The organism is Variovorax sp. FG153, assembly GCF_057809595.1.
Genome location: NZ_JBMDKG010000031.1, coordinates 1 through 98,252 on the forward strand (window position 1 = coordinate 1; position 98,252 = coordinate 98,252).

102 protein-coding genes are annotated in these 98,252 nt (G+C 70.5%); 42 read left to right on the plus strand and 60 right to left on the minus strand.

Going from position 1 to position 98,252, the window contains the following annotated elements:
* Together ACODT0_RS27535 and glgX are read right to left on the minus strand one after the other, a co-directional pair.
* Window positions 1–1,051, minus strand: a 1,051-nt coding sequence (locus ACODT0_RS27535) for a DUF4331 domain-containing protein (protein WP_489042787.1), incomplete at its 3' end; no start/stop codon positions are given.
* 269 nt (window positions 1,052–1,320) lie between these two features.
* Window positions 1,321–3,444, minus strand: a complete 2,124-nt coding sequence (gene glgX, locus ACODT0_RS27540) for a glycogen debranching protein GlgX (RefSeq protein ID WP_489042788.1) — start codon at window positions 3,442–3,444, stop codon at window positions 1,321–1,323.
* A 223-nt stretch (window positions 3,445–3,667) separates the two neighbouring features.
* Here glgX and ACODT0_RS27545 point away from each other — a divergent pair, with 223 nt between their 5' ends.
* Complete coding sequence (locus ACODT0_RS27545; protein ID WP_057594242.1) at window positions 3,668–3,937, plus strand: hypothetical protein; 270 nt, start codon at window positions 3,668–3,670, stop codon at window positions 3,935–3,937.
* 34 nt (window positions 3,938–3,971) lie between these two features.
* Here the strand turns inward: ACODT0_RS27545 and ACODT0_RS27550 are convergent, their stop codons facing one another.
* Window positions 3,972–4,259, minus strand: coding sequence for a hypothetical protein (locus ACODT0_RS27550; protein WP_489042789.1), 288 nt, complete (start codon window positions 4,257–4,259; stop codon window positions 3,972–3,974).
* 204 nt (window positions 4,260–4,463) lie between these two features.
* Here ACODT0_RS27550 and ACODT0_RS27555 point away from each other — a divergent pair, with 204 nt between their 5' ends.
* The 3 genes from ACODT0_RS27555 to ACODT0_RS27565 are packed head-to-tail and all read left to right on the plus strand — an operon-like array spanning window position 4,464 to window position 7,608.
* Window positions 4,464–5,042 carry a biotin transporter BioY gene (locus ACODT0_RS27555; RefSeq protein ID WP_057594244.1) on the plus strand — a complete coding sequence of 193 codons (579 nt, stop codon included), beginning with the start codon at window positions 4,464–4,466 and terminating at the stop codon, window positions 5,040–5,042.
* Window positions 5,042–6,448 carry an AMP-binding protein gene (locus ACODT0_RS27560; protein WP_489042790.1) on the plus strand — a complete coding sequence of 469 codons (1,407 nt, stop codon included), beginning with the start codon at window positions 5,042–5,044 and terminating at the stop codon, window positions 6,446–6,448. The genes ACODT0_RS27555 and ACODT0_RS27560 overlap by 1 nt, the downstream gene beginning before the upstream one ends.
* Window positions 6,445–7,608 carry an acetyl-CoA C-acyltransferase gene (locus tag ACODT0_RS27565; protein ID WP_489042791.1) on the plus strand — a complete coding sequence of 388 codons (1,164 nt, stop codon included), beginning with the start codon at window positions 6,445–6,447 and terminating at the stop codon, window positions 7,606–7,608. Before ACODT0_RS27560 ends, ACODT0_RS27565 begins: the two co-directional genes overlap by 4 nt.
* Before the next feature lie 10 nt (window positions 7,609–7,618).
* Here ACODT0_RS27565 and ACODT0_RS27570 read toward each other — a convergent pair whose 3' ends face one another.
* Window positions 7,619–8,338 carry a nitroreductase family protein gene (locus tag ACODT0_RS27570; RefSeq protein ID WP_489042792.1) on the minus strand — a complete coding sequence of 240 codons (720 nt, stop codon included), beginning with the start codon at window positions 8,336–8,338 and terminating at the stop codon, window positions 7,619–7,621.
* 128 nt (window positions 8,339–8,466) lie between these two features.
* Between ACODT0_RS27570 and ACODT0_RS27575 the strand changes: the two genes are divergently transcribed.
* The 5 genes from ACODT0_RS27575 (at window position 8,467) to ACODT0_RS27595 (ending at window position 12,833) form a co-directional block, all read left to right on the plus strand.
* The gene (locus tag ACODT0_RS27575; RefSeq protein WP_489042793.1) at window positions 8,467–8,910 is read left to right on the plus strand and encodes a hypothetical protein; all 444 of its coding nucleotides are present in this window, start codon (window positions 8,467–8,469) and stop codon (window positions 8,908–8,910) included.
* A 135-nt stretch (window positions 8,911–9,045) separates the two neighbouring features.
* A complete protein-coding gene (locus ACODT0_RS27580) occupies window positions 9,046–10,161 on the plus strand; it encodes an ABC transporter substrate-binding protein (RefSeq protein WP_489042794.1) in 1,116 nt (371 codons plus the stop codon).
* A gap of 11 nt (window positions 10,162–10,172) precedes the next feature.
* Complete coding sequence (locus ACODT0_RS27585) at window positions 10,173–10,985, plus strand: ABC transporter ATP-binding protein (protein WP_489042795.1); 813 nt, start codon at window positions 10,173–10,175, stop codon at window positions 10,983–10,985.
* Window positions 10,982–11,815, plus strand: coding sequence for an ABC transporter permease (locus ACODT0_RS27590; protein WP_203205593.1), 834 nt, complete (start codon window positions 10,982–10,984; stop codon window positions 11,813–11,815). The genes ACODT0_RS27585 and ACODT0_RS27590 overlap by 4 nt, the downstream gene beginning before the upstream one ends.
* Window positions 11,808–12,833 (plus strand): transporter substrate-binding domain-containing protein, encoded by a 1,026-nt coding sequence (locus tag ACODT0_RS27595; protein ID WP_489042796.1) that lies wholly within the window; start codon window positions 11,808–11,810, stop codon window positions 12,831–12,833. The genes ACODT0_RS27590 and ACODT0_RS27595 overlap by 8 nt, the downstream gene beginning before the upstream one ends.
* 101 nt (window positions 12,834–12,934) lie before the next feature.
* On the opposite strand, the gene ACODT0_RS27600 is transcribed toward ACODT0_RS27595, so the two are convergent.
* The 6 genes from ACODT0_RS27600 to ACODT0_RS27625 form a co-directional block, all read right to left on the minus strand.
* Window positions 12,935–13,930: an ABC transporter substrate-binding protein gene (locus tag ACODT0_RS27600; protein ID WP_489042797.1), complete on the minus strand. Its 996-nt coding sequence runs from the start codon at window positions 13,928–13,930 to the stop codon at window positions 12,935–12,937.
* The gene (locus tag ACODT0_RS27605) at window positions 13,930–14,259 is read right to left on the minus strand and encodes a 4Fe-4S binding protein (RefSeq protein ID WP_489042798.1); all 330 of its coding nucleotides are present in this window, start codon (window positions 14,257–14,259) and stop codon (window positions 13,930–13,932) included. The genes ACODT0_RS27600 and ACODT0_RS27605 overlap by 1 nt, the downstream gene beginning before the upstream one ends.
* Window positions 14,256–15,887 (minus strand): FAD-dependent oxidoreductase, encoded by a 1,632-nt coding sequence (locus ACODT0_RS27610; RefSeq protein ID WP_489042799.1) that lies wholly within the window; start codon window positions 15,885–15,887, stop codon window positions 14,256–14,258. Before ACODT0_RS27610 ends, ACODT0_RS27605 begins: the two co-directional genes overlap by 4 nt.
* Before the next feature lie 111 nt (window positions 15,888–15,998).
* Window positions 15,999–17,180 (minus strand): YeeE/YedE family protein, encoded by a 1,182-nt coding sequence (locus tag ACODT0_RS27615; protein ID WP_489042800.1) that lies wholly within the window; start codon window positions 17,178–17,180, stop codon window positions 15,999–16,001.
* Between the two features lie 106 nt (window positions 17,181–17,286).
* A complete protein-coding gene (locus ACODT0_RS27620; RefSeq protein ID WP_489042801.1) occupies window positions 17,287–18,237 on the minus strand; it encodes a sulfurtransferase in 951 nt (316 codons plus the stop codon).
* Window positions 18,238–18,357: 120 nt separating this feature from the next.
* Window positions 18,358–19,035 (minus strand): TetR/AcrR family transcriptional regulator, encoded by a 678-nt coding sequence (locus ACODT0_RS27625; protein ID WP_261210871.1) that lies wholly within the window; start codon window positions 19,033–19,035, stop codon window positions 18,358–18,360.
* Between the two features lie 148 nt (window positions 19,036–19,183).
* On the opposite strand from ACODT0_RS27625, the gene ACODT0_RS27630 reads away from it, so the two are divergent.
* The 9 genes from ACODT0_RS27630 to ACODT0_RS27670 all read left to right on the plus strand — a co-directional run bounded on the left by ACODT0_RS27630 (window position 19,184) and on the right by ACODT0_RS27670 (window position 28,349).
* The gene (locus ACODT0_RS27630; RefSeq protein ID WP_489042802.1) at window positions 19,184–19,816 is read left to right on the plus strand and encodes an SRPBCC family protein; all 633 of its coding nucleotides are present in this window, start codon (window positions 19,184–19,186) and stop codon (window positions 19,814–19,816) included.
* Between the two features lie 16 nt (window positions 19,817–19,832).
* On the plus strand, window positions 19,833–20,702 hold the full coding sequence (locus tag ACODT0_RS27635) for an FAD binding domain-containing protein (protein WP_208509302.1): 870 nt from the start codon (window positions 19,833–19,835) through the stop codon (window positions 20,700–20,702).
* Window positions 20,702–21,235: a (2Fe-2S)-binding protein gene (locus ACODT0_RS27640; protein WP_261210874.1), complete on the plus strand. Its 534-nt coding sequence runs from the start codon at window positions 20,702–20,704 to the stop codon at window positions 21,233–21,235. The genes ACODT0_RS27635 and ACODT0_RS27640 overlap by 1 nt, the downstream gene beginning before the upstream one ends.
* Window positions 21,232–23,619: a xanthine dehydrogenase family protein molybdopterin-binding subunit gene (locus ACODT0_RS27645; RefSeq protein WP_489042803.1), complete on the plus strand. Its 2,388-nt coding sequence runs from the start codon at window positions 21,232–21,234 to the stop codon at window positions 23,617–23,619. Before ACODT0_RS27640 ends, ACODT0_RS27645 begins: the two co-directional genes overlap by 4 nt.
* 74 nt (window positions 23,620–23,693) lie before the next feature.
* On the plus strand, window positions 23,694–24,938 hold the full coding sequence (locus ACODT0_RS27650) for an ABC transporter substrate-binding protein (protein WP_489042804.1): 1,245 nt from the start codon (window positions 23,694–23,696) through the stop codon (window positions 24,936–24,938).
* 10 nt (window positions 24,939–24,948) lie between these two features.
* The gene (locus ACODT0_RS27655; protein ID WP_057594262.1) at window positions 24,949–25,821 is read left to right on the plus strand and encodes a branched-chain amino acid ABC transporter permease; all 873 of its coding nucleotides are present in this window, start codon (window positions 24,949–24,951) and stop codon (window positions 25,819–25,821) included.
* A 34-nt stretch (window positions 25,822–25,855) separates the two neighbouring features.
* Window positions 25,856–26,872, plus strand: a complete 1,017-nt coding sequence (locus ACODT0_RS27660; protein ID WP_489042805.1) for a branched-chain amino acid ABC transporter permease — start codon at window positions 25,856–25,858, stop codon at window positions 26,870–26,872.
* Window positions 26,869–27,627, plus strand: a complete 759-nt coding sequence (locus ACODT0_RS27665) for an ABC transporter ATP-binding protein (RefSeq protein ID WP_261210877.1) — start codon at window positions 26,869–26,871, stop codon at window positions 27,625–27,627. The genes ACODT0_RS27660 and ACODT0_RS27665 overlap by 4 nt, the downstream gene beginning before the upstream one ends.
* On the plus strand, window positions 27,624–28,349 hold the full coding sequence (locus tag ACODT0_RS27670; protein WP_412179651.1) for an ABC transporter ATP-binding protein: 726 nt from the start codon (window positions 27,624–27,626) through the stop codon (window positions 28,347–28,349). The genes ACODT0_RS27665 and ACODT0_RS27670 overlap by 4 nt, the downstream gene beginning before the upstream one ends.
* A gap of 16 nt (window positions 28,350–28,365) precedes the next feature.
* On the opposite strand, the gene ACODT0_RS27675 is transcribed toward ACODT0_RS27670, so the two are convergent.
* Together ACODT0_RS27675 and ACODT0_RS27680 are read right to left on the minus strand one after the other, a co-directional pair.
* Complete coding sequence (locus tag ACODT0_RS27675; RefSeq protein WP_489042806.1) at window positions 28,366–29,220, minus strand: fumarylacetoacetate hydrolase family protein; 855 nt, start codon at window positions 29,218–29,220, stop codon at window positions 28,366–28,368.
* 46 nt (window positions 29,221–29,266) lie between these two features.
* Window positions 29,267–30,277: a VOC family protein gene (locus ACODT0_RS27680; RefSeq protein WP_489042807.1), complete on the minus strand. Its 1,011-nt coding sequence runs from the start codon at window positions 30,275–30,277 to the stop codon at window positions 29,267–29,269.
* Between the two features lie 128 nt (window positions 30,278–30,405).
* Between ACODT0_RS27680 and ACODT0_RS27685 the strand changes: the two genes are divergently transcribed.
* Together ACODT0_RS27685 and ACODT0_RS27690 are read left to right on the plus strand one after the other, a co-directional pair.
* Entirely contained in the window at window positions 30,406–31,110 is a 705-nt protein-coding gene (locus ACODT0_RS27685) for a GntR family transcriptional regulator (RefSeq protein WP_057594282.1), read from the plus strand.
* Between the two features lie 124 nt (window positions 31,111–31,234).
* Window positions 31,235–31,801 (plus strand): DUF4865 family protein, encoded by a 567-nt coding sequence (locus ACODT0_RS27690; protein ID WP_479672250.1) that lies wholly within the window; start codon window positions 31,235–31,237, stop codon window positions 31,799–31,801.
* Window positions 31,802–31,903: 102 nt separating this feature from the next.
* Here ACODT0_RS27690 and ACODT0_RS27695 read toward each other — a convergent pair whose 3' ends face one another.
* On the minus strand, window positions 31,904–32,767 hold the full coding sequence (locus tag ACODT0_RS27695) for a LysR family transcriptional regulator (protein ID WP_489042808.1): 864 nt from the start codon (window positions 32,765–32,767) through the stop codon (window positions 31,904–31,906).
* A gap of 135 nt (window positions 32,768–32,902) precedes the next feature.
* Here ACODT0_RS27695 and ACODT0_RS27700 point away from each other — a divergent pair, with 135 nt between their 5' ends.
* Window positions 32,903–34,054: a DSD1 family PLP-dependent enzyme gene (locus tag ACODT0_RS27700; protein WP_489042809.1), complete on the plus strand. Its 1,152-nt coding sequence runs from the start codon at window positions 32,903–32,905 to the stop codon at window positions 34,052–34,054.
* A 21-nt stretch (window positions 34,055–34,075) separates the two neighbouring features.
* Here ACODT0_RS27700 and ACODT0_RS27705 read toward each other — a convergent pair whose 3' ends face one another.
* Together ACODT0_RS27705 and ACODT0_RS27710 are read right to left on the minus strand one after the other, a co-directional pair.
* Window positions 34,076–34,390, minus strand: coding sequence for a hypothetical protein (locus ACODT0_RS27705; RefSeq protein ID WP_057594268.1), 315 nt, complete (start codon window positions 34,388–34,390; stop codon window positions 34,076–34,078).
* 368 nt (window positions 34,391–34,758) lie between these two features.
* Window positions 34,759–35,586, minus strand: a complete 828-nt coding sequence (locus tag ACODT0_RS27710) for a crotonase/enoyl-CoA hydratase family protein (protein ID WP_057594269.1) — start codon at window positions 35,584–35,586, stop codon at window positions 34,759–34,761.
* Between the two features lie 96 nt (window positions 35,587–35,682).
* Between ACODT0_RS27710 and ACODT0_RS27715 the strand changes: the two genes are divergently transcribed.
* Both ACODT0_RS27715 and ACODT0_RS27720 read left to right on the plus strand, forming a co-directional pair.
* Window positions 35,683–37,554, plus strand: coding sequence for a PhoX family protein (locus tag ACODT0_RS27715; RefSeq protein ID WP_489042810.1), 1,872 nt, complete (start codon window positions 35,683–35,685; stop codon window positions 37,552–37,554).
* A gap of 13 nt (window positions 37,555–37,567) precedes the next feature.
* Complete coding sequence (locus tag ACODT0_RS27720; RefSeq protein WP_057594271.1) at window positions 37,568–37,957, plus strand: DUF488 domain-containing protein; 390 nt, start codon at window positions 37,568–37,570, stop codon at window positions 37,955–37,957.
* Here ACODT0_RS27720 and ACODT0_RS27725 read toward each other — a convergent pair whose 3' ends face one another.
* Window positions 37,958–38,566 carry a glutathione S-transferase gene (locus ACODT0_RS27725; protein WP_489042811.1) on the minus strand — a complete coding sequence of 203 codons (609 nt, stop codon included), beginning with the start codon at window positions 38,564–38,566 and terminating at the stop codon, window positions 37,958–37,960.
* A gap of 128 nt (window positions 38,567–38,694) precedes the next feature.
* Here ACODT0_RS27725 and ACODT0_RS27730 point away from each other — a divergent pair, with 128 nt between their 5' ends.
* Window positions 38,695–39,153 carry an Lrp/AsnC family transcriptional regulator gene (locus ACODT0_RS27730; RefSeq protein WP_261210888.1) on the plus strand — a complete coding sequence of 153 codons (459 nt, stop codon included), beginning with the start codon at window positions 38,695–38,697 and terminating at the stop codon, window positions 39,151–39,153.
* Window positions 39,154–39,162: 9 nt separating this feature from the next.
* Here the strand turns inward: ACODT0_RS27730 and ACODT0_RS27735 are convergent, their stop codons facing one another.
* On the minus strand, window positions 39,163–40,065 hold the full coding sequence (locus ACODT0_RS27735) for an SDR family oxidoreductase (protein WP_057594274.1): 903 nt from the start codon (window positions 40,063–40,065) through the stop codon (window positions 39,163–39,165).
* A gap of 112 nt (window positions 40,066–40,177) precedes the next feature.
* Here ACODT0_RS27735 and ACODT0_RS27740 point away from each other — a divergent pair, with 112 nt between their 5' ends.
* Window positions 40,178–41,056: a CoA transferase gene (locus ACODT0_RS27740; RefSeq protein WP_489042812.1), complete on the plus strand. Its 879-nt coding sequence runs from the start codon at window positions 40,178–40,180 to the stop codon at window positions 41,054–41,056.
* A gap of 21 nt (window positions 41,057–41,077) precedes the next feature.
* Here ACODT0_RS27740 and ACODT0_RS27745 read toward each other — a convergent pair whose 3' ends face one another.
* Window positions 41,078–42,073, minus strand: coding sequence for a Bug family tripartite tricarboxylate transporter substrate binding protein (locus ACODT0_RS27745; protein WP_489042813.1), 996 nt, complete (start codon window positions 42,071–42,073; stop codon window positions 41,078–41,080).
* A gap of 140 nt (window positions 42,074–42,213) precedes the next feature.
* Here ACODT0_RS27745 and ACODT0_RS27750 point away from each other — a divergent pair, with 140 nt between their 5' ends.
* Window positions 42,214–43,218 (plus strand): LysR family transcriptional regulator, encoded by a 1,005-nt coding sequence (locus ACODT0_RS27750; RefSeq protein WP_489042814.1) that lies wholly within the window; start codon window positions 42,214–42,216, stop codon window positions 43,216–43,218.
* Here the strand turns inward: ACODT0_RS27750 and ACODT0_RS27755 are convergent.
* Entirely contained in the window at window positions 43,178–44,128 is a 951-nt protein-coding gene (locus tag ACODT0_RS27755) for a hypothetical protein (RefSeq protein WP_489042815.1), read from the minus strand. The genes ACODT0_RS27750 and ACODT0_RS27755 overlap by 41 nt on opposite strands.
* Window positions 44,129–44,255: 127 nt before the next feature.
* On the opposite strand from ACODT0_RS27755, the gene ACODT0_RS27760 reads away from it, so the two are divergent.
* Entirely contained in the window at window positions 44,256–44,636 is a 381-nt protein-coding gene (locus tag ACODT0_RS27760) for a tautomerase family protein (RefSeq protein WP_057594276.1), read from the plus strand.
* On the opposite strand, the gene ACODT0_RS27765 is transcribed toward ACODT0_RS27760, so the two are convergent.
* The 3 genes from ACODT0_RS27765 to ACODT0_RS27775 all read right to left on the minus strand — a co-directional run bounded on the left by ACODT0_RS27765 (window position 44,590) and on the right by ACODT0_RS27775 (window position 48,805).
* Window positions 44,590–45,507 carry a DMT family transporter gene (locus ACODT0_RS27765; RefSeq protein ID WP_489042816.1) on the minus strand — a complete coding sequence of 306 codons (918 nt, stop codon included), beginning with the start codon at window positions 45,505–45,507 and terminating at the stop codon, window positions 44,590–44,592. The genes ACODT0_RS27760 and ACODT0_RS27765 overlap by 47 nt on opposite strands.
* Window positions 45,508–45,570: 63 nt before the next feature.
* On the minus strand, window positions 45,571–46,350 hold the full coding sequence (locus tag ACODT0_RS27770; RefSeq protein ID WP_489042817.1) for a helix-turn-helix domain-containing protein: 780 nt from the start codon (window positions 46,348–46,350) through the stop codon (window positions 45,571–45,573).
* 40 nt (window positions 46,351–46,390) lie between these two features.
* On the minus strand, window positions 46,391–48,805 hold the full coding sequence (locus ACODT0_RS27775; RefSeq protein WP_413763785.1) for a YgiQ family radical SAM protein: 2,415 nt from the start codon (window positions 48,803–48,805) through the stop codon (window positions 46,391–46,393).
* Window positions 48,806–49,023: 218 nt separating this feature from the next.
* On the opposite strand from ACODT0_RS27775, the gene ACODT0_RS27780 reads away from it, so the two are divergent.
* The gene (locus tag ACODT0_RS27780) at window positions 49,024–49,968 is read left to right on the plus strand and encodes a bifunctional helix-turn-helix transcriptional regulator/GNAT family N-acetyltransferase (protein ID WP_489042818.1); all 945 of its coding nucleotides are present in this window, start codon (window positions 49,024–49,026) and stop codon (window positions 49,966–49,968) included.
* A gap of 12 nt (window positions 49,969–49,980) precedes the next feature.
* Here the strand turns inward: ACODT0_RS27780 and ACODT0_RS27785 are convergent, their stop codons facing one another.
* The 4 genes from ACODT0_RS27785 to ACODT0_RS27800 all read right to left on the minus strand — a co-directional run bounded on the left by ACODT0_RS27785 (window position 49,981) and on the right by ACODT0_RS27800 (window position 53,431).
* Entirely contained in the window at window positions 49,981–50,763 is a 783-nt protein-coding gene (locus tag ACODT0_RS27785) for a 3-hydroxybutyrate dehydrogenase (protein ID WP_261210897.1), read from the minus strand.
* 14 nt (window positions 50,764–50,777) lie between these two features.
* Window positions 50,778–51,548: an acetoacetate decarboxylase gene (locus tag ACODT0_RS27790; protein ID WP_261210898.1), complete on the minus strand. Its 771-nt coding sequence runs from the start codon at window positions 51,546–51,548 to the stop codon at window positions 50,778–50,780.
* Window positions 51,549–51,638: 90 nt separating this feature from the next.
* Entirely contained in the window at window positions 51,639–52,769 is a 1,131-nt protein-coding gene (locus ACODT0_RS27795) for a patatin-like phospholipase family protein (protein WP_057594747.1), read from the minus strand.
* Between the two features lie 212 nt (window positions 52,770–52,981).
* A complete protein-coding gene (locus tag ACODT0_RS27800; RefSeq protein WP_057594746.1) occupies window positions 52,982–53,431 on the minus strand; it encodes a CHRD domain-containing protein in 450 nt (149 codons plus the stop codon).
* 141 nt (window positions 53,432–53,572) lie between these two features.
* Between ACODT0_RS27800 and ACODT0_RS27805 the strand changes: the two genes are divergently transcribed.
* Complete coding sequence (locus ACODT0_RS27805) at window positions 53,573–54,154, plus strand: DUF924 family protein (RefSeq protein ID WP_057594745.1); 582 nt, start codon at window positions 53,573–53,575, stop codon at window positions 54,152–54,154.
* Window positions 54,155–54,160: 6 nt separating this feature from the next.
* On the opposite strand, the gene ACODT0_RS27810 is transcribed toward ACODT0_RS27805, so the two are convergent.
* A complete protein-coding gene (locus ACODT0_RS27810; protein WP_057594744.1) occupies window positions 54,161–55,081 on the minus strand; it encodes a YihY/virulence factor BrkB family protein in 921 nt (306 codons plus the stop codon).
* Between the two features lie 87 nt (window positions 55,082–55,168).
* Between ACODT0_RS27810 and ACODT0_RS27815 the strand changes: the two genes are divergently transcribed.
* The 4 genes from ACODT0_RS27815 (at window position 55,169) to ACODT0_RS27830 (ending at window position 57,900) form a co-directional block, all read left to right on the plus strand.
* On the plus strand, window positions 55,169–55,735 hold the full coding sequence (locus tag ACODT0_RS27815) for a chromate transporter (RefSeq protein ID WP_057594743.1): 567 nt from the start codon (window positions 55,169–55,171) through the stop codon (window positions 55,733–55,735).
* A 61-nt stretch (window positions 55,736–55,796) separates the two neighbouring features.
* Window positions 55,797–56,396, plus strand: a complete 600-nt coding sequence (locus ACODT0_RS27820; protein WP_422097282.1) for a chromate transporter — start codon at window positions 55,797–55,799, stop codon at window positions 56,394–56,396.
* Window positions 56,397–56,438: 42 nt separating this feature from the next.
* The gene (locus tag ACODT0_RS27825; RefSeq protein WP_093342583.1) at window positions 56,439–57,413 is read left to right on the plus strand and encodes an aldo/keto reductase; all 975 of its coding nucleotides are present in this window, start codon (window positions 56,439–56,441) and stop codon (window positions 57,411–57,413) included.
* Between the two features lie 10 nt (window positions 57,414–57,423).
* Window positions 57,424–57,900, plus strand: a complete 477-nt coding sequence (locus ACODT0_RS27830) for a DUF3237 domain-containing protein (protein ID WP_489042819.1) — start codon at window positions 57,424–57,426, stop codon at window positions 57,898–57,900.
* Between the two features lie 3 nt (window positions 57,901–57,903).
* Here the strand turns inward: ACODT0_RS27830 and ACODT0_RS27835 are convergent, their stop codons facing one another.
* The gene (locus tag ACODT0_RS27835) at window positions 57,904–58,425 is read right to left on the minus strand and encodes a GNAT family N-acetyltransferase (protein WP_057594739.1); all 522 of its coding nucleotides are present in this window, start codon (window positions 58,423–58,425) and stop codon (window positions 57,904–57,906) included.
* 54 nt (window positions 58,426–58,479) lie between these two features.
* Between ACODT0_RS27835 and ACODT0_RS27840 the strand changes: the two genes are divergently transcribed.
* On the plus strand, window positions 58,480–59,088 hold the full coding sequence (locus ACODT0_RS27840) for a helix-turn-helix domain-containing protein (protein ID WP_489042820.1): 609 nt from the start codon (window positions 58,480–58,482) through the stop codon (window positions 59,086–59,088).
* 92 nt (window positions 59,089–59,180) lie between these two features.
* The gene (locus ACODT0_RS27845) at window positions 59,181–59,354 is read left to right on the plus strand and encodes a hypothetical protein (protein WP_057594737.1); all 174 of its coding nucleotides are present in this window, start codon (window positions 59,181–59,183) and stop codon (window positions 59,352–59,354) included.
* Window positions 59,355–59,370: 16 nt separating this feature from the next.
* On the opposite strand, the gene rlmB is transcribed toward ACODT0_RS27845, so the two are convergent.
* The 4 genes from rlmB to ACODT0_RS27865 are packed head-to-tail and all read right to left on the minus strand — an operon-like array spanning window position 59,371 to window position 62,377.
* Complete coding sequence (rlmB, locus tag ACODT0_RS27850) at window positions 59,371–60,117, minus strand: 23S rRNA (guanosine(2251)-2'-O)-methyltransferase RlmB (protein WP_093342589.1); 747 nt, start codon at window positions 60,115–60,117, stop codon at window positions 59,371–59,373.
* A gap of 46 nt (window positions 60,118–60,163) precedes the next feature.
* Window positions 60,164–61,147 carry a hypothetical protein gene (locus ACODT0_RS27855; RefSeq protein WP_489042821.1) on the minus strand — a complete coding sequence of 328 codons (984 nt, stop codon included), beginning with the start codon at window positions 61,145–61,147 and terminating at the stop codon, window positions 60,164–60,166.
* A 5-nt stretch (window positions 61,148–61,152) separates the two neighbouring features.
* Window positions 61,153–61,626 (minus strand): ribosomal protein L7/L12, encoded by a 474-nt coding sequence (locus ACODT0_RS27860; protein WP_296733953.1) that lies wholly within the window; start codon window positions 61,624–61,626, stop codon window positions 61,153–61,155.
* Between the two features lie 40 nt (window positions 61,627–61,666).
* Window positions 61,667–62,377 carry an ABC transporter ATP-binding protein gene (locus tag ACODT0_RS27865; RefSeq protein WP_057594733.1) on the minus strand — a complete coding sequence of 237 codons (711 nt, stop codon included), beginning with the start codon at window positions 62,375–62,377 and terminating at the stop codon, window positions 61,667–61,669.
* 81 nt (window positions 62,378–62,458) lie between these two features.
* On the opposite strand from ACODT0_RS27865, the gene ACODT0_RS27870 reads away from it, so the two are divergent.
* On the plus strand, window positions 62,459–63,046 hold the full coding sequence (locus ACODT0_RS27870; RefSeq protein ID WP_172705552.1) for an arylesterase: 588 nt from the start codon (window positions 62,459–62,461) through the stop codon (window positions 63,044–63,046).
* A 106-nt stretch (window positions 63,047–63,152) separates the two neighbouring features.
* Here ACODT0_RS27870 and ACODT0_RS27875 read toward each other — a convergent pair whose 3' ends face one another.
* Window positions 63,153–63,356 (minus strand): hypothetical protein, encoded by a 204-nt coding sequence (locus ACODT0_RS27875; RefSeq protein WP_057594731.1) that lies wholly within the window; start codon window positions 63,354–63,356, stop codon window positions 63,153–63,155.
* 85 nt (window positions 63,357–63,441) lie between these two features.
* Window positions 63,442–64,638, minus strand: coding sequence for a PLP-dependent transferase (locus tag ACODT0_RS27880; RefSeq protein WP_261210905.1), 1,197 nt, complete (start codon window positions 64,636–64,638; stop codon window positions 63,442–63,444).
* Between the two features lie 86 nt (window positions 64,639–64,724).
* On the opposite strand from ACODT0_RS27880, the gene ACODT0_RS27885 reads away from it, so the two are divergent.
* The 4 genes from ACODT0_RS27885 to ACODT0_RS27900 all read left to right on the plus strand — a co-directional run bounded on the left by ACODT0_RS27885 (window position 64,725) and on the right by ACODT0_RS27900 (window position 68,918).
* Window positions 64,725–65,180 (plus strand): MerR family transcriptional regulator, encoded by a 456-nt coding sequence (locus tag ACODT0_RS27885; protein ID WP_489042822.1) that lies wholly within the window; start codon window positions 64,725–64,727, stop codon window positions 65,178–65,180.
* Window positions 65,181–65,202: 22 nt separating this feature from the next.
* On the plus strand, window positions 65,203–67,518 hold the full coding sequence (locus ACODT0_RS27890) for a VIT domain-containing protein (RefSeq protein ID WP_489042823.1): 2,316 nt from the start codon (window positions 65,203–65,205) through the stop codon (window positions 67,516–67,518).
* A gap of 1 nt (window position 67,519) precedes the next feature.
* Window positions 67,520–68,398: a helix-turn-helix domain-containing protein gene (locus ACODT0_RS27895; RefSeq protein WP_489042824.1), complete on the plus strand. Its 879-nt coding sequence runs from the start codon at window positions 67,520–67,522 to the stop codon at window positions 68,396–68,398.
* A gap of 61 nt (window positions 68,399–68,459) precedes the next feature.
* The gene (locus ACODT0_RS27900; RefSeq protein WP_075116853.1) at window positions 68,460–68,918 is read left to right on the plus strand and encodes a VOC family protein; all 459 of its coding nucleotides are present in this window, start codon (window positions 68,460–68,462) and stop codon (window positions 68,916–68,918) included.
* 67 nt (window positions 68,919–68,985) lie between these two features.
* Here the strand turns inward: ACODT0_RS27900 and ACODT0_RS27905 are convergent, their stop codons facing one another.
* From ACODT0_RS27905 to ACODT0_RS28000, 20 genes are all read right to left on the minus strand, one after another.
* Window positions 68,986–69,510, minus strand: coding sequence for a phosphoribosyltransferase (locus ACODT0_RS27905; RefSeq protein WP_057594725.1), 525 nt, complete (start codon window positions 69,508–69,510; stop codon window positions 68,986–68,988).
* 90 nt (window positions 69,511–69,600) lie between these two features.
* Window positions 69,601–70,932, minus strand: a complete 1,332-nt coding sequence (locus ACODT0_RS27910; protein WP_057594724.1) for an adenylosuccinate synthase — start codon at window positions 70,930–70,932, stop codon at window positions 69,601–69,603.
* Between the two features lie 21 nt (window positions 70,933–70,953).
* Complete coding sequence (locus ACODT0_RS27915) at window positions 70,954–72,114, minus strand: ATP phosphoribosyltransferase regulatory subunit (protein WP_261210910.1); 1,161 nt, start codon at window positions 72,112–72,114, stop codon at window positions 70,954–70,956.
* Between the two features lie 118 nt (window positions 72,115–72,232).
* The gene (locus tag ACODT0_RS27920; protein ID WP_057594722.1) at window positions 72,233–72,421 is read right to left on the minus strand and encodes a DUF2065 domain-containing protein; all 189 of its coding nucleotides are present in this window, start codon (window positions 72,419–72,421) and stop codon (window positions 72,233–72,235) included.
* Window positions 72,422–72,449: 28 nt separating this feature from the next.
* The gene (hflC, locus tag ACODT0_RS27925) at window positions 72,450–73,343 is read right to left on the minus strand and encodes a protease modulator HflC (RefSeq protein WP_057594754.1); all 894 of its coding nucleotides are present in this window, start codon (window positions 73,341–73,343) and stop codon (window positions 72,450–72,452) included.
* Window positions 73,344–73,363: 20 nt separating this feature from the next.
* On the minus strand, window positions 73,364–74,728 hold the full coding sequence (gene hflK / locus ACODT0_RS27930; protein ID WP_057594721.1) for an FtsH protease activity modulator HflK: 1,365 nt from the start codon (window positions 74,726–74,728) through the stop codon (window positions 73,364–73,366).
* A gap of 74 nt (window positions 74,729–74,802) precedes the next feature.
* Window positions 74,803–75,972: a GTPase HflX gene (hflX, locus tag ACODT0_RS27935; RefSeq protein WP_057594720.1), complete on the minus strand. Its 1,170-nt coding sequence runs from the start codon at window positions 75,970–75,972 to the stop codon at window positions 74,803–74,805.
* A gap of 58 nt (window positions 75,973–76,030) precedes the next feature.
* Window positions 76,031–76,276, minus strand: coding sequence for an RNA chaperone Hfq (hfq, locus tag ACODT0_RS27940; RefSeq protein ID WP_056582504.1), 246 nt, complete (start codon window positions 76,274–76,276; stop codon window positions 76,031–76,033).
* A gap of 161 nt (window positions 76,277–76,437) precedes the next feature.
* Complete coding sequence (der, locus tag ACODT0_RS27945) at window positions 76,438–77,784, minus strand: ribosome biogenesis GTPase Der (protein ID WP_057594719.1); 1,347 nt, start codon at window positions 77,782–77,784, stop codon at window positions 76,438–76,440.
* 50 nt (window positions 77,785–77,834) lie between these two features.
* Window positions 77,835–78,977 carry an outer membrane protein assembly factor BamB gene (gene bamB / locus ACODT0_RS27950; protein ID WP_057594718.1) on the minus strand — a complete coding sequence of 381 codons (1,143 nt, stop codon included), beginning with the start codon at window positions 78,975–78,977 and terminating at the stop codon, window positions 77,835–77,837.
* A gap of 12 nt (window positions 78,978–78,989) precedes the next feature.
* Complete coding sequence (locus tag ACODT0_RS27955) at window positions 78,990–79,682, minus strand: YfgM family protein (protein ID WP_057594717.1); 693 nt, start codon at window positions 79,680–79,682, stop codon at window positions 78,990–78,992.
* An 89-nt stretch (window positions 79,683–79,771) separates the two neighbouring features.
* Window positions 79,772–81,109, minus strand: a complete 1,338-nt coding sequence (gene hisS / locus ACODT0_RS27960) for a histidine--tRNA ligase (RefSeq protein ID WP_261210913.1) — start codon at window positions 81,107–81,109, stop codon at window positions 79,772–79,774.
* Window positions 81,110–81,122: 13 nt separating this feature from the next.
* Window positions 81,123–82,379 (minus strand): flavodoxin-dependent (E)-4-hydroxy-3-methylbut-2-enyl-diphosphate synthase, encoded by a 1,257-nt coding sequence (gene ispG / locus ACODT0_RS27965; RefSeq protein WP_413764554.1) that lies wholly within the window; start codon window positions 82,377–82,379, stop codon window positions 81,123–81,125.
* Between the two features lie 14 nt (window positions 82,380–82,393).
* Complete coding sequence (locus tag ACODT0_RS27970; RefSeq protein ID WP_489042825.1) at window positions 82,394–83,344, minus strand: helix-turn-helix domain-containing protein; 951 nt, start codon at window positions 83,342–83,344, stop codon at window positions 82,394–82,396.
* A complete protein-coding gene (gene pilW, locus ACODT0_RS27975; protein WP_489042826.1) occupies window positions 83,337–84,188 on the minus strand; it encodes a type IV pilus biogenesis/stability protein PilW in 852 nt (283 codons plus the stop codon). Before pilW ends, ACODT0_RS27970 begins: the two co-directional genes overlap by 8 nt.
* Before the next feature lie 4 nt (window positions 84,189–84,192).
* A complete protein-coding gene (gene rlmN / locus ACODT0_RS27980; RefSeq protein ID WP_057594713.1) occupies window positions 84,193–85,368 on the minus strand; it encodes a dual-specificity RNA methyltransferase RlmN in 1,176 nt (391 codons plus the stop codon).
* A gap of 21 nt (window positions 85,369–85,389) precedes the next feature.
* Window positions 85,390–85,815 (minus strand): nucleoside-diphosphate kinase, encoded by a 426-nt coding sequence (ndk, locus tag ACODT0_RS27985; RefSeq protein WP_019653122.1) that lies wholly within the window; start codon window positions 85,813–85,815, stop codon window positions 85,390–85,392.
* A 157-nt stretch (window positions 85,816–85,972) separates the two neighbouring features.
* On the minus strand, window positions 85,973–87,811 hold the full coding sequence (locus ACODT0_RS27990) for a pseudouridine synthase (RefSeq protein WP_489042827.1): 1,839 nt from the start codon (window positions 87,809–87,811) through the stop codon (window positions 85,973–85,975).
* On the minus strand, window positions 87,808–88,701 hold the full coding sequence (scpB, locus tag ACODT0_RS27995) for an SMC-Scp complex subunit ScpB (RefSeq protein WP_413763799.1): 894 nt from the start codon (window positions 88,699–88,701) through the stop codon (window positions 87,808–87,810). The genes ACODT0_RS27990 and scpB overlap by 4 nt, the downstream gene beginning before the upstream one ends.
* Before the next feature lie 136 nt (window positions 88,702–88,837).
* Window positions 88,838–89,863, minus strand: coding sequence for an RluA family pseudouridine synthase (locus ACODT0_RS28000; RefSeq protein WP_057597451.1), 1,026 nt, complete (start codon window positions 89,861–89,863; stop codon window positions 88,838–88,840).
* A 14-nt stretch (window positions 89,864–89,877) separates the two neighbouring features.
* On the opposite strand from ACODT0_RS28000, the gene ACODT0_RS28005 reads away from it, so the two are divergent.
* Window positions 89,878–90,681, plus strand: coding sequence for an outer membrane protein assembly factor BamD (locus tag ACODT0_RS28005; RefSeq protein ID WP_057597452.1), 804 nt, complete (start codon window positions 89,878–89,880; stop codon window positions 90,679–90,681).
* An 80-nt stretch (window positions 90,682–90,761) separates the two neighbouring features.
* Here the strand turns inward: ACODT0_RS28005 and ACODT0_RS28010 are convergent, their stop codons facing one another.
* Together ACODT0_RS28010 and ACODT0_RS28015 are read right to left on the minus strand one after the other, a co-directional pair.
* Window positions 90,762–92,924: an ATP-dependent DNA helicase gene (locus ACODT0_RS28010; protein WP_261210919.1), complete on the minus strand. Its 2,163-nt coding sequence runs from the start codon at window positions 92,922–92,924 to the stop codon at window positions 90,762–90,764.
* Entirely contained in the window at window positions 92,921–93,124 is a 204-nt protein-coding gene (locus ACODT0_RS28015) for a YdcH family protein (RefSeq protein ID WP_057597458.1), read from the minus strand. The genes ACODT0_RS28010 and ACODT0_RS28015 overlap by 4 nt, the downstream gene beginning before the upstream one ends.
* Window positions 93,125–93,238: 114 nt before the next feature.
* Here ACODT0_RS28015 and ACODT0_RS28020 point away from each other — a divergent pair, with 114 nt between their 5' ends.
* Window positions 93,239–94,006, plus strand: coding sequence for a PP2C family protein-serine/threonine phosphatase (locus ACODT0_RS28020; RefSeq protein ID WP_261210920.1), 768 nt, complete (start codon window positions 93,239–93,241; stop codon window positions 94,004–94,006).
* A 31-nt stretch (window positions 94,007–94,037) separates the two neighbouring features.
* Here the strand turns inward: ACODT0_RS28020 and ACODT0_RS28025 are convergent, their stop codons facing one another.
* The 4 genes from ACODT0_RS28025 to odhB all read right to left on the minus strand — a co-directional run.
* Window positions 94,038–94,703, minus strand: coding sequence for a hypothetical protein (locus tag ACODT0_RS28025; RefSeq protein ID WP_057597454.1), 666 nt, complete (start codon window positions 94,701–94,703; stop codon window positions 94,038–94,040).
* Entirely contained in the window at window positions 94,700–95,797 is a 1,098-nt protein-coding gene (gene zapE / locus ACODT0_RS28030) for a cell division protein ZapE (RefSeq protein WP_057597455.1), read from the minus strand. Before zapE ends, ACODT0_RS28025 begins: the two co-directional genes overlap by 4 nt.
* A 75-nt stretch (window positions 95,798–95,872) precedes the next feature.
* The gene (gene lpdA, locus ACODT0_RS28035) at window positions 95,873–97,303 is read right to left on the minus strand and encodes a dihydrolipoyl dehydrogenase (protein WP_489042828.1); all 1,431 of its coding nucleotides are present in this window, start codon (window positions 97,301–97,303) and stop codon (window positions 95,873–95,875) included.
* A gap of 16 nt (window positions 97,304–97,319) precedes the next feature.
* The coding region (gene odhB / locus ACODT0_RS28040) for a 2-oxoglutarate dehydrogenase complex dihydrolipoyllysine-residue succinyltransferase (RefSeq protein WP_489042829.1) at window positions 97,320–98,252 on the minus strand (933 nt) is incomplete at its 5' end.

Here is a 98,252-nt window from a genome sequence, read left to right on the forward strand (position 1 = left end):
CGACCAGGTCGGTGCGCGGGAAGTTCGTGGGCGCGGGCGCCTGGAACAGCGTCTGTACCAGCGCCGGCAGGGTCGGGTTGGTCACGTAGTCGGCGAACTGCGCGTCGTCCTGCGGCTTGGAGCTGTTGAAGCGATCCTTGTCCTTCAGGCCGATCACCACCTCGTTGACCAGCGGCATGCCCAGGCGCGAGACCTGGGCCCAGGCACCGCCGTTGATCGCGGTCGTGCCATGGCCGCTCTTGGGCGGGCTGGCGATCAGTCGGCCCTGGCGCACGCTGGCCGTGGTCCATCCGCCCACGATCGGCTGGCCGGCGGTGGTGATGCACGAGATCGGCACCTCGAGCGCCAGCGTCGTCACGTTCTTGCCGGCCAGCGCGTCGGGGTTGGCCGAGCTCGAGCCCACCGGATTGAGGTTGATCAGGTCGAACACCTGGCCCAGGGCCACGCTGAACGGGTCCTTGCGCTGGCCGACGAACACGCGGCCCTGCGTGGCGCAGCCCGGGATGTTGACCGTGTAGAGGTGCTGGTTCGCATAGCTGGCGTAACCGGTCGGCCCGCCGAAGGTCTTGTCGCCGATGTTGTCGGTGGGCTTGTCGAACTCGGTGCCGCCGCCGGCCTTGGTCACGGCCTCCACCTTGCCCTTGCGGCGGTCGCCTCGCACGATGTTCAGCGTGTAGGTCTCGCGCAGGTTGCTCGTGGCCTGGTTCGGCGCGCTGATGCCGCCGGCCTGCACCAGCGGGATCGACACCTGCTTGCCCGCGATCGGCAGCTGGATGTCGCGCAGCGTGTTCTTGAACCTGAACTGGAAGGTGATGTCCTCGACCGCGTTGCCGTCGGTGTCGAGGTGGATCTCGTACAGGCCGTTCGGGTCCATGGTGAAGTAGTTCGGGCCGCCGTACGGGCTCTGGTCGGGCTGGTAGTTGGCGATCAGCGTCACGAAGTCCTGGCGGCCGGCTTCGTAGCTGCGGAACATGTAGAAGTCGGTGGCATCGAGCTTGGGCATGCCCGCGATCGACGGTGCCTCCCGGTGGCTGGATGCGATGGCACCCATGGCGGTCACGGCACTGAGCACGAGGACACAGGCCCTTGCGGGCGGTAGGGAGAATCTCATCGGCATCACCTCGGTGTAAATGGTGGATTTGGCAGGCACGACTCGTCCGACGCGAACGTCGGCTCTGGATGAGTACGGGCCGGAAGTTCAACCGGATGCGATTTTTTTACCGAGGGTTTTCACCGCGCCGCGCGGGCGTGGAAGTGCTATTCGCGCGTCCCCGCGAGGGCGCGCGCGGTCCTTCCTTCCGTCACCGGAATGTCACGGACTCAGCGGCTCGCGAAGACCAGCACCGAGCGCCCGGTCGCGAGATAGTCGCCGCGCGCCGCGTCGTCGCCCAGGGCGGGATCGGCACTGTCCAGCACCAGCGTCCACGCGCCGGCGGGTGCCGCCGGCAGCGTGAAGGGCACGGCCTCGTGCCAGGCGTTGAACACCAGCAGCACGCTCGCGTCGTGCGCCGCCACCGGAATCGCCGACACCGGCGCGCGGCCATCGAGCAGCAGCGCGAAAGAACGCGTCTGCGGATCGTCCCAGTGCGAGGGCTGCATCTCTTCTCCGGCCGGCGTGAACCAGGTCGAGTCCTTGGCGCCGATGTCCTCGAACCAGGCGCCGGCCAGGAAGCGGTTGCGCCGCAGCACCGGGAATTCCTTTCGCAACGCGAGCAGGCGGGCCGCGAACTCGCCGAGCGCGCGCCCCGCGTCGCCGCCGGCCGCGGCCCAGTCGACCCACGAGATCGCGTTGTCCTGGCAGTAGGCGTTGTTGTTGCCCTGCTGCGTGCGGCCGAACTCGTCGCCGGCCAGCAGCATCGGCGTGCCCTGCGACAGCAGCAGCGTGGCCAGCAGGTTGCGCTGCTGGCGCGCGCGCAGCGCGAGCACGGCCTCGTCGTCGGTGGGGCCCTCGATGCCGCAGTTCCACGAGCGGTTGTCCGAATGGCCGTCGCGGTTGTCCTCGCCGTTGGCCTCGTTGTGCTTGTCGTTGTAGCTCACGGTGTCGGCCAGCGTGAAGCCGTCGTGCGCGCTGATGAAGTTGACGCTGGCCCAGGGCCGGCGCCCGCGGTGGTTGAAGCGTTCGCCGCTCGCGGTGAGGCATTGCGCGAGCTTGCCGGCCATGCCCTCCTCGCCCTTCCACCAGGCGCGCACGGTGTCGCGGAACTGGTCGTTCCACTCGGCCCAGCCCGGCGGGAAGCCGCCGACCTGGTAGCCGCCCGGGCCGATGTCCCAGGGCTCGGCGATCAGCTTCACGCTAGAGAGCACCGGGTCCTGCCGGCAACTCTTGAGGAAGCCGCCGCCCTCGTCGAAACCGTGCGGCTCGCGCGCGAGGATGGTCGCGAGGTCGAAGCGGAAGCCGTCCACGCGCATCTCGGTCACCCAGTAGCGCAGGCTGTCGGTCACCATCTGCAGCACGCGCGGATGGCTGAGGTTCACCGTGTTGCCGGTGCCGGTATCGTTGATGTAGTAGCGCGGCGTGTCGGGCAGCAGGCGGTAGTAGCTCGCGTTGTCGATGCCCTTGAACGAGATCGTCGGGCCGAGCTCGTTGCCCTCGGGCGTGTGGTTGTAGACCACGTCGAGGATCACCTCGAGGCCGTGCGCATGGAAGCGGTCGACCATGTGCTTGAACTCGTCGATCTGCGGCCCGTCCATGTAGCGCGGGTCGAGCGCGAAGAAGCCGATGGTGTCGTAGCCCCAGAAGTTGGTCAGGCCCTTCTCGAGCAGGGAGGACTGGTTCAGGAACATCTGCACCGGCAGCAGCTCCACGCTGGTCACGCCGAGCGCGCGGATCGGCGCCAGCACCTCGTCGCGCGCCATGCCCGCGAAGGTGCCGCGGAACTGCTCGGGCACCTGCGGATGCTTCATCGTGAAGCCGCGCACATGGGTCTCGTAGAACACGGTCTCGGGCCAGGGCACGCGCAATGCGTCGGTCTGCGTCCACTCGAAGCGCGAATCGACCACCACGCACTTGGGCACCAGCGGCGCGCTGTCGCGCTCGTCGAAGCTCAGGTCGCCGTCGGCATGGCCCACGGTGTAGCCGAACAGCTCGGGGCCCCACTTGAGCTCGCCCATGTAGGCCTTGGCATAGGGATCGAGCAGCAGCTTGTGGTGGTTGAAGCGGTGGCCCTTCTCGGGCTCGTAGGGACCGTGCACGCGCAGGCCGTAGCGCGCGCCGGGTTGCAGGCCGGGCACGAAGCCGTGCCAGATCTCGTCGGTGTACTCGGGCAGGGTGACGCAGCCGACCTGCGTGGTGCCGGCCTCGTCGAAGATGCAGACGTCGACCCGCGTGGCATGCGCCGAGAACACGGCGAAGTTGACGCCGTCGCCGTTGAAGGTGGCGCCGAGGGGGTGCGCGGTGCCTTCGAGCACCGTCAGGGGGGTCGGAACGTGAGGGGTGTCGGCCATGGCGTGTGGGTGATCGGGCTGGGGGGTTGCGGGAAGGGACGGCAAAGTCTCCGTGTGCCCCGCGCCCGCGTGCGGCAGCAGTTGGCGCGGCCTCGCGTAGGCGGCGCGCCCGTCATCCGGCCATGCCGGCCGGCGGCTCATAATGCGGCCCGTCGCCGGACCCGGAACCCCGGGGTCCCCGCCCGAGTCCACCACGGCTCCTTTGCAACCGCACGCCTCTCCCATGACCGACAAAGAACGCCTCGACTACCTCCAGGGACAAGTGGCCGCGCTCAAGAGCTTCTGCCTGGCCCTGATGTCCTCGCACCCGAATCCCAGGCTGCTGTTCGACCGGATGGAGCGCTTCGGCAACCAGCAGGCGGGCATCCTGCTGGGCCAGCCCACGTCGGACGCGCTGCTGCAGGGCGCCGATGCGATGCGCGACCAGCTCCTGGCCTATGCCAGGGAGCTGCAGGCGGCGATCGACAAGAAGTCGGAGGCCGACAAGGCCTGACGCCCGTGTGCGGCTGCCGGGGCCGCCCGAGCCGTTATCGCGCGTTGAGGTCGGTCGAGGTCTCGAACTCGATGCCGCCGACGAACCTCTGCAGGAAGTTGTAGATCAGGCAGCCGATGGCCACCGCGCAGTAGGCGAAGACCAGGTACATCACCGGCGCGAGCAGCAGGACCAGGATCGACGGCCCGCTCTTGCCGGCCGGCTGGACCAGCGCGAACAGCAGCGCGAAGGGCACGATGAACACCAGCGAGGTGACCGCCATCATGACGCCGAACACCTTGCCGTTCTGATGCGGCGAGAGCCGCGAGATCTGTTGTTTCATGGGGCGGCGCCTCCTCGCGCCTGAGTCTGAAGTCGGACGGACAGGGTACCAGCGCGGGCCTGGCGGCGACGGTGTTACGCTCTCGGACGCCTCCTGCCCGCCCCCCGTGCAGGCAGTGAAGGCCCAGCCACCCGCGGCCCGTCCGCCACGCAAGGAAGCCAGGGCCACGGCCCGTGGCACGACCTTCCCCGACATCCCATTTCCATGTCCACCTCCACCCCGATCACCTCCTCCCGCACGCTGTCCTACGTCGCGCTCTTCGCCGCGCTGATCGCCGCCCTGGGCGCCGTTCCGCGCATCGACCTGGCCCTGGGCGTGCCGATCACGCTGCAGACGCTCGGCGTGATGCTCGCCGGCTGCCTGCTCGGCCCGCGCCGCGGTTTTCTCGCGGTGGCGCTGCTGCTCGTGGGCGTGGCGCTCGGCCTGCCGCTGCTGTCCGGTGGCCGGGGCGGTCCGGGCGCGTTCGTGACGCCTTCCGCCGGCTTCCTCGTGGGCTGGCTGTTCGGCGCCTTCGTGTGCGGCTGGGTCATGCGGCGCTTCGCCGCCGCGCGCGGACGCGCCCTGTTCGCCGCGGCGCTGGCCGCCTCGTTCATCGGCGGCATCGTCGTGGTCTACCTGTTCGGCATCGCGGGCCTGTCGCTGGTGGCTCACCTGCCGCTGCAGAAGGCAGCGCTCGCGAGCCTGGTCTTCGTACCGGGCGACCTCGTCAAATGCGTGGTCTGCGCGCTGGTGGTGCAGACCGTGGCACGCGGCCTGCCGAGCTGGCGGCTCGATCGCGACTGATGACCGGTCCGGCGCCCGATTTCCGGACCGTCCACGCGCCGCTCGCCTGGTGGGCGCGGCACACGCCCGATGCCCTCGCGCTCGACGACGGCCACACGCGACTGAGTTTCGCCGCGCTCGCGGCCCGCGTCGCGACGCAAGCCGCCGCGCTCGACGCCGCGGCCACGCCGACGGTCGCCTGGGCCAGCGCGAGCGCATCGCCGGCCGACCAGCTCGCGAGCTTCCTCGCGATCCTCGCGAGCAACCGCACCGCGGCCGTCGGCGATCCCGACTGGCCCGAGGCCGTCCGAGACAAGGTGCAGGCGCGCATGGCGCGGCACCTGGGCGCGGCCTCCGGCATCGAGGAAGCGCACGCGAACACCCCCTTCTACATCGGCTTCACCTCGGGCAGCACCGGCGTGCCCAAGGGCTTCCGGCGCACGCACGGATCGTGGACCCACAGCTTCGAGATCTGCGTCCGGAGCTTCGGCCCCGCCACCGGCACCACCGTGCTGGTACCGGGCCGGCTCTCGCATTCGCTGTTCCTGTTCGGCGCGCTGCTGGGCCTGTGGACCGGCGCGGGCATGCGCCTGCAGCGCCAGTTCTCGGCCGCCGCCGCGCTCGACACGCTGCGGCGCGGCCTCGCGGGCAGCCTGGTCGCGGTGCCCAGCCAGCTGCTGCTGATGCTCGAGCATGCGCAGCGCCATGGCATGCCGCCCGTGACCGGCACGCGCCTCGTGATGATCAGCGGCGCCCCCTGGCCGCGCGCGCGCACCGCCGCGCTGCGCGCGCTGTTTCCCGAGGCACGCATCGTCGAGTTCTATGGCGCCTCGGAAACCTCGTTCATCGCCTGGGCCGACAGCGACGAGGCCCTGCCCGACGACGTGGTCGGCCGGCCCTTCGCCAACGTCGAACTCAGGATCGAGCCGCCCTTGCCCGGACTGATCTACGTGCGCAGCCCGATGGTGTTCAGCGACTACGTGACGCTGACGGCCGAGGAAGACGGCACCGCCGTGCTGCGCGACGGCGACTGGCTCTCGGTGCGCGACATGGGCCATGTGGACGAGGACGGTTTCCTGCACCTGGTCGGCCGGCAGCAGCGCATGCTGCTCGTGCAAGGCAAGAACCTGTTCCCCGAGGAAGTCGAGAACGTGCTGGCCGGGCATCCGGACATCGCGGCCGCGTCGATCCAGGGGTTGCCGCATCCGCTGCGCGGCATGGAGGCCGTGGCCCTGCTGGCGCTGTCGGCACCGCTCTCGCGCGAGGAACTGCAGGCCTGGTGCCGTGACCGGCTCGAGCCCTTCAAGCTGCCCCGGCGCTTCTACCGCGTCGACGCCTGGCCTCGCACGCCGAGCGGCAAGACGGATCACGCGGCCCTTGCGCGGCGACTGGCCGACACATCGGCGGCGCCGTGGGAACGGCTGTGAATCCGCCCGTGATCCTCGGCTGGGCCCGCAGCCCGGTGGTGCCGGTCGGCGGTGCGCTCGGCGCGCTGGCGGCGCACGAGATCGGCGCGCCGGTGCTGCGGGCCTTGCTGGCGCGCTCCGGCGTTCCGGCGCAGGCGGTCGATGCGGTCGTCGCCGGCAACGCACTCGGCGCGGGCGGCAATCCCGCGCGCATGGTCGCGCTGGCCGCCGGCCTGCCGGACCGCGTCGCCGCGCTGTCGGTCGATACCCAGTGCTGCGCGGGCCTCGATGCCCTGACCCTGGCCGCCGGCCTGCTGGCCAGCGGCAATGCCGCCATCGCGATCGCCGGCGGCGTCGAGGCCTGGAGCCGCGCTCCCATCCGCCAGCATCGCCCGCGCGATGCCGGCGAGGCGCCCGTGCCCTACGACCGCCCCGCCTTCGCGCCCGACCCGGCGCGCGATCCCGACCTGCTGCTCGCCGCCGCGCGCCATGCCGCGCTGCATTCGATCGGTCGCGCGCGGCAGGATGAGTTCGCGGCCCAAAGCCATGCGAAGGCGCTCGCATGGCGCGAACGCATGTCGCAGGAGATCGTGCCCATCGGCGATGCCACGCACGACAGCTATGCGCGCGAACTCACGGCCTCGCGCATGGCCCGCATGCCGATCGAGGCCGTCGCCGACACGCTGTCCGACCCGGCTGTTGCTCAGGAGATGGCCGTCAGCCGCCTCGCGATCGCACCGCGCGCCGACGGCGCCGCCTTCGTGCTGCTCGCCACGCCGCAGGCCGCGGCCGCGCTGAAGATCGCGCCGCGGTTCCATTGGCTGGGCGGCACCTCGATCGGCGTGGCACCGGAGATGCCGATGCTCGGCGCCTCCACCGCCGCCGAAGCGCTGCTGCGCCGTGCCGGCCTCGATGCGGACGCGCTGTGGGGCGCCGAGCTGCACGAGGCCTTCGCCGTGCAGGCGCTGTCTTTCATCCAGGCCTTGGGTTTGCAGCCCTCGCGCCTGAACCGCGGCGGCGGCGGCCTGGGCCGCGGGCATCCGATCGGCGCCTCGGGCGCGGTCAGCCTGGTGCGCCTGCTCGCCGACATGCAGCACGATGCCCCATCGGGCGCGCACGGCCTCGCGGCGATTGCCGGCGCGGGTGGCCTGGGCGCGGCGGGGCTGGTGCAGCGGCTCTAGGCTCCAGCAGCTAGCGCATCACGCGAAAGAAGTCATCGAGCGGCCGCCGCGCGGTCCGCACCGCGTTCTCGGGCGCCCGCGGATCGGCATAGCCCAGCGCCAGGCCGCAGACGATGTGGTGCTCATCGCCCAGCCCCAGCGTCGAACGCACCAGGCCCGGATAGGACGCGATCGCGCCGATGGCGCAACTGCCGATGCCCTGCGCGCTCGCGGCCATCATCAGACCGAACAGGCACATGCCCAGGTCCATGTAGCAACCGCTGCCCATGCGCGCATCGATCAGCACCAGCAACGCCACCGGCGCATCGAAGAAACGGAAGTTGCGCTCGAACTGCGCATCGCGCGCGGCCCGGTCCTCGCGTGCCGCGCCCAGCGCGCCATAGAGCGCCTGCGCCGCCGCGACCTGGCGCCGGCGCAGGCTGTGGGGCATCGGGCGCGGGAAGTAGCCGTAGTCCTCGGCTTCCTGCTCGCCGTTGCGGAATGCGCCCACCAGCGCCGCGCTCAGGCGCGCGCGGGCATCGCCTTCGAGCGAGACGAACTCGCCGGGCTGCAGGTTCGCGCCGCTGGGGGCACGGCGCGCCTGGACCAGGAGCTGCTCGAGGCAGCCCTCGGGCAGGGGCTGGTCGGTAAAGCCACGGGTCGAGCCGCGTTGCTCGAGCAGCGTCTGGAGTGCGAGGGGGTCGGGGGCGGAAGAAACGGCTGCCGGGTCGGCAGCGAGAAGGCTGTGCATGCCGCATTTTCGCAAGCAATCCAGGGCACCTCGGTTCGAGCCGTCGCTGCGACCCTCGGTGCTGGAAATCGATACTTCAACAGCGCGATCCGCGGTGCGAGCACGCCAGCCGGTACAACCGCCCCACCATGAGATATCGCAACGTCGCTCTGCCGCTGGCCATCCTTTCGATCGGCGCCATCGTCGAAACAGCCATCGCCTGTCACTTCAGCGTGGACGCGCGCGGCTGGTGGCCCCTCATCCTTGGCATTTCGCTCCTTCAAGTGGCGGCATACAGCTTCGCGTTCGGTCTGGTGGCTGGTGACAGAAGGCTATCCAGCATCTACATCGTCGTCTTGAACGGACTGTTCGCAGCCACCAGGGTGTATGTCTGCTGTGCCTACTACGCGATCTCCATCGCACGGGCGGCCGCCTACCCGCACCTGATCGAACTCACGCCGCTGCAGCAGGCGATCAGGAGCAACTGGAGCGTCTACCTGATGCCCCTCCCTTTCCTGATCGCTCACCTGGCACTGGCGAGGACGAGGCTCGCCAGTGCCCGCGCGCAACGGCCGCCGCGCGAGGCCGGCTGATCGATCGAGCCCGGAGGCGAAAAGGGGCTTCCCCACTCCCCGCATATCCATGCATGGATTTCTTCGTTGGTCCGGCACCGACCGCTTCCTAGCATCGGCCATCCCTGTTCAGAGGCAGTTCCGCTGTCGGTCGCCATGTCCATCGAGAAGCTCTCCCCCTCCCGCGAATCCACCACCAACGCACTGCGCGCGCCCTCGCGCCGCGGCCTGCTGCAAACCCTCGTCTCGCTGGGCACGGTGGGCAGCCTCGGCGGGCTCGGCGCGGCCGCGCTCGTGGGCTGCTCGCGCGACGAGGCGAAATCCGCTTCGGCCGACGCGCCGGCCATCGTCAGGAAGACCGGCGACAAGGTCGCGTTCAAGTACCCCGACAACCCCTCGTTCGACCTGATCTACCTGGCCGACCAGCTCGGCTACTTCGAGGGCACGAACACGCGGCCGCAGTACGTGGGCAAGATCGCGGCGCCGCAGATCATTCCGCTCGTGGGCACCGGCGAGATCGATTTCGGCAGCCGCATGGTGCCGCTGGTGATCTCGGCCATCGCCTCGGGCGCCGACCTCAAGGTGGTGGCGGCCGGCGGCAAGACGCTGCAGGAAGCCCCGCACATGAAGTACTTCGTTCGCAAGGACTCGGGCATCCTCAAGCCCAAGGACCTCGAGGGCAAGACCATCGGCTTCAACAGCTTCGGCGCCTGCGCCGAGTTCGTGACCAAGAAGTACCTGCGCCAGCAGGGCGTGGACGTGAACAAGATCAACTTCGTGGTGGTGCCCGACGAGCAGGCCGAGCAGACGCTGGTCACGCGCAACACCGACCTCGCGATCATCCATGCGCCCTTCTCGGGCCGCGCCGACCATGCCGACGCGCTGGTGCGGCTGTGGAGCGACTTCGATCTCGACGGCGGCCTCGGCGGCATGGCGCCCTACAGCGCGCACGGCCGCTTCATCCGCGAGCATCCCGAGGCGGTGCGCGACGTGGTGACGGCGCTGGCCAAGGCCGGCAACTGGGTCAATGCGAATCCAGAGGAAGCGCGCAAGCTGGTCGCCAAGCGCATCAACATGGACCTGCGGAACGTGGACCGCTACGCCTACGTCGAGGACCTGGTGGTGACCGAGCCGCCGATCGAGTACTACGTCGACATCCTGCAGTCCGAGGGCAAGATTCCGGCCGGCAAGGTGGCGGTGAAGGACGTCTACACCAACGAGTTCAACCCCTACGCGCAGGCGCCCTCGCAGCCCGCCGCGGCGAAGACCTGAGCGGCGCGCGCATGAGCGGCATCAAGATCTCGGCGCGCGACGTGCGCATGGACTACGCGGCGCGCGGCGCGAGCGAGCGCGTGCGCGTGCTCGAGGGCTTCGATCTCGACGTGCGCGAGGGCGAGTTCCTCTCGGTGCTCGGCCCCTCGGGCTGCGGCAAGTCGACCTTCCTCGGCATCCTGGCCGGGCTCACCGAGCGCACCGGCGGGCGCATCGCCATCGACGGCCAGCCGGTCGCGGGCGTGCACCGCAACCAGGGCGTGGTGTTCCAGGGCTATGCGCTGTTCCCTTGGCTCACGGTGCTCGACAACATCGCGGTGGGCCTCGAAATCCGCGGCATCGGCAAGGCCGCGCGCCGCCGCACCGCGCAGGAATACCTCGAGCTCGTGGGCCTGCACGGCTTCGGCGAACGCTATCCGCACGAGATCTCGGGCGGCATGAAGCAGCGCGTGGCGATCGCGCGCTCGCTGGCCTACCGACCCGACGTGCTGCTGATGGACGAGCCCTTCGCCGCGCTCGATGCGCAGACGCGCGAGATCCTGCAGGGCGAGCTGCTGCGCATCTGGGAGCAGTACCGCAAGACCATCGTCTTCATCACGCACAGCCTCGAGGAGGCGGTCTACCTGTCCGACCGCGTGGCCGTGATGACGCAGCGGCCCGGCCGCGTCAAGGCGATCATCGACATCCCGCTCGCGCGGCCGCGCTCGGCCGAACTGCGCCATTCGAGCGAGTTCGCGGCCCTGCGCCAGCGCGCCTGGGAGGTGCTGAAGGACGAGGTGCAGGTCGGCCTGAAGCCGCGTTCCCTCGAAGGAGTGGTCTCGTGAGCGCCGTGCTCGAAGGCGCGCCCGCCGCGCCCGCGCCGCGCCGCACGCTGGCGCGCTTCGCCCGGTTCGCGGGCCGCTTCGCCGAACGCGCCGCCGGCATCGTGCTGTTCCTCGCGCTGTGGGAAGCGCTGCCGCGCCTGGGCATCGTGAGCGATGCCTACCTGAGCCCGCCCTCGGCCGTGCTCGCGAGCATCGGCCAGCTGCTCGACAACGGCCAGCTCTGGAAGCACGTGGCCGCGAGCCTGCAGCGCTCGCTCTGGGGCCTGGTGCTCGCGAGCGGCGCGGGCGTGCTGCTGGGCCTGCTGATCGGCGGCTTCCGCCGGCTCGCGGCCATCGTCGATCCCGTGCTGCAGCTGTTCCGCCAGACCTCGGCCTTCGCGCTGTTCCCGGTCTTCATCCTGTTCCTCGGCATCGGCGAGCTGTCGAAGGTGGCGATCATCTTCTGGGCCTCGTTCTGGCCGGTGCTGCTGAGCACCGTGAGCGGCGTGAAGCAGGTCGACCGGCTGCTCGTGAACTCCGCGCTGTCGATGGGCGCCTCGCGCCGCTTCGTCTTCTTCAAGGTGGTGCTGCCGGCCTCGCTGCCCTCGATCTTCACCGGCGTGCGGCTCGCGGGCGCCTACAGCATCACGGCGCTGGTGGCGGCCGAGATGATCGGCGCGCACTCGGGGCTGGGCTTCCTCACGCTCAATTCGCAGGAGACCTTCCAGATCCCGACCATGTACGCCGGCATCCTGCTGCTGGCGGTGCTCGGGCTGCTGCTGAATTACCTGCTGGCGCTGCTCGAGCGCCGGCTGCTGCGCTGGCGGCGCGGGTTGAGCCTCGATGAGTGAGAACCCGCGCCCCCCTTCTTCCTCTGCCTCCTCGGCCGTGGCCGGCCTGCTCGACGGCATCGGCCGCTGGCCCAGCCTGGTCGCGGCCGGGCCGGTGCTCGCGGTGGTCGCCGCGCTGGCCGCCGCGGGCGGTGCCTGGCCGAATGCCGACAACGCGCCGCGCGAGCGTGGCTTGTCGGGCCCCGCGACCTGGCTCGCATGGCTGCCGCCGCTGGCCGTGCCCGCGCTGGCCACGCCGCTGAATCAACTGCCCAAGGGCCCGGTGCTCGCGCGCGCGATCGCGCGCGGCGAACTGGTCGTCGGCGTGCGGCGCTATCCGCGCCCCGCCCCGCCCGGCTCGCCCACGCCGCCCGAACCCGATGCCTTCGATGCCACGCTGGCACGCGAGCTCGCGGCCTCGCTGGGCGTGAAGGCCGTGCTGGTCGGCCTCGCGCCCAACGAGCGCGACGAGGCGCTGCGCGATGGCCGTGTCGACCTGCTGGTGGCCGGTGTGCCCACACGGGACGCACGCGACGATGCAGGCGGCGCCGGCATCGACGCCGCGCCCGGCAGCTACGACACCGGCCGCGGCCAGGTGGTCGCGCTGCGCCGCGGCCGGGTGCAGGACGAAAAGGCGCTGCGCGGCGCCTCGGTCTGCGTCGGCGAAGGCTCGGGCTATGCCGGCGCGGTGGCGCTGCGCTATGGCGCGCAGCCGCGCAGCTATCCCTCGGCCGTGCATGCGGCCTCGGCCTTCATGGCCGGCGAATGCGCGGCGCTGGCCGAAGACGCGCAGGTGCTAGAGCGGCTGATGGGCAACGAGGAATGGCGCTTCTACAAGCCGGTGGCGCGGGACCTGCGCGCGCCGGCCGACGCGGCCGTGCGGCTCGCCGCCGGCGACGCCGTGTCGCGCGACTACATCGCCGCCGCGCTGCGCCGCTGGCGCGCCGACGGCACGCTCGCGCAGGCGCGGGGGGCGCGTGCGGGGAATCTGCAGTTCGAGATCACCTTGTTGAAGGATGGGTTGGTTTGCCATTCGTGAGGACGGCAGCCAACACGCATCCGCTCAAAAACCGTTCTCGCTGAGCTTGTCGAAGCGCCGCGCGAGGCTTCGACAGGCTCAGCCCGAACGGTTTGGAGCGTTCAGCCTTCTATGCCCTCACGCGACGCCCACTGCCACTGCGCCAACGCAAAGTCCTGCGTCACCAGCTTCTCCGCCAGCAGGAACTTCTTCACCTCCTCGATGAGCCCCAGCCCCTCGGCCGGATAGGCCGCCTCGGGATACTGGCTCAGCGGATGCGAGGCCTTGACCGCCTCGAGCGGGAAGCCGCTGACCTCGGCATGGAAGGCGTAGTAGGCCGCACTGTCGGCGCGCATCTCGGCAATGGCCGCGCGGCGCGCGCGGGTCCAGGCGGCCGGCAGGCCGGGCGCGGTGGCGAGCAGCTTCGACGAAGCGACGATCACCGAGGTGCCGCGCAGGGTGGGATGACGGTCGGCCTCGTCGATCACGGGGTAGCCGCGCGATGCGAGCAGCGGCCCGACGTCGATCTGGGCCGCGAAGGCGGCGATCGAGCGCTGGTCGAGCGCGGCTTCGCCGTCGCGCGGGAACATGTGGATCACCTTCACCGACTTCTGCAGGCCGTGCTCCTTGAGCAGGCCCAGCACGTAGCGGTGCATGTAGGAACCGCGCGCCACGCCAATGGCCTGGCCCTCGAGCTCGCGCACGCTGCGCACGCCGTCGCGCGGCGTGAGCAGCCAGACGTTCATGCCCACGGTGTCGAAGCCGATCAGCCGCGCATCGAGGCCGCGCGAGCGCGCGACCACGGCGGGCGTGTCGCCGTAGATGCCGACGTCGAGCACGCCCGAGATGAAGGCTTCGTTGAGGTCGGGTCCGTTCGGGAAGTTGCGCGTGACCACCTCCTTGAAGCCCAGCGGCGCGAGTTCGCGCTGCAACAGGCCCTGGCGCAGCGCCCAGCCGGTGGCGGCCGCGGGCTTCCTGCCCGGACCGATGTAGCCCAGGCGCAGCACGCCCGCGCCCGGTGCGCCCTGCGCGATCGAGAACAGCGGCAGCGTGGCCGCGGAAGCGGCGACGGCGCCGCGCAGCAGCCGCCGGCGGCCGGTATCGACAGGCGCCGCCATCAGTGCGCGCGCCGCAGCAGTTCGAAGCTGGCGTCGGCCGAGGCCGTCGACTGGCGGCCGCGCCCCCAGCCGATGTCGCGGCGGTAGCTGCCCATCAGCGCCTGCGCGGCCACGTCGCGCTCCTCGGCGATGGCGCCGCGGTCGGCGATCGGCGCGACGTAGAGCGCGTCCTCGGGGCAGTAGAGCTCGCACATGAAGCAGGTCTGGCAGTCGTCCTGGCGCGCGATGCGCGGCAGGCCGCCGGGCACGGCCTCGAACACGTTGGTCGGGCAGGCGCTCACGCAGATGTTGCAGGCGGTGCAGCGCTCGGCGCTGATGAGCTCGATCATGCGGCCACCTCTTCCTCGGCGCGCCGTTGCACGGCATGGCGCTGCACCCAGACCTCGTCGAGCCCGCCGCTCAGCAGGCGATGGCGCTGGCTCGGGTCGATGGCCGAATGCTCGCGCCGGCGGTGCATGCCGCGCGTCTCGGTGCGCTGCAGCGCGCTGCGGTACATCCAGCGCGAGGTGGCCAGCATGGCGGCCGCTTCGCGCGCGCGCACGGCGTCGGCCGCGCTGGCGGCCGGTGCGCCCTGGCGCAGGCGCTCCCACAGGGCGTCGAGCCGCGCGAGCGAATCGCGCAGCGCGTCGCCTTCGCGGAACCAGTTGCGTTCGTAGGGGAAGACCTCGGCCTGCACCGCGCGCACCACGGCCTGGCTGTCCCAGGCCTGCGCGCCGCGCGTGGCCAGCGCGACGCCGCCGGCGCGCAGGACCGCGCGTTGCGAACGCGCGCGCGCATCGCGCCCGAAGTCGGCCGCGCCGGCGCCGGCCCAGAAACCCGAGGACAGCGCCCAGGCCGCGTTGTGGCTGCCACCGCCGGTGAAGCCGCCGCAGATCAGCTCGCGCGTGGCCGCGTCGCCCGCGGCATAGAGGCCGGCCACGGTGGTGGCGCAACTGTCGTCGATCAGGTGCAGGCCGCCGGTGCCGCGCACCGTGCCCTCGAGCCGCAGCGTGACCGGGAAATGCTGCGTGAAGGGGTCGATGCCCTGGCGGTCGAAGGAGACGAAGAAGTTCGGCTGCGCGGTGCGCATCCAGGCGCGGATCTGCGCGTCGGCGCGGTCGAGGCAGGCGTAGACGGGTTGCGCCTGCAGCGTCTGCGCGATCACGCCGCGGCCCTTGGACGAGCCCGCGCCCTCGATCGCCACGCCGTCGGCCGTGTAGAAGGTGGCCCAGTTGTAGAACAGCGACTTGGTGACCGACGAGAAGGCCGGGCCGAGCCCGTAGGCATTGGAGAACTCCATGCCCGACAGGGCCGCGCCGACCTCGGCCGCCATCAATTGGCCGTCGCCGGTCAGCACGTTGCAGCCCAGCGCGCGGCTCAGGAAGGCGCAGCCGCCGGTGGCGATGACCACCGCGCCGGCGCGCGCCACCCAGCTTTCGCCGCTCTGCCGGTTCACGCCGGTGGCGCCGCAGACGGTGCCGTGCTCGTCGACCAGCAGCTCGAGCACCGGGCTGTGGTCGAGGATGCGCGCGCCCGCGGCCTTCACGCGCTTGCGCATCAGCCGCATGTATTCGGGGCCCTGCAGCGAGGTGCAGCGCAGCGCGCCCTGGTCGTCGACCGGGAACGGATAGCCCCATTCCTTGAGTGTCTCGACGTTGGTCCAGGTCTGCTCGAGCACGCGGTCCATCCAGGCGTGCTCGGCCAGCTGGCCGCCCATCGCGAAGCGGCTGGCCTTGGCCTCCTCGCGCGCCGTGCCTTCGGCCGGCACGTGCCACAGGCCGGTGCCCGAAGGCGCGGTGGCGCCCGAGGTGCCGCAGAAGCCCTTGTCGGCCAGCAGCACGCGCGCGCCGCGCGCGGCCGCGCTCACCGCGGCCCAGGCGCCGGCCGGACCGCCGCCGATCACCAGCACGTCGGCCTCGTGGCGCGTGCCGCCATCGGCGCCCGAAAGAAGCTGCCGCTCGAAATCCCTGGCGCCCATGTCGCGTGTCCTCTGCTGCAAAGAAAGAAAAGAGGACCGACCGTATCAACGGCGCGGGCATGGCACAAAGAAGGAATGCGTGCTTCGATATGCGCGGCCCTGGAATGCCGCTCAGTTGCCCCAGCGCAGCTTGAGGCCGGCCCAGACCGCGAGCAGCACGGCCGCGCCGAAGACCCAGCCCGAGAGCGCGCCGGCCATGGTGCCCGACAGCAGGTTGCCGACGGTGCAGCCCAGGCCGGTCATCGCGCCCCAGCCGAGCAGCAGGCCGCCGCCGAGCCCGCGCGCGACCTGCGCCGGCCGCGGCCACGCGGGCCGGAACTGCCCGCTCGCGAGCGCGGCCGCGAAGGCGCCGGCGACGAGGCCGCCGACCAGCAGCGCGTTCGGCGTCTGCCACAGGCTCTGCGCCACGGCCGTGACGCAGCCCGCGAAGCCGTCGAGGCCCTCGAGCCGCTGCGGCAGCAGGCCCTGCCCTTCGCCGGCCGCGCGCGCCGCGCTGCCGAGCGCGGCCGTCACGCCCAGCGGCCGCAGCCGCAGCACCACGATCACGGCGATGGCGCCCACCGCGAGGCCGCCCCAGACATAGGGCCAGCGCCCCCGCAGCAGCGCGCGCAGCGCGGCGCCGAAGCTCGCGGGCACCGCGGCGTTCCGCGCGGGCGGCAGGCGTCGCCACAGCAGCGCGCTCGCGAGCGCGAGCACCGCGAGCTGCAACGCGGCCGAGCCCGCATAGCCCAGGTGATGCGGCAGCCAGGGCACGGGCGCGGTGGCGATGGTCGCGCTGTAGAGCGGGTTCCAGGTGTTGAAGCCGAGCACGAAGCCCAGCGCCGCGCCCGCGAGCGCGAAGGGCGCGGTGGGCGAGCCCTCGCCGAGCCGGTACCAGTGCGCGCTGATGCACGAGCCCGACACCACCATGCCCGCGCCGAAGGCCAGCCCCGCGAGCACCAGTGCCCAGCTCACCGGGCCGATGTGGGCATCGGGCGGCAGCCGGCCCGGCTGCGGCACCGGCAGCCAGCCGCTCATCACCACGTGCATGCCGAGCGTGCCCACCGCGAGCGCCGCGACGATCGCGAGCAGGCCGCGCGCGTCGCCGCGCTCGAAGTAGTCGCGCGCATGGCAATAGAAGCAGAAGCGCGAGCGCTGCAGCACGATGCCGAGCACCGCGCCGATGCCCAGCGCGAAGGCCAGCGCGCGGCCGCCGCTGCGCTCGCCGAGCAGGTGCACGCCGGCCGCGAGCAGCACCAGCACGACCAACGCCGTGGCCAGCGCGGGCCAGCGCGCCGCGCCCGTGCCATCCAAAAAAAACGAGCCCGAAGGCTCGCCCAATGCCGTCCGCGCTTCCGGCGGACGGCCACCCAACTCCTGGTGACTCACGAACCCTCCTCGTTCTTCTTCTCTCCTCGAATCACTTCGATGCCCAGACGGTGCCGCTCGGGTTGCTCACCGGCACGCCGACCGCGTTGCCGTACTCGGTCCACGAGCCGTCGTAGTTGCGCACGTTCTTGTAGCCGAGGATGCGGTGCAGCGCGAACCAGGTGTGGCTCGAGCGCTCGCCGATGCGGCAGTAGGTGATGACCGGCTTGCTGCCGTCGATGCCCGCGGCGGCGTAGAGCGCCTTCAGTTCGGCCGGCGACTTGAAGGTGCCGTCCTCGTTGACCGCGCGGCCCCAGGGCACGTTGGCCGCGCCGGGGATGTGGCCCGCGCGCACCGCGAGTTCGGCCGCGCCCGGCGGCGCGAAGATCTTGCCGCTGTATTCGTCGGCCGAGCGGATGTCGACCAGGCGGGTGTCCGACTTGCCGTCGGCCACCGCCACCACGTCGGTCAGGCGCGCGCGCAGCGCCGGGTCGGGCCGGCTCGCCTTGAAGGCGGTGGCGGCGTACTCGGGCGTGCGGTTCTCGAGCGCGCGGTTCTCGGCCTCCCACTTCTTGCGGCCGCCGTCGAGCAGCTTGACGTTGTTCAATCCGTACTGCTCGAACACCCAGGCGCCCCAGGCCGCGAACCAGTTGTTGTTGTCGCCGTACAGCACGACGGTGGTGTCCTTGTCGACGCCCGCGGCCGACAGCAGCTTCTCGAACTGGGCCTGGCTCACGATGTCGCGGCGCACGCGGTCGTTGAGGTCGTTGTGCCACGAGAAGTTGACCGCGCCGGGGATGTGGCCGCGCTCGTAGAGGCCGGGGTTCACGCTGACCTCGATCACGCGCACCCTGGCGTTCCTGAGGTTCTTCTCGAGCCACTCGGTCGACACCAGCGCCTCGCCGGCTTCGGCCGTGGATTGGGCGACGGCCACGGGGGCGCTCGCGATGAAGGTCAGCGTGGCAAGGGAGGCGGCTCGCCACCAGCGGCTCAGGATCGACATGCGTAACTCCTTGTGAAAAGTGCAGGCCGCACTGTAGGGAGTCGCCGCGCGCTCACCAACGAAGCGTTTGCGATATGGCTATGACCAATGCATCTGAAAGCGGCACCCGCTTCGGCGCGATCAGGCCGAGGGCTTCGCGCCCTTGCGGCCGAACACCTCGGGCGCCACCAGCATGAAGGCGCGCACGCGGTCGGCCAGCACCGCGTCGAGGTCCTCGGGCATGGCCTCGGCGTAGATCCAGCGCCGCACGCCGATGTAGAAGATCCCGCCGTGCATGCCCCACATCAGCTCGCGCTCGCGCTCGGTGGGCTTGGCGCGCCCCGTGAGGCCGAGCTCGTGGCGCATCTCGCGCCAGATGTGCGGGAACAGCCGTTCCTTGAGCAGTTCCATGTACTGCCCCGGCACGTAGCCGTCGGACAGCCCCGAGAACACCAGGATGCGCACCCACTCCTTGGTGAGGATCGCACGCGCATAGGCGCCGTAGAAGCGCACCAGCCGCGCTTCGAGCGGGGTGGAACGGTCCGACAGCCACTCCTCCCACTCGGGCTGCCAGCGCTCGAGGTAGACCTCCTCGTACACGCGCTCGATCAGCGCGCGCTTGTTCGGGAAGTAGTGATAGAGCAGCGGATGCGTGATGCCGATCTGCTGCGCCAGCTCGCGCGTCTGGCCGTCGAGGCCGCGCTCCGAGAAGAAGGCGATCGCGCCGTCGAGGATCTGGCGCTCGCGGTCCTCGGTCGAGAGCCGCTGGCGCGCGGGTTTGACGGCCACGTTCTTCGGGTCTTCGGATGCGTCTTTCATGAAGCGGCTGTTGTCTTCGGTGTTGTCGTTGGAGGATCGCAATTTACCTCATGGTAAGTACCAATGATCTTATTGACCACCCGTTAAATACTCCGGCCCATGCGAACGGCACCGGCTCCCGGTGCGCCACCGAGGAAAGAGACGACGGATGGAACTGCAAGGCGAACAGTGGATTCCCGCGGGCCGCGAGACGGTCTGGCGTGCCCTCGACGATCCCGAGCTGCTGGCGCGCTGCGTGCCCGGCTGCGAGGAGATCCGCCGGCTCGGCGAGAACGAGATGGAGGCGCGGCTGCTCGCCAAGATCGGCCCGGTGCGCGCGCATTTCAGCGGCCGCATCCGCCGGCTCGACGTGGTCGAGCCGCAGAGCTGCCGCATCGCCTTCGAGGGCAGCGGCGGAGCGGCCGGCATGGCCAAGGGCGAATCGCGCGTCACGCTCGCCACCGAGGGCAACGGCACGCGGCTGAGCTACACGGTCGAGGCGGCCGTCGGCGGCAAGCTGGGGCAGATCGGCGGCCGGCTCGTGAATGCCTCGGCACGCAAGATGGCCGACGAGTTCTTTCTCGCGCTCAATGAGCAGCTCGCGCCCAAGCCCGCGGCGCAGGTGCTCGAAGCCGCGGCGGACATGCCCGAGGCACGGCGCGAACCGGCCCCCACGTTGGCGGCACCCGTGCGCGCCACCACTGCATCGGCCGGCTTCGGCCCCTGGTCCGGCGAACTGCAGCGCCTGCTGTGGCTCGCGATCGGCAGCGGCATCGGCTGGCTCGCGAGCCGCGCGTTCTGAGCCAGGAAAGCCCGCGATGAAAGCCCCCGCCTTCTCCTACCTGCGCGCGCAGAGCCTGGCCCAGACCTCGGCCCTGCTGCGCGAGCACGGCGACGCGGCCCGCGTGCTGGCCGGCGGCCAGACCCTGCTGGCCACGCTCAACATGCGGCTGTCGAAGCCGCAACTGCTGATCGACATCGCCGCCCTGCCCGAGCTGCGCGGCATCGAACTGCGCGGCGACTTCCTGCGCATCGGCGCGCTGGTGCGGCACGTCGACATCGAATGCTCGGAACTGATCGCGCAGCGGCTGCCGCTGCTGTCGCAGGCCGCGCCGCACGTGGCGCATGCGGCGATCCGCAACCGCGGCACGCTCGGCGGCTCGATCGCCTTCGCCGATCCCGCGGCCGAGTGGCCGGCCTGCGCGCTCGCGGCCGATGCCGAGCTGATCGTGAGCGACGGCCAGCGCGAGCGCCGCGTGATGGCCGGCGACTTCTTCATCGACCTCTACCAGACCGACCTGCGCGCGCACGAGGTGCTGGTGGCGCTGGAGTTCCCGCTGCCGGGCCCGGCGCGCCGCTTCGCCTTCGCCGAACTCGCGCGGCGCCATGGCGACTACGCCATCGTGGGCATCGCGCTGGCCGCCGACGTGCACGAGGGCCGGCTGTCCGACCTGCGCATCGCCTTCTTCGGCATGGGCAACACGCCGATGCGCGCGCTCGGCGCCGAGACCCGGCTGGCCGGCACGCAGGCCGACGAAAGCACGCTCGAGGCGGCCGTGCTGAGCCTCGACGAGGACATGCAGCCCGACGCCGACCTGCACAGCAGCGCCGCGGCCAAGCGCCACCTGGCCGGCGTGCTGCTGCGGCGCGCGGTCGAGCGCGTGCTGCAACCGGAGACCGCCCAGTGATGGACACCACCGACACCCACGACCTCCAGCTCGCGGTGCGCATCGAGGTCAACGGCGAGGTGCACGCCTGCCGCGTGGAGCCGCGCCAGCACCTGGTCGACTGGCTGCGCGACGAGCTCGGCCTCAAGGGCACGCGCGTGGGCTGCGAGCACGGCGTGTGCGGCGCCTGCACGGTGCTGATCGACGGCGAGATCGCGCGCGGCTGCCTGGTGCTCGCGGTGCAGGCCGACGGCCGGCGCATCGAGACCATCGAGGGCCTGTCCGACGCCGGCACGCTCGCCGACCTGCAGCGCAGCTTCTCGGCGCGCAATGCCGCGCAGTGCGGCGCCTGCACCTCGGGCATGCTGCTGACCGCGCATGCGCTGCTCGAACGCACGCCCTGCCCGGGCCGCGACACGATCCGCGAACAGATCTCGGGCAACTACTGCCGCTGCACGGGCTACCACGCGATCGTCGACGCGATCGCGCTGGCCGGGCAGGAACGGCAGGCACGATGCGGCGGCTGTAGCGGCGCCGCGGGGAGCGCGGCATGAACGACCTCACCCTCCCCGCGCCGGTGCGTGAGATCGAGGCGCAGCGCTACATCGGCCAGTCGGTCGAGCGGCCCAACATGCAGCGGCTCACGCAGGGCCGCGCGAACTACGTCGACGACCTCGAGCTGCCGCGCATGCTGCACGTGGTCTACCTGCGCAGCCCGCACGCGCATGCGCGCATCGTGCGCATCGATGCCGAGGCGGCGCGCCGCATGCCGGGCATCGCGGCCATCGTCGACGGCCGCCAGCTCGCGGCGGTCTGCGCGCCCTGGGTCGGCACGCTCAAGCACCTGGCGGGCATGCGCTCGCCGCCGCAGCATGCGCTGGCGATCGAGCGCGCCACCTGGCAGGGCGAGGCGGTGCTCGCCATCCTCGGCCGCACCCGGGCCCTGGCCGAGGACGCGCTCGACGCGGTCCAGGTCGAATGGGAGCCGCTGCCCGCGGCGGTGCACATGGACACGGCGCTCGATGCCGCCACGCCGGTGATCCATCCCGAGCTCGGCAGCAACCTGTGCTTCCACCGCGAGATCGACACCGGCGGCGTGGAGGCGGTGTTCGAGGGTGCCGACGTGGTGGTCGAGGACGAGTTCCGCTTCGGCCGCCACACCGGCGTGACGCTGGAACCGCGCGCCGTGCTGGCCGACTTCACGCCCACCGGCCGGCGCCTCGTGGTGCACCACTCGCACCAGGCGCCGCACATGATGGCCGACCTCTATGCGCGCCAGCTCGGCCTGCAGGAGGCCGACGTGCGCGTGGTCTGCCGCGACGTCGGCGGATCCTTCGGCATCAAGGTGCATGCCTATGCCGACGACTTCGCGACGGTGGCGCTCTCGGTGCTGCTGGGGCGGCCCGTCAAGTTCGTCGCCGACCGGCTCGAGTCCTTCGTCACCGACGTGCATGCGCGCGAGCACCGCGTGAAGGCACGGCTCGCGCTGGCGCGCGACGGCCGCATGCTGGCCTTCCAGATCGACGACCTCACGGGCATCGGCCCGTTCTCGATGTTCCCGCGCACCAGCGCGATCGAGGGCAACCAGGTCATCAACATCACGGGCGGCCCCTACAAGCACGCGCACTACAAGGCCACGCTCGATGTCGCCTTCCTCAACAAGGTGCAGACCAGCCAGTACCGCGGCGTCGGCCATCCGATCGCCTGCACCGTGACCGAGGGGCTGGTCGACCTGGCCGCGGCGAAGCTGGGCATCGACCCGCTCGAACTGCGCCGCCGCAACGTGATGGAGGACGGCAGCTATCCGCGCCAGGGTGCCTCGGGCATCCTGCTCGAGGGGCTGTCGCACCAGGCCTGCCTGGACCGCATCGAGACGCTGATGGACTACGGCGCGCTGCGCCGCGAGCAGGCCGCGCTGCGCCAGCGCGGCGTGCACCGCGGCATCGGCCTGGCGGCGCTGATCGAGCTGACCAATCCCGGCCCGGCCTTCTACGGCGTGGGCGGCGCGCACATCGCGGCGCAGGATGGCGCGACCGTGCGGCTCGACCCCACCGGCGTGGTGCACTGCGCCACCGGCGTGGGCGAACAGGGCCAGGGCACCGAGACCATCTTCGCGCAGATCGTGGCCGACACGCTGGGCCTGCCGATGGCCTCGGTGCGCGTGCTGACCGGCGACACCGCGGCCACGCCCTACGGCGGCGGCACCTGGGCCTCGCGCGGCGCGGGCATCGGCGGCGAGGCCGTGCTGCTCGCCAGCCGCGACCTGCGCCGCCACATCCTGGCGCTGGCGGCCGCGCACCTCAAGCGGCCGGCCGAGGGCCTGACGATCGCGCACGGCGAGGTGCGCTGCCTGGCCACCGGCGACACGCTGTCCGACCTGGCCGAGCTCGGCCGGCTCGCGCACTTCCGCCCCGACCTGCTGCCCGCGGGCTTCCAGCCCGAGCTGGTGGTCACGCGCCACTATGCGCAGCGCGACTATCCCTTCGTCTTCACCAACGGCGTGCAGGCCTCTTACGTCGAGGTCGACGTCGACACCGGCTTCGTGCGGCTGCTGCGCCACTGGGTGGTGGAGGACTGCGGGCGCGTGCTCAACCCGATGCTGGTCGACGAGCAGATCCGCGGCGCCGTGGTGCAGGGCATCGGCGGCGTGCTCTACGAGGAATGCCTCTACGACGACCACGGCCTGATGCGCAACGGCAGCATGGCCGACTACCTGGTGCCGATGGCCTTCGAGATGCCCGACATCGAGGTGGCCCACATCGAGACGCCCACGCGCACCTCGCAGCTCGGCGCCAAGGGCGCGGGCGAGGCCGGCACGGCGGGTGCGCCGGCCGCCGTGCTCAACGCGATCAACGATGCGCTGCGGCCCTTCGGCGCCCACGTGTCGGAACAGCCCGTGACCCCCGAGAAGGTGCTGCGCGCCCTCGGGCGCATCTGATCCCCGGCCGCGCGGGCGCTCCCGGGCCCGCGCCTTCATCGCTTGCATTGACCCGAACGACAAGGAGACACGCCATGACCTCGCCCCTCGACCTTCCCTCCCCCTCGCTGCGCCGGCGCACCGTGCTGCAGGCCGCCGGCGGCGCCCTGCTGGCCTCGGGCGCCGCGCTGCCGCTGCGCGCGCTGGCACAGAACGAACCGTTCCGCGTCGGCCTGCCGATCCCGCTGACCGGACCCTTCGCGGCCGAGGCGCGCGCCGTGCAGCAAGGCGCCGAGCTCGCGATCAAGGAGTTCAACGCGGCCGGCGGCCGGCGCGCCGAGCTGCTGGTGCGCGACGACAAGCTCAACCCGCAGGAGGCCGTCACGCGCACGGTCGAGCTGATCGAGAAGGACCGCGCGCACTTCATCGTGGGCTCGGTGTCGGCGGCGGTGCAGCTGTCGGTCAACAACGCGACGAAGCAGCGCAAGATCATCTACAACTCGGTGAGCCAGTCCGACTCGATCAACGAGGCCAAGGACTTCAGCAAGTACACCTTCCACGAGTGCCTGAACCCGCACATGACCGCGGGCGCGGTGGCGCGCTACGCCTTCCCGAAGATGGGCAAGCGCGTGGTGTTCCTCACGGCCGACTACGCCTACGGCCACGAGATGTCGCGCGGCTTCCTCGCGGCCGGCAAGGCCTTCGGCATCGAGGTGCTGGCCGACATCCGCCATCCGCTGGGCCAGACCGACTTCTCGAGCTACTTCCCGCGCATCCTCGCGCTCAAGCCCGACGTGCTGGTGGTCTGCAACTTCGGGCGCGACCAGTCGATCGCCTTCCGCCAGGCCGGCGACTTCGGCGTCAAGCAGAAGTCGAAGATCATCGCGCCGCTCCTGATGCACTCGGGCCGCATGGTCGACGGCCACGAGGTGTATGCCGACATCATCGGCGGCACCGGCTACTACTGGGGCATGGAGGAGAGCACGCCCTCGGCGCGCGCCTTCAACACGGCGTTTCGCGCGGCCAACGGCGGCACCGCGCCGACCGACTACGCGGGCCTGGGCTATGCGGGCGTGCGCAACCTGCTGGCCGCGGCGAAGCAGGCCGGAAGCACCGACAGCGACCGCGTGGCCGAGGCGCTGCAGGCCCTCAAAAGCGACGCCTACAAGGGGCCGACCTACTACCGCGCCTGCGACCACCAGTCGGTGCAGTCGGTGCTGATCGTGGAGTCGAAGCCCGCCGCGCAGGCCAAGGGCAAGGACGACATCTTCCGCATCGTCGCCACCGAGGCGCCCGACGAGGCGCGCATGCGCAGCTGCGCCGAGCTGGGCCACGCCTGAGAGCCTCGCCGTGGAACTCTCCGTCTCCCTGCTGCTCCAGCAGCTCTTCGTGGGCCTGGCGCTCGGTGCCATCTACGTGCTGGTGGCCGTCGGCCTGTCGCTCATCTTCGGGCTGCTGGGCGTTGTCAACTTCGCGCACGGCGCCTTCTACATGCTGGGCGCCTACGTGGCGGTCTACGCCTATGGCCTCACCGGCAGCTTCTGGTGGTGCCTGCTGCTGGTGCCGCTCGCGGTCGGCCTGCTGGGGCTGGTGGCCGAGCGCTGGCTGATCCGGCCGCTGTACGGCCGCGGCGTCGACTACCCGCTGCTGCTGACCTTCGGCCTGGCCTACGTGCTGGTCGACGGCGTGCGCATGGTCTGGGGCGTGCAGGGCGAGGCCTTCGCCACGCCCGAGGCGCTGCGCGGCGCGGTCGACCTGGGCTTCGGCGTGTTCCCGCTCTACCGGCTGTTCCTGCTCGGCCTGTGCGCGGCGCTGCTGCTGGCGCTGTGGCTGTTCATCGAGAAGACGCGCCTGGGCCTGGTGATCCGCGCCGGCGCGCGCGATCCGCTGGTGCTCAAGGTGCTGGGCATCGACGTGGGCCGCGTGTGGCTCCTGATCTTCGGCCTCGGCACCGCGCTCGCGGGCCTGGCCGGGCTGCTGGCGGCGCCGCTGCGCGGGGTGAATCCCGAGATGGGCGGCTCGGTGCTGATCGAGGCCTTCGTGGTCACCGTGATCGGCGGCATGGGCTCGCTGGTCGGCGCCATCGTGGCCGGCCTGCTGGTGGGCGTGGTGGTGGCGATGACCACGCTGTTCCAGCCCGAGCTCGCCGAACTCGCCATCTTCGCGCTGATGGCCGCGGTGTTGATCCTGCGGCCCAACGGGCTGTTCGGCGCGCGCGACTGAAGGCGCGCCCTTCGCTTCCAACGCTTTCCAGACCATGTCCACCACCACTTCCTCCTCCCCGCCCCCGCTGCGTGCGCCGCGCGCCGAAGCCGCCACGGCCCCGGGCGCGCGACGGCTGCGCGAGGCGGCCACGCGCCACCGCGTGCCGCTGAGCATCGCGGTGCTCGCGCTGTTCCCGCTGGTCGTTCCGTTCCACGCGATGGCGATCAACATCCTGCTGTTCGGCCTGTTCGCCGCGGGCTACAACCTGACCTTCGGCTACACCGGCAAGCTGTCGTTCGGCCACGCGGCCTTCTACGGCAGCGGTGCCTACGCCTGCGGCATCCTGATCGCCAGCCACGGCCTGCCCTGGCCGCTGGCCGTGGCGGCGGGCATCGCGCTCGGCGGGCTGGTGGCGCTGGCCATCGGCGCGCTCGCGATCCGCACGCGCGGCATCTACTTCGCGATGGTCACGCTGTCGCTCGCGCAGTGCGTGTACTTCGCGGCCTTCCACGCGACCTCATTGACCGGCGGCGACAACGGCCTGCGCGGCGTGAACGTGCCCACGCTGCGCCTCGGCGGCTGGCAGATCGACCTGCTGCAGCCGCTGAACCGCTACTACTTCATGCTCTGCTTCGTGGCGCTGGCCGTGTGGCTGCTGTCGCGCATCCTGCAGTCGCCGTTCGGCGCGGTGCTCGAGGCGGTGCGCGAGAACGAGCAGCGCGCCCGCGCCTCGGGCTTCGACGTGGAACGCGCCAAGCTGCTGTCCTTCGTGATCTCGGGCCTGTTCTGCGGGCTGGCCGGCGCGCTGACGGCGATCAACCTCGCCACCGTGGGCATCGACACCCTGTCGTACCACACCTCGGGCCAGGTGATGATGGTCACGCTGCTCGGCGGCATGGGCACCTTCTTCGGGCCCTTCGTGGGCGCCGGCGTGTTCCTCGCGATGGAGCATGCGCTGACGGCCGTGACCGAGCGCTGGCAGCTGATCGTCGGGGTGATCTTCATCGCGCTGGTGCTGTTCTTCCCGAAGGGCATCTGGGGCACGCTGCTCGCGAGGATGGAACGATGAGCGCCGAAGCCATCCTCGAGACGCGCGGCCTCACCAAGCGCTTCGGCCAGTTCACCGCCAACGAAGACATCGGCGTGAGCTTCCCGCGCGGGCAGCTCACCGCGATCATCGGTCCCAACGGCGCGGGCAAGTCGACCTTCTTCAACATGGTCTCGGGCGCCTTCGCGCCGAGCGCGGGCGAGATCCGCTTCGACGGCCGCGACATCACCGGGCTGGCCCAGCACCGCTTCGCGCACCTGGGCATCGCCAAGTCGTTCCAGGTGACCAACCTGTTCCCCGACCTCACGGTGCTGGAGAACGTGCGCGTGGCGGTGCAGGCGCTCGACAGCGGCTTCGACTGCTGGCGCCCGCGCGCCGCGCGCCGCGACTGGATCGAGAAGGCCGAGCGGCTGCTCGAGCGGGTGCAACTGCAGGACAAGCGCGGCTTTCGCGCCGAGCGGCTCTCGCACGGCGAGCAGCGCGCGCTCGAGATCGCGGTGGCGCTGGCGAGCGACCCCAAGCTGCTGCTGCTCGACGAGCCCACGGCCGGCATGAGCCCCGAGGAAACGCGCTCGGTGATGGACCTGATCCTGGCGCTGGTGGCCGAACGCACGGTGGCGCTGGTGGAGCACAAGATGAAACTGATCATGGGCGTGAGCGACCGCATCGTGGTGCTGCACCAGGGCCGCCTGCTGGCCCAGGGCAGCCCCGCGGAGATCCGCGCCAACGAGGACGTGCAGCGCGTCTACCTCGGCCACGGAGGGCAACACCGATGACCCCAACGCAACCGCCGCTGCTCGCGGTGCACAAGCTCGAGGCCTGGTACGGCCGCAGCCACATCCTGCAGGGCATCGACCTCGAGGTGCACGCGGGCGAGATCGTCTGCCTGATCGGGCGCAACGGCGCGGGCAAGACCACGATCATGCGCAGCATCATGGGCCTGATGGGCCGCACGCGCGGCAGCGTGCTGTTCGACGGCGTGTCGCTGCTGGGCCTGCCGCCGCACCGGCGCTTCCACCAGGGGCTGGCCTACGTGTTCGAGGAGCGCCGCATCGTGCCCGGGCTCACGGTGCTCGAGAACCTGCGCCTGGGCATCCTGGCCTCGGGCCGGCGCGCGCGCGAGCAGGAGCTGATCGACGAGGTGGCGCAGACCTTTCCGCGCCTCAAGGAGCGGCTCGCGCAGGTGGCGGTCACGATGTCGGGCGGCGAGCAGCAGATGCTGGCGATCGCGCGCGCGATGGTGGCGCACCCCAAGCTGGTGATGCTCGACGAGCCCAGCGAGGGGATCATGCCGGTGCTGGTGGACGAGATGTTCGCGCTGTTCGCGGCCTGGAAGCGCGCCGGCAAGACGCTGCTGCTGGTGGAGCAGAACGTCGAGCTGGCGCTGTCGATCGCGGACCGCGCCTACATCGTCGACCAGGGCTGCATCGCGCACCACGCGGGCGCGGCCGAGCTGCTGGCCGACCGCGAGATCCAGGAGCGCTACTGCTCGGTGTAGCGCGCCCGGGCCTGGTTCAGGCGCCGTCGACCACCGGGTTCGACAGCAGGCCCACGCCCTCGATCTCGACCTCGCAGACGTCGCCGGCCTTCATGAAGACCTGCGGCTTGCGCGCCAGGCCCACGCCCGAGGGCGTGCCCGCGATGATGATGTCGCCGGGCTGCAGCGCGAAGGGCTCGGAGCACACCGACACCAGCGTCGCCACGTCGAAGATCATGTCGCGCGTGTTGGCGTCCTGCAGCACCTGGCCGTTGAGCCGGGTCTGCAGCTTCAGGCCGGCGGCGCCCGCGGGCAGCTCGTCGGCGGTCACGAACTCGGGGCCGAACGAGCCCGAGCGGTCGAAGTTCTTGCCCATCATCCATTGCGCCGACTTGAACTGGTAGTCGCGGATCGAGCCGTCGTTGAACACCGAGTAGCCGGCCACGTGGTCGAGCGCCTGGTCCTTGGCGATGTAGCGGCCGGCCTTGCCGATCACGATGACCAGCTCGCCCTCGTAGTCGAACTGGGTCGAGACGTGCGGGCGCTCGAGCGCCTTGCCGTGGCCCACCCACGAGGAGGCGAAGCGGTGGAACAGCACCGGGTAGGTCGGCGGGTCGAACTTGCTCTCGGCCGCATGGTCGATGTAGTTGAGGCCGACCGCGATCGCCTTGGCGGGCGACTGCACGGGCGGCAGCCAGTCGAGGCCGGCCAGCGGCAGCCGGCTGCGCGCGCTCTCGCCGGCGCGGCGCGCGGCGGCCAGGCCCTCGGGGCCGGCGCGCAGCAGCTCGTCGAGCCGGGCGGGCAGGCCTTCGGCGCTGAGGTTCACGACTTCGTCGCCAAGACGAAGACCGAGGGCGGGCTTGCCGCTGCTTTGAAAGGCCAGGAGGCGCATGGGAGTTCCTTGTGGTGGGTGAAAGAGGAAGAGAAACGCTAAAGGATCAGGCGGCGGGATCGGCGGCCGGCGGCACGGGCTCGATCTCGAAGTTGGTGACGAAGTCCTCGGGCACGCGCGGGCCCCAGGCATAGAAGGAGTCCTCGGGCGGATGGTCGGCGGCGGGCCAGTCGAAGTCGCCGGGCACGAAGTCGATGTCGTACGAATACTCGGAGTAGCTGCCCCAGGGATCGCGCACGTAGTGGAAGTAGTTCGAGCCCAGCACGTGGCGCCCCACGCCCCAGCCGCGCACATGGCCGGCGGCCAGCATCTGCTCCATGCCGCGGCCGACCTCGTCGATGTCGGCCACGTCCCAGCTCAGGTGATGCAGGCCGGGCCCGCCCGACTTGGCCATCGCGACCAGGTGATGGTCGCTGCCGTGCACGCCGTGCATGAAGACGATCAGGTCGCCCGAGCGGTCGGAGACGCGCAGGCCCAGCGCCTCCTCGAAGAAGCGCACCGCCTCGGGCACCTTCGCGCTGAACAGCAGCACGTGCGAGAGCCGGCGCGGGTGCACCTTCGGGATGCGCGCGCGGTTGAGCGACGCGCCCACGCCCGGCGGCGGACGCGGCGCGAGCACCCGTTCGCCCGCGGCCTCGGGCGAGCTCTTGGCGGCCACCACGACCTGCACCGGGAAGCCATCGGGATGCAGCAGCCAGAGACCGGCCTCGCCGCCCTGCCCCGCGCTCAGCGGATGGGCCTCGCAGCGCGGCAGGCTCAGCTGCCGCGCGCGCGCGGCGATGGCGTCGAAGTCCTCCGCGAAGCAGCCGAAGCGCAGGTACTGCAGCTTCTTGGGCTGGCCCGGCGCTTCGTGGAGCGAACCCCAGGCCTGCGGATGGCCGACGGTGTGGAGGTCGAGCCGGTCGCCATCGCGGCGCGGATCAAGGCCGAAGGCGGCATAGAAGCGCTCGGCCTCGGCGAGATCGGGCACGGTGAACACGAAGCGGTCGAGCGAATGCACGGCCTGCAGCGCGGCGCGCGGCGGGTTCTTGACGGTGCGAAGCGAGGAAGCGGTCATGGCGGCTTGTCTCCGGTGGACGGGTGGATCCGTGGTTTTTCGTTCAAATAATATATTATTTATTTAATCATAGATTTAAAAGCCTGCCAAGTATGATCCGGGCCAACGCCACGGCGCGAAAGGACGCGATGAACGAGAAGACCAAGGGCATGAGCCAGACCCGGCTGGTGTTCACCCACCTGCGCGCCGCGATCGTCGGCGGCCGCCTGCTGCCCGACGCCAAGCTCAACATCGCCGCGCTGGCCGAGGAGCTCGACGTGAGCGCGGGCGCGGTGCGCGAGGGGCTGGCGATGCTCGAGGCCGAGTCGCTGGTGGTGTCGGAGCCCGCGCGCGGTTTCCGGGTCAGCCCGATCTCCGAGCCCGAACTCGAGGACCTGGTGCAGGCGCGCATCGAGATCGAGAAGCTCTGCCTGGCCGAGGCGATCCGCCATGGCGGCCTCGAATGGGAAGGCCGCGTGGTGTCGGCCCACCACCGGCTGTCGCGGCTGGCCGAGCTGCAGCACGAGCTGCCGCAGACCCTGCTCAGCGAGGACTGGACCGCCGCCCATGCCGAGTTCCACCATGCGCTGGTGAGCGGCTGCCCCAACGGCTGGCTGTTGCGCATGCACCTGATGCTCTACCAGCAGAGCGAGCGCTACCGGCAGCTGTCGGCGCCGCTGGGCGGCGACCGGCGCGACGTGCGCGGCGAGCACCAGGCGCTGGTCGACGCGGTGCTCGGCAAGGACGTGCAGGCCGCGCAGGCGCTGATCACGGAGCATCTGCAGACCACGGGGCGCCTGCTGGTCGAGGGCCTGCGCGCGCGGGCGCCTAAGGCGGCGAAGCGCCGCGCCTAGCTGCGCGGCAACGACGCGACGATTGCGCCGCCACATCACAGCTATATCGCGCGGCCCCTTCAACCGGCCCGCCCGGCATCGCAAGCTCGCTGCATCTTCAACAAAGCATGCAAGGAGCGACACGATGTTCGCGATGCAGTACTCGCACCGGCTGCCGGCCGGCCACGACATGGAAGCCATCCGCCGCCGCGCGGCGCAGCGCGGCCCGCTGTGGGACCACACCGAGGGCCTGGTGTTCAAGGCCTTCGTCGCGCAGGAGCGCGGCCGGCACCGGGCCGTCGGCCACCTCTACGCCTCGGTCTACCTGTGGCGCGAGCCCGCGGCCGCGGCTTCGTTCCTGATGGGCGAGCGCTTCCAGAACGTGATCGACAGCTTCGGCCGGCCGCGCGTGGAGAGCTGGCTGCCGCTCGATGCGCGCGCCGGCGCGGCGCGCACCGAACGCGCGGCCTGGCTGCGGCGCAGCGAACGCGCGCTCGATGCCGATGCCGATCGCGCGGCGGTGTTCGCCGCGCAGTCCCGCGAGCCGGAGGCGGGCGTGGTCGCGACCTGGAGCGCGCTCGACCTCGCCGCCTGGCGGATCGTGCGCTTCACGCTGCTGACGGACGCGCCCGAGGCGCCCGATGCGGGCGATGGCGACGCGATCTACGAAGTGCTGCACCTCGCGAAGCCGGGCCTGGAGACGCTGCCATGACCACCGCCTTCGACCTGCTCGCGGGCCATCTGCTGGCCGTGCTCTCTAGCGCCGCCGTGCTGGCGATGGCCACCGCCGTGGCGGCCATCGCCCTGCGCGCGCTCAGCGCGTGAGGCCGCCGGCCGTCGCGCGCATCGCGTCCGACAGCGACTTCAGGGCGCGCCGCGCCGGCGCATCGGACACGCCCGCATGCAGCACCACGTCGCGCGCGGGCAGCGGCGGCAGGCCCAGCACCGGGCCGACCTCGATCGTGCCGGCCGGCGCCACGCGGCGCCCGAGCGCGGCCACCGCGAGTCCGGCCGAGACGGCCGCGCCCACCGTGAGGATGCCGCCACCCACGAACACCTCGGACCAGGGCACGCCGCCCTGCGCCAGCGCCGTGACGGCCATCTGCCGCACGCTGCAGGGCTCGGCCTGCGTCGCCAGCGGCAACGGCTCGCCCGAGCGATGCGCGAAGTCGGGCGCGGCCATCCAGCCGAAGGGCTCCTCGAACAGCACCTCGCCGTCGAGCCGGCGGCTGTCGTGGCGCAGCACCAGCACGGCATCGAGCGTGCCGCGGTCGAAGGCCTCGAGCAGTTCGCGCGAGGTGGAGATGCGCACCTCCATCACCACGCCGGGCTCGGCCTGCTTCACGCGGCGCAGCAGCAGCGGCAGCTCGGCGCCGACGATGTGGTGGCTCAGGCCCACCACCAGCCTGCGGCGCGGCGCCGCGAAGGCATCGAGCGCGCCGCTGTGCGCGGCCAGCAGGTTGCGCGCGAAGGGCAGGAAGGCATCGCCCTCGGCCGACAGCCGCACGCGGCGCGGCGTGCGCTCGAGCAGCCGGCGGCCCAGGCCGTCCTCGAGCCGCTTGATGCGCAGGCTCACGGCCGACTGGGTACCGTCGAGCGCCTCGGCCGCGCGCGTGAAGCTGCGCAGGTCGGCCACCAGCACGAAGGCCTGCACGGCCTCGATGTCGAGCGCCTTCATCGCGCGCGCCCGTCGAAGGCTGGGGGATCGGTGGGGACGATGGAAGGCGCGCTCATTTCGATGCGATCATTTCACAAGGCATTCGCCCGCGTGTTCCGGCGCGGCACATCGACCCTCCACAGAAAGAGACATCCCGTGTCCCTCGAAACCCACTCCCCCGTCAATGCGCCGCTGATCGGCGTGCCCGGCGGCCGCCAGCAGCTCGACACGCCGGCGCTGCTGATCGACCTCGGCGCGATGACGCGCAACATCGAGCGCATGGCCGCCTTCGCGCGCTCGCGCGGCGTGGGGCTGCGGCCGCACGTGAAGACGCACAAGTCGGTGGCGATCGCGCGCATGCAGGTCGCGGCCGGCGCCATCGGCGTGAGCTGCGTGACGGTGGGCGAGGCCGAGGTGATGGTCGCGGGCGGCATCCCGGGCGTGCTGCTGACCTCGCCCGCGGTCACGCCGAGCAAGATCGCGCGCGTGCTCAAGCTCGCGCGCCAGGCCGGCCCCGGCGGGCTGATGGTGGTGATCGACGATCCGCGCAATGCCGCCGAACTCGCGCGCGCCGCGGCCGCCCTGCCCCATCCGCTCGACGTGCTGGTCGACTACGGCGCGGGCTACAACCGCACCGGCGCGGCCACCGAAGCCCAGGTGCTGGCGCTGGCCGCGGCGATCGCGGCCGAGCCGCGGCTGCGGCTGCGCGGACTGCAGGCCTATGCGGGCAACCTGCAGCACATCGTGGAGCGCGAACATCGCAGCGCCTCGGCCGCGGGCCTGCGCCGGACGGTGGCGCAGATCGTGGCCGCTGCCGAGCGCCAGGGCCTGCGCTTCGAGATCGTGACCGGGGCCGGCACCGGCACCCACGACCTCGATGCGCAGGGCGACGGCTTCACCGAGCTGCAGGCCGGCTCGTACGTGTTCATGGATGCCGAGTACGCGCAGGTGCTGGCCGGCAATGCGCCGGCACAGGCCTTCGAGGTCTCGCTGTTCGTGCAGGCCGCGGTGGTCAGCACGCAGGCGGCCGACTGGGTCACGGTGGACGGCGGCACCAAGTGCTTCGCCACCGACAGCGGCGTGCCGCTGGTGGCGCGCGGCGCCGGCACGGGCAGCCGCTATGCCTTCTTCGGCGACGAGCACGGCAAGCTGCTGGTGCCGCCCGACGAACGCCCGGCGCTGGGCGCGCGCGTCGAGTTCGTGACGCCGCACTGCGACCCGACCGTGAACCTGCACGACGTCTACCACGTGGTCGAGGACGACACGCTGGTCGCCATCTGGCCGGTGGATGCGCGCGGGAAGCGCTGAGGAAGAGAAGGAAGAAGCCGCTCAGACGCGCGGCAGCGCGGCGAGGTAGGTCGACACCACGATCGCCGCCGCGCGGTCGAGCTGCAGGATGTCCGCCACCTCGAAGGCATGCGGCGCGGTGCGGCCGGTGGCGCCCAGCGGCTTGCGGATCTCGACCAGCACCTCCGCCGCCAGTTCGCGGTCGCTGCGCGGACGGCCGTCGGCATGCATCACCCAGGCGTCGACGTCGTCCATCGCGATCGTGCGGAACACGCCGACGATCGGGACGTACTTGTAGCGATCCTCGCCCACGAGGATGGGGACGTTGAGATTGCAGAAAAACGTGGTCGTCGACATGCAGGGTCGCTGCCGCTTGGCAAGGTTCTTTTAGTAATTGATGACAGTGATACGAAGGATTTCCCGCGACTGGCGTGTACAGAGCATCGGGTCGTGACCTAGTGCACACAATGAGACCCAAAGAGGCTCATTGCACCAAAACGAATACTTACATTTTACATGATCGTAAATCTTTGTGTCAGATCGGCATCAATTTGTTAATTGTTTGAGCCAAAAAGATCACACTCGACGGTCATGAGGCACCGGCCCGGCCGGCGAACGCGCAGGCGCGCGCCGCGGCGCCGGGCGCGTCGCGTGCAAGGGCCACCCGCCTCGCGCGGCGGTGCCGGTGAATGTCCCCCGGGGGGTATCGCGGTCGTTGCGCTCGCTCAGCCGGGCGAGGCGAAACGCGGCGCGCGCCGCTCGATGTTGGCGCGCACCGCCTCGACCTGGTTCGGGCTGCCGATCAGCGCCTGCTGCTCCACCGACTCGGCGATCAGGAGCTCGGCCGCGCTGTGCGCCAGCGAGGCATTGAGCAGCCGCTTGCCGGCGCGGATCGCGTCGGGGCTCTTGAGCGCGATCTCGTGCGCCATCGCGAGCGCCTCGGCCAGCGGATCGGCCGAAAGGCGCGTGGCGAAGCCCAGCTGCAGCGCCTCCTCGCCCGAGAACACGCGGCCGGTGTAGGTAAGCTCGCGCACCACGTCGCTGCGCGCGAGTTCGCGCATCAGCACCATGCCGCCCATGTCGGGCACCAGGCCCCACTTGATCTCCATCACCGACAGCCTGGTGTCGGGCGCGACGATGCGGATGTCCGCGCCCAGCGCCACTTGCAGGCCGCCGCCGAAGGCCACGCCATGCACCGCGGCAATCACCGGCACCGGCACCTCGCGCCACACCATCGCGACCTGCTGCGCGGCATTCGCGAGGCCGTGCGTGCGCGCCACCAGCCCGGCGCCGCCGGCCGACTGGCCCAGCACCTCGCCGGCCGTGCCCTGCTCCATGCGCTGGAACGAAGCCATGTCCAGGCCCGCGCAGAAGGCCTTGCCGCGCCCGGCGATCACCACCGCGCGCACCGTGGCGTCGGCGCGCAGCGATTCGCCGGCGGCGATCAGCGCATCGAACATCGCGGGGTCGAGCGCGTTCATCTTGTCGGCGCGGTCCAGCTGCAGTTCCACCACGCCGTCGGGGTGGCGGATCGTTTCGATGCGTTCGGTCATGCGGTGTGTCTCCTGGGGTCGTTGGCAAAGTATCGCGCGCCGCGGTGCTCGGCGATGATGGCGGCTGTCGCCGACCCAACACCCGCACCGCCTTTCATGTCCCTCGACCGCCGCCGCTTCCTGCAATCGGGCACCGCCGCCGTGGTGGCGCTGCTGGCCCGGCACCCTGCCGGGGCCACCAAGCCCACGCTGTCCATCGAAGGCAGGGAAGCGCTGGGCTTCACGGCCGTGCCGGCCTCGCTGCGCGATGCGGTCGTGGTGCCCCCCGAGTACGAATGGCACCTGCTCTACCCCTGGGGCACGCCCACCGGCATCGCGGGTCAGCCGATGCCCGCCTTCGCGCCCGACGGCGGCAACAGCGCGGCCGACCAGGCGCTGCAGGCCGGCATGCACCACGACGGCATGCACTTCTTTCCGCTCGCCACGCCCGGACGCGCACTGCTCGTGATGAACCACGAGTACACCGACGAGCAGCTGCTGCATGCCGACGGCGCGAAGGAATGGAATGCACGGAAGGTGCGCAAGTCGCTGCATGCGATGGGCGTGTCGGTGATCGAGATCGCGCGCACGCCCGAGGGCGGCTGGCGCCAGGTGCTGCCCTCGCCCTATGCCCGCCGCGTGCACGGCAACACGCCGATGCGCATCGCCGGCCCGGCCGCGGGTTCGCCGCGCCTGCGCACCGCGCTCGATCCGGCCGGCACCGAGGCGCTCGGCACCTTCGCCAACTGCGCGATGGGCGTCACGCCCTGGGGCACCTACCTCACCTGCGAGGAGAACTTCCACGGCTACTTCGGCGGCCCGAAGGAGGCGGCCAAGGACGCCACGCCCGCGCAGCGCCGCTACGGCACGGTGGCGGGCTCGCAATGGGTCGAGTACTGGCGCTTCGACGAGCGCTTCGACCTGAGCCGCCATCCCAACGAGCCGCACCGCTTCGGCTGGGTGGTCGAGATCGATCCCTTCGATCCCGCCGCGAAGCCCGTCAAGCGCACCGCGCTGGGCCGCAAGCGCCAGGAGAGCGCGACCTGCACCGTGACCAGGGACGGCCGCGTGGCGGTCTACATGGGCGACGACGCGCGCTTCGAATACATCTACAAGTACCTGAGCACCGACCGCATCGCGCCCGCCGGCGAGGGCTCGCGCGCGGCGGCCAACGCGCGGCTGCTCGACGAGGGCACGCTGTACGTCGCGCGCTTCGACGCCGACGGCCGCGGCCGCTGGATCGAGCTCGTGCACGGCCGCCACGGGCTCGATGTCGCGGCCGGCTTCGCCGACCAGGCCGAGGTGCTGGTCCATGCGCGGCTCGCGGCCGACGTGGTGGGCGGCACGAAGATGGACCGCCCCGAGTGGATCGCGATCAGCCCCGGCGGCGAGGTCTACGTCACGCTCACCAACAACAGCCAGCGCGGCGACCTCGGCAAGCCCGGCCCCGATGCCGCGAACCCGCGCGCAGACAACCTGTTCGGCGGCATCCTGCGCTGGCGCGAGGACGACGGCGACGCGGCGAGCGCGGGCTTCGCCTGGGAGCATTTCGTGCTCGCGGGCGACACCGCGCAGCCCGGCAGCGGCGCGCGCTACCCGAGCGCCGACGCCGACCTGTTCGGCAGCCCCGACGGCCTGCACTTCGACAGCGGCGGCCTGCTGTGGATCCAGACCGACATGAGCGGCCAGCTGATCGGCAAGCCGCCCTACACCGCCCTGGGCAACAACCAGATGCTGGTGGCCGACCCGGCCACGGGCCGCATCAAGCGCTTCCTGACCGGGCCCAGCGGCTGCGAGATCACGGGCTGCGTGGTCGCGCCCGACCGCCGCGCGCTGTTCGTCAACGTCCAGCATCCGGGCGAGTCGCGCGACGACGGCAGCGCCACGCACAACAGCGCCTGGCCCGACGGCACCGCGCCGGGCAGCGCGCGGCCGCGCTCGGCCACGCTGGCGATCCGGCGGCGCGACGGCGGCATCGTCGGTACCTAGAGGAGACCCATCCATGAGCATCCGCATCGTTCGACTCGGCACGCCGCGCAGCCCCGGCGAAGGCCTGCGCGTGGGCACCGTGCGGCGCCCGCCGCGTGGCGTGCCCAAGAGCGAATTCGCGTCGCAGGACTGGTACGACGTCTGGTACCCGAACCTCGCGCCTTCGACCGAGACCATGAAGCTGGGCCAGGCCGCGCAGACGCCGGCCGAGTGGACGGCCTTCATGCGCAAGTACAAGGCCGAGATGGCCGAGGCCGACGCGAGCCGCAGCCTCGACCTGCTCGCGGCGCTCTCGCACCGGACCGCGCTGGCCGTGGGCTGCTACTGCGAGGACGAGTCGCGCTGCCACCGCTCGCTGCTGCGCGGCCTGCTGGCCGAGCGCGGCGCCGACATCGCGGCCTGATCAGAGCTGCGGCAGCGCCGCGAACACCGGCAGGGCCTCGGCGCGCGCGGCATGGGCCGCCAGTGCCGGGCAACGCGCGGGTGCCACCAGCTCGGGCAGCATCAGCTGCGTGAACGACCAGGCCACGGCCGCCGAGACGGCGTCCTGCGTCAGCGCCGCTTCTTCGGCGGTCCACGGCGCCACCGCCACCTCGCGCTCGAGTTCGTCATAGGCCGCCAGCAATTGCCCCAGCACCCGGTCCACCCAGGGCTGATGCAGCTTCTCGGCCGGCCGGAGGTTGCGCTCGTAGACGATCTGCACCGTCTTCTCGCAGGCCGCGAGCGCGAGCCCCGTGAGGCGCAGCGCGCGCAGCCGCGCCGCCGCCTCGGCCGGCCACAGGCTGCGGCCGGCGAGGAACTCGGCGTACTCGACGATCAGGGTCGAATCCATCAGCACCGCGCCGTCGTCGAGCACCAGCGTCGGCGCCTTGACCACCGGGTTGATCGCGCGGAACTGCTCGAAGGTGCTGAACACCGAGAGCGAGCGATGTTCGAAGGAAATGCCCAGCAGCCGCAGCGAGACGGCGGTGCGGCGCACATAGGGCGAGTCGAGCATGCCGACGAGTTGCATCGAAGGTTCCTCCTTGGGTCTTGAACGAAGCCACGACCTTAGCGGCGCCTGCGCGCGCGGGCCACGGGCATTCATCGAAAATCGGCGCTCCCGGCCGATGGACCATCGGTGCCCCCTCTTCTCATCGCATGGACATCGACAAGAAAGACCGCCTGATCCTCGAAGCCCTGCAGGCCGACGCGCGCCAGAGCCTCGCGGCGCTGGGCAAGCGCATCGGCCTGTCGCAGCCGGCCATGAGCGAGCGCGTGCGCAAGCTCGAGGACGCGGGCGTGATCGAGGGCTACGGCGCGCGCGTCAACCTGCGCGCGCTCGGCGTGGGGCTGCAGGCCATCATCCGCATCGACACCACGCATGCGGGCATCGCGCGCTACCTGAAGCTGTTCGAGCAGATGCCCGAGGTGCTGAGCGCCGACCGCGTGACCGGCGAGGACTGCTTCATCGTGCGCTGCGCGATCGCCGAGCCGGCCGAGCTCGAGCGCGTGGTGGACGCGCTCGCGGTCGACGGCGCGGTCACCACCTCGCTGGTGCTGTCGAGCCCCGTGAACAAGCACGTCACCGTGCACGCGGCGAAGCCGCCGAGGAAGTAGCGCGCAGGCTCAGCGCTGCGTCTTGTCCTTCTGGTTCTGCGCCTCGATGCGCTCGCGCGCGGCCAGCCAGTCGCCGTCGCTCCACTGGCGCAGCTCGTAGAAGTTGCCGCCGTTGGCCAGCGCGTTGGCGCCGTCCATCATGATGCTCTGGCCCGTGAGCCAGTCGCACTGGCCCGGCGACATCAGGAAGGCCGCGAGGTTCTGCAGCTCGCTCATGCGGCCGGTGCGCGCCATCGGGCTCATCGCGATGGTGCGCGCGCCGGGCTCCTCGCCGGGGTTCAGGCGCTTGCTCATGCCCTCGGTCGGGATCTCGCCCGGGCCCACGGCATTGAGCCGCACACCGTAGCGCGCCCACTCCACCGCGAGCGACTTGGTCATCACCTCGATGCCGGCCTTGCTCATCGCCGAGGGCACCACGTAGGGGCTGCCGTTGTCGACCCAGGTCACGATGATGCTCATCACGCTGCGGAAGGCATCGCCGGCCTTCCACTGGCCCGACTTGGCCTCGGCCACCCAGCGCTTGCCCACGGCCTGCGTGACGTAGAAGCTGCCGTGGAAGACGATGTTCGCGATCGCGTCGAAGGCGCGCGGCGAGAGGCTCTCGGTCGGCGAGACGAAGTTGCCGGCCGCGTTGTTCACCAGGCCGGTGAGGCCGCCGCTCTGCCAGAGGCTCTCGACCATCTCGTCCACGCTCTGGGCGACGCGGATGTCGACGCCGAAGGTGTCGATGCGCCGTTCGGGAAACTGCTGGCGCCACTCGGCCGCGGTCTCCTCGCAGACCGACTGGCGCCGGCCGCAGATCGCGATGTCGGCGCCCAGGCCGAGGAAGCGCTCGGCCATCGCGCGGCCGAGCCCGGTGCCGCCGCCGGTCACGAGGATGCGCTGGCCGCTCATGAGGGAAGGTTGGAACATGCGTCGTCTCCTGGAGGTTTGCCTGACGGCGGCCATGCTACGCGCGGCGGGCGGCGCGCGCATCGGGGGCCGGGTCGCGGGCGCGACGCGGGGCTGGGGCGAGAATGGCGCCATGCCCGACTCCATCGACGCCTCCTCGCAGCCGCTCGCCGGCGTGCGCATCCTGAGCCTCGCGCTCAACCTGCCCGGCCCGGCCGCGCTGCTGCGCTGCCGCCGCATGGGCGCCGATTGCCTGAAGCTCGAGCCGCCCGCGGGCGACCCGATGGCGCTCTACAACCAGGCGGCCTATGCCGCGCTGCACGATGGCATCGCCATCGAGGCGGCCGACCTCAAGAGCGAGGCCGGCCAGCGCGCGCTGCACGAGGCGCTCGCGCGCACCGACGTGCTGCTGACCTCGTTCCGTCCCTCGGCGCTGGCCAAGCTCGGCCTGGACTGGAACGCGCTGCATGCGCGCCATCCGGCGCTGTCGCAGGTGGCGATCGTCGGCGCCCACGGCGAACGCGCCGAGGAGCCGGGCCACGACCTGACCTACCTCGCCGAGAGCGGCCTGGTCACCGGCACCGCGCTGCCGGCCACGCTGTTCGCCGACATGGGCGGCGCGCTGCTCGCGAGCGAGGCGGTGCTCAAGGCGCTGCTGCTGCGCGCGCGCGGCGCCACGGCCGGGGGCGTGTACCTCGAGGTCGCGCTCAATGTCTCGGCCGACTGGCTCGCGCTGCCGCGCACCTGGGGCCTGACGCAGCCACAAGGCGCGGTCGGCGGCGCGCATGCGGGCTACCGCGTCTATCCCTGCGCCGACGGCCGCGTGGCGGTGGCCGCGCTCGAGCCGCACTTCGCCGCCCGGCTGTGCGAGGCCGCGGGCCTGGCCTCGCGCGACATGATGGCGCCGGCCACGCACGAGGGTGTGGCGGCCTGGATCGCAGGCCGCAGCCGCGCCGAACTCGAGGCGATGGCGCGCGAGCGCGACGTGCCGCTGCTCACGCTGGCGGACTGAAGCCCGCCGGGCCGGCGGACCTCAGAGCTTGATGCCCGCCGCCTTCACCGTCGGCCCGAGCACCGCCACCTGCTCCTTCACGATGCCCTCGAAGCGGGCCGTCGTCTCGGGCTTGGCGACGATGCCCAGCTCGATCAGCTTCTTCTGAACCTCGGCCATCGCCAGCACCTCGTTGCAGGCGGCATGGAGGCGCGCCACCACCTCGGGCGGCAGCTTCGCGGGGCCGCTGAGGCCGAAGAAGTTCTCGAGCACCAGCCTGGGCTGCCCGACTTCGGCGATGGCCGGCACCTCGGGCATCAGCGGCGAGCGCGCGCTGCCCGTGACCGCCAGCGGCACCAGCTGGCCGCTCTTGAAGTACGGCACGTAAGCGGTGATCACGTCGATCCCCACGGGGATGGTGTTGGCGATCAGGTCGGTGGTCATCGGCGCGCCGCCGCGATAGGGCACATGCTCCAGGTGCAGCCCGGTCACGCGCCGGATCAGCTCGCCGTGGATATGGCCGATCGAGCCCGGGCCGCCCGAACCGAAATCGAGCCGGCCGTCCTTGCGCGCGCGGGCTTCGAGGTCGGCGAAGCTCGCGATGCCCGAGCCCTTGCTGGCCATCACCACCAGCGGCGCCGAGCCCAGCGCGGCGATGTGGCTGAAGGCCGCGACCGGGTCGTAGGGCTGCTTGTCGAGCGTGAAGGGCCCGAGCGCTATCGGCGTGGTGTTCGCGAGCATCAGCGTGTAGCCGTCGGGCGCCGCGGCCGCGACCTGGGCGCCGCCGATGGTGCCGCCCGCGCCGGGCTTGTTGTCGATCACCACCGCCTGGCCGAGCCGGCGCGCGAGCCGCTCGCCCATCACGCGCGCCAGGATGTCGCTGGAGCCGCCGGGCGGGAAGGTCACGACGATCCTGATCGGCCGGTCGGGCCATTGCGCGAAGGCCGGCAGCGCGAGCGCGGCGGCGCCGGTCGCCAGCAGCTGCAGCGCGCCGCGGCGCGTGGGACGAACAGGGGAAAGGTGGGCGGTGGAGATCATGGCGCGGTCCAGCAAGAGCAATGCCCGCACTCTAGGAAGCGGCCCATGGCACGCCAATCGCTAGCGCGTTATGCGCGGCATAGCAAAGCGCCGGGCCCGCGCGATGGCTCGGCACCAAAGCTGTGCAGCGCCCTTCCTCCATGTCCCGCGCCAACGATCCTTTCGACACCTACCTGCTGCGCGTCTTCGCCGTGCTGCTGGCCGAGCGCAGCGTCTCGCGCGCCGCCACGCGGCTCAACCAGTCGCAGCCGGCCGTGAGCACCGCGCTCAAGCGGCTGCGCGAGATCTTCGGCGACCCGCTGCTGGTGAAGGACAAGCAGCGCATGGTGCCGACCGAGCGCGCGCTGCGGCTCGAGGCCTCGGTGCGCGTGGTGCTCGGCGAGATCGACGCCCTGCTCGCGCCGGCCGACAGCTTCGATCCCGCGACCACGCGGCTGACCTTCCACCTCGGCACGCCCGACTACCTGGCGCCGCCGCTGATGGCCGCGGTGGTGCAGTACCTGCGCGGCACCGCGCCGGGCGCGCGCCTGTTCATGCATCCGCTCGGGCCCGAGTTCGATGTCGAGGCCGCGCTGGCCGACGGCTCGCTCGACGTGGTGGTCGGCAACTGGCCGCAGCCGCCCGAGCACCTGCACACCACCTTGCTGATGGAGGACGAGATCGTCTGCCTGGTCGACCGCGACCACCCGTGCGCGCGGGGCCTCACGTCGAGCGACTACCTGCACGGCGCTCACGTGGTGCCGCAGCTCTACAGCACCCTGCAGCGCGGCGTGGTCGAGAGCCACCTGGCCACGCTGCGCCTGGCGCGCACGCCGACCGTGACGGTGCCCTACTTCTCGATGGCGCCGCAGCTCCTGCCCGGCACCGACCTGATCTTCACCACCAGCCGGCACTTCGCACAGCATTACGCCGCCCTGCTGCCGCTGGCGATCGTGCCGGCGCCGCTCGATTTCCCGCCGATGCGCTTCTACCAGCTCTGGCATGCGCGCCACCAGCGCGCGCCGGGCCACCTGTGGTTCCGCTCGCTGCTGTCGGCCGTGATGCGCACGGCCGGCGCCACGCGGCACCTGCGGCTGCCGCCGGCCAGGGCCGGCACGGCGGCGCTCAGCGGCCCAGTCCCTCGCGCTGCCGATCCTCGCGCTTGAGCGCGAGGTAGGTGTCGAGGTCGATCTCGTGGAGCTGGCGCGGGAACTGCTCGGCGGCCGCGAACCAGTGGCGCTGGCGCTGCTCGGACTGGCCCTTGGCATCGGCCGCGAGGTAGGCGTCGAGCGTGAGGAAATAGCGCATCGCATTGCGCTCTACCAGCCCGCGCATGCCGCGGATGTACTCGGGCTTGCCGTCGGGCGCCTGCCCCACCACGGTGAAGCCGACCTTGTCGCGCCCGAAGGTCGCGAGGTAGGCCTGGGTGGCGAGCTTCACCATCAGGCTGTGGTCGTAGCTGTAGCTGAAGTGCAGGAAGCTCTTGCGCTCGTCGAGCGCCACCGCCTCCAGCGTGACGTGGTAGTTGCTGGTGCCGAAGGGGCCGCTGGCGGCCGACAGGTCGATCATCAGGTGCTCGGGCGTCGCGCTCGCCACGCGGTAGGCGAAGGGCAGCTCGAAGGCCTGGTCGACCGGCTTGTCGTAGCGCCGCACCACGTAGAGCGTGAGCGTCTCGCGGCCCGGTGCGCCGCTGACGCGGCAGCGCCGGTTGTTGACGTGCAGCAGCATCAGCTCGCACCAGTTGGCCGAGCCCTTGAGCGCGCTGCCGACCTCCGACAGCGGATGCTCGACCACCGCATAGACGTCGCCCTGCAGCCCGCCGGGCGTCTCGATCGAGTCGAGCTGTATCGGACGGCCGAAGCTGTTGCGTTCGAGCTTGTCCTTGAGCTGCCGGTGCTGGGCACGCAAAGCCTGCGCGGGCGCTTCGCCGGCAGCCGCTTCGCTGGCGGTGGGAGCGGCGGTGGCTTGCAGGCCGCTCGCCAGCAGCCAGCCGCACAGGACGGCGCCACAGGCACGCCCCAGGCGCCGCGCTGGCGAGAACATGCCGGGGCCCGACCGGTAGAACGAAATGCTCATCGGGCCACACCATACAACGGCGCGGCCTTTCGCGTGCTCGGGCGCTTCCCGCGCCCTGCTTCCTGCACGCCGGCACGGACGCGCCCACAATCGCGCCAAGCGCCTCCCGCTCGCCAAGGAAGACACCATGCCCCTCGTCCGCATCGACCTCCCCGACACCGCTCCCGAGACGCTAGGCCCGTCCATCGGCGATCTCATCTACCAGGTGATGACCGAGACCATCAACGTTCCCGAGGACGACAAGTTCCAGGTCATCGCGCGCCATTCGCCGGGGCAGCTCGTGCATCCGCGCAGCTACCTGGGCATCGAGTATTCGGCGGGCTTCGTGCTGATCCAGATCACGCTGAACCAGGGCCGCAGCATCGAGATGAAGAAGGCCTTCTACCGGCGCGTGGCCGACGGGCTGCACGAGCAGCTCGGCATCCGGCGCGAGGACGTGTTCATCAGCCTGGTCGAGGTGGTCAAGGAGAACTGGTCGTTCGGGAACGGAGAGATGCAGTACGCGTAGCCCAGGCGCCGCCGGCCAATGCCACGCCCGGCAGCACCAGCGCGAGCGCGATCCAGGTCGAGGCCGTGAGCGGCTCGCGCAGCAGCCAGGCCGCGCCCACGGCGGTCATCAGCGGCACCAGCGCGCCCGACAGCGAGGCGCGCGCCGCGCCCAGCCGCGCGACGGCCACGCCGTAGAGCGCAAGCCCGAGCAGGCCCGCGAACAGTCCCTGTCCCACGGCCTGCAGCGCCACGTCGCGCAGGGGCGCGCTCAGCAGCCGGGGCGCGCCCGCGATCCACAGCAGCGGCAGCAGCAGCACCGTCGAGCCGAGGTTGATCGCGGCCGCGCCCTGCCAGGCCGTGAGCCCGCTGCGGCGCAGCGCCAGGGTGTAGCCCGACCACAGCAACGCGGCGAGCAGGAACAGCAGGTCGCCGCGCCATGCCGAGGCGGTCGCGGCCAGCCCGCCGAGGCCGGACACCGCGAGCCCCGCGGCCATCAGCGCCAGCCCGAGGCAGCGCGAGCGCGCCGGCCGCTCGCCGTCCAGCCACCAGCCGCCGAGCGCGGTGAACAGCGGCACGCTGCCGGCCACGAACACGCCCATGTGGGCGGCCGGCGCCCACTGCGCGCCGGCCATCGCCACCAGCCCGAACGGCAGGCCGCCGCCGAGCACCAGCAGCAGCCCCTGCCGTGCCGGCAGCGCGCACAGCACCGCGCGCGAGGCCCACGCCACCGGCAGCAGCACCAGCGCGGGAATCGCATAGCGCAGCACCGCGAGCTCCAGCGGGCCGAGCGAGGTGGTGACGCCATGGCGCGAGACGATCTGCCAGCCGCTGCCGATCAGCGCGGTGGCGAGCGCGGCGAGCACGCCTGTCCAGGGAAGGGATCGGTTCATGCGGCCAGTCTGGCCGTGCGCGCCTGGCGGCGCTATCAGGATCCTGCGCAGCTGCGTGCGGACTTACGCGGCGTGAAGCGCGCGGCGCGCCTCGCCGGGCGTCACGCCGACCTCGCGCAGGAACAGCGCGCCGAGGTGGCTCTGGCTGCAGAAGCCGAGCGCGTGCGCCAGACCCGCGAGGTCGCGCTCGCCGGCATCGAGCTGCGCGAGCGCGGCGGCCAGCCGCAGGTGCAGCCGGTACTGGTGCGGGCTCAGGCCGGTGCGGCGGCGAAAGCTGCGCGCCAGATGGAACGGCGAACTGCTGGCGGCTTCCGCCAGCTCGTGCAGCGACAACGTGCGGCCTTCCGCCGCCTCCGCCGCCAGGCAGCGCCGCGCTCGGCCCACGGCGCCCTCGCTGTGCGCGAGACCACCGGCCGCGAGAGCGTCGGCTATCAATTGCGGCGTGGCATCGACGGCATCGAGCCCCGCTTCGAGGCGGCGCCAGTGCAGGCGCAGCCGATACAGGGCGCGTGGCGACAACAGGCGCTGGGCCGCGTCGCCGGTCCAGGGCGCGTCGGCCACGCCGTCGGCGGCGCTCACGACCACGCTGCAGCGCGGCTCGCGCGCCTGGGGGCGCAACTGGTAGCGCTGCGCGGGCGCGACGCGCAGAGCCGTCAGCGCATCGATCCAGGCACCGTGGCCGTCGTCGCCGCGGAACTCCATCGCGACGGCATCGAAGGGCAGCACGAGCCGGCCCGAGGGCGCGGTGTAGACGGGACTCCATTGCGGCGCGGTCGCGTGCGAACGCACGCGCTCGACGCGCCAGCGCGGGTCGGTGGCCAGGAGGATGCGTTGCTGTGCCATGGCGGCCGGGGCGATCGCCGCAGCGGGATCGCCCGCCGCTTCAGCGCACCTTGCGCGCCGAGGGCTTGGCGCCGGCGGGCTTGGCCGAGGGGCGGCCCGAACCGGTGTCGCGCGGCGGCAACCCGGTGTGCTGCGTGAGGATGCGGCCCTTCGAGGGCTTGACCATCGGCAGCTTCACGGCCGGCGCGGCCTTGGCGGTCTTGGTCGCGGGTGCGCTGGTCGAGTTCTTGCGGCGCGCGCTGGTGTAGCCGCCGTCGGTCAGCGGCTGCCAGGTCGGGATCAGGTGATGCTTGCCGTTGCCGATCAGGTCGGCGCGGCCCATGGCCTTGAGCGCCTCGCGCAGCAGCGGCCAGTTGTTGGCATCGTGGTAGCGCAGGAAGGCCTTGTGCAGCCGGCGCCGCTTCTCGCCGCGCACGATGTCCACCGTCTCGCTCTCGCGCGTGATCTTGCGCAGCGGGTTGCGGTTGCTGTGGTACATGGTCGTGGCCGTGGCCATCGGGCTCGGGTAGAAGGTCTGCACCTGGTCGGCGCGGAAGCCGTTCCTCTTGAGCCAGATCGCGAGGTTCATCATGTCCTCGTCGCTGGTGCCCGGATGCGCGGCGATGAAGTACGGGATCAGGTACTGCTTCTTGCCCGCCTCGGCCGAGTACTTCTCGAACATCTGCTTGAACTTGTCGTAGCTGCCGATGCCGGGCTTCATCATCTTGCTGAGCGGGCCCTGCTCGGTGTGCTCGGGCGCGATCTTCAGGTAGCCGCCCACGTGGTGCTGCACCAGTTCCTTCACGTACTCGGGCGACTGCACGGCGAGGTCGTAGCGCAGGCCCGAGCCGATCAGGATCTTCTTGATGCCGCGCAGCGCGCGCGCGCGGCGGTAGATCTTGATCAGCGGATCGTGGTTGGTGTTGAGGTTCTGGCAGATGCCCGGGTACACGCAGCTGGGTTTGCGGCAGGCGGCCTCGATCTCGGGCGACTTGCAGCCGATGCGGTACATGTTGGCCGTGGGGCCGCCGAGGTCGGAGATGGTGCCGGTGAAGCCCTTCACGCTGTCGCGGATGGCCTCGACCTCCTTGATGATCGAGTCTTCCGAGCGGCTCTGGATGATCCGGCCCTCGTGCTCGGTGATCGAGCAGAAGGTGCAGCCGCCGAAGCAGCCGCGCATGATGTTCACGCTGAAGCGGATCATCTCCCAGGCCGGGATCTTGGTCGCGCCGTCGTGGCTGCCGTTCTCGTCGGCATAGCGCGGATGCGGGCTGCGCGCATACGGCAGGTCGAACACGTGGTCCATCTCGGCCGTGGTCAGCGGGATCGGCGGCGGGTTGATCCAGACGTCGCGCGCGGTCGTGCCCTCGCCATGCGCCTGCACCAGCGCGCGCGCATTGCCGGGGTTGGTCTCGAGATGCAGCACGCGGTTGGCGTGGGCATAGAGCACCGGATCGGCGCGCACCTGCTCGTACGAGGGCAGGCGGATCACCGAGCGGTCGCGCGGCGGCACCTTGGTCTTGCCGCGGCCCTGCAGCGCGGGATTGGGCACGAACTGCAGCGGCTTGATGGCGGGGTTGACCGCCGCGGAGGCCACGGCCGGCGAACCGGCGACCTCGGCCGCCTTCGCGACGGCCTCGGCCTCGTCCTCGCGCGCGCAGCTCGCGCCGTTGGCCTTGGCCTGGTCCGAGACCATCAGGTAGGGATTGACGTGCGCCTCGACGCGGCCCGGCTCGTCCACGCTGGTGGAATCGATCTCGAACCAGCCCTCGGGCGTTTCACGGCGCACGTAGGCGGTGCCGCGCACGTCGTCGATCTGGTGCACCGGCTCGCGCGCCGCGAGGCGGTGCGCGATCTCGACGATGGCGCGCTCGGCGTTGCCGTACAGCAGCAGGTCGCACTTCGAATCGACCACGATCGAGCGGCGGACCTTGTCCTGCCAGTAGTCGTAGTGGGCGATGCGGCGCAGGCTGCCTTCGATGCCGCCGAGCACGATCGGCACGTCGTTCCAGGCTTCCTTGCAGCGCTGCGAATAGACGATGGCCGCGCGGTCGGGCCGCGAACCGCCGACGTCGCCGGGCGTGTAGGCGTCGTCGCTGCGGATCTTGCGGTCCGCGGTGTAGCGGTTGATCATCGAATCCATGTTGCCGGCGGTCACGCCGAAGAACAGGTTCGGCTTGCCGAGCGCCTTGAAGGGCTCGGCGCTCTGCCAGTCGGGCTGGGCGATGATGCCCACGCGGAAGCCCTGCGCCTCGAGCATGCGGCCGATCACCGACATGCCGAAGCTCGGATGGTCGACATAGGCGTCGCCGGTGACGATCACCACGTCGCAGCTGTCCCAGCCGAGCGCCTCCATCTCCTGGCGCGTGGTCGGCAGGAACTTCGCCGTGCCGAAGCGGGCTGCCCAGTACTTGCGGTAGCTGGTCAGCGGCTTGGCGGCGCGCGCGAAAAAGGAGACGTCGACGGGGGCGTTCATCAAATGGGGGTGGTGCGGCAGGCGGCCTCGAAGACAAACGAGAGATGCGGCTGCGATGGGTAACCCGCGATTTTAGGGTTTTCCACCCTTCCTGTCCCGTGAAAGCGGTGGCGCGGCGTCTCGATTAGGGGCTTCGGCCCAGGCTCGCCCCGTTTACATACCAATCCTCAGTCATTCAATTGCTTGCTTTTATCAATCAATTGGCGCACAGTCGCTCCATGCCGACCACCGAATCCCCCGCCGTTCCCGCCGACGCCGTCAAGGCGGTGCGCCGTTTCAACCGCTTCTTCACGCGCCGCTCCGGCGTGCTCGAGCCTTACCTCGGCGGCGCGCTGCCGCTGACCGAGGTGCGCGTGCTCTACGAACTCGCGCACCGCGACGCGCTGGTCGCGACCGATCTCGCGCGCGAACTGGGCCTGGACGGCGGCTACCTGAGCCGCATCCTCAAGCGCTTCGAGACCGAGGGCTGGATCGTGCGTTCGCCGAGCCCGCGCGACGCGCGCCAGAGCCTGCTGACCCTGACCGGGGCCGGCCACGCCGCCTTCGCGCCGCTGCAGCAGAAGTCGCGCGAGGAAGCCGCCGCCCTGCTCGCGCCACTGCCGCCGCGCGAGCGCGAACAGGTGGTCGAGGCCATGGGACGGATCGAGCGCCTGCTCGACCCTGCGGCACCGCGCGCGCCCACGCGCACGGTGGTGCTGCGCGACCCCAGGCCCGGCGACATGGGCTGGGTGGTGCAGCAGCACGGCGAGCTCTATGCGCGCGAGTACGGCTGGAACAGCGAGTTCGAGGCGCTGGTCGCGGAGATCGTGGCGCAGTACCTCCGCAAGTTCCAGCCCGAATGGGACAAGGGCTGGATCGCCGAACTCGACGGCGAGCGCGTGGGCGCGATCTTCGTTGTGCGAAAGTCGGCCACCACCGCGCAGCTTCGGCTCTTGCTGCTCACGCCCGCCGCGCGCGGCCTCGGCCTGGGCGGCCGACTCACCGACGAATGCATCGCCTTCGCGCGCGCCAGGGGCTACCGCAAGATGGTGCTGTGGACCAACAGCTGCCTCATGGCCGCGCGTGCGATCTATGCGAAGCGCGGCTTCGAACTCGAGAAGTCCGAAGCCTACGAGGGCTTCGGACAGCAACTGGTCGGCGAGACCTGGTCGCTCAAGCTCTAGCGGCGATCGCGCTCACTGCATGTACCAGCCGTGGCTCACCACCAGCGACTGGCCGGTGAGCGCGTTGGTCGGGAAGGCCGCGAACAGCAGCGCCACGCGCGCCACGTCGTCGGTGGTGGTGAATTCGCCATCCACCGTTTCCTTGAGCATCACGTTCTTGATGACTTCCTGCTCGCTGATGCCCAGCGTCTTGGCCTGCTCGGGGATCTGCTTCTCGACCAGCGGCGTGCGCACGAAGCCCGGGCAGATCACGTTGGCGCGCACGCCGTGCTTGGCGCCTTCCTTGGCCACCGTCTTCGCGAGGCCGATCAGGCCGTGCTTGGCCGTCACGTAGGGGGCCTTGAGCAGCGAGGCTTCCTTCGAGTGCACCGAGCCCATGTAGATCACGCTGCCGCCGCGGCCCTGCGCGTACATGTGCTTGAGGCAGGCCTTGGTCGTGAGGAAGGCGCCGTCGAGGTGGATCGCGAGCATCTTCTTCCAGTCGGCGAAGCTGAACTCCTCGACCGGATGCACGATCTGGATGCCGGCGTTGCTCACCAGGATGTCGATGCCGCCGAAAGCCTTGGCGGCCTCTTCGACCGAGGCGTCGACCTGCGCCTCGCTGGTCACGTCGACCGCCACGCCGATGGCCTGCGCGCCCGTGGCCTTGAGCTCGGCCGCGGTGGCGTCGGCCGCTTCCTTGTTGAGGTCGGCGATGACGATCTTCGCGCCTTCCTGCGCGAAGAGGATCGCGATCTCCTTGCCGATGCCGCTGGCCGAGCCGGTGATGTAGGCGACCTTGTCCTTGAGTTGCATGCTGGTTCCTTGGGTTAGGGTTGCGAAGAAGAGGAAGGGGCGAGGTAGTCGTGCTCGACCGTGCCGAGCGCGAGCGTCATGTCGGCGATGTAGTGCACGGCCGATTCGACCTTGCGCACCGGCAGCTCGGCCACCGGCGCGAGCGCATGCGGATGCAGCTCGAGCGAGGCCGGGCCGGTCCAGGCACCGTGCAGCGTGACGTCGACCATGTGGTAGCGCACCAGCTCGCAGATGCGCGCCGTGCCATCCACGTGCGGAATGATCTTGAGCAGGAAGTTGGGCTGCGCGATGCCTGCAAGGATCGGGCCGGGCTCGAGCGCGCGGTGCTTGAAGCCCATGGTGGCCTTGGCCACGCGCAGCTTGCCGTAGTCGAGGGTGCCGACGATGGTGTCGGTCTCGTAGTCGAACTGCGGCGAGGCCAGCTTCTTCGGGAAGCCCCAGAGTTCGCGCCCGCCCGCGATCGGCGGATGGTCGTTCAGGTACATCGCATGCACGTAGGCGCCCTGCTCGAGGCCGCGCGCGGTGCGCAGCTGCACCGGGATGACCTGGCCCGACTCGGTGTAGTCGCCGAAGCCGGTGGAGTCGGGCATGCGGATGAACTCGTACTTGACCAGCGGCTCGACCACCTCAAGCGGCTCGGGCACCACGGCGCGCAAGGCGTCGAGGTCGGTGCGGTAGGTGATCACCATGAACTCGCGCCGCATGAAGCGGTACGGTCCGGGCGGAAAGGCGGGGCTGGTGAGCGGCATGGCGAAAGCCTGGCGCCGCACGTCTTCAATGTTCACGACATTCCTCCTTTGAAGCGTTTGAAAACCGGCAACCAGTCTCGTGCCGGTTTCTTAGCCGGGGCTGAATCTTGAGGGCGGTTCTTCTCGTCAGCGTGACAGGCCGGGCCGCTTCACGCGGCCGCTGCCGCCCTCGCCGAGGTCGAAGGTGGTGACGCCGTTGACCGCGGCGTCGCTGCGCAGCGTCTCGGGATGCGCGAGCACGCGGCGCATGTCGCGCGCGCCCGACTCCCAGTGCTCCTCGACCGCCGCGCGCGAGAACTCGTAGTCCTTCGACTCGAGCTCGTAGGGCTTGTCGCGGTAGATCAGGTGGAAGATGTCGATCGGGTGGTGCGTGAGCTCGGCCTGCACCGCCTCGACCGCGGGGTCGCGGCGCAGGTGCGGCGGCAGCTTCTCGATCAGGTCGGCGATCGCCTGCTGCAGGTTCATGTTGGCCGCCAGCGCATCGGTGTTCATGCGGGTGCGGCTCGAATAGGTGATGTCCTTCTGCCGCTCCATCACGCCCGACAGCGTGTGCGGCATCTCGCCGCGCGCATTGAACAGGTCGACCTGCAGCACCACCAGCGGCTCGCTGCGCGGATGCAGGTCGAGCACGTACTGCAGCGGCGTGTTCGAGACGATGCCGCCGTCCCAGTAGTCGTCGCCGTCGATGTGCACCGGCGCGAAGCCCGGCGGCAGCGCGCCGCTGGCCATGATGTGCTCGGGGCCGATGCGCTGGCGCGTGTTGTCGAAGTACACCGAGTTGCCGGTGCGCACGTTGACCGCGCCCACGCTGAAGCGCGCCTCGCAGTGGTTGATGCGGTCGAAGTCGACCAGGCGCTCGAGCGTGGCCTTCAGCGGCGAGGTGTCGTAGTAGCTCAGGAGCGGCGCCGCGCCGCCGAGCAGGAAGGCCGGCGAATAGCGCGGCTCGAAGAAGCCGGGAATGCCCACCAGCGAGGCCATGGTCGCGCTCCACTGGTTCTGCGTGGCGCGGTCGCCGAGCCAGGACGGCAGGCGCTGCGAGGGGCCCGAGGACACCAGGTGCCAGAACTCGCGCAGCCGGTCGACCCGGTGCTCGGGCGCGTTGCCCGCGATCAGCGCGGCGTTGATCGCGCCGATCGACACGCCCGCGATCCAGCGCGGCTGCAGCTCGGTCTCGCTGAGCGCCGCGTAGACGCCGGCCTGGTAGGCGCCGAGCGCGCCGCCGCCCTGCAGCACCAGGGCCTTGCCCGCGGCGCGCATGTCCTCGCGCCGCGCGGCGAAGGCCTCGAGCTTGCGGGCCGCGGAAGCGGCCTGGCTCTTGCGGCGGGCGGGGGGAGACGGGGAACGGGGAGAAGGAGAGACAGGGGAGGAACGGGGCTTCTTCGGGGACGTCGTCATGAAGTCATTTGACATCAGCCCCGTGACCCCCGACTGACCAGGGGGCACTCGAAGCCGCGTTCAACGGACCTGCTTCACATCTTCGGCAGCAATTGGCCGCGGATCTCGCCGCCCGGGTTGGCCGCCGTGTGGACGTTGGCGTACCACTTGCCCGCGCTGAGGTCGGCCGCCTGCGCGGGCGTGAGCGTGGCCTCGCCCTCGATCGGGCTGGCCGCGTTCGAGAACGGCAGCACCACGCCGGCATTGGCGCCGGCGGCGGCGGGGCCGTGGAAATGGGCCGCGGTGGCCGGGCCGCTGAGGCCGGTGTAGGTGATCTTGTACTTGAGGACGTTGGTGTCGCGGTTGAGCCAGGCCTCGGCCATGCCGCTGCCGCGCGTCATGTTCGGCGGCACCTCGCTGGCGGCGTTCATCGCGCCGCTGAAGCTCGCGACATTGGCCTTGGACATCATGCCGCAGCCGGCCAGTGCCGCGCTGGCCGCGCCGGCGACGAGGGCGGCGCGCAAGAGGGTGCCGTATCGGTTCATGGAAAGTCTCCTGGTCGTGAATGGATGCGGACCAGCATAGGCAGGCCCTGCGCGATCCCTTGTCGGCCACCACCCCGAATTCGCCGTGCACGCGGCGCCAGCCCTGGCATTGAAAGCCGACTGAAAGAAGACAATGCCGCGATGATTTCCGCCTCCGAATCTTCTGAATCTTCTTCGTCTTCCACCCTGCCCTCGGCGCACGATGTGGTGCAGTTCTGGCGCGAGGCCGGCCCCAAGCGCTGGTTCGCCAAGGACGAGGCCTTCGATGCCGCGTTCGCCGGCCGCTTCGTCGAAGCCCACCACGCCGCCGCGCGCGGCGAGCTCGACGACTGGATGAACGATGCCGAAGGCACGCTCGCGCTGCTGGTGCTGCTCGACCAGCTGCCGCGCAACGCCTGGCGCGACAACGCCCACATGCTGGCCACCGACGGCAAGGCGCTGGCCGTCGCGCACCATGCGGTCGAGGCCGGCTTCGATCGCCAGCTCGAAGAGGTGCTGCGGCCTTTCTTCTACATGCCCTTCATGCACTCCGAGGTGCTGGCCGAGCAGGAGCGCTCGGTCGTGCACTGCGGCGCGCTCGATGCCAACACCCTGCGCTTCGCGGTGCTGCACCGGGACATCGTGGCGCGCTTCGGCCGCTTCCCGCACCGCAACCGGATGCTGGGCCGCGCGAGCACGCCCGAGGAAGAGAAGTTTCTCGCCGAGGGCGGCTTCAAGGGCTGAGCGCGTTCAGAGATCGCCGCCCGAGCGCGTGCGCGCCGGCACGTGGTCGTCCTTGCCCTTGCCGATGCCGACGTCGGAATGCTTGAGCGAGCCGTAGCTGCGCGCATAGACCCAGGTGAACTCGGCGCCCAGCAGGAAGATCTGCGCCGAGTAGTAGACCCACACCAGCACCACCACCAGCGAACCCGCGGCGCCGTAGCCCGAGGCCACGCTGCTCTTGCCGATGTACAGGCCGATCAGGTGCTTGCCGACGGTGAACAGCAGCGCCGTCACCGCCGCGCCCACCCACACGTCGCGCCACTGCACCTTCGCGCGCGGCATGATCTTGTAGATCATCGCGAAGATCACGGTGACCATCGCGAAGCTGAAGCCGAAGTTGACCCACTGGGCCAGCGTCTCCCAGGCGCCGAACATCGGCGACCACCACTTGCCGAGCGCGGCCAGCGCGGCACTCGCCACCAGCGACACCATCAGCAGGAAGCCGATGCCCATCACCATGCTGAAGGACAGCAGTCGCACGCGCAGCAGGTTGAAGATGCCGCTGCTCTTGGCACGCGCGGGGGCGCGCCAGATGCGGTCGAGCGCGTCCTGCAGCTCGCCGAACACGGTGGTGGCGCCGACCACCAGCAGCGCGATGCCGATCAGGGTGGCGACGATGCCCTCGCGCGGCTTGTTGACCGCCTGCAGCATGCTCTGCACCGCGGCCGCGCCCTGCTCGCCCATCAGCCCCGAGAGCTGCGCGAGGATCTCGCCGCGCGCGGCCTCCTGCCCGAACACCAGCCCGGCGACGGCGATCACGATCAGGAGCAGCGGCGCGATCGAGAACACGGTGTAGTAGGCGAGCGCGGCGCCCATGCTCGGGGCGTAGTCGTTGGACCAGGAAGCGACGGCGCGGCGGCAGAGATCGAAAAGGGCGCGAAGGTGCATGGCGTTGGAGTCTCCTGTCGGTGGTGGCGCCGTCCTGTCGGTGCGACGCCCGGCATCTTGCCGTCCGCCTACGATAATCGCTGCGCCATGCAACCGTCTCCCCCCGCGCATCCCCAGTCGCCGCGCGACCTCTTCGTGTCCTTCACCCTGCTGGCGCTGCAGGGCTTCGGCGGCGTGCTGGCGATCGTGCAGCGCGAGATGGTCGAGAAGAAGAAGTGGCTCACGCCCGAGCAGTTCCTCGAGGACTGGGCCGTGGCCCAGGTGATGCCGGGGCCCAACGTGATCAACCTCGCGCTGATGATCGGCGACCGCTACTTCGGGCTGCGCGGCGCCGTGGCCGCGGTGGCCGGCATGCTCACGGTGCCGCTGTTCGTGATCCTCGCGCTCGCGGTGCTCTACGCGCACTACGCGGGCAACCCGCAGGTCGCGGGCGCGCTGCGCGGCATGGGCGCGGTGTCGGGCGGGCTGATCGCGGCCACCGGCATCAAGCTGATCCCGCAGCTGCGCAAGCACCCGCTGGGCTTCGCCACCTGCCTGGTGTTCGTGGCGCTGGTGTTCGGCGCCATCGCCTGGGCGCGCGTCCCGCTGGGCTGGGTGCTGCTGGTGCTCGGTGGCGTGGCCTGCGGCTGGACCTGGAAGAGGATCGAGCCATGAGCGCCGCGCCGGGCCGCCCCAAGCAAGCTCGCACCGCAGTGCGAAGCACGGAGGCACTTCAATGACCATCGTCATGCACTGGCACGACTGGCTGGCGCTGTTCGGCCAGTACATGCTGCTGTCGATGCTCTCGATCAGCGGCGCCATCACCACCGTGCCCGACATGCACCGCTACCTGGTGGCCCAGCACGGCTGGCTCACCGATGCGCAGTTCACCTCCTCGGTCGCCATCGCGCAGGCCGCGCCCGGGCCCAACGTGCTGTTCGTCGGCCTCATGGGCTGGAACGTCGGCCTCAACGCGGGCGGCGGCATCGGCGCCGGGCCCTCGGCCTGGCTGCTCGGCCTGTTCGGGCTGGCCGTGACCATGGTCGGCATCATGCTGCCGAGCACCACCCTCACCTACTTCGCCACCCGCTGGGGCCACCGCAACCGCACCCGCCGCGGCGTGCGCGCCTTCAAGCAGGGCATGGCACCCGTGGTGGTGGGCCTCTTGATCGCCACCGGCTGGGTGCTGGCCGCCGGCAACCACGTGGGCGATGCGCCGGCCTGGCACCTGTGGCTCCTGACCGGCGTGGCCGCGCTCGTCGTCTGGCGCACGCGCATCCATCTGCTGTGGCTGCTGGGCGCCGGCGCGGTGCTCGGCGCCATTGGTTTCGTCTGACCTTCGCCCCTTCCTCCTCCCTCTTTCCTCAGGAGCTTTCCCATGTCGCAACTTCGCCCCCTCGGCCGCTCCGGCCTCCAGGTGTCCCCGCTCGCCTTCGGCGGCAACGTGTTCGGCTGGACCGTCGACGAGGCCGCCTCGTTCAAGCTGCTCGATGCCTGGCTCGATGCCGGCTTCAACTTCGTCGACACCGCCGACGTCTACTCGTACTGGGTGCCGGGCCACAGCGGCGGCGAGTCCGAGACCATCATCGGCAAGTGGCTCAAGCAGAGCGGCAAGCGCAGCCGCGTGGTGCTGGCCACCAAGCTCGGCAAGTCGATGGGCGAAGGCAAGGTCGGGCTCTCGCCGGCCTACATCCGCGAGGCGGTCGAGGCCTCGCTCAAGCGCCTGCAGACCGACTACATCGACCTCTACCAGTCGCACGACGACGACGCCAACACGCCGCTCGAGGACACGCTGGGTGCCTTCGACGACCTCGTGAAGGCCGGCAAGGTGCGCGCCATCGGCGCCTCGAACTTCACCGCGCCGCGGCTGGCCGAGGCGCTCGACGTCTCCGAGCGCCTGGGCATCGCGCGCTACGAGAGCCTGCAGCCGCTGTACAACCTCTACGACCGCGCCGTGTTCGAAGACGAGCTCGAGCCGCTGTGCCTGAAGCGCGAGGTCGGCGTGATCAACTTCTATGCGCTGGCCGCCGGCTTCCTCACCGGCAAGTACCGCACCGAGGCCGACGCGGCCAAGAGCGCGCGCGGCGCCAGCACCACCAAGAAGTACCTCAACCCGCGCGGGCTGCGCATCCTCGAGGCGCTCGACAAGGTGGCCCAGCAGTACAACGCGAAACCGGGCCAGGTCGCGATCGCCTGGCAGATCGCGCGCCCCTCGGTGACCGCGCCGATCGCGAGCGCGACCTCGATCGCCCAGCTCGACGAACTGGTGACCGCCACCCAGCTCAAGCTCGACGCGGGCACGATCGCGATGCTCGATCGCGCGAGCGAGGAAGAAGGCAAGGCGGCAGCCTGAGGACGCGGCGATGAGCGACTTCGAAGCCATCGCGGCGCCTTCGCTCGAGCACTTCGCAGACCTGCGCGTGGAGGTCGGCCAACCCCAGGTGCTGGGCCAGGGGCCGGGCGGCCTGCGCCGCGTGGTGCCGATCACCGGCGGCCAGGCGCAGGGCCACGGGTGGACCGCGCGCGTGCTGCCGGGCGGCAGCGACTTCCAGTTGATCGTGGGCGAGACCCTCTCGGTGCTCGATGCGCGCTACGGCCTCGAGACCGATGCGGGCGACCTCGTCTACGTGCAAAACCACGCGATCCGCAGCGCCTCGCGCGAGACCATGGCGCGGCTGCTGCGCGGCGAGCCGGTCGATCCGGCGCGGGTGTATTTCCGCTGCACGCCGCATTTCGAGACCGCCTCGCCCGCGCTGGCCTGGATCGCCGAGCGGCTGTTCCTCGGCGCCGGCGTGCGCCGGCCGGCCGAGGTCGTGATGCGCTTCTGGGCCGTGAACTAGCGCTCAGCCGTCGACCGGCTCGGCGGGCGTGGCCAGGATGCGCTGGTAGAAGGCCACGTCGAGCCAGCGGCCGAACTTGAAGCCCGCCTGCCGCACCGTGCCCGCGTGCTCGAAGCCCAGGCGCTCGTGCAGCGCGATGCTGCCGGCGTTCTGGGCGTCGATCGCGCCGACCAGCACGTGCACCTCGCGCGCCTGCGCCTCGGCCACGATCGCCTCGAGCAGGGTGCGGCCCAGGCCCTTGCCGCGGTCGGCGGCATCGACGTATACCGAGTGCTCGACCGTGTACTTGTAGGCGGGGAAGGCGCGGAAGCTGCCGTAGCTCGCGAAACCCATGAGCCGGCCGTCGTCGTCCACCGCGCCGATCACCGGGAAGCCGTTGGCGCGCTTGGTGGCGAACCAGCCGGCCATCTGTTCGGGCGTGCGCGGCTTGTAGTCGTAGAGCGCGGTCGAGGTGACGATGGCGTCGTTGAGGATCGCGAGGATGGTGCCGGCGTGGGCTTCCTCGGTGCAGGGGATCAGGCGCATGGGAGTCCTTCGCAGATTGCGCGGTTGTTTACTATAGGAGAATAATAGTCTCTTATGAGAAACGATGCATCCCCTCCGATTCCGGAAGCCGCCGAACCCGTCGACGCGCTGATCGCCCACCGGCTGCTGGCGCTGCGTCAGACCCAGGGCCTGAGCCTGTCGGAACTGGCCGAGCGCTCGGGCGTGAGCAAGGCCATGATCTCCAAGGTCGAGCGCGCGCAGAGCAGCCCCACGGCCGTGCTGCTGGGCCGGCTGGCGGCGGGGCTGGGCGTGCCGCTGGCGCAGCTGCTGACGCAGGACGAGGGCCGCGAGACGCAGCGGCTGCGCCCCCGCGCCGCGCAGGCGGTGTGGCGCGACCCCGGCGCGGGCTACCTGCGGCGGCAGGTGCTCGAGCGCGGCGCGGCCGGCGGCATCGAGCTGGTCGAGGTCGAGCTGCCGCGCGCGGCGCAGGTCGCCTATCCGCGCTGGAGCGGCAAGCCGTACCGGCAATGCCTGTGGCTGCTCGAAGGCGAGTTGCAGGTCGACTACGGCGAGGAGCGCTTCCGGCTCGCACCGGGCGACTGCCTGGACTTCGGGGTCGACCGGGCGCTGGTGTTCCAGGCGCTCGGCGATGGCGGCTGCCGCTACCTGCTGGCGGCCGACCAGGACCTGCGCCCCCAGTAGGCCCGCTCCCACAGCCGCTGGCGGCACCGGCCGGTGCGGGCGGCAGGCGCGCTCCAGATACTGCGAGACATCACAGCTTCGGAGGAACACGCATGTCGTTCGCGCTCTACATGATCGGTTTTCTGATCTTCATGGCCGGCTTGATCTGGGGCGCCTCGGTGGCCGGCGTGCCCACGCTCTACATCGGCATCGGTTCGCTGATCCTGCTGGGCATCGGCATCTTCAGCGCGGTGGGCCGCACCCGCGGCAAGGATCCGTCGCAGTGAGGCCGCGGCGCGGCGCTCAGGCGCCGCGCTGGCGCATCGCCTCGTAGAGGCACACGCCGCTGGCGACCGAGACGTTCAGGCTCTCGACCGCGCCCGCCATCGGGATGCTGACCAGCTCGTCGCAGGTCTTGCGCGTGAGTTGGCGCATGCCCTCGCCCTCGGCGCCGAGCACCAGCGCCAGCGGGCGCTTGAAGTCGCTCTGGTAGATGGTGCCGGGCGCGTCGTCGCTGGTGCCCACGCACCAGATGCTGCGCTCCTTGAGCTCGTTGAGCGTGCGCGCGAGGTTGGTCACCATGAAATAGGGCACCGTCTCGGCCGCGCCGCTGGCCACCTTGGCCACGGTGGCGTTGATGCCGGCCGCATGGTCCTTGGGCGCGATCACCGCATGGGCGCCGGCGCCGTCGGCCACGCGCAGGCAGGCGCCGAGGTTGTGCGGATCGGTCACGCCGTCGAGCACCAGCAAGAGCGGCACGGTACCGGCCTCCTCCAGGCCTTCGAGCAGTTCGTCGAGCGAATGGATCTGCGCCGCCGGCTCCACGCGCGCCACCACGCCCTGGTGGCCGTGGCTGCCGCTGAGCTTGGCGAGCCGCGCGCCGTCGGCCTCGACCAGCCGCACGCCGGCATCCTGGGCCCGCGCCATGAACTGTTTCATGCGCGCATCGCGCCGGCTGGCGTCGAACAGCACCTCGAGCACGGACTTGGGGGCGGTCTTGATGCGCACGCCCACGGCATGGAAGCCGAAGATCACTTTGGGAGAAGACATGCGGCGATTATCGAGGGAGGCCGCCCCCGCCCGCCTTAGCCCGGCTTCAGGCCAGCGGCAGGCCGGCGCGCGCCTGCGCCAGCCCGTCGTGCAACTGCTGCACCGCGAGCGCGCGCGGATGCACGCGCTGCGCGTCGCCCACGCTCTCGAGGTACTCGCAGGCCGCGAAGCGGTCGGCCATCTGCTCGTAGCGCGCCACCCAGGCCTCGCGTTGCGCGAGCCGCTCGGGCGCCACCGGCCAGACACCGGGGCGCGGCCGCATCGGATCGCTGATGCCGATGCGCCAGGGCTTGGCGCTCACGCGCGCGCGAAAGCAGTTCTGGTTGCGGCACATGCGCGCATAGACCTTGTCGGCGCCCAGGGTCTGGAACACGTCGGCGACGGCGGCATCGGACGGCGCGAAGACGTCGTGCATGGCGAGCGCGCGCAGGCCCGCGGGGGTGCGGTACAGGCGCAGGTGCCAGTCGGGATGCTGGTGGACGAAGCGCTCGATGCGCGCACGCACGGCCGCGAGCGGATCGGCCTCGGGTTCGGTCAGCCGCAGCCCTTCGAGGCGCACGCGCCAGAAGCCGAAGGCCGCCACGAGGACGGCCGCCACCACGGCCAGCACCCACGACTTGCTGGCATAGCCCGCGACCACCGCGCCGATGAGGGCCGCGCCGACGACGGTGAGCCCGCGGCCGCTGGCATGCCGCGGGTCGTCGAAGTCCACGTCGACGAACAGCACGTCGGGCGTATTGAGGCAGCGCGCGCCATAGCCGTTGCGCGTGACGATGTCCTCGCCGTGGCGCTCGACGATCTCCTCGCGGATCGGCATGCCGTCGGCGCCGTTGTAGGCCACCTTGCGCTCGCGGCGCACCAGCGTCTCGCCGGCGGCGATGCGCTCGAAGGCCTCGCGCGTGCGCTGGTCGGCATGGGCCTGCGCGGCCACGGGGCTGTCGTCGGACCAGCCGAAACGGCGCACCGTGAGCTGGCGGCCGTCGATGCGTTGCTGGATGCGGCCTTCGGCCCAGAACTGTGGAACGATCATCGGGCTCAGGCACTCATGAAGAAGAATGCCGTGGCCACCAAGGCGATCATCAGCACGATCGCCAGCAACCTGACGCCGCCGCCCGAAGGCACGCGACCGGGCTCGGCCATCGGGTCGAAGGCACCGTGCGGCGCGGACTGGCCGCGCTGGCCATGCAGGTGCTCGTCGACCCGCTTCAGCGATTCGGCCAGGCCGAGGCCGGTGGCCTCGCGCACGATCTTCACCGCCTCGACCTTGCGGCCCCGCGCGAGCGCGGCGACCGCTTCGGCCGGCAGGCCCTGCGCGCCGCCGCTCAAGAGCCGGTTCCATTCGTCGGTCTCGGGCGCGGATTCGTCCTCCACCGCGTTGGCATGCCGCTCGACCAGTTCCTTGGACTCCTTGAGGCCGAGGCCGGTGCGGTCGCGCACGATCTTGATGGCCTCGATCAGGTTGCCGCGCTGCAGCGCGAGTCGGGCATCGGGGGGTAGCTCGTCCTGCATCTGGAATCTCCTCCTGCAGGCCCGGTTGTACCCGAAGCCCTCAGGCCGTCGTGTCGGCCGTCCTCTCGTTGAGGACCACGCGCCCGGCCTCGATCATGATGCGGCGCTCGCACTGCGCCGCGATGCCGCGGTCGTGCGTCACCAGCACGAGGGTGGTGCCGAGCTCGCGGTTGAGGTCGAACATCAGCCGCATCACCTGCTCGCCGGTGGCGAAGTCGAGGCTGCCCGTGGGCTCGTCGGCCAGCAGCAAGGCCGGCTGCACCACGAAGGCCCGCGCCAGCGCCACGCGCTGCTGCTCGCCGCCCGACAGCACCTTGGGATAGTGGTTGAGCCGCTGGCCCAGGCCGACGCGGCCCAGCATCTCGGTCGCGGCCTTGCGGGCATCCTTGCGGTTGGCCAGCTCCAGCGGCAGCATCACGTTCTCGAGGGCGCTGAGGTTGCCCAGCAGCTGGAAGCTCTGGAACACGAAGCCCACGCGCTGCGCGCGCAGGGCGGCGCGTTCGTCCTCGTCGATGGCGAAGATGTCGTCGCCGGCCAGCTTCACCGTGCCGCGCGTGGGCGTGTCGAGCCCGGCGACGATCGACAGCAAGGTGCTCTTGCCCGACCCCGAGGCCCCCACGATGGCCGCGGTTTCCCGTGCCCCGAGGGTGAAATCGATGTCCTGCAGAATGTCCAGGGTACCGGTCGAGTCGGTGACGGACTTGAACACATGCTCGACGGCGACAATCGCATTGGACGGGGGTTGGGACATGGAAAGGCTTTGGTTTTGAATCGACGTGACTTTATCTTGACCACTGCCGCGCTCGGCAGTTCCGGGCCATGGCGTGGGGCGATGGCACAGGGCGCCGCCGCGCGCAAGCCGGTGATCCTGGTGCTCGGCGATTCGCTGAGCGCCGAGTACGGCCTGAAGCGCGGCGAAGGCTGGGTGCCGCTGCTCGAGAAGCGCCTCGCGCAGCAGAAGATCGACGCCACCGTGGTCAACGCCAGCATCAGCGGCGACACCAGCTCGGGCGGACGCGCGCGCTTCGCGGCGCTGCTGGCGCAGCACAAGCCCAGCCACGTGGTGCTCGAGCTCGGCGCCAACGACGCGCTGCGCGGCCTGCCGCTCACGGACACCGAGGCGAACCTGCTGCAGATCACGCAGTCCGCGCAGGCCGCGGGCGCCAAGGTGCTGATCGTGGGCATCCAGGTGCCGCCCAACTACGGCGGCGACTACACGCGGCGCTTCGAGGCGGTGTTCGCCAAGGTGGCGTCCACCACCAGGTCGGCGCTGGTGCCCTTCCTGCTCAAGGGCGTGGCCGATGCGCCGAATGCGATGTCGCTGTTCCAGGCCGACCGCATCCATCCGACCGCGGCGGCGCAGCCGCAACTGCTCGACAACGTCTGGCCCGAACTGCGCAAGCTGCTCGCCGCGAAGTAGGGCCGCCCTCTTCACCGATCGCGCGCCAACAAAAAGCCGCTGCGGGACCGACAGGCCCCCAGCGGCTTCGTCATTCAGAACGGAAAGAATCCGGACGGTGCAGCGTTCAACCGTTCTTGGTCGGCAGTTCGGGAACGGTCGGCGGATCGCGTTCGAGCGAGGCCACGTCGTCTTCCGGATCGCCCGGCGCGAGGCCGTCGCTGCTCGGGGAAAGCTTGCGGTTCGCCTTTTCGCGGAGCTTTTCTTCCTTCTTCTTCTTGCGAGCCAGCTCTTTCTGCCGCTTCTCGTAACCGTAATTCGGTGTTGCCACTGATCTCTCCTTCAGGCGAAGCAGTCGGACGACTGCGCGTCGGGGTACTGTAAGCGATATCCGGCGCGCCTCCGGCAAGGCCCGCTCAGGCCATGCGCGCGAGTGCCTGCTGCAGGTCGGCGCGCAGGTCGTCCACGTCCTCCAGGCCGATCGAGAAGCGCACCAGCGTGCCCTTGTAGGGCCAGGGCGCCACGTCCGGGTCGCGCATCAGGCCGATGTCGTAGGGCACCACTAGGCTGATCGGGCCGCCCCACGAATAGCCGAGGCGGAACAGTTCGAGGCTGTCGCAGAAGCGGTCGACCTGCTCGGTGCCGTAGCGCTCGTCGAAGACGATCGAGAACAGGCCCGCCGCGAGGTCGGCCTCGCCGCACAGCGCGCGCCAGTGGCGGTGGCCGGGCGAGCTCTCGATCGCCGGATGCAGCACCTGCGCGACCTCGTCGCGGTCGGTGAGCCAGCGCGCGAGTTCGCGCGCCGCGCGGTCGTGCGCCGCATAGCGCAGCCCGATGCTCGGCAGCGAGCGCAGCAGCGTCTCGACATCGCCCACACCGACCCCGAAGCCGATGCGCATGTGGGTGAGCTTGAGCGCGCGGTGCAGCCGCTCGTCGCGCGTGACCACGCTGCCCATGAGCACGTCGCCGCCGCCGCTCGGGTACTTGGTGAGCGCGTGCACCGAGATGTCGACGCCCTGCCCGCTGCCGTTGAAGTCGAAGGGCGCGAAGGCCAGGCCCGCGCCCCAGGTGTTGTCGAGCGCGCTGAGCACGCCGCGCGCGCGGCAGGCGGCCGCGAGCGCGGGCAGGTCCGGGAATTCCATCGTCACCGAGCCCGCGGCCTCGAGCCACACCAGCTTCGTGCGCGGCGAGATCTTCGCCGCGAGGTCCTCGGGGTTCATCGCGTCGTACAGGCGGTACCCGATGCCGAAGTTCGCGAGCTCGCCGGTGGCCAGCGCCTTGTTGGGGCCGTAGGCGTTGTCGGGGATCAGCACCTCGTCGCCGGTCTTGAGGAAGGCGAAGGCGACGAGCGAGATCGCCGCCAGGCCGCTGGGCACCAGCAGGCATTCGGTGCCGCCCTCGAGGGTGGCCAGGCGCTCCTCGAGCGTGAAGGTGGTGGGCGTGCCGTGCAGGCCGTAGGTGTAGCCGGCCTTGGTCTTCCAGTCGCGCGCGCGCATCGCGGCCACGTCGGCGAAGAACACCGTCGAGGCCTTGTAGACGCCGGGCTGGGGCGCGTCGAAGGTGGCGGGCGGCACGTAGGGGTGGTGGATCAGGGTCGTGGAAGGCTTGCTCATGCGGTCGATGCTAGCGCGCCCCCATGGGCCGGGCTTTCGTGTGCTTTTTTAAAAACAGTTCTTGTGTTTAAATTAAGTGTATGAAATTGAACCCACCCTCCCCGGCGGCTTCCTATGCGCTCGCGGACCTGTGCGTGCTGGCCGACCTGCCGCCGCGCACGGTGCGCTACTACGTGCAGATCGGCATCGTCGACCGGCCCGAGGGCGAGACGCGGGCGGCGCGCTATGGCGCGCGGCACCTCGAACAGTTGCTGCTCATCAAGAAGTGGACGGCGGCCGGCGTCTCGCTCGAGCGCATCCGCGAGCTGCTGCAGGGCCGGGAGGCGCCGGTGCCGGCGCGCCCGCGCGTGGCCGGCTCGGTGGAGGTGCGCAGCCACCTGACGGTGGCCGACGGCGTCGAGGTGGTGATCGAGCCCGGCCGGGCCGGGCTGTCGCCGGAACAGGTGCGCGGTTTCATCCAGGGCGTGATGGCGGCCTTCGCGGCGGCTTGCGCCCCCTCCCCCGTCGACGGCCCCGCCGCCGACGCTCCGAAGAAGAACTGAAGACACAGGAAAGGGACATCCCATGAGCTATCAGGAACATGCACGCATGACGACCGCGAACGGCGACAGCATGCTGCTCGAAGGCGTGAAGGCCAGCGGCGACCTGCGCGGCGTGCTGCTCGAGATGACGGTCGAGCAGCGCTTCCGCAATCCGGGCGCCTCGAACGTCGAGGTGGTCTACGGCTTTCCGCTGCCGTGGGGCGCGGTGCTGCTGGGCGTCGACGTCCAGCTCGGCGAGCGGCGTCTGTGCGGCACGGTGGTCGAGAAGGCCGAGGCCGAGGCGGCCTACGAAGGCGCTTTGGCCGAGGGCCACGCGGCCATCATGCTGGAGAAGAACCACGACCGCAGCTACACGCTGAACCTCGGCAACCTCGCGGCGAACGAGGCCTGCATCGTCACCCTGCGCTATGCGCAGACCCTGGCCTTCGAGCAGCAGGGCCTGCGCCTGCTGATCCCGACGGTGATCGCGCCGCGCTACGGCGACCCGGTCGCCGACGGCGGGCTGCGGCCGCACCAGGCGCCCGAGCACAGCGCGGTGGCGGCCTACCCCTTCGACATCGAGCTGCGCCTGCATGGCGAACTGGCACGAGCGCGCGTGGCCTCGCCCAGCCATCCGGTGGGCGTGGCGATGCGGCCGGAGAGCGGCCTGCTGCAGGTGTCGCTGGCGCGCCGCGGCGCGCTCGACCGCGACTTCGTGCTGGTGGTCGACCAGCTCGCGCACGCCTCGGTGGCCGTGGCGGCGCCCGACGATGTCGCGCCCGGTGGCATCGTCGCGCTCGCGAGCTTCTGCCCGCGGGTGCCGGCGCGCGGCCCGGCCACCACCGACGTGCAGCTGCTCGTCGACTGCTCGGGCTCGATGGCCGGCGACAGCATCGATGCCGCGCGGCGCGCGCTGCAATCGATCGTCTCGCGGATGGGCGCGGGCGACCGATTCTCGCTCTCGCGCTTCGGCACCACGGTCGAGCACCGTTCGCGCGGCCTGTGGCAGCTCACCGAGGTCACGCGCCTGGCCGCGCAGCGCTGGATCGGCGCACTGCGGGCCGACCTGGGCGGCACCGAGATGGAAAGCGCGCTGGCCTCCACCTTCGCGCTGGGCGCCGGCGCGTCGAGCGACGTGCTGGTGGTCACCGACGGCGAGATCAGCGCCATCGACGCGACGGTCGAATCGGCCCGTGCCTCGGGGCACCGCGTGTTCGTGGTCGGCATCGGCAGCAGCCCGGCCGAGAGCCACCTGCGGCGCCTGGCCGAGGCCACGGGCGGGGCCTGCGATTTCGTCGCGCCCGGCGAAGCGGTCGAACCGGCCGTGCTGCGCATGTTCGCGCGGCTGCGTTCGCCGCGGCTCGATGCGTTGCGCGTCGAATGGCCGGGCGGCGCACAACCACGGTGGACCTCCGCCCTGCCGCGCTCGGCCTTCGGCGCCGACACGGTGAACGTGTTCGCGCTGTTCGACGCGCCGCCCGAGGGCGAGGTGCGGCTGCTCGGCGTGCGCGCGCAGGGCGACGCGGCCGAGGAAGCGATCGGCAGCGCGCGCGTGAATGCCGTGGCCGAACCGATCGACGCGCTCGGCCGGATCGCCGCGCACGCACGCGTGGCCGAACTCGGCACGGAGGACGTGGCGCAAGCCCGCCGCCTCGCCGTGGCCTACCAGCTCGTGACAGACCTCACCAACTACCTGCTCGTGGTCGAACGCGCCGAGGGCGAGCGCGCGACCGACATGCCCGAGCTGCGCAAGGTGGCGCAGATGGTGCCGGCCGGCTGGGGCGGCACCGGCTCCGTGCAGTTCGACGCCATGCTCGCCGCACCGGCGCCGATGCTGATGCGCACGCGCGGCCTGCCGGTCGCCGCGGCCGCCGGCGGCGCGCCCGGGCGCCTGATGAAGATGCAGGCGAACTCCGCGGCCGAGGCTGCGGCGATGGCCCCGGCGGGCACGCCGCGCGCGCTCGGCGCCTGGCTGCGCAAGACACCGGCCAGCGCCTGGCCGACCAGCTATGCCGCGCTGGCGGCCCAAGGCATTCCGCAGGAAGTGGTCGACTGGCTCGAGCTGGTGATGGCGGCGCTGGACGGCAGGCAGCGCACGGAGGCGACCGTGGTGGCCTCGTTCCTCCACCTGCTGGCCAACGTGCTGGTCTTCGAGCAGTCCGGCCAACCCGAGGGCGTGCTGCGTGGCACCGCCAACGCGGTGCGCCGCCTGCGCGAGGCCTTCGGCCGCGGGCCGGCCAGCGTGCCTCCCGACGTCGACATGCGCTTCGTCGAGCAGCTGGCGGCGCAACTCGCCGGCATGACGCCCCAGCGTTGGCCCGACCCGGTCTACGCGCTGCACGCGGAAGCCCAGGCCTGAGATGCGGCAACTGACGCGCGCGCCCATGCCGCACCTGCGGCCCTTCGTGCGGCAGGTCTGGGCCTGGGCGCCGGGTGCCGGGGTCGAACGCCCCGGCGCGCGCGAGCATGTGCTGCCCACGGGCGGCATGCACCTGGTGTTCCGGCTCTCGGGGCCGCCGCTCAGGCTGTTCGACCACGCGGCCGACACCGAGGGGCACACCTGCGGCCATGCCATCGTCGGCGGCGCGCGCAGCAGCTTCTACCTGCGCGACGTCTCGGTGGCCACGCGCTCGGTCGGCACCCAGCTGCAGCCCGGCGCGGCGCGCGCGCTGCTGGGCGCGCCCGAGGACGCGTTGTCGGGCCAGCACACGCCGCTCGACGCGCTCTGGGGCGCGCGCGAGGTGGCGGATGCGCTCGAGCGGCTGCATGCCGAGGCCGACCTGGCGCGCCAGCTCGCGTTGTTCGAAGCAATGCTGTCGGCGCGGCTGGCGCTCGCGCTGCGCGCCGGCCTGCGCGGGCTGCATCCGGCGATCGCGGCGGCGCTCGGGCCGCTCGCGGGCGAGAACCCGGCCATCGGCGCGCTGGTGGCCGACAGCGGCTACAGCCATCGGCGCTTCATCGCGCTGTTCCGCGGCGCCATCGGACTCACGCCCAAGGAGTACGCGCGCGTGATGCGCTTCGACCGCGCGCTGGCGCTGGCGGCCGATCCGGCGCGGCCCTGGGCCGAGATCGCGGTCGAGGCCGGCTATGCCGACCAGGCGCACCTGAGCCGCGAGTTCTCGGCGCTCGCGGGCATGGCGCCGCAGGCCTGGCGGCGCACGGGCGCCACGTCGCCGCGCCATGTGGCGGCGCCCGCGAACGCCGCCACCGGTCAAATTCGTTCAAGACGGCCGCGCTGAAGCCTTCCAGAATCGGCGCCGACACGCGATTTCTTCCACGAACCACGACGAGAGGCACCCCATGGCGATCCACGAGCTCTTCCCCTACATCTGCGTCCACGATGCCAAGGCCGCGGTGGCCTTCTACTGCGAGGTCTTCCAGGTCAAGGAGATCTTCCGGCTGGTCGAGCCCAGCGGCCGCATCGGCCATGTCGAGCTCGACTTCCACAACGGCGCGATCCTGATGATCTCGGACGAGTACCCCGAGTACGGCATCCCGAGCGCGAAGACGCTGGGCGGCAGCGCGGTCACCCTGCACCTGCACGTGGACGATGCCGACGCGGTGGTCGCGCGCGCGGTGGCGGCCGGCGCCACGCTCGAGATGCCGACCGAGGACCGCTTCTACGGCGAGCGCTCGGGCGTGTTCCGCGATCCCTTCGGCCACCGCTGGAACGTGGGCCACAGCATCGAGAAGCTGTCGCCCGAGGAGATGCAGCGGCGCTACACGGCGATGTTCGAGAACGGCGGCGGCGCCTGCTGAGGCACCATGAAAAACGCCCCGGCAAGCCGGGGCGTCGAGGTCTGGCGGACGCGTCTGGAGACGGGCCTCAGACCGACCACTTCTCGATCAGCTTCTCGGGCCGCAACGAGTCGTAGCCTTCGAAGGGCTGGTGGATCCACGGATTGGTCTGCAGGAATTCCACCGAGTAGTCGGGCGTGAAGGTCGAGAGCGCCTTGGTCCACAGCACCGCGCTGCGCAGCTCGGTGATGGGCGCGTAGTTGTTGCGCAGCATGTTGATCACCGCATGCAGCGTGTGGCCCGAGTCGGCCAGGTCGTCGACCAGCAGCACCTTGCCGGCGATCTCGCCCTTGGGCGTGGTGATGTAGCGCGCGATGTCGAGGTGGCCCTGGATGGTGCCGGCATCGGCCCGGTAGGAACTGGTCGACATGATCGCCAGCGGCTTGTCGAAGATGCGCGACAGCACGTCGCCCGGGCGCATGCCGCCACGGGCGAGGCACAGGATGGTGTCGAACTCCCAACCCGACTGGTGCACCTTGATCGCGAGCTTCTCGATCAGGTTGTGGTACTCGTCGTAGCTCACGTAGAGGTGCTTGCCGTCTTCGGTCAACATGGGGGATGGGCTCCTGGATGAATAGCGGATGTCGCCCGGGTCAGCGGGCGCAGGGGGCTTCTTTTTTGGGGTTGTTGTCGAACCGTGGGATCAGTCGGCCAGATAGGGGTGGCGCATCATGATCGTGTGATCGCGGTCGGGGCTGGTCGACACCATGTGGATCGGCACGCCGGTGACCTGCTCGATGCGCTGCAGGTAGAGGCGCGCATTGACCGGCAGCTTGTCGTACTGCGTCACGCCGACCGTGCTTTCGCTCCAGCCTTCGAGGGTTTCGTAGATCGGGGTGCAGCGCTCGATCTCGTCGGCGCCCATCGGCAGGATGTCGGTGGTCTCGCCATCGAGCTCGTAGCCGGTGCACAGCTCGAGCTTCTCGAGGCCGTCGAGCACGTCGAGCTTGGTGATGCACAGGCCCGACAGGCCGTTGACCTGCGCCGAGCGCTTGAGCAGCGCGGCATCGAACCAGCCGCAGCGGCGGCTGCGGCCCGTGGTCACGCCCTTCTCGGCGCCCACGGTGCTCATGTGATAGCCGGGGGTACCTGGCGTGGCCCAGTCGAGTTCGGTCGGGAACGGACCACCGCCCACGCGCGTGCAGTAGGCCTTGGTGATGCCGAGGATGTAGTGCAGCATGCCCGGGCCCACGCCCGAGCCGGCGGCGGCGTTGCCGGCCACGCAGTTGCTCGAGGTGACGTAGGGGTAGGTGCCGTGGTCGACGTCGAGCAGCGTGCCCTGCGCGCCTTCGAACAGCAGGTTGGCGCCGTCGCGGTGGGCGTCGTTCAGTTCGCGCGAGACGTCGGCCATCATCGGTTTCAGCAGCGCGGCATGCCGCATGGCCTCGTCGAACACAGTGTCGAAGTCGATCGCGGTGGCGCCCAGCACCTCGACCAGCACGTGGTTGTGCAGGTCGAGCAGCACGCGCAGCTTGGCCGCGAAGCGCTCGGGGTGCTTGAGGTCCTGCACGCGCAGCGCGCGGCGCGCGATCTTGTCCTCGTAGGCCGGGCCGATGCCGCGGCCGGTGGTGCCGATCTTCTCGACGCCGCCCTTTTCGCGGTAGGCCTCGCGCGCGATGTCCAGCGCGGAGTGGAACGGCAGGATCAGCGGGCAGGCCTCGCTGATGCGCAGGCGCGAACGCACTTCCACGCCGGCCTTCTCGAGCCCTTCGATCTCCTCGAACAGCTTGGCCGCCGACAGCACCACGCCGTTGCCGATGTAGCACTTCACGCCGGGACGCATGATGCCGCTGGGGATCAGGTGCAGCGCGGTCTTCACGCCGTTGATCACGAGCGTGTGGCCCGCGTTGTGGCCGCCCTGGAAGCGGACCACGCCCTGGGCGCTCTCGGTCAGCCAGTCGACCAGCTTGCCTTTGCCCTCGTCGCCCCACTGGGTGCCGACGACGACCACGTTTCTTCCGGTGGTTACGCTCATGCTCGTTCCATTGCTAAAAATTCAGATCGTTCGGACTTGCCACTGGCCGGACTGCTCGACGAGCTCGCGGTCGCAGTGGAACTCATCGATTTCGCTGCCATGGCCCGGCAGCACGCACACCACGGTTTCGCCGGCCTTGCGCAGCCCGGCGATGGCCTGGCGCAGGCCGGTTTCGTCGCTCCAGGGCGCGCGGATCGCCGCGCGCAACGGACGCTTCGGCAGCACGCCGACCAGCTCGCGCACGTCGAGGCTGAAGCCGACCGCCGGACGGTTGCGGCCGAACACGGCCCCCACCTCGTCGTAGCGGCCGCCGCGCACCAGCGAATCGGCCGCGCCCGGCACGTAGATGCCGAAGCGCATGCCGCTGTAGTAGGCATAGCCGCGCAGGTCGGCCAGGTCGAAGCTGATCTTGCGGCCCGCCACGCCATCGAGGCCGGCGGCCAGCAGCTTGAGGTCGGACAGCGCCGCGTGCACCGCGGGCGTGCCCTGCAGCGCCCGGGCGGCCTCGTCGAGCACGGCGGCGTCGCCATAGAGCTGGATCAGCGCCAGCAGGCCTTCGCGCGCGGCCGCGGGGAAATCGCGCGTCAGCGCGCGCAGCTCGCTCGCATCCTTGGCGGCCAGCGCCGCATGCACGCGCGCCAGCACGGCCGCGTCGACCGGCACGCCGGCGAACAGCGCGCGCACGATGCGGGCATCGGCGAGGTCGACGATCACGCCCTCGCGCAGGCCGGCCGCGTCGAGGCAGTCGAGCGCGAGCAGCAGGATTTCGGTGTCGGCCTCGAGGCCGGCATGGCCATAGATCTCGGCGCCGAACTGCAGCGGCTCGCGCGTGGCGTGCGGGCGGTCGGGACGGGTGTGGAGCACCGGTCCGCAGTAGCACAGCCGTGCCACGCCGTCGCGGTTGAGCAGGTGGGCATCGATGCGCGCGACCTGGGGCGTGGTGTCGGCCCGCAGGCCCATCGAGCGGCCCGAGAGCTGGTCGACCAGCTTGAAGGTCTGCAGGTCGAGCGCCTCGCCGGTACCCGACAGCAGCGATTCCAGGTGCTCGAGCAGCGGCGGCATCACCAGCTCGTAGCCGTAGCTGCGGGCGGTGTCGAGCAACTGGCGGCGAAGTTCTTCGATGTGGCGCGCCTCGGAGGGCAGCACATCGGCAATGTGATCCGGGAGGACCCAGGCGGACATGGGGATCGGGGGCGTGGTTAAACCGGAATTCTACCGGCAGCCGAAAAGCGCCCCGGCGGCGCCCGCTCGGGGCCGGCGACGAAGCGGGCGAAAGGGTCGGAAAGAAGCGCTGCCGGCCTCAGGCCAGCAGCCAGAGCAGGCACAGCCCGAGCACGATGCTGCACAGGCCGAAGAAGCGCAGTTGCCCGTCGCGCAGCTGCATCAGCTGGCCGAAGCCGCGACGCCAGCCGCCGGGCGACACGAAGGGCAGGATGCCCTCGATCACCAGCACCAGCGCCAGCGCGCTCCAGAAGGTGTCGGAACTCACGTCCCCGAAGCCGCTGCGAACGGAGACGTCAACGGCGCGGCGCGCCGGCGCCCGAACCCTGCATCGCGCGGAAGAAGTCCGACGAGGGGTCGACCACCATCACGTCGCTCTTCTTGTTGAAGCTCTGCTTGTAGGCCTCGAGGCTGCGGTAAAACTGCGCGAACTGCGGATCGCGGCCGAAGGACTCGCTGTAGACCGAGGCGGCCTGGGCATCGCCCTCACCCTTGATCTTCTGCGCGTCGCGGTAGGCATTGGCGACGATCACCTCGCGCTGGCGGTCGGCGTCGGCGCGGATCTTCTCGCCTTCGGCCGTACCGGTGGAACGCAGCTCGTTGGCCACGCGCTTGCGCTCGGCTTCCATGCGGCGGTAGACCGATTCGGTGATCGCTTCCACGTAGTCGACGCGCGTGATGCGCACGTCCACCACGTCCACGCCCCAGGGCTTGGCGCCCTTCACGACGGCCAGCACCTCGCGCTGCACGTCGGCCATCAGGGCCTCGCGGCGCACCGAGATCAGGTCGCGCACGGTGCGCTTGTTGATGTTTTCCTGGAACGCGTTGCGCACCACGCGGTTGAGCTGCATGGCACCGGCGTTCTCGTCGAGGCCGACGTTGCGGATGTAGGCCTGCGGGTCGGTGATGCGCCAGCGCACGTACCAGTCGATCACCACGCGCTGCTTCTCGGCCGTGAGCATGGGCTCGGTGTCGAGGCTCGACAGCGTGAGCAGCCGCTTGTCGATGTACGACACGTTCTGGAACGGCGGCGGCAGCTTGAAGTTGAGGCCGGGCTCGGTGATGACCTGCTTGATCTGGCCCAGGGCGTAGACCACGCCGAACTGGCGCTGGTCGACCACGAAGAGGGTCGAGCTCAGCAGCACCAGCAGCACGAGGATCGACGAGGCGATGAATCCGATTCTGTTCATGTTCTTGTTGCCTTCCTGGTTCAACGCACGTCGCGGTCACGCGAGCGGCCGTCGCGGGCACGCATGTCGTTGGTCGGCGCGACCGGGATCACCGAGGACTGCACCGGCGCGGTGCCGGCGACGCTCGGGCTGGCGGCATCGACCGGCGTGGCCTGGTTGCCGTTGCCGGTCTGCTGGATCAGCTTGTCGAGCGGCAGGTACAGCAGGTTGGAGCCCTGCTTGCTGTCGACCAGCACCTTGGTCGTGCTGGCGTAGATCTGCTGCATGGCGTCGGTGTACATGCGGTCGCGCGTGACCTGCGGCGCCTTCTGGTACTCGGTCAGCACCGAGGCGAAGCGGCCGGCATCACCCTGGGCCTGCGCCACGATGCGTGCCTTGTAGGCTTCGGACTCTTCCTTGAGACGCGAAGCGGTACCCGTGGCCAGCGGCACCACGTTGTTGGCATAGGCCTGCGCCTCATTCTTGGCGCGCTCGCGTTCCTGCCCGGCCTTGAGCACGTCGTCGAAGGCGGCCTGCACCTGTTCGGGCGGACGCACGCCGCCCTGCTGCAGGTTGATGCCGACCACTTCCACGCCCACCTGGTAGCGGTCGAGGATGTTCTGCATCAGCTGGCGCACGCGCGGCGCGATCTGGTCGCGTTCCTCGGCGAGGGCCGCGTCCATCTTCATCTTGCCGACAACTTCGCGCACGGCGGTCTCGGCCACCTGCACCACCGTGTCGGCGGGCGTCTTGCTCTCGTAGAGCCAGGCGCGCGCGTCGCTCAGGCGGTACTGCACGGCGAACTTGATCTCGACGATGTTCTCGTCCTCGGTCAGCATCGCCGACTCGCGCAGGCCGGTGGAGCGCACGATGGCGTCGCGGCCCACGTCGGTCGAGCGGATCTGCGTGACGACCACGGTCTCGTGGCGCTGGATCGGGTACGGCAGGCGCCAGTTGAAGCCCGCGCCCACGGTGGTCTTGTAGCGTCCGAACTGGGTGATGACGGCCTGCTGGCCTTCGTTCACGATGAAGAAGCCGGTGCCGAGCCAGATCAGCACGGCGACGATGGCCACCAGGCCGATGCCGAAGCCGGCGTTCTTCATGTCGGGTTTGTAGCCATTGCCGCCACCGTTGCCGCCGCTGGGACGGTTGTTGTTGCCTCGGCCACCGCCGAAGAAGCCGCCGAGCTTGCGGTTGAGATCGCGCCAGAGTTCGTCGAGGTCGGGCGGTCCCTGGTTGGGGCCTTGGCCGCGCGGGCGGTTGTTGTTGCCGTTGTTGCCCGAAGGCGGGGGCGTCGGGGCACCCGGGGGATCGGCGTCGGGCGGCCTGTTGCCCGAAGGGCGATCGCCGTTCGAGGAGGACGAATCGTCGCCCCGCCCCCATCGGCCATCGTTCAGGTTGAACATGCCCAAGAACCCTTTCCACACTGGCTTTGCATTCATTCGCGTCGTTCTCTTGTCAGTGGCGGGATTGTGCCCAATCAATGGGTGGCGCCGTGCAATTCAGCGTCACCCTCAGGGGTCATGGTATCGGCGATCGAGCCCGAGAGGCGGGCCAGCTCCGCGCGCAGCAGGGGCAGGCCCTCGCCGCTGCGGGCGCTCAGGAAGATGCGCGGAACCTGCACGCCGTCGATGTCCATGTCGTCCTGCAGATGCAGCGGACGTTGCGTGCTTTCAAGGGCATCGAGCTTGTTGAAGACCAGCAATTGAGGCACGGCATCGGCGCCGATCTCGCGCAGCACCGTCTGCACCTCGGCCATCTGCTCGGGATGGTGCGGGTTGGAGGCATCGACCACGTGCAGCAGCAGGTCGGCATCGACCGCTTCCTGCAAGGTCGCCTTGAAGGCGTCGACCAGGCCGTGCGGCAGGTCGCGGATGAAGCCCACGGTGTCGGAGATCGACACCTGCCGGCGCGCATCGCCCAGGTAGAGGTTGCGCGTGGTGGTGTCGAGCGTGGCGAACAGCTGGTCGGCCGCGTAGGCGCGGGCCTTCACGAGCGCATTGAACAGCGAGGACTTGCCCGCGTTGGTGTAGCCCACCAGCGAGATGTTGAAGGTCTCGCGGCGCTCGCGCTGGCGGCGTTGCGTGCCGCGCTGCTTCTGCACCTTGGCCAGGCGCTCGCGCGTGCGCTTGATCGACTCGGCGATCATCCGGCGGTCGAGCTCGATCTGCTTCTCGCCCGGGCCGCCGCGCACGCCGGCACCGCCGGTCTGGCGCTCCAGGTGGGACCAGCGGCGCACGAGTCGCGTGCTCAGGTACTGCAGGCGGGCGAGCTCGACCTGCAGCTTGCCTTCGTGCGAGCGCGCGCGCTGCGCGAAGATCTCGAGGATGAGGAAGGTCCGGTCGTACACCGCGACGTCGAGCTGGCGCTCGAGATTGCGCTGCTGGGCCGGGCTCAGCGACTGGTCGAAGATGACCTCGCTCGCGCGATGCATCGCGGCGAGCTCCTTGATCTCGTCGGCCTTGCCGCTGCCCACGAAAAGCGCCGCGTCGGGCACCTTGCGCTTGCACACGAGGCGCGCCACGGGCGAGAGGCCCGCGGTTTGCGCGAGCAGGCCGAGTTCTTCGAGTTCGCTGTCGAAATGGGGCAGCCCGAAGTCGACGCCGACGAGAACGACGGCGCCTTCCTGGCGGGAATTCAGTTCAGACAAGCGGTATCAGAAAAGGGGAAAAGCGCGGCGGGTTTGACACCGCCGCGCTCCGCGCCGATCAGGCTGCGGCGTCGTCGTTCTCGTTGGCCGAGAAGTTGACGGCACGACCCGGCACGATGGTGGAAATGGCGTGCTTGTAGACCATCTGTGTCACCGTGTTGCGAAGCAGCACGACGTACTGGTCGAAAGACTCGATCTGACCCTGCAGCTTGATACCGTTCACCAAATAAATGGAAACCGGCACATGCTCGCGACGCAGTGTGTTCAGAAACGGGTCTTGTAGAAGTTGCCCTTTATTGCTCACGATATTCTCCGTGTTCAAGAGTAGTTGTTGGAAAAGGGACCTTAACACAGGCCTCCCGCGCTGCAGCATTCCGCGCCAAAAGCCTTTGAAAAATAACGGTTCTCAAAAGACGGAACTTCCGCCGCGACGCCCGCTCAACGGCCGCCAACGGCGCCCAAGGCTCACTCGTCCTTGTCGGCGTAAGGATTGTGGGAGCTCTTGAATTCGATCCGCAATGGCGTTCCCACCAGGTCGAATTCCTTGCGGAAGCGCCCTTCTAGAAAGCGCTTGTAGGCATCGGTCACGTGCTCGAGCGAATTGCCGTGGATCACGATCAGCGGCGGATTCATGCCGCCCTGGTGCGCATAGCGCAGCTTGGGCCGGAACATGCCGGTGCGCTTGGGCGTCTGGAATTGCACCGCCTCGAGCAAGAGCCGGGTCAGCACCGGCGTCGACATCTTGCGCGTGGCCGACTTGTGGGCCTGCGCAATGGCCTGCCACAACGGTCCCAGGCCCTGGCGCTTGATGGCCGAGATGAAATGCAGCGCCGCGAACTTGAGGAACACCAGCCGGGTCTCGATCTGGCGCTGGATCTGCTCGCGCTGGTAGCTGTCGACCGCGTCCCACTTGTTGATGGCGATCACCACCGCGCGGCCGCTCTCGAGGATGTAGCCCGCGATGTGGGCGTCCTGGTCGGTCACGCCCTGGGTGGCGTCGAGCAGCAGCAGCACGACATTGGCCGACTCGATGGCCTGCAGCGTCTTGACCACCGAGAACTTCTCGATCGCCTCGAACACCCTGCCCTTGCGGCGCAAGCCGGCGGTGTCGATCAGCTCGAAGCGCTGGCCGTTGCGCTCGAAGGGCACCGAGATCGCGTCGCGCGTGGTGCCGGGCATGTCGAAGGCGACCAGCCGCTCCTCGCCGAGCCAGGTGTTGATCAGCGTGGACTTGCCGACGTTCGGCCGCCCCGCCACCGCGAGCTTGATCGGCTTGTTGACGTCGTCCTCGCCATCCTCGTCGTCCTCGGGTTCGGGCAGGTTCAGCGATTCGAGCGCCAGCTCGACCAGGCTGCGGATGCCCTGCCCGTGCGCGGCTGAAACGCCGTGCACCTCGCCCAGGCCCAACTCGTAGAAATCGACCAGCTTGGCGCCGTCGCGCATGCCCTCGGACTTGTTGGCCACCAGGATGCAGGGCTTGCCCAGCCGGCGCAGCTCGTTGGCGATGTCGTGGTCCTGCGCCGACAGTCCCTCGCGGGCATCGACCACGAACACCACGACGTCGGCCTCGGCCACGGCCTGGCGCGTCTGCTTGGCCATCTCCTTGAAGATGCCGCTGCCCGCGTCGGGTTCGAAGCCGCCGGTGTCGATGACGATGAATTCGTGCTTGCCCAGCCGGCCGTTGCCGTAGTGGCGGTCGCGCGTCAGCCCGGCGAAGTCCGCCACGATGGCGTCGCGCGACTGGGTCAGCCGGTTGAACAGCGTGGACTTGCCGACGTTGGGACGGCCCACCAGGGCCATGACGGGTTTCATGGCCGCTCCTTCGCGGATTCGCAATTCATGGCCATGCCCTGCAGCAAAGATCAGTCGGGACGGTAGCCGAAGACACCGCCGTTGGCCGTGACGACGACCACCGTGTTGCCCACGACCACGGGCGTGGCCGCGATGGCCGAGCCATCGGGCGTGGTGCGGTTCAGCAGGCCGCCGTTTTCGCGCGAGACGAACAGCAGCAGGCCGGTGCTCTCGCCGATGACCAGCGAGCGGCCCACGGCCAGCGGCGCGGTCAGCGTGCGGTTCTTGAAGGTGGTGGTCTGCCAGGCGCGTTCGCCGTCGGCGCGGCGCCAGGCGGTGACGCTGCCGTCGGCCTCGGTGCCGTAGACGAAACCGTCGTCGCCGCCCAGGCCTTCGGCGCCCGACGCCGGCTTGCTCCAGACCAGCGCGCCGCGCAGCGTGTCGACGCAGCCGACGCTGGCGTAGTAGGCGCGCGCGCAGACGGTGTCGCCCACGCGGCTCACGCTGCCGGTCAGGTCGACCAGGCGCTCGACGTCGTTGGTGCCGCGCGGGGCCGCGATCGGCGATTCCCAGCGCGAGGTGCCGTTGGCCGGATTGATGCCCGCGAGGCGGCCGCCGATGCCGGCCACCAGGGTGTCGCCGACGGCCAGCAGCACGCCCGGCTTCTTGAGCACGAGGTTCTCGCCGGTGCGCTGCTGCGACCAGAGGCGACGGCCGCTCTCGCCGTCCCAGGCACTGAGGTTGCGGTCGGCGGTCTGCACGAAGACGCGGCGACCGGCCACCAGCGGCGCGGTGAAGGCCTGGGCCGTGAGGCGCTGCTTCCAGATCACCTTGCCGCCCTGCAGCGCGACCAGCTCGTTGCCGGTGGTGACCACGGCGGTGATCGAACCGTCGCTGCCCACGCCCGCCGCCAGCGGCGCGCCGACGCTGGCGCGCCAGGTCTCGCGGCCCGCGCGGGCGTCGATGCCGACCACGGTGCCGTCGGCCGCGGCCACGGTCACGATGTCGCCGCTGATGTCGGTGGTGAGCGGGAACTTGACCGCCGGGATCTTCACGCTCCAGGCCTGGCGCACGCCGATCAGCGAGGCATTGGTCGGCAGTTCGGCCGGCTTCGGCTTGGAAGTGCCCGAGCAGGCGGCCAGGACCGCGACCAGGACAAGAGCGGACCCCGCGCGCACGGCGGTCGATTCAGGCATGAAACGCATGAAATTCATGATGGCGGGCGATCAGGATTTGGCAGGAACTGCGGGAGTGACGGTGATGGCGGGCGCCAGGCTCCTGGGGTCGACGCCGACCGCATTGAGCTTGAATTCGACCAGCCGGCGATATTCGGAGGCGGCGCCGAGGCCGGTCCAGGCCTTGCGGTACTCGGCCTGCGCCTCGTCGCGCTTGCCCTGGGCCAGGTAGATGTCGCCCTTGCGGTCGGCCACCAGCGGCTCGAATTCCTTCGGCACGTTGCCCGAGAGCTGCTTGAGCGCGTCGTCGTAGGACTTCGCGTCGAGCAGTTCGGCCGCGAGGCGCAGCTTGGCGATGGCCTGGTAGCCGGGGTCGGTGGCCTTGTCGGCCACCCAGCCGAGCGCGGCGCGCGAGGCTTCGGCATTGCCCTTGTCGTAGAGCGTCTTGGCAGCCAGCAGGCCGGCCTGCTGCGCATAGGCGGTGCCAGCGAAGCGTTCCTTCATGTCGTTGAACACGCGCTCGATGCGGGCGGCATCGCCCGACTGGGCGCTGCGCTCGACCTCGTCGTACAGCGCCGCCGCCTGGGCCGCCTTGCTGCGCTGGAAGTACTGCCAGCCGTTCCAGGCCACGAAGGCACCGGCGACGAGCAGCACGACCCAGGTGATCAGGGTGCCGTAGGTGTTCCAGAAATGCTTGAGCTGGTCGAGCTGTTCCTGTTCTTCGAGATCGAGATGGGTTGCCATGCGCTGTCAGTGGTTGGAAGGACTCGAGGCCGCGGTGCGCCGGGTGCGCCCGTGTGTTTTCATGATCCGCCTCCGTTAGGCTGAAAGACTCAAGTACGGGCCGATGATTCCCCGGGAGCCGGCGATTGTAGGGTGGCGGCCCAGCCGGCCACGTCCGCGAGCGGGCGGGCCACCTGCGAACCGCTGCCGTCGCGCAAGGATTTCACGGTGACTTCGCCGCGCGCCAGTTCGTCCTCGCCGAAGATCAGCGCATAGCGCGCGCCGCTCGCATCGGCCTTCTTGAACTGCGCCTTCATGCCGCCGCCGCCCGCGTGCTGCACCACGGCCACGCCGGCCGCGCGCAACTGCTCGAGCACCACCATCGCCTGCGGCAGTGCCGCGGCCGCGGGCACGATGGCATAGGCCGCGGGCGCGCTGCCCGGCACCGGCAGGCCGAGTTCCTGGATCAGCAGCAGCAGCCGCTCGATGCCCAGGCCGAAACCCACGGCCGGCGCGGGCTTGCCGCCCATCTGGCCGATGAGGCCGTCGTAGCGGCCGCCGCCGCACACCGTGCCCTGCGAGCCGAGCTGGTCGGTGACCCACTCGAACACGGTGAGGTTGTAGTAGTCCATGCCGCGCACCAGGCGCGGGTTGACGCGGTAGGCCAGGCCCGCGGCATCGAGCACCGCGCGCACCGCGGCGAAGTGCGCGCGCGACTCCTCGCCGAGGAAGTCCATCAGCTGCGGCGCCGCCTCGACCATCGCCTGCATGGCGGGATTCTTGGTGTCGAGGATGCGCAGCGGATTGCTGTGCAGGCGGCGCTGCGCGTCGGCGTCGAGCAGCTCGGCATGCGCCTCGAAGTGGCGGATCAGCGCCTCGCGATGCGCCTGGCGCTCGGCCGGCTGGCCCAGGCTGTTGAGCTCGAGCCGCACGTGCTGGCCCTCGAGCAGCCCGAGCTCGCGCCACAGCGCGCGCACCATGAGGATCAGCTCGGCATCCACGTCCGGGCCCGCGAAGCCCAGCGCCTCGACGTCGAGCTGGTGGAACTGGCGGTAGCGGCCCTTCTGCGGCCGCTCGTGGCGGAACATCGGGCCCAGGGTCCACAGCCGCAGCGGGCCGTTGTAGAGCGCGTTGTGCTCGACCATGGCGCGCACGATGCCGGCCGTGGCCTCGGGGCGCAGCGTGAGCCTGTCGCCGTTCATCGAGTCGGTGAAGGAGTACATCTCCTTCTCGACGATGTCGGTCACCTCGCCGAGGCCGCGCACGAACAGCGCCGTGGGCTCGACCACCGGCGTGACGATGTACTGGTAGCCGTAGCGCGCGAGCAGCGAGCGCACCGTCTGCTCGAACCACGACCACAGGGCCGAGTCGGGCAGGCGGTCGGTGCGCGGCACGCTCGCCGGCAATATGTCGTTCATGCCTTTGACGGCATTGATCTTGTCAGCCATGGGAGAGGAGTGGTCAGGCGACGTCGGCAGCCTGGGGCTGGCCGAAGCGCTTTTCGATGTAGGTTTCGACGAGCTGGTGGAACTCGTTGGCGATATTGTCGCCGCGCAGCGTGAGGGCCTTTTCGCCGTCGATGAAGACCGGCGCGGCGGGCGCCTCGCCGGTGCCGGGCAGGCTGATGCCGATGTCCGCGTGCTTGCTCTCGCCGGGGCCGTTGACGATGCAGCCCATCACGGCCACCTTCATCGTCTCGACGCCCGGGTATTTCTTGCGCCAGACCGGCATCTGCAGGCGCAGGTAGTCGTCGATCTGCTTGGCCAGTTCCTGGAAGGTGGTGCTGGTGGTGCGCCCGCATCCCGGGCAGGCGGTGACGCTCGGCACGAAGATGCGCAGGCCCAGCGACTGCAGGATCTCGGAGGCGATCACCACCTCCTGCGTGCGCGACTCGCCCGGCTGCGGCGTGAGCGACACGCGGATGGTGTCGCCGATGCCTTCCTGCAGCAGGATCGACAGCGCGGTGGCCGAGGCCACCGTGCCCTTGGTGCCCATGCCGGCCTCGGTCAGGCCCAGGTGCAGCGGATAGTCGCAGCGCCGCGCGAGTTCGCGGTAGACCGAGATCAGGTCCTGCACGCCGCTGACCTTGCACGACAGGATGATCTGCTCGCCGGCCATGCCCATGGATTCGGCCAGCCTGGCGGATTCGATGGCCGAGGTGATCAGCGCTTCGTACATGACCTGCCTGGCGTCCCAGGGCTGCGCGCGCTGGCTGTTGGCGTCCATCAGGCTGGCCAGCAGCTCCTGGTCGAGGCTGCCCCAGTTCACGCCGATGCGCACCGGCTTGTTCCAGCGCATGGCCGCGTCGATCATCTGGCCGAACTGCCGGTCCTTCTTGTCGCCCTTGCCCACGTTGCCGGGGTTGATGCGGTACTTGCTCAGCGCCTCGGCGCAGGCCGGGTACTCGGTCAGCAGCCGGTGGCCGTTGTAGTGGAAGTCGCCGACCAGCGGCACGTCGATGCCCATGCGGTCGAGCTGCTCGCGGATGTAGGGCACCTGCGCCGCCGCCTCGGGCGTGTTGACCGTGATGCGGACCATTTCGGAGCCGGCCTGGGCCAGCTCCTTGACCTGGATCGCGGTGCCGATCGCGTCGACGGTGTCGGTGTTGGTCATCGACTGCACGCGCACCGGTGCATCGCCGCCGACCGTGACCACGCGCGGCCCCCAGACCACGCGGGCCTGGCGCGAGCGGCGCGCCTTGGGCGCCGCGGATTCGATCGGCTGGGGTTCGCTCACGATTTCACCTCGAAGCGCGCAACGCCGCCGTTGCGCGTGAAGGGTTTGAGATCGAAGGGCTTGCCGAGCACCTGCACGTCGACGCTCGACGCGCGCCCGACCACCACCGAGAGCGGCAGCGCCCCCGACAGCCCGACCGTCTCGCCGGCCAGCAGGCTGCGCCGCAGCAACTGCTTGCCCGCCGCGTCGGTCACGGTGATCCAGCATTCCTCGCGCGCCACGAAGACCAGCGCCTGGCCGCTCGCGGCGGCGGCGGATGCGGCCGCCGCCGGCGGCGTGGCCGCGAGCACTGCCGCGACCGGCGCCGCGGGAGCCGGCACGACCGCGGGCGGGACGGCGCCGACCGCCGCGGCCGGAACCGGCACGTTCTCGGTCGCGACGCCCGGCGTGCCGCCGCTGGCCGCGGGAGGCTCTCCGGCGTTGGGGCCGATTTCGGCCGCGCCGCGCGCCGTGATGCGCGACACCGCGGCACCGATGCGGTCGAACACCGACTGCGGCAGCCAGAAGATCGCGGCCGCGCCGACCAGCAGCAACGCGACCACGGTCAGCAGCGCGCGCGACGGCAGCCCGGCCGAACGGCCGCTGCCCCAGCGCGAGGTGCCCGAGACGATGTGGGTCTTCAAATTGCGGTCGGCCATCGCCACCGCGGCCTTGGGCGCACCCGGCAGCTTGGCGAGCACCGGCGCCGGATCGACGCGCAGCGCGCGGCAGACGCTGCTGGCCAGCGCGCGCGCGAACACCGGATCGGGCAAGGCGGCGATGTCGTCGGCCTCGAGCGCCAGCAGCTTCTGCGCCGGCACCTTGAGCGCGGCCGCGACCATCTCGATGTGCAGGCCGTGCGCCTCGCGTGCCTCGCGCAGCATGGTGCCGGCGGACTTGTCGCTGTTGTCGGCTTCTTCGAGCGGGACCGCCGCGGAAGTGCCGAATTCGGAAACCCGTTCAGTCATTGAAATTCCCGCGCTCGAACGCCGAAGCTTCGCGCGACTGCGGGAAGCGGCGCTGCAGCTGCCCGCCCAGCTGCGCGACCGCCTCGCGGTTGTTGAGACTGCGCTCGATCTTGATCCCCAGCCACAGGGTTTCGGCGTTGGCCGAGGGACCGTTGTTGACGCGGCGCACGTAGAACTGCGCGCGCGACCATTCCCCGCGCTTCGCGAGCAGCGAGGCGAGGTTGAAGCCGACCACCGGATTGCCGGCATCGATCTCATAGGCCGCCTGCAGCGAGCGCTCGGCCTCGACGGGCTGGCCCGCGCGCATCTCGCACAGGCCCTGCGTCATCAGCGTCTTGGCGCGTTCGGTATAGGCCGGCGTGGCCAGCGCCTCGGTGAATTGCTGGGCCGCGTCGCGGTAGCGGTTCTGCTGGCACAGCAGCCAGCCGTAGTTGTGGCGCGTGTTGCCGTCGCGCGGATTGAGCGCCAGCGCGCGGCGGAAGCTGTCCTCGGCCAGGCCGGCGTCTTCCATGCGCATGTAGACCAGCCCGCGCAGCGCGAAGGCATCGGCGTAGTTGGGATCGGCGTTGAGCGCCTGCTTGATCTCGTCGAGCGCCACGGTGTTCTGGCCATGCTCGAAATAGCCGGCCGCGAGCTCCATGCGCAGGCGGGCGCGACGGCGCGCATTCGACTCGTCCGACTCGGTGACGAGCTGGGCGCCCGAGGGCGAACTGGCCGAATCGAGGCTGGTGGTCGTGGTGCGGGTGTTCACGCACCCCGAGAGCAGCAGCGCCACGATGCCCGCGACACTGGCGGCCAGCACGCGTTGCAGCCCGGCGCTCGCCGTCGGAAAAGCCATGCTCATCGGTTCAATGCTCCTGGGAGGCGGTGGAGGCGGTCTTGCGGACCGGATGCAACACGACCGTTCGCTCCGTTCCCGAGGCGGACGACGCCAGGCGGCGCTGCGCCATGCGCTCGGCCGCGCGGGTGCGGTCCTTGACGTCGCCGGCCAGTTGGCCGCAGGCGGCGTCGATGTCGTCGCCGCGCGTCTTGCGCACCGTGGTCACCAGGCCGGCTTCGCTCAGCATCTTCGCGAAGGCCAGCACGCGCGGCTGCGGCGAGCGCAGCAGGCCCGAGGCCGGGAACGGGTTGAACGGGATCAGGTTGAACTTGCACGACACGCCGTGCGTGCGCACCAGCTCGATGAGCTGGCGCGCATGTTCGGGCTGGTCGTTGACGCCGTCGAGCATGCAGTACTCGAAGGTGATGAAGTCGCGCGGCGCGTGCGCGAGGTAGCGCTTGCAGGCCTCGAGCAGCTCGGCGATCGGGTACTTGCGGTTCAGCGGCACCAGGTCGTCGCGCAGCGGATCGTTGGGCGCGTGCAGCGAGACGGCGAGCGCCACCGGGCAGTCGGCGCCCAGGCGGTCGATCATCGGCACCACACCCGAGGTCGAGACCGTGACGCGGCGGCGCGAGAGGCCGTAGCCGTTGTCGTCGAGCATGGTGCGCAGCGCGGGCACCAGCGCCGAATAGTTCTGCAGCGGCTCGCCCATGCCCATCATCACCACGTTGGAGATGACGCGCTCGTCGCGCTTCAGGTGCTTGCGCAGGAAGTGCTCGGCGAACCACAGCTGGGCGACGATCTCGCCCGTGCTCAGGTTGCGGCTGAAGCCCTGGTGGCCGGTCGAGCAGAAGCGGCAGCCGACCGCGCAGCCGGCCTGGGACGACACGCACAGCGTGCCGCGGTCGTCCTCGGGAATGAAGACGGCTTCGACGGCATTGCCGTCACCGACGTCGAACAGCCACTTGATCGTGCCGTCCTTGGATTCGTGCTGGGTGATGACCGGCAGCGCCTCGACGCGCGCGGTCGTCGCGAGCTTCTCGCGCAGCGACTTGGCCAGATCGGTCATCTGGGAGAAGTCGCTGGCGCCACGCTGGTGGATCCAGCGGAACAGCTGCGTGGCGCGGAATTTCTTCTCGCCGAGTTTTTCGCAGAACGCAGCCAACCCCTCGAGATCGAAATCGAGCAGGTTGGCCGTGGTCATGGATTCGGTCGAGATACGGCTTCAGCGTGCGTAGACGTTGAGGCCGGCGAAGAAGAACGCCACTTCGTTGGCGGCGGTTTCGGGAGCGTCCGAACCGTGCACGGCGTTGGCGTCGATGCTGTCGGCGAAGTCGGCGCGGATGGTGCCGGCGGCGGCCTTCTTCGGGTCGGTGGCGCCCATCAGGTCACGGTTCTTGGCGATCGCGTTCTCGCCTTCGAGCACTTGCACGAACACCGGGCCCGAGATCATGAACTCGACCAGGTCCTTGAAGAAGGGACGCTCCTTGTGCACGGCGTAGAACTGCTCGGCTTCGTTGCGCGAGAGGTGGACCAGCTTGGCGGCCACGATCTTCAGGCCGGCGGCCTCGAAGCGGGAAACGATCTTGCCGATGACGTTCTTGGCGACGGCGTCGGGCTTGATGATGGAGAGGGTACGTTCGATAGCCATGGAAGTGCTTTCTGAGCTTGCTTGATTCTGAAGTTTTTTGTCACAACTGCAACGATATTGTTGCGCCGTATCCCGACAAAGCCCGCGATTTTAACCGGCGGGATTCACCACCTTGGTGAAAACCCCGCGAAAGGCCGCGCGGGCGCGGCTGTTTTGTTCAGCGTCCGCGGCGCCGGCCACCGCCGCCGCCCTGCCCGCCGAAACCACCGCCTCCGCCCCCGCCGCCGCGGCGGCCGGAACCGCCCTGGCGTTGTTCCTTGCGCTGCCGCGTGAAGCTGTCGGCGCCGATGTAGCCGAGCGAGGTCTTCATCGGATCGGGCTGGTTGGCGCCGCTCGGCGGACGGTCGTCGCCGCCCTGCCGGTTGCGATTGCCGCCGTTGTTGTTGCGCCGGCCCTGCTGTTGCTGCGGCGGACCGCCGTTGCCGCCGCCCGGGCCGCGGTTGTTGCGCGGGCCGCGCGGCGCTCGCGCCTCGCCCATCGGGCTCGGGATCGGACCGTCGTCGCGCGCCTGGGCACCGCCACCGTTGCGGCCGCCGCGGCGCTTCTTGTTGCGCCCGTTGCGACCACCGCCGCCGTCCTGGCCCTGGCCGCGTTGCTGCTGCGGGCCCGGCCGCGCGGGCGCGCCGCCCGAGGCCTGAAACAGCGCGCGGATGTCGCGCTCGTCGAGCTCCATCCAGGCGCCGCGCTTGAGGCCGCGCGGCAGCACCATCGCGCCGTAGCGGATGCGGATCAGCCGGCTGACCGCATGGCCCACCGACTCGAACAGCCGGCGCACCTCGCGGTTGCGGCCTTCGGAGATGGTGACGCGGTACCAGCAGTTGGAGCCTTCGCCGCCGCCGTCCTCGATGGTGCCGAACTGCGCCATGCCGTCGTCGAGGCGCACGCCGTCGAGCAGCTTCTGGCGTTCCTCGGTGCTGAGCGCGCCGAGCACGCGCACCGCGTACTCGCGTTCCAGGCCGAAGCGCGGATGCATCAGCTGGTTGGCCAGGTCGCCCGAGCTGCTGAACAGCAGCAGGCCCTCGGTGTTCAGGTCGAGCCGGCCGACCGACTGCCACTTGCCCTGGTGCAGGCGCGGCAGCTTGCGGAACACGGTCGGGCGGTTCTGCGGGTCGTCGTGCGTGACGACCTCGCCCACGGGCTTGTGATAGGCGATCACGCGCGGCGGCGGCGGCGCGATCCGGTAGCGGATCGGCTTGCCGTTGATCTTGACCTGGTCGCCGTACTGGATGCGCTGGCCGATGTGGGCCGGTTCGTTGTTGACCGAGATGCGGCCCTGCAGGATCAGTTGCTCCATCTCCAGGCGCGAGCCGAGCCCGGCCTGCGCGAGCACCTTGTGCAGCTTGGGCGAATCGGCCTCGGGCAGCAGCACGCGCTTGAGCGGCGGCACCTCGGGGCTGTCCTCGTCGGCGTCGAACTGGCCCGAGATCACGTCGGCGAAGCGGATCGGCTCGGGCGGCGGCGCGTTGCGCTGCTCGCGCTCGGCGGCGCGGCGGGCGCGATCGAGGTCGTCCTCCTCGTCGTCGGGGTCTTCCTCGTCTTCGTCGTCGTCGGAGCGGTCGTCCGAGTCTTCCTCGTCGCGCGACTGGGCACGCACCGGCTCGGCACGAGCGGGCGCGGGCTCGGGTTCCGGCTCGGGCGCCGGCGCCACGACGGGCTCGGGTGCCGCTTCGAGCGCGGGCGGCTCGGATTCGGCCGCGGGCGCCTCGGCCACGGCCTTCGGCTTGCGCGGACGCTTCGGCTTGGCGGGCTTGGGCGGCTCCTCGGCGCTCTCGGCGGCCGCCACGGGCGCTTCAGGCTCGGCCACGGCCGGCGCCTCGGTGGCCTCCACGGCCTCCTTCTTGCGCCGCGGACGCCGCTTCGGTGCCGCGCCCTCCTCCGCCGTCGCTACGGTTTTCGCAGCATCACCCGCGGACTGGCCGGTCGTTTCCGGCGTGTTTTCATTGGACAAGGGGTCGATCGGCAGGATCGCCGCTTCGTCGGGATCGGATGAGCTCATGAGGTCTTTCCGGGGAGGACTGCGTCAGGATCGGTCGCGTCCGGCGGCGGAGCGTCGGGATCGATGCGGGGTTCTTCGGTGGGTTCGGTATCGGCGGGAGCCTGGGCTTCCGTGGGGGCTGGCGGTTCGGCGTCCTCGCCTCGTTCGTCGAGGGGGACGGCATCGCCCGGCTCGGGAGCCATGCCGGGCGACGCTTCGTCCGCGACCGCCTGCCGGACTTCGGGCTGTTGTTCTTCTGCCGGGGTGGTGGGCACAGTCTGCGCCTCTTCCACCGCCACGGCAACCGCGGCGTCCTCGGCGGCCGGCTCGTCGATCGGCAGCGCCGGCTGGTCGCCGCCGCCCGCGCGCTCGAGCGAGTCGACCAGCGCAGCCTGCTGCGCCGGCGTCTCGATCACCGGGAGCTGGTCCAGCGAGGCCAGGCCGAGGTCGTCGAGGAACTGGCGCGTGGTCGCGTACAGCGCCGGGCGGCCCACCGTCTCGCGGTGGCCGATCACCTCGACCCAGTTGCGGTCTTCGAGCTGCTTGAGGATCAGCGAGTTGATGGTGACGCCGCGGATGTCTTCCATGTCGCCGCGCGTGACCGGCTGGCGGTAGGCAATGATGGCCAGGGTCTCGAGCGCCGCGCGGGTGTAGCGCGGCGGTTTCTCGGGGTGCAGGCGGTCGAGGTGGTCGCGCATCTCGGGCCGGCTCTGGAAGCGCCAGCCACTGCCCACGCTGACCAGCTCGAGGCCGCGTTGCGTCCAGTCTTCCTGCAGCTCGAGGAGCAGCGACTTGATCGTGTCCACGCCCAGTTCGTCGTCGAACAGCACGCGCAATTCGCGCACCGGCAGCGGCTGGCTCGAACAGATCAAGGCGGTTTCGAGAATGCGCTTGGCATCCGCCGTATTCATGGTTCGCGTTGTCCGGGAAAAGGCGTCTTAGGAGACGCTTTTTTTGTTCAGAAGGATGGAAGGAGGCGTTGCCGGCACGCGGCGAGTGCAACGCGGGGCCGGCACCAAGCGGCCGGCGCGGCGGCCCTGGAGGCCGTCAGGCGCGATTGTAGTCCAGCCCCCAGGCCCGCAAGGCCTCGGCGAGATCGGCCGGCACGGGCGAATGCAGCGCGATCGGGGCCTGCGTGACCGGATGGACGAAGGCCAGCCGGAACGCGTGCAGCGCCTGCCGCGCGAGGCCCGCGGCGGGCGTGCCGCCATAGAGCGTGTCGCCCACCAGCGGATGGCCGATCGATGCCATGTGCACGCGGATCTGGTGCGTGCGGCCGGTCTCGAGGGTGCAGCGCACCACGCAGCCGCGCTCCTCGCTGTCCAGGCGCTCGATCAGGGTGCGGGCGGTCTTGCCGGCGTGCTGCTGCAGGTCGACCACCGCCATGCGCAGCCGGTTGCGCGGGTCGCGGCCGATGGCCGCGTCGACCTGGCGCGCGGCCGGGCCGGTCCAGGGCTTGTGGCCCAGCGCCAGGTACTGGCGCTTGACCTCGCGCGCGGCGATCAGCGCCACCAGCGCGTCCATGGCGGCGCGGGTGCGCGCGACCATCATCAGCCCGCTGGTGTCGCGGTCGAGGCGGTGCACGATGCCCGCGCGCGGCAGCAGCAGCGCCTTGGGATCGAGCGCGAGCAGGCCATTGAGCAGCGTGCCGCTCCAGTGGCCCGGGGCGGGATGCACCACCAGGCCGGCCGGCTTGTCGATCACGCGCAGGTGCTCGTCCTCGTAGACGGTGACGATCTCCATCGGCTCGGGCCGGAAGGCCTGGCTCTGCGGCGTGGGGCGCAGTTCGATGCGCCCCGCCTGCCCGGCCCGCACGGCCGCCGAGGCCTTGGTGGCGGCACGGCCCTGCAGCTCGACGGCGCCGGCTTCGATGAGCTGCTGCAGGTAGCTGCGCGAGAACTCGGGAACCAACGCGGCCAGCGCGCGATCCAGCCGCAGTCCGTGCTGCGCGGGGTCGACGACGAAATCCCGCCACTCGCTGGCTTCAGACGGATCGGCGCCCTCGTCGAGCTCGGCCGCCTCCGGGGAGTTGTCGCGGGGGTCGGTCGATATAATTGAGGGCAACTGTTTCACGAAAGCCGCATGTGATGATTCGCGCCAAATTATCGGTCCCAGCCTGGATGGCGCTCAGCGCCCTCGCGCTGCTCGCCGGCTGTTCGAGCACCAAGGACGACAAGACCGCGACCTGGAGCCCCAACCGGATCTACGCGGAAGCCAAGGACGAAGCCGGTTCCGGCGCCTACGACAAGGCCGTGCCGCTGTACGAGAAGCTCGAGGGCCGCGCCGCCGGCACGCCGCTGGCGCAGCAGGCGCAGCTCGAGAAGGCCTACGCCCAGTACAAGGGCGGCGACAAGGCCGCCGCGGTCTCCACCATCGACCGCTTCCTGAAACTGCACCCCGCCAGCCCCGCGCTCGACTACGCGCTGTACCTCAAGGGCGTGATCAACTTCAACGACGACCTCGGCATGTTCGCGTTCCTCACGCGCCAGGACCTGTCGGAGCGCGACCAGAAGGCGGCCAAGGAATCGTTCGAATCGTTCAAGGAGCTGGTCACCCGCTTCCCCGAGTCGCGCTACACGCCCGATGCGCGCCAGCGCATGAACTACATCGTGAACTCGCTCGCCCAGTACGAGGTTCACGTGGCGCGCTACTACTACTCGCGCGGCGCCTACCTGGCGGCCATCAACCGCGCCCAGAGCGCGATCGCCGACTACCGCGAAGTGCCCGCCGTCGAGGAAGCGCTCTACATCATCGTGCGCTCGTACGACGCGCTCGGCATGAACGACCTGCGCGACGACGCGCAGCGCGTGCTGACCTCCAACTACCCGCAGAGCACCTACCTGACCCAGGGCTTCAAGACCAAGGACGATCCCTGGTGGAAGATGTGGTGATCGCAACGGCCAGCCATCTCGGCTGACCCCGCATCCAAGCCCGATGGCGCGAGCCCTCGGGCTTTTTCATTGCGCGCGCGTCAGTCCTGCACCGGCACGCTCAGGTCCGCGATCGCCGCGTCGAGATCGGCCTCGGTCTCGAGCCGCCGCATCGGCGGCAGCGCACCGAGCAGGCGCCGGCCATAGCCCATCGCGACCAGGCGCGTGTCGCAGATCACCAGCACACCGCTGTCGGTCTCGCGCCGGATCAACCGCCCCGCCCCCTGCTTGAGCGCCACCGCGGCCTCGGGCAGCGAGTAGTCGCCGAACGAGCTGCGGCCCTGCGCCTCGAGCCGCTGCGAGCGCGCCTCGACCAGCGGATCGTTGGGCGGCGGGAACGGCAGCTTGTCGATCACCACCAGCTGCAAGGCATCGCCGGGGGCGTCGAAACCCTCCCAGAACGAGGCCGAGGCCACCAGCACGCAGCCGGGCCGGCCCATCGTGTCGCCCTCGCGGAAGCGGTCCATCAGCACCCGCTTGGGCAGTTCGCCCTGCACCAGCACCTCGGGCCGCCGCTCGATGCCCAGGCGCTCGATCTGCTGGCGGATCTCGTCGCCCACGGTGCGCAGCGCGCGCAGCGTGGTGGTCAGCACCAGCGTGCGGCCGCCGAGCGCGCCGGCGCCGCGCGCGGCCAGTTGCGCCACGCGCAGGCTGTGCGAGGGCTCGTTGGGCTTGGGGAAGGCGCGCGGCACGTAGAGCGCGGCCTGCGCGGCGTAGTCGAAGGGACTGCGCACGCGCAGCACCTCCGCGTCCTCAAGGCCGCAAGGTTCGGTGAACCAGCGCAGCGTGGGATCGTCGCCCAGCGTGGCGGAGGTGAAGACCCAGGCGCGGCGACGGCGCTCGGCGGCCGCTGGTTCGGGCTCGTGCGCGCGCGACGGCTCCTCGTCATCGTCATCGCCGCCGCCCTGCGCATCGAGCCAGGCCTCGTAGTCGTCGACGGCCTCGCGAGCGCCGGGCGCCGGCGCCTCGTCGTCGCGCGGCTTGGCGATCTTGAGCACGCGCGTGCGCATCGCCTCCGCGATATCGAGCGGCGACTCCACCAGCCGCAGCTGCGTGCCCACGTCGACCCAGCGCACCGACTCCGGCGCGCAGGCGCGCGCGAACTTGGCGGCGCGCTTCGCGAGCTCGCGCGCGCGCTCGAGCAGCCGCACGAAATCGGGCGACAGCTCGCTCACGGTGTCGAGCCCTTCGGCCGCTTCCTCGAAGGCGATCTGCAGCGTGTCGAGCGCGCCCTGCCATTCGTGCTCGCCGATGCCCTCGGGCGAAGGCCCGGCCCAGCGCAGCTTCGCGCCCGGCCACTGCTTGCCCACCGCCAGCCGCAGCTCGCGCGCCGCGCGCTCGAGCCCGGCCACGATGCCTTGCCAGTCGACCAGGCCGCGCGCATGCGTGAGGCCGGCCGCGAGCACGTCGCGCGCGAAGTCGAGTGCCTGCCCGGTGCCGAGGTTGGTGCCGAGGAACTGCACGCCGGTCTCGTTGAGCTGGTGCGCCTCGTCGAACACCACCACGCTGACGCTCGGCAGCAGCTCGGCCATGCCGGTCTCGCGCACCGCGAGATCGGCGAAGAACAGGTGATGGTTGATGACCACCACGTCGGCCGCCAGCGCCTCGCGCCGCGCGAGGTTGACGTGGCAGGGCTTGAACTGCGGGCACTGCGCGCCCAGGCAGTTCTCGCGCGTGGAACTCACCAGCGGGATCAGCGGCGAGCGCTCGTCGAGCCCCGGCAGTTCGGCCAGGTCGCCGGTGCGCGTGGCCTTGGACCATTGCTCGATCTTCGCCAGCGTGCGCAGGCTGCCGCGCTCCGGCAGCGAGGCATCGTGGCGCGCCATGTCGAGGCGATGCAGGCAGAGATAGCTGCCGCGGCCCTTGAGCAGCGCGGTGCGCACCGGCAGGCCCAGCGCCTCCACCAGCCGCGGCAGGTCGCGGCCGAACAGCTGGTCCTGCAGCGCCTTGGTGGCGGTCGAGAGCAGCACGCGCTCGCCGCTCAGCAGCGCGGGCACCAGGTACGAGAAGGTCTTGCCGACGCCGGTGCCGGCCTCGACCACCAGCATGCCGCCCTGCTCGATGGTGCGTGCCACGGCCATCGCCATCTCGGTCTGGCCCGAGCGTTCGCGGAACTGCTCGGCCGCGCGCGACAGCACGCCGCCCTCGGAGAAAGCTTCGAGCACCTTCGATGCGAGCGTGTCTTCCAGGCCCACGGCACTCATGCCGGCTCCTTCGGATCGATCGCGTTCTCGAGCCGCACGATCTGGTCGCGCAGCGCGAGGCGGCGCTTCTTGAGGCGGCGCAGGAGCAGCTCGTCCTGCGGCACGACCTCGCTCAGGCCGTCGATGGACGCATCGAGATCCGCATGCTCGATGCGCAGCTCGATCAGCTGGCGGGAAAGGGAGTGGAGATTCGAATCCAACGTGGGAGGAGCGAGCGCATCTTCTGCGCGGCCCGGGCTCGTGTTCATTCGATAATACGTCGTGACACGAACTCCAGAGAAGACAGGCGGCGCTGCATTGGCGCATTCGCGCTCATGACCCAAGGCTTTCGACTCGTTGCCGCCACCGGCCTGCACAAGGGCGACCGCCCCTACCAGCAGGACCAGGTGCTGCTGATCGCGCATCCGCGCACGCCGGGCTGCGTGCTCGCCGTGGTGGCCGACGGCATGGGCGGACGCAGCGGCGGGCGCAAGGCCTCCGACCAGGTGCTGATGACGGCGCGCCAGCTGTTCGCGCGCTACAACCCCGCGCGCGACCAGGCCGAGGCGCTGCTGCGCCAGCTGCTCGAGGACGCGCACACGGTGATCAAGCTCACGGCCGTGTCGAGCGAGCAGGAACCGCACAGCACGCTGGCGGCCTTTCTCATGAACCCGAACGGCGATTGCGCCTGGATCCATGCGGGCGATTCGCGCATCTACCATTTCCACGACGGCCGGCTGATCAAGCGCACGCGCGATCATTCGTACGTGCAGACGCTGATCGACCGCGGCGAGATCACCGAGGCCGAGGCCAACGTGCATCCGCAGGGCAACATCCTGCTCGGCTGCCTGGGCATGCGCTCGACACCACCGCCGATCGCGCCCGACCAGGTGCCGAGGATGCAGCCCGGCGACCTGCTGATGGCCTGCAGCGACGGCCTGTGGCACTACTTCACCCCCGAGGAGCTCGCGAGCGTGCTGCATGCGCAGCCGCCGCGCGATGCGGTAGAGATCCTGGTGGGCGAGGCGCGTCGCCGCGCGCATGGCACCGGCGACAACATCTCGATCGCGGTGCTCAAGCTCGAGCCGCTGCCGGCGGCCTGAGATCCGCGGCCCGCGGGCCGCCGCGCGGCGCTCAGGGCTTCGGCGCGGCCGGTTCGGCCGGCGGCAGCGGCGCGCCACGCGGCTTGGTGCGGCTGGCGTTCTGCCGCTCGCGGCTGGCGCGGTGCTCCTCGGCCTTGCGCTGCTTTTCCTCGTAGCGCTGGACCTGCTCGGGCGCCTCGGCCCGGCGCTGCGCGGCCTTGGCCTGCTCGGCCGCCTGGTTGCTCTGCTTCTGGTCGAACTGGCGCTGGCGCTCGGGCGCCTCGGCGGCCGTCGCGGCACGGCCCTGCGCATGGTCGGCCGCACGCTGTTCGCGCTCGCGCTGGTTCTGCATCGACTGCTCGCGCTGCTGCGCGGAGTCCTGCGGGCGCTCGGTGGCCTTCTTCTCGTCGAGCTTGCGCAGCTCGGCGGCGCCGCGGCGCTGGCGCTCGATGTCGTTGATCGAGGATTCCTGGCGCTTGATGTGGTCGGTCTCGGTACGACGGCGCGCGCGGCTGTCGCGCAGGCAGTCCTCGACCGCGAACTTGGCGTAGCAGGCCTTGCGTTCGCCCTGGTAGCGCGCCTCGATGGCGGCGCGCTCGGAGGCCAGGCGGCTGCGCTCGGCCTCGAGGTCGGCGGCGCCGGCGGCGGCGTTGGACTGGGCCCAGGCGGGCAGGCCGGCCAGCAGCATCCACAGGGCAAGGACGAGGGTTTTCTTCATGTGAGGCGAGTGTCGACGATGCGGCGTTCCAGCGCGAGGAATTCGGCCGACTGCATCTCGTTGAGCCGCGAGACCGTGCGCGGAAACTCGTGCGCCAGCGGCCCCTCGGTGTACAACGCCTCGGCCGGCACCTCGGCCGACATGATGAGCTTGACGCGGCGGTCGTACAGCACGTCGACCAGCCAGGTGAAGCGGCGCGCCTCCGAGGCCATGCGCACCGGCATGTGCGGCACGTCGGACAGCAGCACGGTGTGGAACTGGCTCGCGATCTCGAGATAGTCGTTCTGCGAGCGTGGCCCGCCGCACAGCGTCTTGAAGTCGAACCAGACGACGCCGCCGGCCTTGCGCCGCGCGCGGATCTCGCGCGACTCGATGTGCAGCACGGGGTTCTCGTCGGCGGTCTCGGCCAGCTTCTCGAAGGCCTTGCGCATCTCCTTCTCGGTCTCGCCGTCGTTCGGCGTGAGATACATGCGCAGCTGCTCCATGGTGCGGCGCCGGTAGTCGGTGCCGTTGTCCACGCTGAGCACCTCGAGCTTCTGGTTCAGCAGCTCGATGGCGGGCAGGATGCGGTCGCGGTGCAGCCCGCCGGGATAGAGGTCGTCGGGCTTGAAATTGGAAGTGGTGACGAAGCCCACGCCGTTCTCGAACAGCGCCACCAGCAGGCGATGCAGGATCATCGCGTCGGTGATGTCGGCGACGTGGAACTCGTCGAAGCAGATCAGCTTGTAGCGCTTCGAGATGCGCAGGCCCAGCTCGTCGAGCGGGTTGACGGTGCCCTGCAGCTCGCGCAGCTCGCGGTGCACCTCGCGCATGAATTCGTGGAAGTGCAGGCGCGTCTTGCGCCGCAGCGGCACGGCATTGAAGAAGAGGTCCATCAGGAAGCTCTTCCCGCGCCCCACCCCACCGTACATGTAGACGCCGCGCGGCAGCTCGGGCCGGTTGATGAGCTTCTTCAGCGCGTTGGAACGCTGCGACTTGTAGGCCGCCCATTCCGTGGCGCAGCGGTCGAGCGCCTCGACGGCCCGCATCTGCGCGGGATCGCTCTTGAACCCGCGCGCCGCGAGTTCCGCTTCGTAAGCCTGTTTGACGCTCAAGGGAGGGGGGTGCTCAAGGGTTGAATGGCCGCGGGCGGCCCGCGAAGGGCCGCCCGCGGCGTGCTCGCCGCTGGATCAGAAGTTCAGCGTGCGCTTGTCGACCGCGAGCGCGGCTTCCTTGGTGGCTTCCGACAGCGAGGGGTGCGCGTGGCAGATGCGCGCGATGTCCTCGGCACTGGCCTTGAACTCCATCGCCACCACGGCTTCGGAGATCAATTCGCTGGCCTGCGGGCCGACGATGTGCACGCCCAGGATCTCGTCCGTGGCCGCGTCGGCCAGGAACTTGACCATGCCGGTCGTGTCGCCGAGCGCGCGCGCGCGGCCGTTGGCCAGGAACGGGAAGGTGCCGGCCTTGTAGGCGCGGCCCGAGGCCTTGAGCTGTTGCTCGGTCTGGCCGACCCACGCGATCTCGGGGCTGGTGTAGATCACCCACGGCACGGTGTTGAAGTTGACATGTCCGTGCTGGCCGGCAATGCGCTCGGCCACGGCCACGCCCTCTTCTTCCGCCTTGTGCGCGAGCATCGGGCCGCGCACCACGTCGCCGATCGCCCACACGTTCGGCAGGCTGGTCTTGCAGTCGTCGTCCACGGCGATGGCGCCGCGCTCGTCGAGCTTCAGGCCCACCGCCTCGGCGTTCAGGCCGATGGTGTTGGGCACGCGGCCGATCGAGACGATCAGCTTGTCGACCTCGAGCGTCTGGGCTTCGCCCTTGGCGTTGGTCCAGGCCACGCTCACGCCGTTCTTGCCCGACTTGATCTCGCCGACCTTCACGCCGAGCTCGATCTTCAGGCCCTGCTTGTCGAAGGCCTTCTTGGCTTCCTTGGCGATCTGCTCGTCGACCGCGCCGAGGAAGGTCGGCAGCGCCTCGAGCACCGTGACTTCCGCGCCGAGGCGGCGCCACACCGAGCCCATCTCGAGGCCGATGACGCCCGAGCCGATCAGGCCCAGCTTCTTCGGCACCGCGCCGATGCGCAGGGCGCCGTCGTTCGAGAGGATGTTCTCCTCGTCGAAGGCCGCGCCGGGCAGCGCACGGGCAGTGGAGCCGGTGGCGACGATGATGTGCTTGCCGGTGATGGTTTCCTCGGCGGCGCCGGCCACCTTGATGTCGTAGCCGGCGTCGCCGGACTTCTCGAACGAACCACGGCCGTGGAAGAAGCTGATCTTGTTCTTCTTGAACAGGTACAGGATGCCGTCGTTGTTCTGCTTCACGACCTGGTCCTTGCGGGCCAGCATCTTGGCGAGGTCAATGCCCAGGCCCTCGACCTTGATGCCGTGGTCGGCGAAGTGGTGGTTCGCCTGCTCGTAGTGCTCCGACGACTGCAGCAGTGCCTTCGAGGGAATGCAGCCGACGTTGGTGCAGGTGCCGCCCGGTGCCGGGCCGCCCTTGCCGTTCTTCCACTCGTCGATGCAGGCGACGTTGAAGCCGAGCTGCGCCGCGCGGATGGCGGCGATGTAGCCGCCGGGGCCGCCGCCGATGACGATGACGTCGAATTGTTTGTTGGCCATCTGTTCGTGCCTCCGATCAGATGTCGAACAGGAGGCGCGACGGATCTTCCAGCGCTTCCTTCATGGCGACCAGGCCCAGCACGGCTTCGCGGCCGTCGATGATGCGGTGGTCGTAGCTCATCGCCAGGTAGTTCATCGGGCGGATGACGATCTGGCCGTTCTCGACCACGGCGCGGTCCTTGGTGGCGTGCACGCCGAGGATCGCGGACTGGGGCGGGTTGATGATCGGGGTCGAGAGCATCGAGCCGAAGGTGCCGCCGTTCGAGATCGAGAAGGTGCCGCCGGTCATCTCCTCGATGCCGAGCTTGCCTTCCTGGGCCTTCTTGCCGTACTCGGCGATCTTCTTCTCGATGTCGGCGAAGCTCATCTGGTCGGCATTGCGCAGGATCGGCACCACCAGGCCGCGCGGCGAACCGACGGCGATGCCGATGTCGAAGTAGCCGTGGTACAGGATGTCGTTGCCGTCGACCGAGGCGTTGAGCACCGGGTACTTCTTGAGTGCATGCACCGCGGCCTTGACGAAGAAGCTCATGAAGCCGAGCTTGACGCCGTGTTCCTTGGTGAAGGTGTCCTGGAAGCGCTTGCGCAGGTCCATGACGGGCGCCATGTTGACCTCGTTGAAGGTCGTGAGGATGGCGTTGGTCGACTGCGACTGCAACAGGCGCTCGGCGATGCGCGCGCGCAGGCGGCTCATCGGCACGCGCTGCTCGGGGCGCTCGCCCAGGTCCGGCGCGCTGGTGGGCGCGGCGACCTGCGGCAGCGCGGGCTTGGCGGCCGGCGCGGGGATCGCGGCGGGCGCGGCCTTGGCGGTGGCACCCGAGGCCACGGCGCCGAGCACGTCGCCCTTGGTCACGCGGCCGTCCTTGCCGGTGCCGGCGACGTCGCTGGTCTTGAGGTTGTTGTCGGCCAGCAGCTTGGCGGCCGCGGGCATGGCGACGTCGGACTTGGC

Bases quoted from the DNA above. Each gene is read 5' to 3' on its own strand.
- ACODT0_RS27660 (WP_489042805.1), top strand. From the start codon at position 25,856: ATGTCCACCACCACTTCCTCCTCCCCGCCCCCGCTGCGTGCGCCGCGC.
- ACODT0_RS28010 (WP_261210919.1), bottom strand. From the start codon at position 92,924: ATGAGTGCCGTGGGCCTGGAAGACACGCTCGCATCGAAGGTGCTCGAA.
- ACODT0_RS27730 (WP_261210888.1), top strand. From the start codon at position 38,695: ATGGACATCGACAAGAAAGACCGCCTGATCCTCGAAGCCCTGCAGGCC.
- ACODT0_RS27715 (WP_489042810.1), top strand. From the start codon at position 35,683: ATGTCCCTCGACCGCCGCCGCTTCCTGCAATCGGGCACCGCCGCCGTG.
- glgX (WP_489042788.1), bottom strand. From the start codon at position 3,444: ATGGCCGACACCCCTCACGTTCCGACCCCCCTGACGGTGCTCGAAGGC.
- ndk (WP_019653122.1), bottom strand. From the start codon at position 85,815: ATGGCTATCGAACGTACCCTCTCCATCATCAAGCCCGACGCCGTCGCC.
- ACODT0_RS27825 (WP_093342583.1), top strand. From the start codon at position 56,439: ATGTCGCAACTTCGCCCCCTCGGCCGCTCCGGCCTCCAGGTGTCCCCG.
- ACODT0_RS27650 (WP_489042804.1), top strand. From the start codon at position 23,694: ATGACCTCGCCCCTCGACCTTCCCTCCCCCTCGCTGCGCCGGCGCACC.
- ACODT0_RS27695 (WP_489042808.1), bottom strand. From the start codon at position 32,767: ATGAAGGCGCTCGACATCGAGGCCGTGCAGGCCTTCGTGCTGGTGGCC.
- ACODT0_RS27835 (WP_057594739.1), bottom strand. From the start codon at position 58,425: ATGCGCCTGATCCCCTGCACCGAGGAAGCCCACGCCGGCACCATCCTC.
- ACODT0_RS27830 (WP_489042819.1), top strand. From the start codon at position 57,424: ATGAGCGACTTCGAAGCCATCGCGGCGCCTTCGCTCGAGCACTTCGCA.
- ACODT0_RS27680 (WP_489042807.1), bottom strand. From the start codon at position 30,277: ATGACCGCTTCCTCGCTTCGCACCGTCAAGAACCCGCCGCGCGCCGCG.
- hisS (WP_261210913.1), bottom strand. From the start codon at position 81,109: ATGGCTGACAAGATCAATGCCGTCAAAGGCATGAACGACATATTGCCG.
- pilW (WP_489042826.1), bottom strand. From the start codon at position 84,188: ATGAGCATGGCTTTTCCGACGGCGAGCGCCGGGCTGCAACGCGTGCTG.
- ACODT0_RS27795 (WP_057594747.1), bottom strand. From the start codon at position 52,769: ATGCGCGCCGCGGGCAAGGCCCTGGTGCTGCAGGGCGGCGGCGCGCTC.
- ACODT0_RS27865 (WP_057594733.1), bottom strand. From the start codon at position 62,377: ATGTCCCAACCCCCGTCCAATGCGATTGTCGCCGTCGAGCATGTGTTC.
- ACODT0_RS27600 (WP_489042797.1), bottom strand. From the start codon at position 13,930: ATGGCGGCGCCTGTCGATACCGGCCGCCGGCGGCTGCTGCGCGGCGCC.
- ACODT0_RS27645 (WP_489042803.1), top strand. From the start codon at position 21,232: ATGAACGACCTCACCCTCCCCGCGCCGGTGCGTGAGATCGAGGCGCAG.
- ACODT0_RS27895 (WP_489042824.1), top strand. From the start codon at position 67,520: ATGCGGCAACTGACGCGCGCGCCCATGCCGCACCTGCGGCCCTTCGTG.
- ACODT0_RS27810 (WP_057594744.1), bottom strand. From the start codon at position 55,081: ATGCACCTTCGCGCCCTTTTCGATCTCTGCCGCCGCGCCGTCGCTTCC.
- ACODT0_RS27745 (WP_489042813.1), bottom strand. From the start codon at position 42,073: ATGATCTCCACCGCCCACCTTTCCCCTGTTCGTCCCACGCGCCGCGGC.
- ACODT0_RS27560 (WP_489042790.1), top strand. From the start codon at position 5,042: ATGACCGGTCCGGCGCCCGATTTCCGGACCGTCCACGCGCCGCTCGCC.
- ACODT0_RS27585 (WP_489042795.1), top strand. From the start codon at position 10,173: ATGAGCGGCATCAAGATCTCGGCGCGCGACGTGCGCATGGACTACGCG.
- hflK (WP_057594721.1), bottom strand. From the start codon at position 74,728: ATGTTCAACCTGAACGATGGCCGATGGGGGCGGGGCGACGATTCGTCC.
- ACODT0_RS27815 (WP_057594743.1), top strand. From the start codon at position 55,169: ATGCAACCGTCTCCCCCCGCGCATCCCCAGTCGCCGCGCGACCTCTTC.
- ACODT0_RS27570 (WP_489042792.1), bottom strand. From the start codon at position 8,338: ATGCACAGCCTTCTCGCTGCCGACCCGGCAGCCGTTTCTTCCGCCCCC.
- ACODT0_RS27620 (WP_489042801.1), bottom strand. From the start codon at position 18,237: ATGTCGATCCTGAGCCGCTGGTGGCGAGCCGCCTCCCTTGCCACGCTG.
- ACODT0_RS27760 (WP_057594276.1), top strand. From the start codon at position 44,256: ATGCCCCTCGTCCGCATCGACCTCCCCGACACCGCTCCCGAGACGCTA.
- ACODT0_RS27770 (WP_489042817.1), bottom strand. From the start codon at position 46,350: ATGGCACAGCAACGCATCCTCCTGGCCACCGACCCGCGCTGGCGCGTC.
- ACODT0_RS27690 (WP_479672250.1), top strand. From the start codon at position 31,235: ATGTTCGCGATGCAGTACTCGCACCGGCTGCCGGCCGGCCACGACATG.
- ACODT0_RS27870 (WP_172705552.1), top strand. From the start codon at position 62,459: ATGGCACAGGGCGCCGCCGCGCGCAAGCCGGTGATCCTGGTGCTCGGC.
- ACODT0_RS28025 (WP_057597454.1), bottom strand. From the start codon at position 94,703: ATGAAGAAAACCCTCGTCCTTGCCCTGTGGATGCTGCTGGCCGGCCTG.
- ACODT0_RS27905 (WP_057594725.1), bottom strand. From the start codon at position 69,510: ATGTTGACCGAAGACGGCAAGCACCTCTACGTGAGCTACGACGAGTAC.
- ACODT0_RS27725 (WP_489042811.1), bottom strand. From the start codon at position 38,566: ATGCAACTCGTCGGCATGCTCGACTCGCCCTATGTGCGCCGCACCGCC.
- ACODT0_RS27990 (WP_489042827.1), bottom strand. From the start codon at position 87,811: ATGAGCTCATCCGATCCCGACGAAGCGGCGATCCTGCCGATCGACCCC.
- ACODT0_RS27685 (WP_057594282.1), top strand. From the start codon at position 30,406: ATGAACGAGAAGACCAAGGGCATGAGCCAGACCCGGCTGGTGTTCACC.
- ACODT0_RS27750 (WP_489042814.1), top strand. From the start codon at position 42,214: ATGTCCCGCGCCAACGATCCTTTCGACACCTACCTGCTGCGCGTCTTC.
- ACODT0_RS27605 (WP_489042798.1), bottom strand. From the start codon at position 14,259: ATGATCGAGCTCATCAGCGCCGAGCGCTGCACCGCCTGCAACATCTGC.
- ACODT0_RS27610 (WP_489042799.1), bottom strand. From the start codon at position 15,887: ATGGGCGCCAGGGATTTCGAGCGGCAGCTTCTTTCGGGCGCCGATGGC.
- bamB (WP_057594718.1), bottom strand. From the start codon at position 78,977: ATGAATTTCATGCGTTTCATGCCTGAATCGACCGCCGTGCGCGCGGGG.
- ACODT0_RS27955 (WP_057594717.1), bottom strand. From the start codon at position 79,682: ATGGCAACCCATCTCGATCTCGAAGAACAGGAACAGCTCGACCAGCTC.
- ACODT0_RS27640 (WP_261210874.1), top strand. From the start codon at position 20,702: ATGGACACCACCGACACCCACGACCTCCAGCTCGCGGTGCGCATCGAG.
- ACODT0_RS28020 (WP_261210920.1), top strand. From the start codon at position 93,239: ATGACCCAAGGCTTTCGACTCGTTGCCGCCACCGGCCTGCACAAGGGC.
- lpdA (WP_489042828.1), bottom strand. From the start codon at position 97,303: ATGGCCAACAAACAATTCGACGTCATCGTCATCGGCGGCGGCCCCGGC.
- ACODT0_RS27775 (WP_413763785.1), bottom strand. From the start codon at position 48,805: ATGAACGCCCCCGTCGACGTCTCCTTTTTCGCGCGCGCCGCCAAGCCG.
- ACODT0_RS27735 (WP_057594274.1), bottom strand. From the start codon at position 40,065: ATGTTCCAACCTTCCCTCATGAGCGGCCAGCGCATCCTCGTGACCGGC.
- rlmB (WP_093342589.1), bottom strand. From the start codon at position 60,117: ATGTCTTCTCCCAAAGTGATCTTCGGCTTCCATGCCGTGGGCGTGCGC.
- ACODT0_RS27785 (WP_261210897.1), bottom strand. From the start codon at position 50,763: ATGCAACTCAAGGACAAGGTCGCCTACATCACCGGCTCGGCCAGCGGC.
- ACODT0_RS27780 (WP_489042818.1), top strand. From the start codon at position 49,024: ATGCCGACCACCGAATCCCCCGCCGTTCCCGCCGACGCCGTCAAGGCG.
- ACODT0_RS27720 (WP_057594271.1), top strand. From the start codon at position 37,568: ATGAGCATCCGCATCGTTCGACTCGGCACGCCGCGCAGCCCCGGCGAA.
- ACODT0_RS27670 (WP_412179651.1), top strand. From the start codon at position 27,624: ATGACCCCAACGCAACCGCCGCTGCTCGCGGTGCACAAGCTCGAGGCC.
- ACODT0_RS27915 (WP_261210910.1), bottom strand. From the start codon at position 72,114: ATGTCCGCCTGGGTCCTCCCGGATCACATTGCCGATGTGCTGCCCTCC.
- ACODT0_RS27545 (WP_057594242.1), top strand. From the start codon at position 3,668: ATGACCGACAAAGAACGCCTCGACTACCTCCAGGGACAAGTGGCCGCG.
- ACODT0_RS27630 (WP_489042802.1), top strand. From the start codon at position 19,184: ATGGAACTGCAAGGCGAACAGTGGATTCCCGCGGGCCGCGAGACGGTC.
- ACODT0_RS27665 (WP_261210877.1), top strand. From the start codon at position 26,869: ATGAGCGCCGAAGCCATCCTCGAGACGCGCGGCCTCACCAAGCGCTTC.
- ACODT0_RS27805 (WP_057594745.1), top strand. From the start codon at position 53,573: ATGATTTCCGCCTCCGAATCTTCTGAATCTTCTTCGTCTTCCACCCTG.
- ACODT0_RS27575 (WP_489042793.1), top strand. From the start codon at position 8,467: ATGAGATATCGCAACGTCGCTCTGCCGCTGGCCATCCTTTCGATCGGC.
- ACODT0_RS27820 (WP_422097282.1), top strand. From the start codon at position 55,797: ATGACCATCGTCATGCACTGGCACGACTGGCTGGCGCTGTTCGGCCAG.
- ACODT0_RS27860 (WP_296733953.1), bottom strand. From the start codon at position 61,626: ATGCAGGACGAGCTACCCCCCGATGCCCGACTCGCGCTGCAGCGCGGC.
- ACODT0_RS27855 (WP_489042821.1), bottom strand. From the start codon at position 61,147: ATGATCGTTCCACAGTTCTGGGCCGAAGGCCGCATCCAGCAACGCATC.
- rlmN (WP_057594713.1), bottom strand. From the start codon at position 85,368: ATGACCACGGCCAACCTGCTCGATTTCGATCTCGAGGGGTTGGCTGCG.
- ACODT0_RS27705 (WP_057594268.1), bottom strand. From the start codon at position 34,390: ATGTCGACGACCACGTTTTTCTGCAATCTCAACGTCCCCATCCTCGTG.
- ACODT0_RS27970 (WP_489042825.1), bottom strand. From the start codon at position 83,344: ATGACTGAACGGGTTTCCGAATTCGGCACTTCCGCGGCGGTCCCGCTC.
- der (WP_057594719.1), bottom strand. From the start codon at position 77,784: ATGAAACCCGTCATGGCCCTGGTGGGCCGTCCCAACGTCGGCAAGTCC.
- ACODT0_RS27675 (WP_489042806.1), bottom strand. From the start codon at position 29,220: ATGCGCCTCCTGGCCTTTCAAAGCAGCGGCAAGCCCGCCCTCGGTCTT.
- ACODT0_RS27625 (WP_261210871.1), bottom strand. From the start codon at position 19,035: ATGAAAGACGCATCCGAAGACCCGAAGAACGTGGCCGTCAAACCCGCG.
- hflC (WP_057594754.1), bottom strand. From the start codon at position 73,343: ATGAACAGAATCGGATTCATCGCCTCGTCGATCCTCGTGCTGCTGGTG.
- ACODT0_RS27740 (WP_489042812.1), top strand. From the start codon at position 40,178: ATGCCCGACTCCATCGACGCCTCCTCGCAGCCGCTCGCCGGCGTGCGC.
- ACODT0_RS27635 (WP_208509302.1), top strand. From the start codon at position 19,833: ATGAAAGCCCCCGCCTTCTCCTACCTGCGCGCGCAGAGCCTGGCCCAG.
- ACODT0_RS27890 (WP_489042823.1), top strand. From the start codon at position 65,203: ATGAGCTATCAGGAACATGCACGCATGACGACCGCGAACGGCGACAGC.
- ACODT0_RS27800 (WP_057594746.1), bottom strand. From the start codon at position 53,431: ATGAACCGATACGGCACCCTCTTGCGCGCCGCCCTCGTCGCCGGCGCG.
- scpB (WP_413763799.1), bottom strand. From the start codon at position 88,701: ATGAATACGGCGGATGCCAAGCGCATTCTCGAAACCGCCTTGATCTGT.
- ACODT0_RS27840 (WP_489042820.1), top strand. From the start codon at position 58,480: ATGAGAAACGATGCATCCCCTCCGATTCCGGAAGCCGCCGAACCCGTC.
- ACODT0_RS27755 (WP_489042815.1), bottom strand. From the start codon at position 44,128: ATGAGCATTTCGTTCTACCGGTCGGGCCCCGGCATGTTCTCGCCAGCG.
- ACODT0_RS27580 (WP_489042794.1), top strand. From the start codon at position 9,046: ATGTCCATCGAGAAGCTCTCCCCCTCCCGCGAATCCACCACCAACGCA.
- ACODT0_RS27555 (WP_057594244.1), top strand. From the start codon at position 4,464: ATGTCCACCTCCACCCCGATCACCTCCTCCCGCACGCTGTCCTACGTC.
- ACODT0_RS27595 (WP_489042796.1), top strand. From the start codon at position 11,808: ATGAGTGAGAACCCGCGCCCCCCTTCTTCCTCTGCCTCCTCGGCCGTG.
- ACODT0_RS28005 (WP_057597452.1), top strand. From the start codon at position 89,878: ATGATTCGCGCCAAATTATCGGTCCCAGCCTGGATGGCGCTCAGCGCC.
- ACODT0_RS27910 (WP_057594724.1), bottom strand. From the start codon at position 70,932: ATGAGCGTAACCACCGGAAGAAACGTGGTCGTCGTCGGCACCCAGTGG.
- ACODT0_RS27710 (WP_057594269.1), bottom strand. From the start codon at position 35,586: ATGACCGAACGCATCGAAACGATCCGCCACCCCGACGGCGTGGTGGAA.
- ACODT0_RS27550 (WP_489042789.1), bottom strand. From the start codon at position 4,259: ATGAAACAACAGATCTCGCGGCTCTCGCCGCATCAGAACGGCAAGGTG.
- ACODT0_RS27845 (WP_057594737.1), top strand. From the start codon at position 59,181: ATGTCGTTCGCGCTCTACATGATCGGTTTTCTGATCTTCATGGCCGGC.
- ACODT0_RS27900 (WP_075116853.1), top strand. From the start codon at position 68,460: ATGGCGATCCACGAGCTCTTCCCCTACATCTGCGTCCACGATGCCAAG.
- ACODT0_RS27765 (WP_489042816.1), bottom strand. From the start codon at position 45,507: ATGAACCGATCCCTTCCCTGGACAGGCGTGCTCGCCGCGCTCGCCACC.
- ACODT0_RS27880 (WP_261210905.1), bottom strand. From the start codon at position 64,638: ATGAGCAAGCCTTCCACGACCCTGATCCACCACCCCTACGTGCCGCCC.